This window comes from Dactylosporangium sp. CA-092794, from assembly GCF_050948465.1.
In the GTDB taxonomy this organism is placed as follows: domain Bacteria; phylum Actinomycetota; class Actinomycetes; order Mycobacteriales; family Micromonosporaceae; genus Dactylosporangium.
The window spans coordinates 574775-687885 of sequence record NZ_CP192044.1; the positions used below are offsets into that span (position 1 = coordinate 574775).

97 protein-coding genes, 2 tRNA genes, 4 pseudogenes and 1 riboswitch (1 of these 104 cut by a window edge) are annotated in these 113111 nt (G+C 72.3%); of the genes and pseudogenes, 48 read left to right on the plus strand and 55 right to left on the minus strand.

Features of this window, described 5'->3' with window-relative positions:
- Nucleotides 1-271: 271 nt before the first annotated feature.
- On the plus strand, nucleotides 272-1699 hold the full coding sequence (locus tag ACQPXD_RS02410) for a plasmid pRiA4b ORF-3 family protein (RefSeq protein ID WP_432834371.1): 1428 nt from the start codon (nucleotides 272-274) through the stop codon (nucleotides 1697-1699).
- Nucleotides 1700-2274: 575 nt separating this feature from the next.
- On the opposite strand, the gene ACQPXD_RS02415 is transcribed toward ACQPXD_RS02410, so the two are convergent.
- The 3 genes from ACQPXD_RS02415 to ACQPXD_RS02425 form a co-directional block, all read right to left on the minus strand.
- Nucleotides 2275-2348 (minus strand) — tRNA-Pro (locus ACQPXD_RS02415).
- 83 nt (nucleotides 2349-2431) lie between these two features.
- Nucleotides 2432-3610 carry an alpha/beta hydrolase family protein gene (locus tag ACQPXD_RS02420; RefSeq protein WP_432834373.1) on the minus strand — a complete coding sequence of 393 codons (1179 nt, stop codon included), beginning with the start codon at nucleotides 3608-3610 and terminating at the stop codon, nucleotides 2432-2434.
- Nucleotides 3607-4500: a metallophosphoesterase gene (locus ACQPXD_RS02425; protein WP_432834375.1), complete on the minus strand. Its 894-nt coding sequence runs from the start codon at nucleotides 4498-4500 to the stop codon at nucleotides 3607-3609. The genes ACQPXD_RS02420 and ACQPXD_RS02425 overlap by 4 nt, the downstream gene beginning before the upstream one ends.
- A gap of 64 nt (nucleotides 4501-4564) precedes the next feature.
- Between ACQPXD_RS02425 and ACQPXD_RS02430 the strand changes: the two genes are divergently transcribed.
- A complete protein-coding gene (locus ACQPXD_RS02430; RefSeq protein WP_432834377.1) occupies nucleotides 4565-5017 on the plus strand; it encodes a GatB/YqeY domain-containing protein in 453 nt (150 codons plus the stop codon).
- A gap of 72 nt (nucleotides 5018-5089) precedes the next feature.
- Here ACQPXD_RS02430 and ACQPXD_RS02435 read toward each other — a convergent pair whose 3' ends face one another.
- Nucleotides 5090-7549 carry a transglycosylase domain-containing protein gene (locus ACQPXD_RS02435; protein WP_432843559.1) on the minus strand — a complete coding sequence of 820 codons (2460 nt, stop codon included), beginning with the start codon at nucleotides 7547-7549 and terminating at the stop codon, nucleotides 5090-5092.
- A gap of 432 nt (nucleotides 7550-7981) precedes the next feature.
- Between ACQPXD_RS02435 and ACQPXD_RS02440 the strand changes: the two genes are divergently transcribed.
- Nucleotides 7982-8290, plus strand: coding sequence for a WhiB family transcriptional regulator (locus ACQPXD_RS02440; protein WP_432834379.1), 309 nt, complete (start codon nucleotides 7982-7984; stop codon nucleotides 8288-8290).
- Between the two features lie 27 nt (nucleotides 8291-8317).
- Here ACQPXD_RS02440 and ACQPXD_RS02445 read toward each other — a convergent pair whose 3' ends face one another.
- Genes ACQPXD_RS02445 through ACQPXD_RS02455 form a run of 3 tightly spaced genes read right to left on the minus strand, consistent with a single transcriptional unit; the run spans nucleotide 8318 to nucleotide 11283 of the window.
- Nucleotides 8318-9463 (minus strand): ArsA family ATPase, encoded by a 1146-nt coding sequence (locus tag ACQPXD_RS02445; RefSeq protein ID WP_432834381.1) that lies wholly within the window; start codon nucleotides 9461-9463, stop codon nucleotides 8318-8320.
- A gap of 28 nt (nucleotides 9464-9491) precedes the next feature.
- Nucleotides 9492-10469 (minus strand): ArsA-related P-loop ATPase, encoded by a 978-nt coding sequence (locus ACQPXD_RS02450; protein WP_432834383.1) that lies wholly within the window; start codon nucleotides 10467-10469, stop codon nucleotides 9492-9494.
- 31 nt (nucleotides 10470-10500) lie between these two features.
- Nucleotides 10501-11283, minus strand: coding sequence for an Rv0361 family membrane protein (locus tag ACQPXD_RS02455; protein ID WP_432834385.1), 783 nt, complete (start codon nucleotides 11281-11283; stop codon nucleotides 10501-10503).
- 128 nt (nucleotides 11284-11411) lie between these two features.
- Between ACQPXD_RS02455 and ACQPXD_RS02460 the strand changes: the two genes are divergently transcribed.
- The 5 genes and pseudogenes from ACQPXD_RS02460 to ACQPXD_RS02480 all read left to right on the plus strand — a co-directional run.
- Nucleotides 11412-11570, plus strand: coding sequence for a hypothetical protein (locus ACQPXD_RS02460; protein WP_190251269.1), 159 nt, complete (start codon nucleotides 11412-11414; stop codon nucleotides 11568-11570).
- A gap of 2 nt (nucleotides 11571-11572) precedes the next feature.
- Nucleotides 11573-12031 carry a RidA family protein gene (locus ACQPXD_RS02465; RefSeq protein WP_432834387.1) on the plus strand — a complete coding sequence of 153 codons (459 nt, stop codon included), beginning with the start codon at nucleotides 11573-11575 and terminating at the stop codon, nucleotides 12029-12031.
- A gap of 127 nt (nucleotides 12032-12158) precedes the next feature.
- The gene (locus tag ACQPXD_RS02470) at nucleotides 12159-12944 is read left to right on the plus strand and encodes an MBL fold metallo-hydrolase (protein ID WP_432834388.1); all 786 of its coding nucleotides are present in this window, start codon (nucleotides 12159-12161) and stop codon (nucleotides 12942-12944) included.
- Nucleotides 12941-16447: pseudogene (locus ACQPXD_RS02475) on the plus strand (adenylate/guanylate cyclase domain-containing protein); the annotation flags it as partial. The gene ACQPXD_RS02470 and the pseudogene ACQPXD_RS02475, both read left to right, overlap by 4 nt.
- 79 nt (nucleotides 16448-16526) lie before the next feature.
- Nucleotides 16527-17447 (plus strand): annotated as a pseudogene (locus ACQPXD_RS02480) (serine/threonine-protein kinase); the annotation flags it as partial.
- A gap of 1746 nt (nucleotides 17448-19193) precedes the next feature.
- Here ACQPXD_RS02480 and ACQPXD_RS02485 read toward each other — a convergent pair.
- From ACQPXD_RS02485 to ACQPXD_RS02525, 9 genes and pseudogenes are all read right to left on the minus strand, one after another.
- Nucleotides 19194-19730, minus strand: a complete 537-nt coding sequence (locus ACQPXD_RS02485) for a hypothetical protein (RefSeq protein WP_432834390.1) — start codon at nucleotides 19728-19730, stop codon at nucleotides 19194-19196.
- Complete coding sequence (locus tag ACQPXD_RS02490; RefSeq protein WP_432834391.1) at nucleotides 19727-20383, minus strand: hypothetical protein; 657 nt, start codon at nucleotides 20381-20383, stop codon at nucleotides 19727-19729. The genes ACQPXD_RS02485 and ACQPXD_RS02490 overlap by 4 nt, the downstream gene beginning before the upstream one ends.
- 273 nt (nucleotides 20384-20656) lie before the next feature.
- Nucleotides 20657-21817 carry an acyl-CoA dehydrogenase family protein gene (locus ACQPXD_RS02495; protein ID WP_432834393.1) on the minus strand — a complete coding sequence of 387 codons (1161 nt, stop codon included), beginning with the start codon at nucleotides 21815-21817 and terminating at the stop codon, nucleotides 20657-20659.
- Between the two features lie 18 nt (nucleotides 21818-21835).
- On the minus strand, nucleotides 21836-23857 hold the full coding sequence (locus ACQPXD_RS02500) for a biotin carboxylase N-terminal domain-containing protein (RefSeq protein ID WP_432834395.1): 2022 nt from the start codon (nucleotides 23855-23857) through the stop codon (nucleotides 21836-21838).
- Between the two features lie 13 nt (nucleotides 23858-23870).
- Nucleotides 23871-25448 (minus strand): acyl-CoA carboxylase subunit beta, encoded by a 1578-nt coding sequence (locus ACQPXD_RS02505; RefSeq protein ID WP_432834397.1) that lies wholly within the window; start codon nucleotides 25446-25448, stop codon nucleotides 23871-23873.
- Nucleotides 25449-25492: 44 nt separating this feature from the next.
- Nucleotides 25493-25665 (minus strand): annotated as a pseudogene (locus ACQPXD_RS02510) (acyl-CoA dehydrogenase family protein); the annotation flags it as partial.
- Nucleotides 25666-27357, minus strand: coding sequence for an acyclic terpene utilization AtuA family protein (locus ACQPXD_RS02515; RefSeq protein ID WP_432834399.1), 1692 nt, complete (start codon nucleotides 27355-27357; stop codon nucleotides 25666-25668).
- Nucleotides 27358-27365: 8 nt separating this feature from the next.
- Nucleotides 27366-27950: a TetR/AcrR family transcriptional regulator gene (locus tag ACQPXD_RS02520; protein WP_432834401.1), complete on the minus strand. Its 585-nt coding sequence runs from the start codon at nucleotides 27948-27950 to the stop codon at nucleotides 27366-27368.
- Nucleotides 27951-28066: 116 nt separating this feature from the next.
- Complete coding sequence (locus ACQPXD_RS02525) at nucleotides 28067-28744, minus strand: Crp/Fnr family transcriptional regulator (protein WP_426509797.1); 678 nt, start codon at nucleotides 28742-28744, stop codon at nucleotides 28067-28069.
- A 626-nt stretch (nucleotides 28745-29370) separates the two neighbouring features.
- Between ACQPXD_RS02525 and ACQPXD_RS02530 the strand changes: the two genes are divergently transcribed.
- From ACQPXD_RS02530 to ACQPXD_RS02550, 5 genes are all read left to right on the plus strand, one after another.
- Nucleotides 29371-30582: a CapA family protein gene (locus ACQPXD_RS02530; RefSeq protein ID WP_432843561.1), complete on the plus strand. Its 1212-nt coding sequence runs from the start codon at nucleotides 29371-29373 to the stop codon at nucleotides 30580-30582.
- A gap of 98 nt (nucleotides 30583-30680) precedes the next feature.
- Nucleotides 30681-31358, plus strand: coding sequence for an endonuclease III (gene nth, locus ACQPXD_RS02535; protein ID WP_432843563.1), 678 nt, complete (start codon nucleotides 30681-30683; stop codon nucleotides 31356-31358).
- The gene (locus tag ACQPXD_RS02540) at nucleotides 31355-31951 is read left to right on the plus strand and encodes a TlpA family protein disulfide reductase (RefSeq protein ID WP_432834403.1); all 597 of its coding nucleotides are present in this window, start codon (nucleotides 31355-31357) and stop codon (nucleotides 31949-31951) included. Before nth ends, ACQPXD_RS02540 begins: the two co-directional genes overlap by 4 nt.
- Nucleotides 31948-32601, plus strand: a complete 654-nt coding sequence (locus ACQPXD_RS02545) for an NUDIX hydrolase (protein WP_432834405.1) — start codon at nucleotides 31948-31950, stop codon at nucleotides 32599-32601. The genes ACQPXD_RS02540 and ACQPXD_RS02545 overlap by 4 nt, the downstream gene beginning before the upstream one ends.
- A 49-nt stretch (nucleotides 32602-32650) precedes the next feature.
- Nucleotides 32651-33796 carry a MarP family serine protease gene (locus ACQPXD_RS02550; RefSeq protein WP_432843565.1) on the plus strand — a complete coding sequence of 382 codons (1146 nt, stop codon included), beginning with the start codon at nucleotides 32651-32653 and terminating at the stop codon, nucleotides 33794-33796.
- 28 nt (nucleotides 33797-33824) lie between these two features.
- On the opposite strand, the gene mycP is transcribed toward ACQPXD_RS02550, so the two are convergent.
- Together mycP and eccCa are read right to left on the minus strand one after the other, a co-directional pair.
- Nucleotides 33825-35021, minus strand: a complete 1197-nt coding sequence (gene mycP, locus ACQPXD_RS02555) for a type VII secretion-associated serine protease mycosin (protein ID WP_432834407.1) — start codon at nucleotides 35019-35021, stop codon at nucleotides 33825-33827.
- A 1277-nt stretch (nucleotides 35022-36298) separates the two neighbouring features.
- Nucleotides 36299-40300, minus strand: coding sequence for a type VII secretion protein EccCa (gene eccCa, locus ACQPXD_RS02560; protein ID WP_432834409.1), 4002 nt, complete (start codon nucleotides 40298-40300; stop codon nucleotides 36299-36301).
- Nucleotides 40301-40431: 131 nt separating this feature from the next.
- On the opposite strand from eccCa, the gene eccD reads away from it, so the two are divergent.
- On the plus strand, nucleotides 40432-41769 hold the full coding sequence (gene eccD, locus ACQPXD_RS02565; protein ID WP_432834410.1) for a type VII secretion integral membrane protein EccD: 1338 nt from the start codon (nucleotides 40432-40434) through the stop codon (nucleotides 41767-41769).
- Between the two features lie 457 nt (nucleotides 41770-42226).
- On the opposite strand, the gene ACQPXD_RS02570 is transcribed toward eccD, so the two are convergent.
- Nucleotides 42227-42766 carry an inorganic diphosphatase gene (locus ACQPXD_RS02570; protein WP_432834412.1) on the minus strand — a complete coding sequence of 180 codons (540 nt, stop codon included), beginning with the start codon at nucleotides 42764-42766 and terminating at the stop codon, nucleotides 42227-42229.
- A 77-nt stretch (nucleotides 42767-42843) separates the two neighbouring features.
- Here ACQPXD_RS02570 and dacB point away from each other — a divergent pair, with 77 nt between their 5' ends.
- The 6 genes and pseudogenes from dacB to folE all read left to right on the plus strand — a co-directional run bounded on the left by dacB (nucleotide 42844) and on the right by folE (nucleotide 51182).
- Nucleotides 42844-44250, plus strand: coding sequence for a D-alanyl-D-alanine carboxypeptidase/D-alanyl-D-alanine endopeptidase (gene dacB / locus ACQPXD_RS02575; RefSeq protein ID WP_432843568.1), 1407 nt, complete (start codon nucleotides 42844-42846; stop codon nucleotides 44248-44250).
- A gap of 88 nt (nucleotides 44251-44338) precedes the next feature.
- Nucleotides 44339-45385 (plus strand): annotated as a pseudogene (locus ACQPXD_RS02580) (zinc-dependent metalloprotease); the annotation flags it as partial.
- 1129 nt (nucleotides 45386-46514) lie between these two features.
- Nucleotides 46515-47444: a tRNA lysidine(34) synthetase TilS gene (gene tilS / locus ACQPXD_RS02585; RefSeq protein WP_432843570.1), complete on the plus strand. Its 930-nt coding sequence runs from the start codon at nucleotides 46515-46517 to the stop codon at nucleotides 47442-47444.
- 260 nt (nucleotides 47445-47704) lie between these two features.
- Entirely contained in the window at nucleotides 47705-48280 is a 576-nt protein-coding gene (gene hpt, locus ACQPXD_RS02590) for a hypoxanthine phosphoribosyltransferase (RefSeq protein ID WP_432834414.1), read from the plus strand.
- Between the two features lie 212 nt (nucleotides 48281-48492).
- A complete protein-coding gene (ftsH, locus tag ACQPXD_RS02595) occupies nucleotides 48493-50490 on the plus strand; it encodes an ATP-dependent zinc metalloprotease FtsH (protein ID WP_432834416.1) in 1998 nt (665 codons plus the stop codon).
- 5 nt (nucleotides 50491-50495) lie between these two features.
- Nucleotides 50496-51182: a GTP cyclohydrolase I FolE gene (gene folE / locus ACQPXD_RS02600; protein WP_432843572.1), complete on the plus strand. Its 687-nt coding sequence runs from the start codon at nucleotides 50496-50498 to the stop codon at nucleotides 51180-51182.
- A gap of 40 nt (nucleotides 51183-51222) precedes the next feature.
- Here folE and ACQPXD_RS02605 read toward each other — a convergent pair whose 3' ends face one another.
- A complete protein-coding gene (locus ACQPXD_RS02605) occupies nucleotides 51223-53247 on the minus strand; it encodes a hypothetical protein (RefSeq protein ID WP_432834418.1) in 2025 nt (674 codons plus the stop codon).
- A gap of 242 nt (nucleotides 53248-53489) precedes the next feature.
- Between ACQPXD_RS02605 and ACQPXD_RS02610 the strand changes: the two genes are divergently transcribed.
- On the plus strand, nucleotides 53490-54122 hold the full coding sequence (locus ACQPXD_RS02610) for a hypothetical protein (RefSeq protein ID WP_432834420.1): 633 nt from the start codon (nucleotides 53490-53492) through the stop codon (nucleotides 54120-54122).
- Nucleotide 54123: 1 nt separating this feature from the next.
- Here the strand turns inward: ACQPXD_RS02610 and ACQPXD_RS02615 are convergent, their stop codons facing one another.
- The 7 genes from ACQPXD_RS02615 to ACQPXD_RS02645 form a co-directional block, all read right to left on the minus strand.
- Nucleotides 54124-54750 carry a hypothetical protein gene (locus ACQPXD_RS02615; RefSeq protein WP_432834422.1) on the minus strand — a complete coding sequence of 209 codons (627 nt, stop codon included), beginning with the start codon at nucleotides 54748-54750 and terminating at the stop codon, nucleotides 54124-54126.
- Entirely contained in the window at nucleotides 54747-55886 is a 1140-nt protein-coding gene (locus ACQPXD_RS02620; RefSeq protein ID WP_432843574.1) for a M23 family metallopeptidase, read from the minus strand. Before ACQPXD_RS02620 ends, ACQPXD_RS02615 begins: the two co-directional genes overlap by 4 nt.
- A 2-nt stretch (nucleotides 55887-55888) precedes the next feature.
- On the minus strand, nucleotides 55889-56431 hold the full coding sequence (locus tag ACQPXD_RS02625; protein WP_432834423.1) for a hypothetical protein: 543 nt from the start codon (nucleotides 56429-56431) through the stop codon (nucleotides 55889-55891).
- Between the two features lie 5 nt (nucleotides 56432-56436).
- Complete coding sequence (locus tag ACQPXD_RS02630; protein ID WP_432843576.1) at nucleotides 56437-58365, minus strand: MFS transporter; 1929 nt, start codon at nucleotides 58363-58365, stop codon at nucleotides 56437-56439.
- 23 nt (nucleotides 58366-58388) lie between these two features.
- Nucleotides 58389-61667: an ATP-binding protein gene (locus tag ACQPXD_RS02635; protein WP_432834425.1), complete on the minus strand. Its 3279-nt coding sequence runs from the start codon at nucleotides 61665-61667 to the stop codon at nucleotides 58389-58391.
- Nucleotides 61668-61789: 122 nt separating this feature from the next.
- Nucleotides 61790-62164 (minus strand): hypothetical protein, encoded by a 375-nt coding sequence (locus ACQPXD_RS02640; RefSeq protein WP_366226650.1) that lies wholly within the window; start codon nucleotides 62162-62164, stop codon nucleotides 61790-61792.
- Between the two features lie 12 nt (nucleotides 62165-62176).
- Nucleotides 62177-62497, minus strand: a complete 321-nt coding sequence (locus tag ACQPXD_RS02645; protein ID WP_432834427.1) for a hypothetical protein — start codon at nucleotides 62495-62497, stop codon at nucleotides 62177-62179.
- 361 nt (nucleotides 62498-62858) lie between these two features.
- Between ACQPXD_RS02645 and folP the strand changes: the two genes are divergently transcribed.
- From folP to ACQPXD_RS02680, 7 genes are all read left to right on the plus strand, one after another.
- Complete coding sequence (folP, locus tag ACQPXD_RS02650) at nucleotides 62859-63656, plus strand: dihydropteroate synthase (RefSeq protein ID WP_432843578.1); 798 nt, start codon at nucleotides 62859-62861, stop codon at nucleotides 63654-63656.
- A gap of 2 nt (nucleotides 63657-63658) precedes the next feature.
- On the plus strand, nucleotides 63659-64021 hold the full coding sequence (gene folB, locus ACQPXD_RS02655) for a dihydroneopterin aldolase (protein WP_432843580.1): 363 nt from the start codon (nucleotides 63659-63661) through the stop codon (nucleotides 64019-64021).
- Nucleotides 64018-64539, plus strand: a complete 522-nt coding sequence (folK, locus tag ACQPXD_RS02660; RefSeq protein WP_432834429.1) for a 2-amino-4-hydroxy-6-hydroxymethyldihydropteridine diphosphokinase — start codon at nucleotides 64018-64020, stop codon at nucleotides 64537-64539. Before folB ends, folK begins: the two co-directional genes overlap by 4 nt.
- Nucleotides 64540-64555: 16 nt before the next feature.
- Complete coding sequence (locus tag ACQPXD_RS02665; protein WP_432834431.1) at nucleotides 64556-65125, plus strand: DUF3180 domain-containing protein; 570 nt, start codon at nucleotides 64556-64558, stop codon at nucleotides 65123-65125.
- A 136-nt stretch (nucleotides 65126-65261) separates the two neighbouring features.
- The gene (locus ACQPXD_RS02670; protein ID WP_432834433.1) at nucleotides 65262-66638 is read left to right on the plus strand and encodes an ABC transporter permease; all 1377 of its coding nucleotides are present in this window, start codon (nucleotides 65262-65264) and stop codon (nucleotides 66636-66638) included.
- 10 nt (nucleotides 66639-66648) lie between these two features.
- The gene (locus tag ACQPXD_RS02675) at nucleotides 66649-66948 is read left to right on the plus strand and encodes a hypothetical protein (protein ID WP_432834435.1); all 300 of its coding nucleotides are present in this window, start codon (nucleotides 66649-66651) and stop codon (nucleotides 66946-66948) included.
- A 29-nt stretch (nucleotides 66949-66977) separates the two neighbouring features.
- The gene (locus ACQPXD_RS02680; RefSeq protein ID WP_432834437.1) at nucleotides 66978-67451 is read left to right on the plus strand and encodes a hypothetical protein; all 474 of its coding nucleotides are present in this window, start codon (nucleotides 66978-66980) and stop codon (nucleotides 67449-67451) included.
- A gap of 67 nt (nucleotides 67452-67518) precedes the next feature.
- Here ACQPXD_RS02680 and ACQPXD_RS02685 read toward each other — a convergent pair whose 3' ends face one another.
- Nucleotides 67519-68511 (minus strand): ABC transporter ATP-binding protein, encoded by a 993-nt coding sequence (locus ACQPXD_RS02685; RefSeq protein ID WP_432834438.1) that lies wholly within the window; start codon nucleotides 68509-68511, stop codon nucleotides 67519-67521.
- A 2-nt stretch (nucleotides 68512-68513) separates the two neighbouring features.
- Between ACQPXD_RS02685 and ACQPXD_RS02690 the strand changes: the two genes are divergently transcribed.
- From ACQPXD_RS02690 to ACQPXD_RS02705, 4 genes are all read left to right on the plus strand, one after another.
- Entirely contained in the window at nucleotides 68514-69197 is a 684-nt protein-coding gene (locus ACQPXD_RS02690) for an ABC transporter permease (RefSeq protein ID WP_432834440.1), read from the plus strand.
- Nucleotides 69194-69880, plus strand: a complete 687-nt coding sequence (locus tag ACQPXD_RS02695) for an ABC transporter permease (protein ID WP_432834442.1) — start codon at nucleotides 69194-69196, stop codon at nucleotides 69878-69880. The genes ACQPXD_RS02690 and ACQPXD_RS02695 overlap by 4 nt, the downstream gene beginning before the upstream one ends.
- Before the next feature lie 188 nt (nucleotides 69881-70068).
- Nucleotides 70069-71049, plus strand: a complete 981-nt coding sequence (locus ACQPXD_RS02700) for a glycine betaine ABC transporter substrate-binding protein (RefSeq protein WP_432834444.1) — start codon at nucleotides 70069-70071, stop codon at nucleotides 71047-71049.
- 97 nt (nucleotides 71050-71146) lie between these two features.
- The gene (locus tag ACQPXD_RS02705) at nucleotides 71147-72904 is read left to right on the plus strand and encodes a hypothetical protein (protein WP_432834446.1); all 1758 of its coding nucleotides are present in this window, start codon (nucleotides 71147-71149) and stop codon (nucleotides 72902-72904) included.
- A 4-nt stretch (nucleotides 72905-72908) separates the two neighbouring features.
- Here the strand turns inward: ACQPXD_RS02705 and ACQPXD_RS02710 are convergent, their stop codons facing one another.
- From ACQPXD_RS02710 to ACQPXD_RS02730, 5 genes are read right to left on the minus strand one after another with little or no spacing between them, the layout of a single operon-like run.
- Nucleotides 72909-74045 (minus strand): NADH-quinone oxidoreductase subunit D, encoded by a 1137-nt coding sequence (locus ACQPXD_RS02710; RefSeq protein WP_432834448.1) that lies wholly within the window; start codon nucleotides 74043-74045, stop codon nucleotides 72909-72911.
- A 22-nt stretch (nucleotides 74046-74067) separates the two neighbouring features.
- Nucleotides 74068-74358: a type II toxin-antitoxin system PemK/MazF family toxin gene (locus tag ACQPXD_RS02715; RefSeq protein ID WP_432834450.1), complete on the minus strand. Its 291-nt coding sequence runs from the start codon at nucleotides 74356-74358 to the stop codon at nucleotides 74068-74070.
- Nucleotides 74345-74602, minus strand: coding sequence for a DUF6364 family protein (locus ACQPXD_RS02720; protein WP_432834452.1), 258 nt, complete (start codon nucleotides 74600-74602; stop codon nucleotides 74345-74347). Before ACQPXD_RS02720 ends, ACQPXD_RS02715 begins: the two co-directional genes overlap by 14 nt.
- A 32-nt stretch (nucleotides 74603-74634) precedes the next feature.
- Nucleotides 74635-75552, minus strand: coding sequence for an SAM-dependent methyltransferase (locus tag ACQPXD_RS02725; RefSeq protein ID WP_432843582.1), 918 nt, complete (start codon nucleotides 75550-75552; stop codon nucleotides 74635-74637).
- A gap of 17 nt (nucleotides 75553-75569) precedes the next feature.
- Entirely contained in the window at nucleotides 75570-76778 is a 1209-nt protein-coding gene (locus ACQPXD_RS02730) for an amino acid deaminase/aldolase (protein ID WP_432834454.1), read from the minus strand.
- A gap of 191 nt (nucleotides 76779-76969) precedes the next feature.
- Here ACQPXD_RS02730 and tmk point away from each other — a divergent pair, with 191 nt between their 5' ends.
- Together tmk and ACQPXD_RS02740 are read left to right on the plus strand one after the other, a co-directional pair.
- A complete protein-coding gene (gene tmk / locus ACQPXD_RS02735) occupies nucleotides 76970-79126 on the plus strand; it encodes a dTMP kinase (protein ID WP_432834456.1) in 2157 nt (718 codons plus the stop codon).
- Complete coding sequence (locus ACQPXD_RS02740; RefSeq protein WP_432834458.1) at nucleotides 79123-80319, plus strand: DNA polymerase III subunit delta'; 1197 nt, start codon at nucleotides 79123-79125, stop codon at nucleotides 80317-80319. The genes tmk and ACQPXD_RS02740 overlap by 4 nt, the downstream gene beginning before the upstream one ends.
- Nucleotides 80320-81148: 829 nt before the next feature.
- Here the strand turns inward: ACQPXD_RS02740 and ACQPXD_RS02745 are convergent.
- From ACQPXD_RS02745 to ACQPXD_RS02760, 4 genes are all read right to left on the minus strand, one after another.
- A complete protein-coding gene (locus ACQPXD_RS02745) occupies nucleotides 81149-81901 on the minus strand; it encodes a hypothetical protein (protein WP_432834460.1) in 753 nt (250 codons plus the stop codon).
- Complete coding sequence (locus ACQPXD_RS02750; RefSeq protein ID WP_432834462.1) at nucleotides 81898-82188, minus strand: hypothetical protein; 291 nt, start codon at nucleotides 82186-82188, stop codon at nucleotides 81898-81900. The genes ACQPXD_RS02745 and ACQPXD_RS02750 overlap by 4 nt, the downstream gene beginning before the upstream one ends.
- A 341-nt stretch (nucleotides 82189-82529) precedes the next feature.
- A complete protein-coding gene (locus ACQPXD_RS02755) occupies nucleotides 82530-82850 on the minus strand; it encodes a YbaB/EbfC family nucleoid-associated protein (protein WP_432834464.1) in 321 nt (106 codons plus the stop codon).
- Nucleotides 82851-82980: 130 nt separating this feature from the next.
- Nucleotides 82981-84801 (minus strand): metallophosphoesterase family protein, encoded by a 1821-nt coding sequence (locus tag ACQPXD_RS02760; RefSeq protein ID WP_432843584.1) that lies wholly within the window; start codon nucleotides 84799-84801, stop codon nucleotides 82981-82983.
- A gap of 85 nt (nucleotides 84802-84886) precedes the next feature.
- Here ACQPXD_RS02760 and ACQPXD_RS02765 point away from each other — a divergent pair.
- Nucleotides 84887-84962: transfer RNA gene (locus tag ACQPXD_RS02765), tRNA-Thr, on the plus strand.
- A gap of 303 nt (nucleotides 84963-85265) precedes the next feature.
- On the opposite strand, the gene ACQPXD_RS02770 is transcribed toward ACQPXD_RS02765, so the two are convergent.
- Nucleotides 85266-86102: a PSP1 domain-containing protein gene (locus tag ACQPXD_RS02770; RefSeq protein ID WP_432843586.1), complete on the minus strand. Its 837-nt coding sequence runs from the start codon at nucleotides 86100-86102 to the stop codon at nucleotides 85266-85268.
- A 191-nt stretch (nucleotides 86103-86293) separates the two neighbouring features.
- Here ACQPXD_RS02770 and ACQPXD_RS02775 point away from each other — a divergent pair, with 191 nt between their 5' ends.
- Nucleotides 86294-87823, plus strand: coding sequence for a hypothetical protein (locus ACQPXD_RS02775; RefSeq protein ID WP_432834465.1), 1530 nt, complete (start codon nucleotides 86294-86296; stop codon nucleotides 87821-87823).
- 73 nt (nucleotides 87824-87896) lie between these two features.
- Here the strand turns inward: ACQPXD_RS02775 and ACQPXD_RS02780 are convergent, their stop codons facing one another.
- Nucleotides 87897-88127 (minus strand): hypothetical protein, encoded by a 231-nt coding sequence (locus ACQPXD_RS02780; RefSeq protein ID WP_432834467.1) that lies wholly within the window; start codon nucleotides 88125-88127, stop codon nucleotides 87897-87899.
- Nucleotides 88128-88300: 173 nt separating this feature from the next.
- On the opposite strand from ACQPXD_RS02780, the gene ACQPXD_RS02785 reads away from it, so the two are divergent.
- From ACQPXD_RS02785 to ACQPXD_RS02805, 5 genes are all read left to right on the plus strand, one after another.
- Nucleotides 88301-88702, plus strand: a complete 402-nt coding sequence (locus ACQPXD_RS02785) for a winged helix-turn-helix domain-containing protein (RefSeq protein WP_432834469.1) — start codon at nucleotides 88301-88303, stop codon at nucleotides 88700-88702.
- A gap of 107 nt (nucleotides 88703-88809) precedes the next feature.
- Nucleotides 88810-89289: a MarR family winged helix-turn-helix transcriptional regulator gene (locus tag ACQPXD_RS02790; protein WP_432834470.1), complete on the plus strand. Its 480-nt coding sequence runs from the start codon at nucleotides 88810-88812 to the stop codon at nucleotides 89287-89289.
- Entirely contained in the window at nucleotides 89286-90875 is a 1590-nt protein-coding gene (locus tag ACQPXD_RS02795) for an MDR family MFS transporter (protein WP_432834472.1), read from the plus strand. Before ACQPXD_RS02790 ends, ACQPXD_RS02795 begins: the two co-directional genes overlap by 4 nt.
- A 1316-nt stretch (nucleotides 90876-92191) precedes the next feature.
- The gene (locus ACQPXD_RS02800) at nucleotides 92192-93826 is read left to right on the plus strand and encodes a fatty acid--CoA ligase (protein ID WP_432834474.1); all 1635 of its coding nucleotides are present in this window, start codon (nucleotides 92192-92194) and stop codon (nucleotides 93824-93826) included.
- On the plus strand, nucleotides 93823-94287 hold the full coding sequence (locus ACQPXD_RS02805) for a hypothetical protein (RefSeq protein WP_432834476.1): 465 nt from the start codon (nucleotides 93823-93825) through the stop codon (nucleotides 94285-94287). The genes ACQPXD_RS02800 and ACQPXD_RS02805 overlap by 4 nt, the downstream gene beginning before the upstream one ends.
- On the opposite strand, the gene ACQPXD_RS02810 is transcribed toward ACQPXD_RS02805, so the two are convergent.
- Nucleotides 94268-95212, minus strand: coding sequence for a Ku protein (locus tag ACQPXD_RS02810; protein WP_432834478.1), 945 nt, complete (start codon nucleotides 95210-95212; stop codon nucleotides 94268-94270). The genes ACQPXD_RS02805 and ACQPXD_RS02810 overlap by 20 nt on opposite strands.
- A gap of 97 nt (nucleotides 95213-95309) precedes the next feature.
- On the opposite strand from ACQPXD_RS02810, the gene ligD (ACQPXD_RS02815) reads away from it, so the two are divergent.
- Complete coding sequence (ligD, locus tag ACQPXD_RS02815) at nucleotides 95310-96239, plus strand: non-homologous end-joining DNA ligase (protein WP_432834480.1); 930 nt, start codon at nucleotides 95310-95312, stop codon at nucleotides 96237-96239.
- Entirely contained in the window at nucleotides 96232-97119 is an 888-nt protein-coding gene (ligD, locus tag ACQPXD_RS02820; protein WP_432834482.1) for a non-homologous end-joining DNA ligase, read from the plus strand. The genes ligD (ACQPXD_RS02815) and ligD (ACQPXD_RS02820) overlap by 8 nt, the downstream gene beginning before the upstream one ends.
- On the opposite strand, the gene ACQPXD_RS02825 is transcribed toward ligD (ACQPXD_RS02820), so the two are convergent.
- The gene (locus tag ACQPXD_RS02825; RefSeq protein ID WP_432843588.1) at nucleotides 97099-98289 is read right to left on the minus strand and encodes an aminotransferase class V-fold PLP-dependent enzyme; all 1191 of its coding nucleotides are present in this window, start codon (nucleotides 98287-98289) and stop codon (nucleotides 97099-97101) included. The two genes, ligD (ACQPXD_RS02820) and ACQPXD_RS02825, sit on opposite strands and share 21 nt — an antisense overlap.
- 24 nt (nucleotides 98290-98313) lie before the next feature.
- Nucleotides 98314-98431: riboswitch (SAM riboswitch) on the minus strand.
- 329 nt (nucleotides 98432-98760) lie between these two features.
- Between ACQPXD_RS02825 and ACQPXD_RS02830 the strand changes: the two genes are divergently transcribed.
- Nucleotides 98761-100107: a PrsW family intramembrane metalloprotease gene (locus ACQPXD_RS02830; RefSeq protein WP_432834484.1), complete on the plus strand. Its 1347-nt coding sequence runs from the start codon at nucleotides 98761-98763 to the stop codon at nucleotides 100105-100107.
- Here the strand turns inward: ACQPXD_RS02830 and ACQPXD_RS02835 are convergent.
- Nucleotides 100098-100463, minus strand: a complete 366-nt coding sequence (locus ACQPXD_RS02835; RefSeq protein WP_432834486.1) for a GroES family chaperonin — start codon at nucleotides 100461-100463, stop codon at nucleotides 100098-100100. The genes ACQPXD_RS02830 and ACQPXD_RS02835 overlap by 10 nt on opposite strands.
- 101 nt (nucleotides 100464-100564) lie before the next feature.
- Here ACQPXD_RS02835 and ACQPXD_RS02840 point away from each other — a divergent pair, with 101 nt between their 5' ends.
- Both ACQPXD_RS02840 and ACQPXD_RS02845 read left to right on the plus strand, forming a co-directional pair.
- Nucleotides 100565-101818 carry an AI-2E family transporter gene (locus ACQPXD_RS02840; protein WP_432834488.1) on the plus strand — a complete coding sequence of 418 codons (1254 nt, stop codon included), beginning with the start codon at nucleotides 100565-100567 and terminating at the stop codon, nucleotides 101816-101818.
- 401 nt (nucleotides 101819-102219) lie between these two features.
- Nucleotides 102220-102600 carry a hypothetical protein gene (locus tag ACQPXD_RS02845; protein WP_432834490.1) on the plus strand — a complete coding sequence of 127 codons (381 nt, stop codon included), beginning with the start codon at nucleotides 102220-102222 and terminating at the stop codon, nucleotides 102598-102600.
- Nucleotides 102601-102738: 138 nt separating this feature from the next.
- On the opposite strand, the gene ACQPXD_RS02850 is transcribed toward ACQPXD_RS02845, so the two are convergent.
- The 11 genes from ACQPXD_RS02850 to mtfM form a co-directional block, all read right to left on the minus strand.
- On the minus strand, nucleotides 102739-103479 hold the full coding sequence (locus ACQPXD_RS02850) for an alanyl-tRNA editing protein (RefSeq protein WP_432834492.1): 741 nt from the start codon (nucleotides 103477-103479) through the stop codon (nucleotides 102739-102741).
- Between the two features lie 129 nt (nucleotides 103480-103608).
- The gene (locus ACQPXD_RS02855; RefSeq protein WP_432843590.1) at nucleotides 103609-104499 is read right to left on the minus strand and encodes an alpha/beta fold hydrolase; all 891 of its coding nucleotides are present in this window, start codon (nucleotides 104497-104499) and stop codon (nucleotides 103609-103611) included.
- Nucleotide 104500: 1 nt separating this feature from the next.
- Nucleotides 104501-104827, minus strand: a complete 327-nt coding sequence (locus ACQPXD_RS02860) for a DUF2516 family protein (RefSeq protein WP_432834494.1) — start codon at nucleotides 104825-104827, stop codon at nucleotides 104501-104503.
- Between the two features lie 68 nt (nucleotides 104828-104895).
- Nucleotides 104896-105360: a hypothetical protein gene (locus tag ACQPXD_RS02865; RefSeq protein ID WP_432834496.1), complete on the minus strand. Its 465-nt coding sequence runs from the start codon at nucleotides 105358-105360 to the stop codon at nucleotides 104896-104898.
- The gene (locus ACQPXD_RS02870; protein ID WP_432834498.1) at nucleotides 105357-105776 is read right to left on the minus strand and encodes a helix-turn-helix domain-containing protein; all 420 of its coding nucleotides are present in this window, start codon (nucleotides 105774-105776) and stop codon (nucleotides 105357-105359) included. Before ACQPXD_RS02870 ends, ACQPXD_RS02865 begins: the two co-directional genes overlap by 4 nt.
- A 70-nt stretch (nucleotides 105777-105846) precedes the next feature.
- Complete coding sequence (locus ACQPXD_RS02875) at nucleotides 105847-106800, minus strand: asparaginase (RefSeq protein ID WP_432834500.1); 954 nt, start codon at nucleotides 106798-106800, stop codon at nucleotides 105847-105849.
- Nucleotides 106793-107626, minus strand: a complete 834-nt coding sequence (locus ACQPXD_RS02880; protein ID WP_432834502.1) for a 3-keto-5-aminohexanoate cleavage protein — start codon at nucleotides 107624-107626, stop codon at nucleotides 106793-106795. The genes ACQPXD_RS02875 and ACQPXD_RS02880 overlap by 8 nt, the downstream gene beginning before the upstream one ends.
- Nucleotides 107627-108376: 750 nt before the next feature.
- Nucleotides 108377-109444: a YgfZ/GcvT domain-containing protein gene (locus ACQPXD_RS02885; protein ID WP_432834504.1), complete on the minus strand. Its 1068-nt coding sequence runs from the start codon at nucleotides 109442-109444 to the stop codon at nucleotides 108377-108379.
- Nucleotides 109438-109848: a Fur family transcriptional regulator gene (locus ACQPXD_RS02890; protein ID WP_432843592.1), complete on the minus strand. Its 411-nt coding sequence runs from the start codon at nucleotides 109846-109848 to the stop codon at nucleotides 109438-109440. The genes ACQPXD_RS02885 and ACQPXD_RS02890 overlap by 7 nt, the downstream gene beginning before the upstream one ends.
- 62 nt (nucleotides 109849-109910) lie before the next feature.
- Nucleotides 109911-110498: an FABP family protein gene (locus tag ACQPXD_RS02895; RefSeq protein ID WP_432834506.1), complete on the minus strand. Its 588-nt coding sequence runs from the start codon at nucleotides 110496-110498 to the stop codon at nucleotides 109911-109913.
- The gene (gene mtfM, locus ACQPXD_RS02900) at nucleotides 110495-110599 is read right to left on the minus strand and encodes a small membrane protein MtfM (protein ID WP_275423458.1); all 105 of its coding nucleotides are present in this window, start codon (nucleotides 110597-110599) and stop codon (nucleotides 110495-110497) included. The genes ACQPXD_RS02895 and mtfM overlap by 4 nt, the downstream gene beginning before the upstream one ends.
- Nucleotides 110600-110611: 12 nt before the next feature.
- Between mtfM and ACQPXD_RS02905 the strand changes: the two genes are divergently transcribed.
- Complete coding sequence (locus tag ACQPXD_RS02905) at nucleotides 110612-110986, plus strand: DsrE family protein (RefSeq protein WP_432834508.1); 375 nt, start codon at nucleotides 110612-110614, stop codon at nucleotides 110984-110986.
- Between the two features lie 356 nt (nucleotides 110987-111342).
- Here ACQPXD_RS02905 and ACQPXD_RS02910 read toward each other — a convergent pair whose 3' ends face one another.
- Nucleotides 111343-112128, minus strand: a complete 786-nt coding sequence (locus ACQPXD_RS02910; RefSeq protein WP_432834510.1) for a hypothetical protein — start codon at nucleotides 112126-112128, stop codon at nucleotides 111343-111345.
- 255 nt (nucleotides 112129-112383) lie between these two features.
- On the opposite strand from ACQPXD_RS02910, the gene ACQPXD_RS02915 reads away from it, so the two are divergent.
- Nucleotides 112384-112590, plus strand: a complete 207-nt coding sequence (locus tag ACQPXD_RS02915) for a hypothetical protein (RefSeq protein WP_432834512.1) — start codon at nucleotides 112384-112386, stop codon at nucleotides 112588-112590.
- 300 nt (nucleotides 112591-112890) lie between these two features.
- On the opposite strand, the gene ACQPXD_RS02920 is transcribed toward ACQPXD_RS02915, so the two are convergent.
- A protein-coding gene (locus ACQPXD_RS02920; protein ID WP_432834514.1) for a DUF1416 domain-containing protein crosses the window boundary here: on the minus strand, nucleotides 112891-113111 show its 3' portion. It continues 91 nt past the right edge of the window; the window shows 221 of its 312 coding nt (coding positions 92-312); its start codon lies beyond the right edge, outside the window — the gene reads right to left on this strand; it ends in the stop codon at nucleotides 112891-112893.

Consider the following 113111-nt stretch of genomic DNA (forward strand, 5'->3'; position numbering starts at 1 on the left):
GGTCCGGCGGGTGGATGCTGCGGCCGGGGATGCCGGTGCCGGGTTGGTTGATGTCGGTCGGGCCGCTGGGCTGGCGCGGGGCTGCCGCGTGGCGGAGCAGGCGGTCCGGCTCGCCGGTTGGATAGGTGCGGCGCCCCGGCCGGTGACGGCCGGTGGAGTGGTGCGCCGCCCGGACGTGGCCGCGGCCGGGGCGGTGCTGGCTGTTGCGGTGCCAGCACGGCTGCGGACCGCCTCGGATATACCGGACTTGCACCGGCCGTGGTGTATGGCGGTGGGCCTGGGGCTGATCAGCGTTGATGCGGGTAAGGCCGGTGCGGGACCGGTGCTGGACCGGTGGCCGGCGTTGGACGACGAAACGGTACTCGCGGGATGGCTGGCCGGTCTGCGGTCGGCGTGTGCCGCGGAGTCCGACCGGCGCTTTCCGGACAGCGTGGCCGTCCTGGTTACGGCGGCGCTGAGGGTCCTGGACTCGGTGTCCGCCGAAGGTGACCTGGAACGCCTGGTACACGCGACGGTGTACGGCAACCCGAACCTGTTCGAGCGGTATTACTCCATCACCGCCGACCGGTACATCGACGCCGGCACCGGACGCTTGCGCGGGTTGCTGGATCTCCTCGCGGCGTTCGGCATGGTGACCGGCGGCCCCGGCGAGGAACGGACCACCGAGTTGGGCCGCTGGGCCGCGGTCCACCTGATGGGTGAGGAGCCGGCGACCATCGAGGCCGATGCTCCGGCCGACGAGGTACTGGCCAGGCTGGCCGGCATCGCGCAGGGGCAGGCCCGGTGGGCGGCGGCGCGGCCATGGCTGTTGGCCCGCCCACTCGAGGTGGCGGCGGATCAGTTGCTGGCCGCTGCGGCGGGCACCTGCGCGGCGTGGCGGCTGGCGGCGGTCGACGTGGTGGACTGTATCGGCGAGGCGGCGCTGCCGGCCTGGCGGCGCGCGGCGACGCTGCCTGACCTCGGCCCGCACGTCCGCGCGGTGCTCGCCGGCTGGGATGACGCGGACGTACCGGTCGGGGAGCGGTTGTGGCTCGCGATCGAGTACGCCGCCGGCGCCCTGACCAGCGCCGGCCCGGACGAGGCGCTCAGCTGCGTCTATGACACCGTTCCCGGCGCGGATCTGGACTCCCGCCTGCTCGCCGTGCACGCCAGCGGACACCCTGAGGCGACGGCCCTCGCCGAGGCGCTGACGGCGTTCGTCGCCTCCGGCGCGCCGCGCACCATCGACCAGGTGCTCCAGCTCAAGGTCACCCTGACCCGATGGCGACCACCGATCTGGCGGCGCGTGCTGATGCCGGCCAGCGCCAGCCTTGGCGACCTGCACCGGGCGATCCAGGTGCTGTTCGGCTGGGACGGTGAACACCTGCACGCCTTCACCGTGGGCCGGAACCGCTACAGCGACCCGTTCTACGGTCTCAAAGGCCCCGACGACGAGTACTCGGTCCGCCTCCACAGCGCACTCGCCGGAGGTAGCGGCACGATCGGCTACGACTACGACTTCGGCGCGGGCTGGCGCCACGAGATCACCTTGGAGAAGACGCTCGCCCGCGACCCCGCCCGGACCTATCCGATCTGCACCGCGTTCAAGAGCGACTCGCCGGTCGAGTACTGGTCCGAAGACGACCCGAGCGACCCGGAGCCGTTCGACCTCACGGAGGTCAATCGCCGCTTGCACGCGCCCGAGGAGGACGACTGGTGACCGCCACCGACGGCCGATCGCGGGCTTGACCCCGCCCCGCCGCGCCGCCCCCCAGGCGCGCGGGACGGTGGACGGTGCAGCTGTCGCACCCGCCGGGCGCACCACCGATCCGCGCGGGGGCGGGGCGGACCTATGTCTCCGTGATCATGATGTGCGCGGTGTCCGCACCACGGGTTTGCCATGATCCCGGAGACTTTCGGTACACAGGGGTACATCAGCACTCCGTGATCATGAAAAACCGTTGGTGTCGGCGGCGGGACAGCATGATCGCGGAGACTTCCGGCCGCTGCGCCGTGCTCCACGACGGCCAGCGCCCGATAGCCGGGACGTGATCGCCGGCCGCGGCAGACGAGGCCACCTGGACGATGCGGCAGCGGCTCACGGACGGCTTGACGGATCTCTGGCCGGCCGCGCTGGACGCCTGACGCAAGATCAGGCCCAGCTCCCCGGTGCGGGTCCTCGACGAACTGCTCCAGGCAAGATCTTCTCCGAAATTCTCCCGGGAGAGCCGAGAGACGACTCAGGGCCGACTTCCTGTCTCCAGGAAATCGGCCCTGAGCTGTGGTTCTTTCGAGTCGGGGTAGCCGGATTTGAACCGACGGCCTCTTCGTCCCGAACGAAGCGCGCTACCAAGCTGCGCTATACCCCGGCGTGCCGACTTATCGTAGCCCACGCCCGCGCCGCCGCAAACTCGGTATCCCCCGTGTTGGATGGGGGTGGGCTGAGCTGGGGTTATACCGATTTCAGGAAGCGGGCCAGGTGATCCTCGTAAGTTTGAGGGTCCAGGTTCCAGCCGCGGCAGTGACCGGCCTCACGGGTCTCCACCAGGGTGACCAGGTCGCCGGCGGCGCGGGCGAAGTCGACCGTGGGGCCGGGGGCGACCGTGCGGTCGTCGTGGTCGACGTAGATGAGGGTGGGGACGTCCAGGCGGGTGGCCAGCGGGCGGTAGTCCAGGTCGGCGGCGCGGACGTGCAGGCGGTGCTGGATGAGCTTGATCGCCGTCCAGGTCCACGCGGGTGGCACGTTGAGCTGGCGGGCGTTCATGCGCAGCGTCTCGATCCAGTCCACGACCGGGCAGTCGAGCACCAGGGCGCGCAGGAAGCCGTCGTGGTGCCAGTGGCGCAGCAGGTTGAGGATGGTGGCGCCGCCCATGGACCAGCCGACCAGGATGATGTCGCGGGCGCCGGACGCGCGGGCGTGCTCGATCGCCGCGCGGAGGTCGTGCCACTCGGTGTGGCCGAGGTGGAAGCGGTGGTCGGGGGACGGTGGCGCGTCCAGGTCGTTGCGGTATGACACGACCAGGGTGTTGTGGCCGGAGGCGGCCAAGGTTGGCAAGGCGCGCAGGGCCTCGCCGCGGGGGGCGCCGCGGCCGTGGACGGCGATGATCCAGGTGTCGTCGGCCGGGCCGTCCGTGGGCGGGACCAGCCACGCGGGCAGCGGGCCGAGCTCACCCTGGACCAGCACCTCGTTGAACGGCAGGCCGCGGGCCTCCAGCGGATCGCCTTCAAAGACATATCCTGAGGTGTACCCCCGGATGCCCGCCGCCAGGGAGCCGCGCGTGATGGTGGTGACCTCGCGGGTGACCGTGGTGCGGTCCTGGGCGATCACGGCGCCGAGGCGGGCGTGGCCGGTGGCCCAGACGAACGAGAGCGGGATGGAGCGGGCCGTGTCGGGCGTGCGGGTCAGCGTGACCCGGTTGCCGGCGAACGCTCGGACGCGCACCGGGTACACCCGGTTGCCGTTGACGTTGAGCGCCTGCCCGGCCAGGAACCAGGCCGCTCCGGCGGTGCCGGTGGGTAGCAGCACCGCCAGGCCGGCGGCGCTCGCCAGGCCGGCGTAGGCGGCGCGGCGCGGCCACTTGCGTGCCGCCGGGGTCGGCGGTGCGGGGGTCCGGGCGGGCGCGGCGGTCATCGCGGGATGAGCGTCAGGATCGACGCCTCGGGCGGGCAGGCGAAGCGCACCGGGGCTGTCGGGTGCGTGCCCAGGCCGGCCGACACGTGCAGGTACGCCTCGGAATAAGGCCAGCGGTGCAGGCCCTTGGCCATTCGGCGGTCGAGGCCGGAGTTGGTGACCAGGGCGCCGTAGAACGGGACGGCGACCTGGCCGCCGTGCGTGTGGCCGGCCAGCAGCAGGTCGAATCCGTCGTCGGCCATGCGGTCGAGGATGCGGGGCTCGGGGGAGTGGGCGAGCCCGATGCGCAGGTCGGCGTCGGCCGAGGCCGGGCCGGCGACGGCGTCGTAGTCGTCGCGGTCGACGTGCGGGTCGTCGACCCCGACCAGCTCGATGCTGCGGCCGCCGGCCTTGAGCGTGGTCCGGGCGTTGTTGAGGTCGGCCCAGCCGGAGCCGGTCAGCAGGTCGCGCAGCTCCTCGGCGGGCAGCGTGGCGCCCTGGACGTAGGGCTTGTTCTTGTTGAAGTAGCCGAACGGGTTCTTGAAGACCGGGCCGTGGTAGTCGTTGGAGCCGAAGACGAACGCGCCGGGGCGGTCCAGCAGCGGGGTGAGCGCGCGGACGACGGCCGGCACGGCGTCGACGTGGGCCATGTTGTCGCCGGTCACGATCACCAGGTCGGGGTCGGTGCCGGCGAGCTCGGCCACCCAGCGCTGCTTGCGGTGCTGGCCCGGGGTCATGTGCAGGTCGCTGAGGTGCAGGATCCGCAGCGGCTCGGCGTCGGGGGCGAGCACGGGCACGTCGAAGCGGCGCAGCGTGAACATGTTGCGCTCGACGAGCGAGGCGTAGGCAAGGGCGGCGGCGCCGGCGGCGACGGTGCCGGCCGCGAGTCGCAGAACGGTCTTCGAGCGCATTAGCTCAGCGTACCGGCGGGAAAGCAACGGAATATGAGCAAGATCGGACGGATAGACTTTTCTCATGTTGAAGGCACGCCTGCAGTCGGATCTGCACGACGCCATGAAGGCTCGGGACGAGCTGGTGACGTCGACCCTGCGGATGACGCTCACCGCGGTGCGCAACGCGGAGGTCGCCGGGGAGGCCGCCCGTGAGCTCTCCGACGACGAAATCATGTCGGTGCTCACCAAGGAGGCCAAGAAGCGGCGCGACGCCGCGGAGGCCTTCGCGGGCGCGGGCCGCGAGGCCCAGGCGGCGAAGGAGCGCGCGGAGGAGGAGGTCATCGCCGGATACCTGCCCAAGCAGCTGTCCGACGAGGAGCTCGCCGGCATCGTGCGCGACGCCCTGGCCGCCACGGGGCTCAGCGGGCCGAAGAGCATGGGCCCGGCGATGAAGGCCGCGCAGGCCGCCGTCGCCGGCCGGGCCGAGGGCGGCCGCGTCGCCGCCCTCGTCAAGGCTCAGCTCACCGGTAGCTGACCGGAATCCGACACCCGGCAAAACGGCGGGCGCCCCCGATCGGGGACGCCCGCCGTTGTCGTGCTCGGTGGTTCAGCAGACCCACGGCGGCGGGCAGTTGTTGCCCCGGCCGTTGCCGTTGCCGTTCCCGCGCGGCACGTCGCCGTTCTGGTTCCCGCCGGCGAACGGCGGGGCCTGCGCACCCGGGCCCTTGCTGATGACCAGCGCGACCGGGCCGCCCTTGACCGTCGAGCCGGCCGGCTCGGTGCGGTCCACGGTGCCGGGCGGGCACTGCGACGCGACCTGCGCGCTCGCGACCGAGACGGAGAAGCCCGCGGACTTGACCTTGGATCGGGCCTGGTCGACGGAGAGGCACTTGACCGACGGGATGTCGACCAGCTTGCCCTGCGCCTTGTCCTTCGTCGGCGGCGTGAACTGCGCGATCGGCTGGCCGGCGAGGCCGTCGCGCAGGGTGGCCAGCGCGGCGTAGTTGACCGGTGGGTGCTTCATGTCCTTGTTCGTCTCGGGCCAGTCCGGGTCGGTGAGGAAGCCCGAGACCGCGAGCTGCTTGGTCATGACCGTGAACGTGGCGCTCTTCTCCGAGTCCGTGGTACCGGTCTTGCCGGCGATCGGCCGCTTCACGAAGTCGCGGGCGTAGCCGGCGGTCGCGCCGGCGCACTTGCCGGTCGCGGACTGGTCGCCGACCGGGCAGCGGGCCATGTCGACGGCGGCCCGGGCGACCTCCGGGTCGATGGCCTGGCGGCACTTCGGGTCGAGCCCGTCGACCTTCTTGCCGTTGTTGTCGCGGACCTCGAGGATCGGGGTCGGCTCGCAGTAGACGCCGTCCGCGGCGAGCGTGGCGTAGGCGTTGCCCAGCTGCAGCGGCGTGGTCGCGCTGACGCCGAGGGTGAAGGCGCCCCACTGCTTCGGGTTGGCCGCGAGGGCCGCGTCGCCGCTCGCGTTGAACTGGATGCCCATGCGCTTGGCCACGTCGACGACGTGGTCGACGCCGACCATCTGCTCCAGCGGCACGAAGAACGTGTTGATGGAGCTGCCGAAGCCGGTCCACATGTTGTACGGCCCGGACTGCCCGCCGGAGTTCTTCGGGCAGTAGTGCGGGCCGTTGCAGGCGGCGGGGCTCTTCGGGTCGATGGGGAAGTTGGAGACGAACTGCTTCTCGGTGTTGATCGTCGTCGCCAGCGGGTAGCCCGCCTCGAGCGCCGCGACCGCGGTGAAGATCTTGAACGCGGAGCCGGCCTGGTAGCCCGGGATGTCCGAGTCGCCGGTGATCATCGGGACCGTGGTGTTGGGCCAGTTACCCTTCTGGCCCTTCTTGTCCGGGTTGGTGTTGGGCCCGTTCTGCGACTGGTCGTTGCTGAAGTTGCGGTTGGTCGCGAGCGCCTGGACCCGGCCGGTGCCGGGCTGGATCGCGGCCAGCATCATCGCGTTGGACTGGCCCAGCTTGACCTGCTGGTCCTTGGAGACCAGCGGCTGTTGCTGCGCGTACTTGAACGCGGCGGACTGGGTCTTGACGTCCAGCGACGAGATCACCGTGTAGCCGCCGGCCCGCAGCCGGTTGGCGCGCTGGTACTGGTCCTCGCCGAAGACCTTCTGGTCCATCCACCAGCGGCGCAGGTAGTCGCAGTAGAAGCCGGCGCCGAGCTCGGGGCGCTGCACCGACTCGCAGCCCTCCGGGGTGCGCTTGCCGACGATGTTGAGCTTCTCCTTGGCGGCCGCGTCGGCGGCGGCGCGGTCGATGTACCCCATCGTCACCATCTGGTTGAGCACGTACTTCTGCCGGTCCAGCGCCCGCGGCAGACCCTCGGCCGTGGCCGGGTCGTTGGTGCCCGGCGCCTTCACCAGGCCGGCGATGAGCGCCGCCTCGGGCAGCGTCAGGTCCTTGGGGTCCTTCTCGAAGTACACGTGCGAGGCGGCGTAGACGCCGTAGGCGCCGTGGCCGAAGGCGGCGATGTTGAGGTACCGCTCGAGAATTTCCTTCTTGGAGAGCTTCTTCTCCAGGTCGATCGCGTACTTCATCTCGCGCAGCTTGCGGGTGGGCGTCTTGTCGGTGGCGTCCACGACCTCCTGCGGCGTCTTGGCCGAGTAGGAGATCGCCTGGCGCACATACTGCATGGTCAGCGTCGAGGCGCCCTGCTCCGTCTGGCCGCCGGCGTTCTGGTTGGCCACGAACGCGCGGGCCACGCCCTTCACATCGACGCCGCGGTGCTCGTAGAAGCGGTTGTCCTCGGCCGCGACGATCGCCTGCTGCATGACCTGGGCGACATCGTCGATCTTCACGTCGCGGCGGTTCTCGTCGTACATCATCGCGAGGAGCGTCTTGCCGTCGGACGCGTAGACGTAGCTGATCTGCGGCGACGGCAGCACGTCGATGTCGGTAGGGAGGTTTTCGAAGGTGTCGGAGCCGGCCTTCGCCGCCAGGCCCGACATTGCGACCGCAGGGAACGCGGCCGCAGCGACCACCAGCCCTGCCAAGAGCCCACACAGCAGCAAAGAAGCCGCGTTGGGCAGCAGGCCGTGCTCGCGTTTGCGCATCCAGGTCACCGCCTCAGACTACGGGACGACGTCATGAGGCCACGTCCAGATGGACGCGTCCTCGTTGTCCTAGACGCGTGACACCGAGCGTGAGGTTGACCCGATTCCGATTGTGCTGCACGCGGCACGGGGGCGTCGGCATTCTGGGCAAATCGCACCCGGGAGTGACGCAGCGGTAGCACCCATCGTCCCTTTGGTGGATCGCAAAAGGCCGGTTAACCTGGTGCAACAACGTTGCGTAACTGGACGACTACAGAGCATGATGTTCCGGAAAGCTCCTCTCGGGGTTCCCGTGGCCGGGGACCCTGCTGTCGCGCCGGGCAATCCGGCGAACTGCACCCGAATGCCATGGGGGGACGTGGTTTGGGCGCTTTTCGCCGGGGCAAGCACGGCGGATGGACCCGGGGGGAGTCCAAGGGGGGAAGAGGAAATATGAGCATGGTCGTCGACTGGCCCAGCATCGCCGCGTGTCGCAATGGCGACCCGGACGCTTTGTTCGTCCAGGGCGCCGAGCAGAACGTGGCGAAGCGGATCTGCCGCAGCTGCCCTGTGCGGTACGAGTGCCTGGCGGACGCCCTTGACAACCGGATCGAGTTCGGAGTCTGGGGCGGTATGACCGAGCGCGAGCGCCGTGCGTTGCTGCGCCGTCACCCGCAGGTGCCCAGCTGGCGCAAGATGTTCGAAGCGGCCATGGACCGCGACGAGAAGGACACCACCAAGGAGCTGGTTCCGACCGGCTGAGCATCACATACAGGTCAGTTACCGCAGTTACCCGAAGGTCACACCAATCGCGCGCAGCCCGTCGAGGTCATGGACGTCGGCGGGCTGTGCCGGGATGCGCACCACCGGCACGCCGGGATGGGCGCGCAGGAACCGCCCGGACACCGCCGACTGCCGGTCGCGCAGGTCGGCCAGTTCCGCGTGCACGCGCAGGACGTCGATCGTCGCCGGGTGCTCGCCGAGTTCCTCGAGCCGCTCCGCGGCGGCCCGCGCGTCGGCCGCGGACAGCTTCGCCGCGCCGACCGACGCCACCCGGTTGAGCACCAGGCCGGCCAGCGGCATCCGGTCGGCGGCGAGCCGGCCGGCGAAATACACCGCCTCGCGCACCGCGTCCGGCTCCGGCGCCGCGACCACCAGGAACGCCGTCTCCGGCGCCTGCAGCACGCGGTAGGTCTGCTCGGCCCGCTCGCGGAACCCGCCGAACATCGAGTCGAGCGCGCCCACGAAGCCCGACAGGTCGCTGAGCAGCTGCGCGCCGAGAATCTTCGTCACCGTCCGGGCGAACAGCCCGAACGAGGCCGAGACCAGGTTGAACACGCTGCGCCCGCCGGCCCGGGCCGGTGCGAGCAGCAGCCGCAGCATCCGGCCGTCGAGGAACCGCGACAGCCGGGCCGGCGCGTCGAGGAAGTCCAGCGCCGAGCGCGACGGCGGGGTGTCGACCACGATCAGGTCCCACTCGTCGCGGGCCCGCAGCTGGCCCAGCTTCTCCATGGCCATGTACTCCTGCGTGCCGGAGAACGTCGAGCTCATCGCCTGGTAGAAGGGGTTGGCGAAGATCTCCTCGGCCTTCTTCGGGTCGGTGTGCGCGAGCACGACCTCGTCGAAGGTCCGCTTCATGTCCAGCATCATCGCCTGCAGCTCGGCCGAGTCCGGCTGCAGGCCCTTGACCTGCCGGGGCGTGTTGTCCAGCTCGGTGAGGCCGAGCGCCTGGGCCAGCCGGCGGGCCGGATCGATGGTCAGCACCACCGTGCGGCGGCCGTGCTCCTCGGCGGCCCGCAGCGCCAGCGCCGCGGCCGTTGTCGTCTTCCCGACACCGCCGGATCCGCAGCACACCACGATGCGGATCGCCCGGTCGGCGAGGATCGCGTCAAGATCCAGATCGGGCGGCCGGGGCAGCTGAGCAGTGGGAGGCACTCTGCGAGCGTATCCGCTGAGCGCTTGCTCAAGCAGTCATGAGGAGCAGATCACCGAGGGACTCCAGCGCGTCCCGCGTCACACCCTCGGGGAGCACCGGCAACTCGACCACCGGCCGACCGAGGCCCTGCAGGTCGGCGCGCAGCGACGCCTCGGCGGCCACCCGGGTCTGATAGGCCCGCGCCTCGCCCACCAGCCCGGCGAGCAGCTCCTTGTCCGGCGGCAGGTCGGCCGCGGCCAGCCCCCGGCGCAGGTCGGCCTGGGTCACCTTCACGCCCGCCAGAATGGGTGGCCGGGTGGCGTTGACCACGACGGTACCGATGGGAATGCCGAGCCGGGTGAGCTCGTCGATGGCGTCCGCCGTCTCCTGCACGGGCATCTCCTCCAGCAGGGTGACCACGTGCACGGCGGTCATCGGCGAGCGCAGGATGGCCGCCACGCCCTCGCTCTGCGTCTTGATCGGGCCGACCTTGGCCAGCCGGGCCGTCTCGGCGGTCACGTTGAGGAACCGGCCGATCCGCCCGGTCGGCGGGGCGTCGAGCACGACCGCGTCGTAGACCCGGCGGCCGTCGACGGTCCGCGTGACCGCCTCCTTGATCTTGCCGGTGAGCAGCACGTCGCGCATGCCCGGGGCGATCGTGGTGGCGAAGTCCACCGCGCCGACCTTGCGCAGGGCCCGGCCCGCCATGCCCAGCCGGTAGAACATCTCGAGGTACTCCAGCAGCGCCTCCTCGACGTCCACCGCCAGCGCCCGCATCTCCCCGCCGCCGCGGGCCGTGGCGATGCGCAGCTCCCGGTAGGGCAGCGGGTCGCGGTCGAACAACTGGGCGATGCCCTGCCGCGCCTCCACCTCGATGAGCAGCGTCCGCCGGCCGTCGCGGGCCAGGGCGAGGGCCAGGGCGGCGGCCACGGTCGTCTTGCCGGTGCCGCCCTTGCCGGTGACCACATGCAGGCGGGCGGGCCAGCCGTAGCCGCCACGCCCGTCGGTCGAGTCGCGCGCCGTCACGCCCTCGACGCTACCTGGTGCCGGCGACGAATCACGCCGCCGTGATCTCGCACACCCACCAGCCCTTGCCGTGCGTGGCGAGGTACTTGTACTTCGTCTCGGAGACCTTCTCGTCGGTGGTCGTCACCTTGACCGGCACGACCAGCGTGGCCTCCTTGGTGTCCTGCTTCTCCACCGTCGGCGCCGGCCAGGTGTAGGTCGGGCTGCTCAGCCCGGCGTCGAACCGGCGGATCTCGTCGACCCGGGCGGCGAGCTTGTCCTTGTCGCGCGACGTCGGGCAGACGAACTTGAGCGCTTCCGCACTGCTCTTGTTCTTGTACACCGCGGTCAGGAACCCGTTGACCGCCTCGACCGGGGTCGGCTGGCCGGTGCCCTCGTTGTTCTGCATCACGAAATACGCCGCGGCGCCGCCACCGCCGCCGAGCACCAGCAGCACGACCACGACGATCAGCGTGATCATCAGGCCGCGGCCCTTCTTGGGCGGTGCGGCCTGCGGATACATCGGGTAGCCGGGCGGCGGGCCGGCGAACGGGGGCCCGGAGGCCGGCGGTCCGGAGAACGGCTGCGGCACCGGCCCGGTCGGGAACTGCCCCGTCGGCGGCGGGAACTGGCTGGTCGGCTGGCCGAACGCGCCGGTCGCGGGGATCTGGCCGGTGGGCGGATACGGCGCCGCGTAAGGCTGGCCGGAGGTGGGCGGGGCCGAGGTGGGCGGCGCGAACGGCTCCTGCCCGGGCGGCGGCGGCCAGCCCGGAACCGGCTGACCCGGCTGGCCTGGGTACTCCGGCTGGCCCGGGTACGGCGGCGGTTGCGTCATTTCTCCCACCTCTGTGCGATATATGCGCGACGGCGGCCCTCACAGTAGCGTCACGGGGCGACCCGCGGGGCCCCTCGATATCAGGCTGTGCCCGACGGGCCCGCTCCGCCCGGCGATACTGTCCCCACATGCAGAAATGGGAGTACCTGACCGCACCGCTGCTGGTCCACAACACGAAAATGATCCTGGACAACTTCGGCGAGGAGGGCTGGGAGCTGGTGGCGATCGTGCCCGGCCCCAACCCGGAGAACCTCGTCGCCTACTTCAAGCGTCCGAAGGCAGGCTGAGCATGGCCGACGTCTACGCCCGGCTCGCGGAGCTCGGGATCACCGTTCCGGCCGTGGTACCGCCGGCCGCCGCCTACATCCCGGCCGTGCAGACCGGTAACTATGTGTACGTCTCGGGTCAGCTCCCGCTGGTCGACGGCACCCTGTCGGCGACCGGCCTGGTGGGCGGCGAGGTCACCCCCGAGCAGGCGAAGCAGGCCGCCCGCACCTGCGCCGTCAACATCCTCGCCGCCGTCGAGGGCCTGGTGGGCCTGGGGCGCGTGGTGAAGGTCGTGAAGCTGCTCGGGTTCGTCGCGTCCTCGCCGGGCTTCACCGCCCAGCCGGCGGTCGTCAACGGCGCGTCGGAGCTGCTCGCCGAGGTGTTCGGGGAGGCGGGCCGGCACGCGCGCAGCGCGGTCGGCGTGGCCGCCCTGCCGTTCAACGCGCCGGTCGAGGTCGAGGCGATCCTGGAGATCGCCTGAGTCCTCCATAGCGAAAATGTCGGAAATGTCCGTCATGGTGGATGGCGGGCATTTCCGGGCCCGGCCTGTGATCCATTGGCCAGTCGGGTGACGTGTCGCACGTTCGGCCCCGCCGTACGATTCTTTCGTGGTAAGCCACGTCACCACCCCCGCCGCCGAATTGCTGGAAACGTTGCCCAAGTGGGTGACGCTGGTCCGCGCGCCCAACCCGGGGCCGATGACGCTGGACGGCACCAACACCTGGCTGTTGCGTGCCCCCGACGGCGCGGCCATCGTGGTCGACCCGGGTCCCCTCGACGAGGGCCACCTGCGGGCCGTCGCCGCGCACGCGCCCGTCGCCGCCATCGTGCTCACCCACGGTCACCAGGACCACACCGAAGGGGTGCCGCGGTTGGCCGAGCTGACCGGGGCGCCGGTGTACCGGCCGCCGGTGCGCGACGGGCTCGACATCGCCGGGGTCGTGGTCGAACCGCTGTCCACGCCGGGGCACACCAAGGACTCGGTGTGCTTCGTCGTGCGGTACCGCGGCCAAGAAATCGTGCTGACCGGTGACACCATTCTCGGCCGGGGCACCACGGTCGTGGCCTGGCCCGACGGGGACCTCGGCGACTACCTGGCGAGCCTGGCCCGGCTGGCCGCGCTCGACGGGCGGCCGGCGCTGCCCGGGCACGGCCCCGCGCTGCACGACACCGGCGTCGCCGCCCGCTTCTACCGCACGCACCGCGAGGCCCGCCTGGAGCAGGTGCGCGCGGCCCTCGCGGCGGGCGCCACCGACGCCCCCGAGATCGTCGCCCGGGTCTACGCCGACGTCGACCGCGGCCTCTGGCCCGCCGCCGAGCTCAGCGTGCGCGCGCAGCTCGATTTCCTGCGACGGGAATCACACCCACCCATTCGCGGGTTGGATGCAACGTGACGTGTTCGGTGTGCGGGACTGTGGCCGTTCCCGGTGCGCGGTTCTGCCACCACTGTGGCTCGGCGCTGCCCGCGGCCGCCACCCTGCCGGCGGCCGAGCGGCGGATCGTCACCGTCCTCTTCGGTGACCTGTCCGACTTCACCGCCTGGTCGGAGGACCTCGACCCGGAGCGGGTCGGCGCCGTGACCGACCGGGTGCTCGCCGCGCTGGCCGGCGCCGTGAAGACCTTCGGCGGGCACGTCGACAAGCTCACCGGCGACGGGATCATGGCGGTGTTCGGCGCGCCGGTCGCGCACGAGGACGACGCCGAGCGGGCGGTGCGCGCCGCGCTGTCCATGCAGCGCGCGGTGCGCCGCGTGCTCGACGACGAGCGCGGCGGCGGCGCGCCGCTGGGGCTGCGCATCGGGCTCAACACCGGGCCGGTGGTCGCGGGCGTGCAGGCCGGCATCGAGTACACCGTCATCGGCGACACCGTGAACACCGCCGCCCGGCTGGCCGACGCCGCGGCGATCGGCGCCGTGTATGCGGGCGACCGCACGGCGTCGTCCACCCGGCGGCTCGCCTCCTGGCGGGCGCTGCGCCCGCTGCGGCTCAAGGGCAAGCGCGAGCCGGTCGAGGCGTTCGAGCTGCTCGGCCTGCTCGACGCCCCCGGCACCCGGTCCGGCCTGGGCGACGAGGCGCCGTTCGTCGGCCGCGAGGCGGAGCTGGCCCGGGTCTCCGGCCGGCTCGCCGAGATCGCCGACCGGCACGAGCCGCGCGTGCTGGTCTTCACCGGCGAGGCCGGCCTGGGCAAGACCCGGCTGGCCGGCGAGGTCGAGCGGTTCGCCGCCGGATACCTCGGCGGCGCCGGCTACACGCCCAGCGTCGGCTTCGCCCCGGGCGGCGGCGCCCGGGTGCTCTCGGTGCACTGCGCCGCGTTCGGCGAGCGGCGCCGGCTCGCCCCGCTGGCCGACCTGGTCCGCGCCGCGATGGGCCTCCCGCCCGACGCCGCGCTGACCCGTGAGGCCGTCGAGGAGCGGCTGCGCCGGCTCGCCCAGCGCCTGGCCCGGGCCGCGCGCGGGCGCCCGGAGCCGCCACGGTTCAACAGCGACCTGTTGCTCACGCTCATCGGGTACACCGAAGACATCGGCGACACCGCGTGGGTCGCGCCCGGCGGCAAGCCCGACGAGCTCGACCTGGACGCCGTGCCCAACGCCGTCGCGGAGCTGCTCTCCGGGCTCGCCGCGGAGACGCCGCTGGTGGTCATCGTCGACGACCTGCACGACGCCACCCCGGAGACGCTCGACGCGCTCGGCGCCACCATCGAGGGCCTCACCGGCCCGGTGCTCATCGTGCTGCTCGGCCGCCCCGAGCTGGTCCGCTCGGCCGGCGTGCTGACCCGCATCGCCGACGCCGAGGTGGTGCCGATCCCGCCGCTGCGCGGGGCCGACGCGGCCCGGCTGCTCTCGGCGTACCTCGGCGGCGGACGCCTCGCCGCGCCCGACGAGGACCGGCTGCTGGCCACCGCCCAGGGCAACCCGTTCTACCTGTCCGAGCTGGTCACGCTGCTGCAGGAGCGCGGCGCGCTGACCACCGTGGCGGGCACCGAGCCGCCCGGCTGGCGGCTCGCGCCCGGCTCGCTCGGCGGCCGGCTGCTCTCCCGCGACCTCGCCGCGGTCCTCGCCGCCCGCATCGACGCGCTGCCGGCCGACACCCGCGCCGTCCTGCGCGACGCCGCGGTCATCGGCGACACCGTGCCCGCGCGCGCCCTGGAGGCGCTGCGCTTCAACCCGCCCGGCCAGCCGGCCCGGCCCGCGGTCGTCGCCGCGGTCGAGCTGGAGCGGGCCGTCGAGGAACTGCTGCAGCGCCGCATGCTGCGCCGCAGCCGGGGCGGGTTCGCCTTCGCCACGCCGCTGCTGCGCGAGGCCGCGTATGCCGGCATCGGCAAGGCCGACCTGGCCGAGCGGCACGCCGCGCTGTCGCGGTGGGCCTCGGCCGCCGTCACCGCCTTCCTGGCCGCCGGCGGCACGGGCAACGTCTCCGGCCTCAACATGACCGTGGGCACCGCCGACGCCTTCATCGCCGAGCACGCCGAGCGGGCCGGCAAGCTCGCCGACATCGTCGGGCTGCGCCCCGACTCGCTGGCCCGCTCCGCCGCGCCGCTGGGCGTGCAGGCGCTGGGCCGGGCCGCCCGGGCGGCGCTGGCCGGCGGGGAGCCGGCCCAGGCCGCGCAGGCCGCCGAGCGGGCCGCCGCGCTGGGCGGCGGGACCCTGCCGGCCGCCGACCGGCTCGTGCACGCCCGCGCGCTGCTCCAGCTGGGCCGCTCGGCCGACGCGCTGGGGTACGCCGAGAAGATCACGGCCAACGCCGGCGACGACGCCACGGTGCGGGTCGGCGCCCTGCTCGTGGCCGGGCGCGCCTACCGGGCCATGGGCGACCACCGGCGCAGCTACCGGACCCTCACCGAGGCGCTGGACGCCGCCACGGAGGCGCACCTGACCTACGAGCGCGGCGACGCCATGCGCCGCCTCGGCATGGCCGACTTCCTGGAGGGCCGCCTGGCCGAGGCCGGCGGCCGGTTCGCGGAGTCGTTCCAGATCGCGGTCACCGCCGGCGACCGGCGCGCCCAGGCCTGGTCGCTGCAGCACCTGGCCTGGGTGACCACCACCCGCGGCGACTTCGCCGGCGCCGACGCCGCCCTCGGGCGGGCCGCCCGCCGCTTCGCCGAGCTCGGCGACCCGGTCGGGCGGGCCTGGCTGCGCGGCACGACCGCGTTCGTGCGGCTGCTGGCCGGCCGGCTCGGCGAGGCCCGCCGCCTGGCCAAGGCCTTCCTGCCCTTCGGCGAGCGGGTCGGCGACGCGTGGGCGGTCGGCACGCTGCGCGCGGTCGAGGCGTTCGCCGCGGCGGAGAGCGGCGACCTGGCCGAGGCCGACCGCGAGGCCCGGCGGGCCTACCGCGAGTTCGCCGCGGCCGGCGACGACTGGGGCCGGGGCCTGGCGCTGGTGGTCCGCGGCGTGGTCGCGCGCGAGCTGTCGGAGCACGCGCACGCCTATGACCTGCTTTCCGATGCCATGGAGTACGCCGAGAAGACCCGCCACCCGCTGCTGCTCGGCATGTCCCGGACCATCCGCGGCTTCGTCAGCCTGGACCGCGGCGACCCGGTGGCCGCCGAGGCCGACGCCCGGGCGGTGCTGGAGGTGGTCGACACCGGCGATGTGCTGGAGCCGGCCAAGGTCGGCCCGCGCGTGCTCTTCGGCCTGGCCCGGCTGGCCCAGGGCGATCAGGGCGCGGCGCTGGAGGTGCTCGGCTGCGTCGCGGCGGACCGCCCCGGCCCGTCGGTGATCTTCTCCCGCCGGCACGCGGTGGCCGCTTACGCCGCGGCGCTGCTGGCGGCCGGGCGCAACGCCGAGGCCCTCGACTGGGCCCGGCAGGCGCAGACTCTGCCGGCAGAGGACGTTCGCAGCCGGGATTATGCGGCGGCGGTACTCGCCGAAGCACTCGACGCCAACAGCGAGTACACGTCCGGCTCCGTTGCGGTGGTGGCCGAGTCCTGAGGTCGGCCGTGACGAGGAATTGTCATACCCCTGCCGTACCGTCTTAGCCGTGACCGCATCGGCCCCCCTGCCCACGGTGCCCGGCCTGACCGGGTTCTCCGTGCTGGCCCGCGGCGGCTACGCCACCGTCTACCGGGCCCAGCAGGAGTCGGTCGGCCGCGAAGTCGCCGTCAAGGTGGAGAACCGCACGATCGAGACCGAGCGCGACCGCCGCCGATTCCTGCGCGAGGCCCGCGCCGCCGGCCGCATGTCCAGCCACCCGCACGTGGTCGACCTCTTCGACGCCGGCGTCACCGGCGACGGCCATCCATATCTGGTCATGGAGCTCTGCGACGGCTCTTACGCCGAGCGCATGCGCACCGCCCCGCTCAGCCCCGCCGAGGCCCGCGAGGTCGGCTTCAAGATTGCCGATGCTCTGGCCGACGCCCACTCCCTCGGCGTCCTCCACCGCGACGTCAAGCCGGCCAACATCCTCTTCAGCCGCTTCGGCGAGCCCGCCCTGGCCGACTTCGGCCTGGCCATCCTGGCCGAGTGGCGCGACGTGTCGATCACCCTCGACGTGCTCACCCCCGCCTACGCCCCACCCGAGACCTTCCGCCACGCACCCCCCGGCCCACCCGCCGACGTCTATGCCCTGTGCGCCACGCTCTATGCCCTGATGCGCGGCCGCCCACCCCGCTGGCGCGAGGACCACATGCCGAGCCTGCTCTCCCTGGTCGACATGTTCAACGAGCACATCCCCGACGTCCCCGGCTGCCCCGCCGACCTGATGGCCATCCTCCGCGCCGGCATGGCCAACGACGACGCCGCCCGCCCCACGGCCCTCCAGCTGCGCGACGCCCTCATCGGCCTGCGGCTGGCGCCGCCCCCGCCCAACACCGTGCCCCCGCTCGGCTCGCCCCCGCTCGAGCCGGTCTACACCTCACCGCCGCTGCCCTCGTCCTCATCCCCGCCACCGCCACCGCCTCCGGCCGACCGCTTGCTCGACTCGCCGTTCCTGGGCGGCTTCCCGCGCGACCCGGAGCAGACCGTCCCGCACGAGCCCGGCCCCGAGGAGCCCCCGACCGACCCGATCGCCGCCCGCTCCACCCCACCCGCCCCGTCGTCGTCCGGCCGCTCGTCTTCCGGCACCTCGTCTTCCGGCGGTTTTGGGTCTTCCGGCGGGCTGGGCGCTGTCGGCGGCCCGTCTGCTGACAGCGCGGTGCCCTCCGCCGGCTCGTCGTCCTCCGGCGGCTTCGGGCCTTCCGGCGGCCCCTCGTCTTCCGGCGGCCTCGCCCCTTCCGGCGGCACCTCGTCTTCCGACGGCTTTGCGTCTTCCGGCGGCTCTGGGTCTTCTGGCGGCTTTGCGTCTTCCGGCGGCCTGGGGGCTTTTGATGGCTCGGCGGGCTCTGGTGGCTCGGCGGGCTCTGGTGGCTCGGCGGGCTCTGGTGGCTCGGCGGGTTCTGGTGGCTCGGGGGTTGCCGAGGGATCGGTGGGTTCCGGGGCGGTTGGGGCAAATTCGTCCGATTCGCCCGGTGGTTCGCTCGCCGGGCGACGGACCGGTCTCTGGGTCGGCGTGATCGGCGGTTTGCTGGCGGTTGCGGCGCTCACGGCGGTGGCCATCGCGTTCAGCACGGGCGGCGGCACCCCGGATCCAACCGAATCCTCCACGGCCACGGCGGCCGCCGCCGGCCCCTCCACACCCCCCACGACGGCCACCGCGACGCCGTCGACGACACCCTGCGGCCTGGTCGCTCCGGCCGGCGCCCTGTGCTCGGCCACCTCGGAGTGCTACGACGCGAAGCCGGCCCCGGTCGACTGCGGAGGCCGGCACACGTGGGAGGTGTTCGCCTACGGCGACCTCCCCAGCGGCAGCCACGTGTCCGACAAGTCCGACCCGGCCGTGGCCACGGTCTGCAGCCCGCCGACTTTGGCCCTGGTCAACATCACCGCCTCGACCTGGGACATCGACGTGCTCCTACCGACCCTCGCCGACCAGCGCTCCCACCCGACGACCTTCCGCTGCCTGGCCGGCCGCGGCGCCAATGCCCTGACCGGCGACCAACTCCACAAGTCCCGCTAGCCGCCGCCCACAGCCCGCCGCCGCCGAGTCCGGGTCCGCGCCAGGCCCGGCCGCGTCGGGCCGGGTTCGCGCCGGGCCGGGTTCGCGCCGTGTCGCGCCGGGCTGGGCCGCGCCGGGCTGGGCTGGGCTGGGCCGCGCCGGGTTTGCGTCGCGCCGCGCCGGGCTGCGCTGGGTCGGGTCGGGTCGGGTCGGGTCGGGTCGGGTCGGGTCGGGCTGCGTCCTACACGTCGGGGGCTGCACGCCGCAGATCACTGCGCAGCGACCAGAACACGACCAGAAGTCTCCGCGATCATGCCGCACCCGCTGTCGACCCCAACGGTTTTTCATGATCACGGAGTGTCCATGTACACCTGTGTACCGAAAGTCTCCGGGATCATGGCAAACCCGTGGTGCGGCCGTGGCGGGCAGCATGATCGCGGAGACATTCGTCCGCGCCGTGTCGGGTGTGTCGGATATTTCGCTCGCCGGGGGATAAATCGGACCATCCGTCATGCGGTGCCGGCCTGGGAGTCGGCGTCGGTGAGCGCTGTGCCCCGCCAGCGGGCGTTGACGCTCAGCCTGCGGTGGTCGTTGGCTGCCGCCTGGCCGCGCGGCACGTGCCCGCCGCCCGACCGACCGGGTCGGGGCGGTTGGCGAGCGCGGCGTGGGCGTGTGTCAGGTGCTCTGGCCGGCGACGGTCCAGCGGGTTTGGAACTGCATGCGCTGGCAGCGGTCGTCGGTGTCCGGGGCCAGGGTCACCGCGGAGCGGAGGACGATTGTCGCCTCCGTGTTGGGGGCTATGCGGTGGGTTGCCGGGTGGTTGTCGATGGCGAATCTCGGGGCGGGGTCCAGGGTGAGCTGGGCGGTGCAGTATTCGTGTGTTGGGGAGTCGTCCGGGGTGGTGCCTCCGGTAACCGTCCTCGCCGATGCCGCGGCGGGGGTGATGGACGTGATGGTCATCGTCACGCGGTTCGGGTTGGCGACGCGCATCGAGATGTCGGCGCTGTGGCCCGGGAACAGGCCGTCCTCGCTGTCGAACAGGGACCGTACGCTGTCCGGTTGTACCACCAGGGGCTGCAGGCCGCCGCCGCGGCCGTTGATGGGGCTGGTGTCCGTGGTGCCCAGGACGCCCTCGAAGGCGAAGCCGGCGCCGCCCAGGGTGGCGGCCAGTGATGTGGCGGTGGCCAGGACGCGGAGTTCGGCGCGGTTCATGCCGTGGTGGGTGAGGTGGCGGCCGGCGTGGTCGAGTCCGATGCCGCTGCGGGAGGGGCCGGCACGGACTCGGTCTGCGGGGCGCTGACGGAGTCGCCGGCCGAGCCCCCGGAGGTGCCCGCCGAACCCCCCGAGGTGCCCGCCGAGCCGGAGGTGCCGGCCGAGCCGGACGAGCCGGAACTGCCGGAGTCGGCGGGGCCCGAGGGGGCGGTGGCGGGAGCGGTTTCGGTGGGGGGCGCCGTGGCGGGCTGAGTCGCCGCCGGCGGTGTGGCGGCGGGTGGTGGTGCAGCGGCGGGTGGCGGCGTGGTGGGGGCCGGCTCGGTGGCCTGGGCGGGCGGTGCGCCGATGCCGATGATCCGGCCGCCCCGCTCCAGGTTGGGTGACCTGGTCGACGACGCTACGGGCTGGGCGATCAACACCGGAGCGAGATGAGCGGCCGAGCCGCCTTGGCCGCCGGCCGAGACGGGGCCGGGGGAGGCGGGGCCGGCAGAGCCGGGGGCGGGCGCGGTGGTGGGGTCCGTCCGGGGCTGGGGAGTGGTCGGGGCGAACTGGGCGGCGCGGCCGAGGACCAGCACGTCGGTGACGGCGGTCCAGCCCCCGCGGGCGACGGCGGGGACGGCGGTCCAGGCCAGGGCGGCGATCGAGGCGGTCACGGCGATGGCGGCGTGGCGGGCAGGTGAACGATGACCGGCTGCGGGATGCCCAGCAGAGAAGTGGAGGCGCACGGCGCGACTGCCTTCCGGGTGGTTCGCAAAACATTGACACCCAGAAGTTTGAGCAGCTCAGGCGCGGTTCGACACCGAACGACCAGTGCGGAGTGCGCGATCGATCGGCGTACCTCGGTCGTGTTTGCGCAGCTCAAAGGCGGTTCGACGGCGACTGGGAGTGACCGGCCTCAATGGACTGGTCACTCCCCGGTGGTGTCGTCAGTACGACTTCTCCTGGCCCAGGAGGTGCTGGGCGACGAAGTTCAGGATCATCTCGCGGGACACGGGGGCGATCCGGGTGGCGCGGGTCGCGCCCAGCAGCGTTGCCACGCCGTACTCCGTCGTCATGCCGTTGCCGCCCAGGGCCTGGATCGCCGTGTCGACGGCCAGGGCGGCGGCGTCGGCGGCGGCGTACTTCGCCATGTTGGCCGCTACGCCCGCCTCCAGGTCGCGGCCGGCGTCGTACAAAGCCGCCGCCTTGGCGACCATCAAGCGGGCCAGCTCGACCTGGATCTGGGCGTGCGCGAGCGGGTGGGCCACACCCTGGTGGGTGCCGATCGGGCGGCCCCACACCGCCCGGGTCGCGGTGTAGGTGCTGGCCCGCTCGAGCGCGTAGCGGGCGGTGCCGCAGGCCATCGCGGCGACCGTGATCCGCTCCGGGTTGAGGCCGGAGAACAGCGCGGGCAGGCCGGCCTCGGGGTCCTCGCCGATCAGGGCCTCGGCCGGGACGCGCACGTCGTCGAGGTACACCAGGAATTGGTTTTCGGGGCTGACGATCTCCATGTCGAGCTTGGTGGCGGTCAGGCCCGGCGCGTCGGTCGGCACGACGAAGAGGGCCGGCTTCAGCTTGCCGGTGCGCTCGTCCTCCAGGCGGGCCACCAGCATGATCTTGTCGGATTCGTCGACGCCGGAGATGTACACCTTGCGGCCGGTCAAGGCGTAGCCGCCGTCGAACGGGCGGGCGACGGTGGTCAGCTTGTGGAAGTTGGAGCCGGCGTCGGGCTCGGTGATGGCGAAGCAGACCTTCAGCGTGCCGGCCGCGAAGCCGGGCAGCATCGCCTGGCGCTGGGCCGGCGTGCCGTGCTTGGCCACGATCGTGGCGGCGATGGCGGGGGAGACGACGAGCAGCAGCAGCGGCGCGCCGGCCGCGGCCAGTTCCTCGCAGACGATCGCGAGCTCGGTGATGCCGCCGCCACCGCCGTCGTACTCCTCGGGCACGCTGACGCCGAGGTACCCCAGGCGGGCGGCCTCCTCCCACAGCTCGTCGGTGTGCTCGCCGGCTTTGGCCTTGCGCACGTAGTAGTCGTGGCCGTAGCGCTTGCCGAGCTTGGCCACGGCGTCGCGGAGGTCCTGTTGTTGAGGGGTGTAGTCGAAGTCCACTGGGAAGGCTCCAAACGACTATGAGGGGGTGAGCACCGCCAGGAGGGCGCCGGACTCGACCTGCGAGCCGGCCGCGACCCGCAGGTCGCTGATGACGCCGTCGGTGGGGGCGTGCACCGGGTGCTCGAGCTTCATCGCCTCCACCGTGAGCAGCAGCTCGCCGGCCGCGACCCGCTGGCCGGGCACGACGAGCACCCGGCCGACCGCGCCGGGCAGCGGCGCGATCAGCGAGCCCTCGGGCTGCTCGGCCGCGGGCAGGGGGTACCGCGGCAGCTCGGTCAGCGCCACCGAGCCCTCCGGGCTGTCCACGAAGGACACCCCGTCGACCTCGTGCACCGCGAACTGCAGCCGCACGCCGCCGACGTCGAGCACCACCCGCTCGCCGGTCGCGGTGAGGATCGCCGCGGGCGGGTGGTCCGTGGCGCCGGCCGGGTCGAGTGCCGCGCCGGGCAGGCCGATGTCCTCCGGGTCGATCCGGCGCACCGCCCAGGCGGCCAGGTCGTTGGCCCGGTCCAGCCGGTAGCCGACCTCGACCGTGCCGGTCGGCCCCTCGTACACCACCGTCTGCAGCGCGCTGGGCACGTTGCGCCAGCCGGAGGGCAGGCCGGGGAGCAGGGCGGTCTTGGCCCGGCGGGCGGCGCCGGCCAGCGCGGCGGCGAGGCAGGACAGGCGGACCGCGTCGACGGAGGAGAGCAGCGGCGCGAAGACCTCGGGGAGCCGGTCCAAGAAGCCCGTGTCGGTACCGCCGGACAGGAACGCCGGATGCCGCAGCACCCGAACGAGCAGGTCGCGGTTCGTGGTCACGCCGTGGATGCGGGCCCGGGCGAGCGCGCCGGCGAGCATCCGGGCCGCCTCGGCGCGGGTCGGCGCCCAGGCGATCAGCTTGGCGAGCATCGGGTCGTAGTGCACGCCGATGACCGAGCCGTCGGCGACGCCGGAGTCCAGCCGCAGCCCGGGCGCGGGCAGCGGGCCGAAGCTGTGCGCGACGCCGGGCACGTCGAAGCGGTGGAGGGTACCGGTGGAAGGCATCCACGCGTAGGCGGGATCCTCGGCGTACAGCCGGACCTCGATGGCGTGCCCGCGCAGCGGCGGCGGCCCGCTGAACGGCAGCGCGCCGCCCTCGGCCACGACCAGCTGCAGCCGGACCATGTCCACGCCGACCACGCACTCGGTGACCGGGTGTTCCACCTGCAGCCGGGTGTTCATCTCCAGGAAGAAGAACTCGCCGCCGGGGGCCAGCAGGAACTCGACCGTGCCGGCGCCGACGTAGGAGACCGCGCGGGCCGCGCTGATCGCGGCCTGGCAGAGCCGCTCGCGCAGGGCCGCGTCGACCGCCGGGGACGGGGTCTCCTCGACGATCTTCTGGTGCCGGCGCTGGATCGAGCACTCGCGCTCGCCCAGGGGCACCACGGTGCCGTGCGCGTCGGCCATGATCTGGACCTCGATGTGGCGGGCGCGTTCGATGTACCGCTCACAGAAGACCGTGCCATCGCCGAACGCCGACGCCGCCTCGCGCCGCGCGGCCGCCACCGCCTCGGCGAGCGACTCGCGGTCGCGCACGATCCGCATGCCCCGCCCGCCGCCGCCCGCGGACGCTTTGACCAGCACCGGGAAGGCGTCGACGGCCTCCGGCTCCAGGGCCGTGGGCAGCATCGGCACCCCGGCCTCGGCCAGCAGCGCCTTGGCCTCGATCTTCGAGCCCATCAGCGCGATCGCCTTCGGCGACGGGCCGACCCAGGTCAGGCCGGCGTCGATCACCGCCCGGGCGAACTCGGCGTTTTCCGAGAGAAAGCCATATCCCGGGTGTACCGCATCGGCGCCGCACTTGCGGGCCGCCGCGATCAGCAGATCGCCGCGCAGATACGTCGCCGCCGGCGAGCTGCCCGGCAGGTGCACGGCGTAGTCGGCCTCGCCGGCGTGGGGCGAGTCGGCGTCCGCGTCGGAGTAGACGGCGACCGTCTCGATGCCCATCGCCCGGCAGGTGGCGAACACCCGCCGCGCGATCTCGCCGCGGTTGGCCACCAGCAGCCTTCTGATCACTGTCGCTATCCCCCTAGTGCCGGAACACGCCGAATTGGGCGCGCTCGCCGGTGCCCACGAGCGCCAGGCACATGCCCAGCACGGTCCGGGTGTCTCTCGGGTCGATCACGCCGTCGTCGTACAGCCGGCCGGACAGGAACAGCGCCGCCGACTCCTGCTCCACCTTGTGCTCGACCATGAACCGCATGGTGCGGTCCTGCTCCTCGTCGTAGGCCTGCCCCTTGGCCTCGGAGGCCTGCCGGGCCACGATCGACAGCACGCCCGCGAGCTGCTGCGGCCCCATGACCGCGGACTTCGCGTTGGGCCAGGTGAACAGGAACCGCGGCTCGAAGGCGCGGCCGCACATGCCGTAGTTGCCGGCGCCGTAGGACGCCCCGATGTTGATCGTCAGGTGCGGGACCCGCGAGTTCGCCACCGCGTTGATCATTAGGGCGCCGTGCTTGATGATGCCGCCCTGCTCGTACTCGCTGCCGACCATGTAGCCGGTGGTGTTCTGCAGGAAGATGAGCGGCGTGCCGCCGCTGTTGGCCAGCTGGATGAACTGGGCCGCCTTCTGCGCCTCGGCGGAGAACAGCACCCCGCGGACGTTGGCCAGCACCCCGACCCGGTGGCCGTGGATCGCGCCCCAGCCGGTGCACAGCGCGGTGCCGTAGGCGGGCTTGAACTCGTCGAACTCGCTGCCGTCGAGCACCCGGGCGAGGATCTCCCGCGGGTCGAACGGCACCCGCAGGTCGGCGCTCGGGATGCCCAGCAGGTCGTCGGCGTCGTACTTCGGGTCGGCGCCGAACCTCCGATTCGCGAACTGCCCGAAGTTGCGGATACAGCCGCGGGCCAGCCGCAGCGCGTCGCGCTCGTCCTCGGCGACGAAGTCGGCCAGGCCCGAGCGGGTCGCGTGCATCACCGCGCCGCCCAGCGTCTCGTCGTCCACCGACTCGCCGGTGGCCATCTTCACCAGCGGCGGCCCGGCCAGGAACACCTTGGCCCGGTCGCGCACGAAGATCGTGTAGTCGGACATGCCGGGGATGTAGGCGCCGCCCGCGGTCGCGTTGCCGAACACCACCGCCACCGTCAGGATCGCCGCCGCCGACAGCCGGGTCAGGTCCCGGAACGCGGCCCCGCCGGGGATGAAGATCTCGGCCTGCTGCGGCAGGTCCGCGCCGCCCGACTCGACCAGGTTGACCAGCGGCAGCCGGTTCTCCCGGGCGATCTGCCCGGCCCGCTGGGTCTTCTTCAGCGCGAACGGGTTGACCGCGCCGCCGCGCACGGTCGGGTCGTTGGCCACGATCACGCAGGGCACGCCCTCGACGATGCCGATGCCGGCCACCACGCTCGCCCCGACCGGGTAGTCGGTGCCCCACGCGGCCACCGGGCACAGCTCCAGGAACGGCGAGTCGCGGTCGACCAGCAGTTCGATGCGCTCCCGGGGCAGCAGCTTGCCGCGGGCGTGGTGGCGGGTCACGTACTTCTCGCCCCCGCCGGCGCGCGCCTGCCGCAGCGCCGACTCGAGCTCGGTCAGCCGCTCGAGCATCGCCTGCCGGTTCTCGGCATAGGCATTGCCGCGCGGGTCGAGGTTGCTCGTCAACACCGGCATTGCCTCAGACCCCCAACTGCTTCGCGATGATCTCGTTCATGATCTGCGTCGACGACCTGGTCGCAGGCCGCGACCGCGGTGTTCTTCGCCATCGCCACCTCCGTAACGAGCCGCTCGCCGCTTGCGACACGCGCCGCGACGTGGCGGACATATGTGCGGGTCACGCCGAGCACCGCGCCATCTCGGCGAGCCGGTGCCGCACCACCTGCCGGATCGCTCACGGCAGCAGCTCCGCCGGCAGGTCGACCACCCGGGAGCGCAGCCATTCGCCGAGCGCCTTGCCCTGGGGGTCGAACCGCGTGCTGGCCGCCACGCCCTCGCCGAGGATCCCGTGGATCACGAAGTTCACGGCGCGGAGGTTGGCCAGTTCGTACCGCTCGACCGGCAACGGCGCCGTCTCGGGCAGCAACTCCTTGAGCCGCTCCCCGGTCAGCTCGGTCCGCAGCCACTCGTAGGCTCGGTCGGTGCGGGCCCAGACGCCGATGTTGGCGTCTCCGCCCTTGTCGCCTGATCTGGCGCCGAACAGCGTCCCGAGCGGCGCTCGTTTGCGTTCAGGTCCGAAAAATCCGGACACTGGCGTGTCCTGATTTTTCGGACATTTCACCAAATTTGTGGTTACCGGCGCATCGATGGCGCGTTGGGTGCCATCCGGAAGTACCGCCAACTGGAAAGCGGCGTCCTGGGGAACGAAATGGCTGGTGAAGACGCCGAACGGGGTGGCGTCGCCGGGCGGGGCGGTGAGAGCCAGGCCCGGGTATGAGGCAAGCGCCAGCTCGACCGCTGCCTGGGAGAACGTCCGCCCGGCCCGCCGCGCGTCGCGATCCTTGATGTGCACGGTCAGCAGCGCGCTGGCCGAGAACTCATCCGCGGCGTCGGGCCGGTCGGTGCGGGCCAGGGCGAACTCCAGGCCGTCCGGCCCGAGCGCCTCGACCAGCTGCGCGCGCACCAGCTCGGCCTTCCGCTCGATCTGCAGCCCGCACAGCACGAACGTCATCGCATTGCGGAAGCCGCCGAGCGCGTTGACGCCGACCTTCAGCGTGGGCGGGGGCGGCAGGCCGCGCACGCCGCCGATGCGGACCCGGTCCGGCCCGTCGGGCGAGAGGGCGATGCTGGCGAAGTCGGCGACGACGTCGGGGCCGGCGTAGGCGGGGGCGCCGATCTCGTACAGCAGCTGCGCGGTCACGGTCTCGACGGTGACCGCCCCGCCGGTGCCCGGGTGCTTGGTGATCACGGCGCTGCCGTCGGCATGCAGCTCGGCCAGCGGGAAGCCGGGGCGGCGGGCGCCGTCGGGCAGCTCGGTGAAGAAGGCGAAGTTGCCGCCGGTGGCCTGCGCGCCGCACTCCAGGACGTGGCCCGCGACCGTGGCGCCGGCCAGCGCGTCGAGGTCGTCGCGGGTCCAGCCGAAGCGGGCGATGCCGGGCCCGACGACCAGCGAGGCGTCGGTGACCCGGCCGGTCACGACGATGTCGGCGCCGGCGGCGAGGCACTCGGCGATGCCGAACGCGCCGAGGTACGCGTTGGCGGTCAGCGGCGCGCCCAGGCCCAGCTCGCCGGCCCGGCCGGTGAGGTCGTCGCCCTCGACGTGGGCGACGGCGGGGGCCAGGCCGAGCCGCGTGGCCAGCGCCCGGATCGCCTCGGCCAGGCCGGCCGGGTTGAGCCCGCCGGCGTTGGTCACCAGGCGGACGCCGCGCTCCAGCGCGGTACCCAGGACGGACTCGAGCTGGCGCAGGAAGGTCTTCGCGTAGCCGGTCGCCGGGTCCTTGAGCCGGTCGCGGCCCAGGATCAGCATGGTCAGCTCGGCGAGGTAGTCGCCGGTCAGCACGTCCAGCTCGCCACCGTCGAGCATCTCGCGCCAGGCCGTCGCCCGGTCGCCGTAGAAGCCGGAGGCGTTGCCGATCCGCAGTACCATCGCCGCTCCTAGACGATCGTGGCGAGCTGTCGTTTCCAGGCGGCGAGCAACTGCCTGCGGCGCGGCGCGTCGTCGGTCAGCAGGTTGGCGACGCCGAGCCCGCGCAGCAGGTCGAGGGTGGCCTGGACCGCCTCGCGGACGCCGGGGCGGGACTCGTCGGCGCCGAGCAGCTCGACGGTGAGCCGGTGCAGCTCGCGGCCGACCCGGGCCTCGATCGGCACCAGTGCGTCGCGCAGCTCCGCGTCGGTGCGCGCGGCGACCCAGACCTCGAGCGCGGTGACGAACAGCGGGCCGGTGAACGCCGCGGTGAGCAGCTCCATGACCTGGTCGAGGCGCTCCGCGCGGTCGCCGCTGAGCGCCGTGGCCTCGGTGCGGATCTCCTCGGCGCGCCGCTCGGCCAGATGCTGCACGGCGGCCAGCACCAGGGCGGCCCGCGTGGGGTAGTGGTGCAGCTGGGCGCCGCGGGAGACGCCGGCCCGCTCGGCGATGACCGTGGTGGTCGCGCCGGACCAGCCGAACTCGTAAAGGCACTCGACGGTGGCCTCCAGCAGGCGGCGCTGCGTGACGCGGCTGCGCTCCTGCTGTGCGGTCATGATTTCCAGGGTGTACCACGAAAAACAAACAGTCAAGCCTGCTTGTTTTTGGCCGAAAGCTAAGCCGCCCTGGGGTGGGGCGGCTCAGGGGTGTCTGTCGGCCGATCGGGAGGGGGTCAGACTCGCGCGCGGCGGGCGAGGCGCTCGGGGTCCATGATGATCACGCTCTTGCCGTCGAGGCGCAGCCAGCCGCGGGAGGCGAAGTCGGCGAGCGCCTTGTTGACCGTCTCCCGCGAGGCGCCCACCAGCTGGGCCATCTCCTCCTGGGTCAGGTCGTGGTTGACCCGCAGCACGCCGCCGTCGCGGGTGCCGAAGCGGCCGGCCATCTGCAGCAGCGTCTTGGCCACCCGGCCGGGCACGTCGGTGAAGATGAGGTCGGCCAGCGAGTCGTTGGTGCGGCGCAGGCGGCGGGCCAGCACGCGCAGCAGCTGCTCGGCGATCTCCGGCCGGTTGGTCAGCCAGGGGCGCAACGCCTGCTTGCGCAGCCGGGCCAGCCGGGTGTCGAGCACCGCGGTCGCGGTGGCGGTGCGCGGCCCGGGGTCGAACAGCGACAGTTCACCCACCATGTCGCTCGGGCCCATTACGGCGATCAGGTTCTGCCGGCCGTCCGCCGCCCGGCGCCCGACCTTGATCTTGCCGGACAGCACGATGTAAAGACTGTCGCCCGGCTCGCCTTCGCTGAACACGACCTCGCCCTTGCGGACGTCGATCGTCTCCATCTCCTTGGCGAGAGACTCCGCGGCGTCGGCCTCGACTCCTTGGAAGATGCCGCTGCGCGCCAGTACCTCGTCCATCGTGTCCACCTCACATCCGTCGGCGCGTCGCCCGCATTCGAAACGACCACGCGATCGTCAGTTTATGCATACGAGGTCGTGTTTCCGACGTTGGGCGGGATGACCATGATACTCGCCGACCTGCGGCGAGTCTGTCGCGTCTGTGGCGCGCGAGCGTGGTCCCGGGCGGGCCGCCGTGCGATATCTTCCCCTCGGACAAGTCGCCGAGGGCTGGAGTGGGGATTCGCATGACGGTGTACGGCGGACCCTCCCGCTGGCCGGACGAGCCGGAGCGGCAAGACGAGCGGACCGGCTACGGCGCAGGTCCCTCATACGGGCAACGCGGCGCCCCCGACGACGGTTACGGCCAGGATTCGGGGCGTTTCGACGGATTTGCCGCAGGGCGCCGAGCCTCGGATGGCACCGGCCCCGTGTATGGCGGCCAGTCCACCGGCCCGGTGTACGGGGGCCAGGCAACAGGCCCGGTCTACGGCGGCCAGGCAACGGGCCCGGTCTACGGCGGCCAGTCCACCGGCCCGGTCTACGGCGGCGGGCGAGAGCCGATCCCCGGCCCGACCCGCCCCGAGGACCTCTACTCCGCCAAGGCATACCAGCCGGAGGAGCGCGCCGGCCGGCGCAAGCTGCCACTGCCCGGCGAGCCCCCGCCCGCGCGCCGCGGCGGCGGCCGGCGCACCGCGATCATCCTCGGCGCCGTGGCGGCCGTGGTCATCGGCGCCGGCACCGCGGGCGCGGCCACGTTCCTCGGTGGCGACGACAACAAGGAGCCCGCGGCCGCCGGACAGGGCCCGAGCCGGACCCAGACGGACGGCGGCAGCTCCTCGCCCGGCGGCTCGCCGGCGGCCAACGGCGGCGCCGTCCCCGGCCCGGCCGAGGGCATCACACTGAGCGCCACCGGCGACATCGTGATGGGCATGGCCCCCGGCGGGCTGCCGCCGAACAACGGCAAGGGGTTCTTCGACCCGGTCAAGCAGTACCTCACCGCCGACTTCCAGATGGGCAACCTGGAGCAGGTGCTCACCGACGACACGGGCGTGGGCAAGTGCTCCGCCGAAAGCGCGGGCAAGACCTGCTTCGCCTTCCGCACGCCGCCCGCCTTCGTGCAGAACCTCACCGACGCCGGCTTCAAGCTGATGAACATGGCCAACAACCACGCCTACGACTACGGCGAGGTGGGCTACAAGAACTCGCAGAAGACGCTGGACGGGGCCGGGATCAAGTACACCGGCTGGCCGGGCGACATCCCGGTCGGCGAGGCCAAGGGCGTGAAGATCGCCGTGGTCGGGTTCGCCTCCTACAAGTGGTCGAACCTCTGCTACGACCTCGACGCCGCCGAGAAGATCATCAAGGAGGCGGCGACCAAGGCCGACATCGTCGTCGTCCAGGTCCACCAGGGCGCCGAGGGTGCGGACAAGACGCACGTCAAGCCCGGCACCGAGATGTTCCTCGGGGAGAACCGCTGCGACCCGATCGCCTTCGGCCACCGGGTCGTCGACGCCGGCGCCGACCTGGTCATCGGCCACGGCCCGCACGTCATGCGCGCGATGGAGTTCTACAAGGGCCGGCTGATCGCCTACAGCCTGGGCAACTTCGCCGGCTACAAGGCGCTGGGCTACAACGGCACCGTCGGCATCGGCGGCGTGCTCAAGGTCCAGCTGCTCGGTGACGGCACGTGGAAGAGCGGCTCGCTGACCGCCACCTACATGGTCTCCCCGGGCCTGCCCAAGCCTGACCCGAAAAAGCAGGCCATCCCGTTCGTGTCCAACCTGACCAAGCAGGACTTCCCCAGCACCGGCGCCAAGATCGCCGACGACGGCACCATCACGCCGCCGGCCGCCTGAGGTTCGCGGCCATCGCTCGATCGGGGTCTCGGTCGCGGGCGACGTATTGTCGTTGCGTGACCGAGACCGCGTTGGCGCTGAAGCGACGGGCGCGGCGGATGTCGCGCGCCCTCGCGACCATCCACCCCGACGCGCACTGCGAGCTGGACTTCACCAGCCCGCTCGAGCTCGCCGTCGCCACGATCCTCTCCGCCCAGTGCACCGACGAGCGAGTCAACCAGGTGACGCCGAAGCTGTTCGCGCGCTATCCGGACGCCGTCGCGTATGCCGGGGCCGACCGGATGGAGATGGAGGAGCTGATCCGGCCGACCGGCTTCTTCCGCAACAAGACCGACTCGCTGATCAAGCTGGGCCGGGCGCTCGTCGAGCGGCACGACGGCGAGATCCCCGGCACGCTGACCGAGCTCACCGCGCTGCCCGGCATCGGCCGCAAGACCGCCAACGTGATCCTCGGCAACGCCTTCGATGTGCCCGGCATCACCGTCGACACGCACTTCTCGCGGCTGACCCAGCGCTGGCACTGGACCACCGAGACCGATCCGGTGAAGATCGAGTTTGGGGTGGCGGTACTCGTCGAGCCTCGCGACTGGACCATGCTCTCGCACCGCGTGATCTTCCACGGCCGGCGGGTCTGCCACGCGCGCAAGCCCGCCTGCGGGGCGTGCACGCTGCGCAAGGACTGCCCGTCCTACGGCATCGGCCCGACCGCGGTCGAGGAGGCGGTCAAGCTGCTCAAGGGCCCGCGCGCCGCCGAGCTCGCCGAGCTGGTGCTATGAGGGCGCCGCTGCTGGTGGTCGTGGCGCTGCTGTTCGCGCTCCCGGCCTGCTCCGCCGATGTCCAGGCCCCGGCCGACGCGGGCGCGCCGGCCGGACCCCGCTGCATCGAGCGCGTCGCGCCCTCGGCGGCGCCTTCCGGGGGTACCGAATCCGGACCGGCACTGCCGGCGATGGCGCTGCCGTGCTTCTCCGGCGGCCGGTACACCGACGTCGCCGACCTCGGCGGCACGCCGACCGTGGTCAACCTGTGGGCCTCCTACTGCGACCCGTGCCGCTACGAGCTGCCCGCCCTGCAGCAGTTCGCCACGGACGGCGCCGGCCGGGTGCGGGTCGTCGGGGTGGTCACGAAGGACCGGCACGCCTCCGCCCAGTCCGTCATCGACGCCAAGCGGCTGACCTTCCCGATGCTCGAGGACCAGGGGCAGCAGTTCGCGATCGCGGCCAGCCCGCTGGTGTCCAAGGCACTGGTGACCCTGCCCGCTACGCTGTTCGTCACGCCGGGCGGCCGCATCGCCTACACATATCAGGGCGAGCCGCTCACGGAGGCGCGGTTGCAGGAGCTGACGCAGCGGTACCTCGGGGTGGCGGTATGACCGATCTGCCGGATTGGTTCGAGCCGTTGCTGACACGCGTCCGCGACAGCGCGGCGTCCGACTACACGCGGCTGCCCACGCCGGACGGCGAGGGGCGGCGGCAGAGCGCGGTGCTCATCCTCTTTGGCGAGGACCCGGCCACCGGCCCCGACGTGCTGCTGCTGCAGCGCGCCGCGACCATGCGCAACCACGCCGGCCAGCCGGCCTTCCCCGGTGGTGCGGTCGACCCGGGCGACGCCGACACGGTCGCCTGCGCGCTGCGCGAGGCCGAGGAGGAGGTCGGCCTGGACCCGAGCACGGTCGAGGTCGTCGCGACCCTGCCCACGCTATGGATCCCGGTGAGTAACTTCCTGGTCACGCCGGTGCTCGCCTGGTGGCGCGCGCCACACCCGGTCGGCCCCGCCGACCCGCGCGAGGTGGCCCGCGTCGAGCGCCTGCCCATCCGCGAGCTGGTCGACCCCGCGCACCGGCTGCGGCTGCGCCACCCGAGCGGCTGGATCGGCCCGGCGTTTCGGATTCACGACATGTTGGTCTGGGGATTTACCGCCGGAGTGCTCTCTACGCTGCTGGAACTCGGCGGGTGGGCGGTGGATTGGCCGACCGGCCGGGTGGAGGAGATGCCGACATCTGGTGCCGCCCCGGTACCGTGAATGCGTGTCTGGCAGCGTGATCGATATCGTCCTCTTGCTCCTCGTGGTGATGTTTGCCATCAACGGCTACCGCCAGGGGTTCCTCGTTGGTCTGCTGTCATTCGTCGGCTTCTTCGGCGGTGCGCTGCTGGGCTTGCAGCTCGGCCCGCTGGTCGCCGACTACTTCGAGTCCGACGCGGCACGCGTGGTGATCTCGCTCTCCGCGGTCTTCGGCCTGGCGGTCGCCGGCCAGGCCCTGGCCAGCTTCGTCGGCAACCGGCTGCGCAGCGCGATCGTCAGCCGCAACGCCCAGGCCATCGACAACGCCGGCGGCGCGGTCGTCTCGGTCGTCGCCGTCCTGCTCGTCGTCTGGCTCGTCGCCGCGCCGCTGAGCGCCTCGTCGCTGCCCTGGCTGGCCCGCTCGGTCAGCAACTCGATCATCCTGAACGTCGTCGACAAGGCCATGCCGGCGCAGGCCGACGCCCTGTCGCAGGCCCTCCGCGACACGGTCGACACCCGAGGCTTCCCGGATGTCTTCGACGGCCTGTCCCCGACCCGGGTCAAGGACGTCTCGCCGCCCGACCCGCAGCTGGCCGGCTCGGAGCTGGTCAAGAAGTCCAAGAAGTCCGTGGTCAAGGTCCTGGGCCAGGCCCCGAGCTGCTCCCGGCGCATCGAGGGCTCAGGCTTCGTCTACGCCCAGAACCGCGTGATGACCAACGCCCACGTCGTCGCCGGCACCAAGACGGTCAGCATCCTGGTCGACGGCTCGTCGCGCCCGCTGCCCGCCACGGTCGTCGCCTACGACCCGGAGCGCGACATCGCGGTCCTCTACGTGAAGAACCTCAACGCGCCGATCATGCCGTTCGCCGCCAAGAAGTCGGACTCCAACGCGGACGCGATCGTCCTGGGCTACCCGCTCGACGGCCCGTACGATGCCCAGTCCGCCCGCATCCGCGACCACCGCAACATCACCGGCCCGGACATCTACGAGGACGGCAAGGTCACCCGCGAGATCTACACCATCCGCGCCCTGGTCCGCTCCGGCAATTCGGGCGGCCCGCTCCTGTCGCCCGACGGCCAGGTCCTGGGCATCATCTTCGCCGCGGCGGCGGACGACCCGCAGACGGGCTTCGCGGTGACCGCGGACGAGGCCGCGGTCGTCGCCGAGGCCGGCAAGGAACACACGGACGGCACCAGCACCGGGAAGTGCGCCTAGCGCTTCGTTGCTCCGGCCCTGACCGCTCCTAGAGGATTTTCGCGCGCTTGGTGCGGCGCCGGTGGTGCAGTAACACCCCGGCCGCACCGCCGACCAGGATCAGCAGCATGGCCGCCAGCCCGGCGACCGCGCTGGCCCCGGCCCGATCGCCGGCCAGCCCGTCGATGTCGAGCTCGCCCGCCGAAGCGGTCGGCATCGGCGCCGCGCCGCCTTGCCGGATCGGCGACCCCGGCCCCCGCCCGCCCGCGTCATCGTCCGCGCCGGCACTCCCGCTCGGCCCGACGCCCGGCCACCCGGGCGCATGGTTCAGCGGATTCGTGGACACCTCCCGGACGCTGTCGCGCAGCGCCGCGACCGGGTCCACCTCGCCGTACCCGAACTGATCGTCCCGCCCCTTCGGCCCCAGATCCTTGGCGGTGCCGATCAGCCGGTTGATCACGTTCGCCGCGCTCATCCCCGGATACCGCGCCCGCACCAGCGAGGCCACTCCCGCCACCAGCGGCGCCGCGAAGCTCGTGCCCTGAACCTGCCAGTACCCGCCGCCGGGCTTCGCCCCGGTGAGATTCACCGCAGGCGCCGTCAGCACGGTCTCGGGCCCGGTCAGCGACCCGGACCAGAGCGCGTCGGAACCCTTGCCCGCCCGCGTCGCCCCGAGCCCGGCCACCGCGATCACGCCGGGCTCCCGCGCCGGGTACCAGACCTGGTGGATCGACGGATCGGTAGCGGTGTTCCCCGTGCAGGCAACGACCACCACGTCATGCAGCGCCGCATACCGCAGCGCCGCCGCGATGGCCTCACTGCGCAACGCCCCACCCAGCGACAGGTTGATCACCGAGGCCCCGTGATCCACCGCCCACCGCACGGCCCGCGCGACAACGGCCGGGTCGTCGTACTTGTTCTCCTTGTCCAGCACCCGGATCGGCAGGATCTTGGCTTCGGGCGCGATCCCCTCAACCCCGGCGTTGTCCCGGCTACTCCCCGCGATCAGCGCCGCAACGGTCGTACCATGCCCGACGGGATCGACCGCCGCCTCATCCCCGCTCCCCGGATCAACAAGATCGATCCCCGGCAACACCTGCCCGACAAGATCGGGATGCCGCGCGTCAACCCCACTGTCGATGACCGCGACGATCACGCCCTTACCGGTAGACACCTTCCAGGCGTCCCGAGCATCGAGCGCGGCGAGCTGCCACTGCTCGCTCCGCACCTGATCGGCGACCGCCACCCCCGGCGCCACCCCAACTCCCACCGCACAGCCGAGCGCCGCCGACAGCCCCAAAGCAAGGACACGGCCGGCGGCGCGGGCGACGAAGGTAGGCGCGATGGAGCCATTCTGGACCGTGTTGCCCCGATCTGTCAGGCCTCTCGACAGACCTCGCCAAAACGTGGGACAGCACCGGCACCATGACGGCACACCCACCCCCGTCGATCCCACCTGAGTCACCCTCCGGCCACCACGAGTCCCCCCGGCACCCTCCCGACCCCGATCGCGCCCGCTGGCGTGGTACATGAGTTGGCCCACGCCTGATCGTGGCGGCTGCTGCCAGTCGGCATCCGGCGACCACCGCAACTGCACCCCGCTGTCCGCCGCTGGTTACCGCGGTCATCGGCGCTCGACCGGTCCCCGGGGCGGCCCGGCAGGGGCGGACGTTGCGGATGCCCCGCCGCGTCGGGCGAGCACCCGATCGGTGTAGCCGGGCCGGACGTATGTCTCCGTGATCATGCTGCCCGCCGTGGCCGCACCCCGGGTTTGCCATGATCCCGGAGACTTGTGGTACACGGGTGTACATGATCACTCCGTGATCATGAAAAACCGTTGGTGTCGGCAGCGGGTGCGGCATGATCGCGGAGACTTTCAGCCGCTTCGCTCCGCGGCGCGCAGCGCCAGCCGTGTGGGACCTGATCGCGGCCCGCCGTGTGGAACCGTGATCGCGGATCGCGGATCGCGCTCGCCTGGACGGGCAGGACGGGTAGCGCGGTCGCCGACTTACAGCGCGAGTGGACGACCGGCCTGCTCGCCCACCGGTCCGGCGGCTATCCGGTCGACATGGTCGCCGGGCTGTGTCGCGCTGCCGCGTGCTCGGTCGCTGACGGGCGGTGCGGTCGCCGGCGGGTAGCGCGGTCGCCGGCGGCATGGCGGCGCTGGTGGTGCCGGCTCGTGGGCGGCACAGGCCAGCGCGGGGTTGCGGGGCGCGGTCGCGGCACCGTGGCTGCACCCCGGCCGCCCGGCCGCCCGGCCGCACGCGGAGTCCCCCGTCCATGCCGGTCCCGGTCCGTGGCGGGCACCCCATGGTCGCTGCGCGCCGAGCACTACCGCACGGGCAGGGCACCGGCCGCCCACCGAACCGGCCGCTGCTCGACAGCAGACCACCACGATCAAGCGCTGGCCACCTCATACACCACGCCCGCGGACGTGGTCCCCGCCGTGCGGTTCTTCGGCGGGGCCGCAGGTGCGTCGGCGGTGCGCTCGCGGCGAGAAGGCGGGCGTGGGTTGGACCGCGGTCAGGCGGGCGGGAGGTTCGCTACCTGGATCAGAGTGCCCTCCTCTCGTCTCGTCACGAGGCGGCCGCGGCCCGGTGGCAGCGGGCCGAAGCGGACGCTGCCCAGCAGCACGCCCTCGTCGCGGTCGCCGGACATGATCAGGCCGGGCGAGGCCAGCTCCTTCAGGCGCTGCAGCACGGGCTCGTACAGCGCGCGGGCGGCGCCGCCGCTGCGGCGGGTCAGGATCAGGTGCAGGCCGATGTCGCGGGCCTGGGCGAGATACGGCACGAGCGCCTGTAGGGGGTTGCTCGATCCGGTCGCCACCAGGTCGTAGTCGTCGACCAGCACGAAGCACTGCGGCCCGCTCCACCAGCTGCGCGTGCGCAACTGCTCCTCGGTGAGGTCCGGGCCCGGCAGGCGGCGCTCCATGTAGTCGGCGACGGAGGCGATCAGCTCCTCGGTCTGCTGCGCGCCGGTGCCGTAGCCGATCAGGTGCTCCGTGCGCACCGCGCCGAGCAGGCTGCGCCGGTAGTCGATCAGGACGATCCGCGCCTCCTCCGGCGTGAACCGTGTGCTGATCGAGGTCGCGATCCCGCGCAGCAGCGTCGACTTGCCCGACTCGGCGTCGCCGAACGCCATGAAGTGCGGCTCACTGGCGAAGTCCACCCGGACCGGCCGAAGGTCGGACTCCGCGATGCCGATCGGCAGCGCGAAGCGGTTCGCCGGGTCGGCGTCGCCGGCGATCTCGGAGTGCGGCACCTCCGCGGGCAGCAGCCGCACCCGCGGCGCGGGCGCGCCCGGCCACGCCGAGGCGATCGACCGCACGAGACCGGCCGGCTCGCCGCCGGTCAATCGTGGCTCGACCACCAGCAGGTGCAGCCCCTCGGCGGTGATGCCGCGCCCGGGCGCGTCCTGCGGCACGCCGGCGGCCGCCTTGCGCGAGGCCAGCGAGTCGGACACGTCGCCGAGGCGCAGCTCGACGCGCGCGCCGAACAGGTCGCGGAAGTTCATGCGGAGATCCATCCAGCGCGACGCGGACACCGCCAAATGGATTCCATACGACAACCCCCTGGTCGCGATGTCGAGCAGCACGGACTCGAGCTCCTCGTAGTCCTTGCGCACGCTCGGCCAGCCGTCGATCACGAGGAAGACGTCGCCCCAGCCGTCGTCGACGCCACCACCCGCGGCCCGCCGACGGCGGTAGGTCGCCATGCCGTCGATCCCGGCGGAGGCGAAGAGCTGCTCCCGGGCGGCGAGCAGCGCCGACACCTCACCGACGGTGCGCCGGACGGCCGCGGTGTCGAGCCGACCGGCGACGCCGCCGACGTGCGGCAGGTCGCGCAGCCCGGCCAGCTGCCCGCCGCCGAAGTCGAGGCAATACACCTGAACCTCGGCCGGCGTGTGCGTCAGCGTGAGCGCGGTGACCAGGGTGCGCAGCGCCACGGACTTGCCGCTGCGGGGACCGCCGATCACCGCCACGTGCCCCTGCGCGCCGTCGAGCCGGAACCACAGCACGTCGCGCCGCTGCTCGAGCGGATTGTCGATGAGCGCCAGCGGCACCTGGAGGGCCCCGTGCAGCTGCCGGTCGGCGACCGTCAGCCCGCGGACCGGGTCGGCCGCCGCCGGCCCCAGCAGGTCGTTGAGCGGCGCTGAGCTCGCCAGCGGCGACAGCCACACCTGGTGCGCCGGCACGCCCTGGCCGGCGAGCCGCTCGACCACAACGTCCAGCAAACTCTCGCCCTCGGGCGCCTCGACCGTCTCCACCTCGGCGGCTGGTGCCGGCGGCGGCGGAACGAACCGCGTGCCATACGGCATCACCCGTGGCCGCCCACCGACCGAGACGGTCGCCGCCCGCCCGCTCCGTCGCCAGGGGCCGCCGACGTAGGCGCCCTTGAACCTGGTCAGCGGCTCCGTGCCGGACTTGAGGATGCCGTGGCCGCCGGGCTTCTTGGGCAGCTCATACGCGTCGGGCACACCCAGCACCGTCCGCGACTCGAGCGACGTGAACGTGCGCAGCCCGATCCGGTACGACAGGTGCGTGTCCAGCCCGCGCAGCCGCCCCTCTTCCAGCCGCTGCGAGGCGAGCAGCAGATGCATGCCCAGCGACCGGCCGACCCGCCCGATCTGCACGAACAGGTCGATGAAGTCGGGCTTGGCCTCCAGCAGCTCGCTGAACTCGTCGCACACGATCAGCAGGCTGGGCAGCGGGGCGAGCGGCGCCCCGCCGGCCCGGGCGCGCTCGTAGTCACGCACCGAGTCGTAGTCGGACCGGCGCAGCACCTCCTGCCGGCGGACCACCTCACCGGTGATCGCGTCGGACATCCGGTCGACCAGCAGCAACTCGGAGCGCAGGTTGGAGATGAACGCCGCCACATGCGGCAGCCGGTCCATCCGCGCGAACGTCGCCCCGCCCTTGTAGTCGATGAGCACGAAGTTGAGGGTCTCGGACGAGTGCGTCGCCGCCAGCCCGAGCACCAGCGTGCGCAGCAACTCCGACTTCCCGGAGCCGGTGGCGCCGATCAGCAGCCCGTGCGGCCCCATGCCGTCCTCGGACGACTCCTTGAGATCCAGGTCGACCGGCTGTCCCTGCGGCCCGACGCCGATCGCGATCCGCAGCCGGTCGCGGTGTGGCCGCAGCGCCCACGCCGACGCGATGTCAAGTGTCTCCGGGTCACCGATGCCGAGCAGCGCGGGAAAGTCCGCGTCGGCGTTGGACTCCCGGGTGTCTCCCGCCTGTTGTTCGCCGCCGCCGGTATGCGCCAGCCGCAGCGGCGCCAGTCGGCGCGCCACCGCCTCCGCCTCGGCCGGCTCGAGCACGTCGGCGATGCCGATCGGTGGCTCGGGCTCCGCGATGTCGCTGTCGGCGGAGATCGTGGTGAGGTCGCCGTCCGACGCGTCGAGGATGATCGCCGACCGGTCCAGCAGCCGGGGCGGCTCTCCGTCGACGTCGATCAAGGTCACGCCCTCGATGCCGCCGTCGGTGCCGAGGTGGCCGCTGCCGGACAGGTCGCCGCCGTCGAGCAGCACGACCACGTGCGGCGCGGCGACCTTGCCCCGGACCGGGCCGGCGTCGAATCGGCCGCGGCTGCGCAGCAGGTCGTCGAGGCGCTCCTCCAACTCCTTCGCGGTGTCAGCGAACAGCCGGACGGGTCCGACGGCGTCGGTGCGGCTCGGGTGCAGCGCGTGCGGCAGCCACTTCGTCCACTCCCACCAGTCGCGCCGCTCGGGCGCCACGCATACCGCGACCAGCAGATCGTCGGGCGCATGGAACACGGTGAGCTGGGCGAGCACGGCCCTGGCCAGCGCCCGCGCCGGGTCGTGCAGGCCGGACAGGCCGATGCTGCCGTGGGATCCGGGGCGGGCCCGGTCCGCGCGCAGGTAGATCCGCGCGAAGCTGCGCATCGAGATCGCCACCGGCAGGTCGCGGACCACCGAATACGCATCCAGGAACCGGCGCAGCGCCGCCGCGGTCATCGGCTCGAGCTCCTCCAGCGGCCGGGTCACGGGCGGGATCAGCGGCGTGGCCAGCGTCTGAGGCCCGACTCCGACCCGGACGACCGCGAAGTCGCCGTCGGCCGGCCGGCGCTCCCACAGCCGGAAGCTGTCCGCCGCCGACCACAGCGAGTGCGGATCGGGCTGGCGATAGTGCAAGCCGACGCGCTGCTTGGCGACCGTGTCGCGGACGCGGGCCCGCAGCGTGGCCAGATGACGCAAATACTCGCGGCGGGCCGCAATCATCTCCGCCTTCTTCGGGGTGCCGGTGCCGGCGGAGGTGAACAGCATGCCCAGCGTGGAGAAGCCGAAGATCGCGCCGATGACATACGAATAGGCACCGCCGTCGCGCCCCGCGAACAGCAGCGCCGTCGCGATCGTCCCGGTCAGCATCGGCACCACTTGGATCATCTGCTGCCACCGTGATGCGGGAGCCGACGGGATCTCCGGCGGCGCCTGCACGACGAGCTCCCCACTCGGTATCTCCGGAGCGGGCCGGCGCGGCGATCTTTTGACGACCATCGTTGTCACGCCGGGGACTTTAGGGCCGGGGTACGACAGTTTCGAGTCCCGGCCGAGGATTCGTGACGAGTTCGTCACTGTGTGAAGTCGTCGGGCGCTCGGGACACCGCGAGCCCTGGCATCGTGATACCTCTATCGCCATGTCCATCGCCGCGGCCGGATTGGCCCGCATTACGATCAACGCGCCACAGCGGCGCGTCGATGTTGCGGTGCCTGATGGGGTACCGCTGGCAGAACTGCTTCCCGAGTTGCTGCAGCATGCGGGGGACGGGCTCGCCGACGACGGGGAGCGGCACGGCGGCTGGCTGTTGCGCCGCGCCGATGGCACGACGCTGTCGACCGCCGTGGGGCTCGCCGCGCAGGGCATCCGCGACGGCGCTGTCTTGCACCTGGTCCCGGCGCGGACGGGCTGGCCCGAGCTCGAATACGACGACATGGTGGAGGCGATCGCCGCCGGGGCCCGCAGGCAGGGTGTGGCCTGGAGTTCGGCCGCCACCAGGGCAACGGCGCTCGCGGTGGCCGGTGCGGGTTTCGCGGTGGCGCTCGTCGCGGCGGTCCGGTCCGACCTGCCGCTGGTGGCCGCCGCCGTCGCTGTCGGGCTGGTCCTCGCGGGGATCACGGCCTCGCGCGCCTACGGTGACGCGGGTTTCGGCGGCTGCCTGGCCGCGTTCGCCCTGCCCTTCGCGGCGGCCGGGGGATGGCTCGGCGCGCCGGAGCCCGCCACCCCGGCCGGCCGTGCGCTGCTCGCCGCCGTCGCACTCCTGCTCGCCGCGCTGGTGGCCGCGGTCGGTGTCGCCCACTTGTTACGCATTTTCGTGGCCGGCGCTACCGCAGGCCTGCTCGGCGCGGGCGGAGGCCTGCTCGCCACGGCGACCCGACCTGCCGCGGCGGCCGCGGTCGTCCTTGCCGTGCTGGTGGCGGGCGTGGCGGCGATACCGTTGCTGGCCATCCGGCTCGGCAAGCTGCCTATGCCGATTGTTGCCCTGCCCAGCGACCTGGCCGCCAGCGGCCGAGGGCTGTCGGGGGCGGCGAACCGCTTCCAGATCTTCGCCGCCGTCGCCCGCACCGACGAGATGCTCACCGGGATGCTGTTCGGCCTGGCGGTCGCCGGCGCCGCGGCATCGCTCGTGCTCGCCCGCTCCGGCGACATCTCGGGCATGGTGCTCGTCGCGGTGGCGGGCGCGGCGCTGCTGTTGCGGGCGCGGACGTTCCTCACCGTTCGCCAGCGCTTGCCGCTGATCTTCGCCGGTGCGGCGGGGTTTGTGCTCCTTGCGTTGTTCGCGCCGATCGGCGTCCGGTTGATTGCGGCGGTGGTGCCGGTGGTGGCGCTGATCATCGTCGTCGCGGGCGCCCGAGCGGCGGTGCGGCCGGCGTCGCCCTACGCGGGGCGGGCCGCCGATCTGCTGGACACGCTGTGTGTGGTGGCGGTGGTGCCGCTCGCCTGTGCCGTCCTGGGGCTGTATGGCTTGTTTACCTAGGGCCATATCTGTCCGGGCCGCCGGGTGGGGGGACGGGTGAACGCCTGTGCTCCGCAAGGTTCGGGCGAAGCGGTGAGCGTTAGGGTCCGCGTGGCGGAAGGGCGAAGGCCCGAAGTCCGTAAAGCCGGGGGAAACCGTGAACATCAGGGTCCGCGGGGCGCAGAGGCAGCGCCCGGGTTCTGCGGAGCCGAGCGGAAACGGCGAGCGCCGGGGTCTGCCGAATGCGACGGAGTTGGGTGGCGGCCAAGTCTGCCGGGTGCCAAGGAATTGCGAGGGCGGCGACGTCTGCCGGGGCAAGGAATTGCGAGGCGGCGAGGTCTACAGGGTGCCAAGGAATTGTGAGCGGCGAGGTCTGCGGGTGCGAATGAATTGGGTGAGCGGCGGGATGTGCAGGGCGGAGAGAAAAAGAATGAGCGCCCGGGTCCCGCGGGGCCGGGCGCTCATCGGGGACCGGTGGCTACTCGATCGGGCGGGCGATCGGGGCGACGCCCGGGTCGTGGTAGGTGCCGGAGGCGATGGCGTCCTTGTAGCGGCGGCGCGACTCGATGATCTCGGCCTCCGCCTCGACGCGGCCGACCCAGGTCGCGCCCTCGACGCTCTTGCCGGGCTCCAGGTCCTTGTAGACCTCGAAGAAGTGCTGGATTTCGAGGCGGTCGAACTCGCCCAGGTGGTGGATGTCCCGCAGGTGCTCCAGCCGGGGGTCGTCCGCGGGGACGCACAGGACCTTATCGTCGCCGCCCTTCTCGTCCGTCATGCGGAACATACCGATCGCGCGGGAGCGGATCAGGCAGCCCGGGAAGGTGGGCGACTGGACCAGGACCAGAGCGTCGAGCGGGTCCTCGTCCTGACCGAGTGTGCCCTCGATGTAGCCGTAGTCGGCCGGGTATTGCGTGGAGGTGAACAGCGTCCGGTCCAGACGGATCCTGCCTGTGGCGTGGTCAACCTCGTACTTGTTGCGCTGACCCTTGGGGATTTCGACCGTGACGTCGAAGTCCATGACGACTCCTCACCTTCGCACCGCTGCGCCGACCATTTAGTCTCCCGTACAGCACCGTGACGCGATACGGGGAGGGTCTGGTGGCGAGGGAAACACCACAGCCGGGCGGGCGGGCGGGCCTGGTCGCCGCTGTCGTCGCGCTGGTCGTGGCGCTGGCGGCGGCGCTGACCGGCGTGTTCGCGGGGCCGGAGGTGGTCCGCGCGCTCGGGCTGACGGACGCGCCGGCGGCGGCCTGGCGGGCCGGTACCCCGCCCAAGGCGCCGCCGCCCGTGCTCGCCGCGACGGACGGCCAGGCGCCGGTGCCGACCCAGTCGGGAGTCTCGGCGGCGCTCACGCCGCTGCTCGGCGCGCAGGCGCTCGGGCCGCACATCACCGCGTCGGTGGTTGACGTGACGACCGGAAAGTCGATCTTCTCCGCCGAGCAGGACGCCGCGATGACGCCGGCGTCGACCACCAAAGTGGTGACGGCGGCGACCGTGCTGGCGACGCGTGGCCCGGCGTACCGTATCCAAACTCGGGTGGTGGCCGGAGCGCAGCCCGGCGAGGTCGTGATCATCGCCGGTGGCGACCCGACGCTGGGGGTCTTCCCGACGTCGTACTATCCCGGCGCGGCCCGTCTGGACGACCTCGCCGCGCAGGTGAAGCAGTCGCTCGGCGACGTCGTATCCACCAAGGTCACCTACGACGTATCGGTGTTCAGCGGGCCTGGGATCGGGCCGGGCTGGGACGCCGATGCGACCACCGGCGGGTCCGGCGCGGTCATCACGCCACTCATGACCGAAGGTGGCCGGACAAAAGCCACCAAATACTCCGATCGGTACGCCCAGCCGGACCTGCAGGCCGCGCAGGCGTTCGCCAAGCTCCTCGGGGTGCCCACCAACGCCGTCGGGCCTGGCACGGCGCCGCAGGGCGCGAAGCAACTGGGCAAGGTCGAGTCGGCGCCGGTGGCCCGCATGGTCGAGTTCATGCTGCAGGAGAGCGACAACGTGCTCGCCGACTCGCTCGCCCGGCAGGTCGCCCTCGCCAAGAACCAGCCGGCGTCGTTCGACGGCGCGGCGGCGGCGATGAAGGGCGTCCTGCAGGACCTCGGCATGCCGGTGACCGGCTACGGGCTGGTCGACGGCAGCGGCTTCTCCCGTAACGACCGGCTCTCGCCCGCGTTGCTGACCGGGGTGCTGTCCATGGCCGCCCGGGCCGACCGGGGTGACCTGCACGCGATCTTCAGCGGGCTGCCGGTGGCGGCGTATTCGGGCACGCTCGCGACGCGGTTCCTCAAGGCGCAGGAGGGCGGTTCGGCGGCCGGGCTGGTGCGCGCGAAGACCGGGACATTGACCGGCGTCAACTCCCTGACCGGCATCGTGGTGGACGTCGACGGGCGGACCCTGGCGTTCGCGTTCATGGCCGACCAGACCACCAACGCCAACCAGGCCGTGATCGCGCTCGACCGCGTTGCCGCAGCTCTTGCCGCATGTGGATGTCACTGAGCGCGGCCCGGCTCACTCGCCGTCGATCAGGGTTGACTCAGGGTTTCCTCCCCCCGCATCGCTGGCCTCGCGCGGGTACGGTTGATTCATGGCGCAGTTCGTCGATTGGGATCTGGCCGCGGCAACCGCAGCGGCGCTGGGCAAGAGCGGCCCCGCCGTTTCCTACGAGGAGGCGGCCGACGCCGTCACCGACCTGCGTGACCTGGCCGATGAGGCAGCCGGGCACGTCCGGGAGTTCACCGGCCTGAAGGCCATGATCCAGGGCCCGCCGGTGCGCGTCGTCGACCGCCGCGACTGGGCCGCCACCAACATCGAGGGACTCCGCCAGGTGATTCAGCCGCTGGCGGAGCGGCTCGCCGGCGGCAAGACGCCGAATGCGATCGTCGGGGCCATCGGCTCGCGCCTGACCGGTGTGCAGGCCGGCACCGTGCTGGCCTACCTGTCGGGCAAGGTCCTCGGGCAATATGAGGTCTTCTCCGCCGACCCCGGGCAGTTGCTGCTGGTCGCGCCCAACATCGTCGACGCCGAGCACAAGCTCAACGCCCCCGCCCGCGACTTCCGCCTGTGGGTCTGCCTGCACGAGGTCACCCACCGCGTGCAGTTCACCGCCGTGCCCTGGATGCGCGGCTACTTCCTGGGCGAGGTCGGCGCCTTCGTCGACGCCTCCCAGCTCAACCAGGACCAGATGGCCGAGCGCCTGCGTCGCGGTGTCAGCGCCCTCGCCGACGTCGTGCGCGATCCGAACAGCCGGGTCTCCGTCCTCGACCTGGTGCAGACGCCCGGGCAGAAGGCGGTGCTCGACCGGCTGACGGCGCTGATGACGGTGCTCGAGGGCCACGCCGAGTTCGTGATGGACGGCGTCGGCCCGGAGGTCGTGCCGAGCGTCGAGGAGATCCGCTCCAAGTTCAACCGCCGCCGCGAGGCCGGCAACCCGATCGACCGCGTCATCCGCAAGCTGCTCGGCGTCGACGTCAAGCTGCGGCAGTATGCCGAGGGCCGCAAGTTCGTCCACGCCGTCGTCGAGCGCGTCGGCATGGAGGGCTTCAACCGGATCTGGCAGTCGCCGCTGACCATCCCGCGCCTCGACGAGCTGAGCGACCCCGAGGCCTGGATCGTGCGCGTCCTCGGCCCGAGCGCGCTGACCCTCCGCCCGAACCCCGTTGCGTCGCCGGCCGCTCCGATCGCCCCGGCCGCCGCAGCTTCGCCGGTCACGGAGCCCCCGCCGGCACCCGTCCCGACCGTCCCCGAGCCGACCGACAGCGCCCCCGCGGAGGCCGGCGTCGCCGAGTCGACCGAGGTGGCGGGCCTGACCGCGGAAGAGTCCTCGGCCGTTGCCGCTCCCGATTCGGTACTGCAAGAGTCCGCCGCGGCCGGCACCGGCGACGAGCCGGCCGAGATCGAGCCCGGCGCCACCCCCGCCACCGACACGGCCCCCGACGACGAGCCCTCGGCCACGGCGACTTCGGCGGAGCCGGTGGTCGACGAGCCGGCCGCGGCACCGGTGACTGAGGGCGCCGAGGCCGCGGTCGCGGAGGATGAGGTGGCCGGCGCGCCGGAGCCGATCGGGGCCTTCGAGCCCGCCGAGGCCGCCGGTGGCGAATCGGACGTCCCTCCTGCGGTGAGCGACAGTGACGACGTTGCTCCTGGGAGCGAGAGTGACGAGGCGGAGCCGGGCCAGACGACGGCGGATGGCGAGGCGAGCGGCGACGGGCCGGGCAAGCCTGCCAGCAGCGGCTGAGCGGGTGGCCGCGCTCGCGCCGGCCGTCGCCGCGGTCCGCAACGCGGTGCGGCGGAGTCTGCGCGGGGGAGCGCCCGGGGCCGTGACGACGGCTCCGGCGGGCGGCGCGGCCGGAACGGCCCAGACCGCTCGGCCACCGGCTGCGGACACCGAGCCCGCGGCCGGATCGGTTGCGCCCTCGATCGGAGCCGTCGCGTCCGCGGGCGGTGGCGTCGCGCCCGCGGCGGAGCTCGCGACCGGGACCAGTGGCGCTGCGACCGGGACCAGTGGCGCTGCGACCGGGACCAGTGGCGCTGCGACCGGGACCAGTGGCGCTGCGACCGGGGGCGGTGGCGTTGCGACCGGGGCTAGCGGGGCTGGGACCGAGGGTAGCGGGGCTGGGACCGAGGGCGGTGGCGCTGCGATCAGAGCCAGCGGGGCTGCGATCAGGGCCAGCGGTGCTGGGCCCGCGTCCGGGGTTGCTGCGGGCCGTGCGGAGGTCGGGCCGGTGTCGGTCGGCGGGGACGTCAGACCGGCGGCCCTCGGCGTGGGGGCTGCGGCCGGAGACACGGTGCTGGTCGCCTGTTCGGGTGGGGCGGACTCGTTGGCGTTGGCGGTGGCGGCGCGGTTCGTCACGCGGCGGATGGAGGTGGGCTGCGGGCTGGTGACCGTGGACCACGGGCTCCAGGCCGGGTCGGGTGAGCGGGCGGCGCGGCTGGCGGAGTGGGCGCGGGAGCGGGGGTTTGCGCCGGTGGACGTGCGGACCGTGCGGGTGGGGAACGCGGGCGGGCCCGAGGCGGCGGCGCGCGAGGCGCGGTATGCGGCGCTGGTGGCGGCCGCCCGGGAGCATCGGGCCGCGATGGTGCTGCTCGGGCACACCCGGGACGATCAGGCCGAGACGGTGCTGCTCGCGCTGGCGCGCGGTGGTGGGCCCCGGGGGCTGGCGGGGATGCCGGAGCGGCGGGAGCGGGACGGGGTGCTGTTCGTGCGGCCGCTGCTCGGGGTGAGCCGGGCCGAGACGCGGGCGGCGTGTGCGGTGGACGGGCTGCCGGTCTGGGACGACCCGCACAACGTCGACCACGCCTACGCGCGGTCGCGGATCCGGCCGCTCGTCGAGGCGCTCGGGGGCGGGGTGGTGGACAACCTGGCGCGTACCGCTCGGCTGGTCCGGGCCGACTCCGACTTCCTCGACGCGATGGCCGACGAGGCATTGGCCAAAGCCCTCGACGGCGGGGCGACGCTGCCGGTCGCGGCGCTGGCCGGGATGCCGGGGCCCATTCGGAGCCGGGTCCTGCATGCCTGGGCGCTGCGGCTCGGGGCACCCGGTGGCGTGCTGTCGCACCGCCACGTCGCCGCGCTCGATGCGCTGGTCATGGCGTGGCGCGGGCAGGGGGCCGTCGCGCTGCCGGGCGGGTTCGCGGTCGTCCGGGTGGCGGGGCGGCTGCGGGCCGTCGACGGTCCGCGAACGGGTCGATAGGCCCGCCTCCCGCCCCAGGTCAGGCCGCGGGTCGTCGAAGAACCGTGAACCGGTCGATCCCTCAGGCCCTCGGCCCGGGGCAGAGCGGACCACGCCCGCTGGCCGCCAGGCCGCGAGCCTCGGATACACCCGTCAGGCTGAAAGGACGCGCCGGCGAAGCGGGCGACAGGGAAGTACCATCGAGAAAACCCCAGTGCGATTGGTCTCTTCCGGGGCGACCCGCCGTCGATCCCGAGGCGCCCATGGTGCAGGCTTGACCCATGGCCGACGGCACCACCTGGCACTCTTCCGACATCGACCACGTCATCGTCACCGAGGAGCAGATCCGCGACAAGACCGCGGAGCTGGCCAAGCAGGTCGCGGCCGACCACGCGGACGCCGAGTCGGTGCTGCTGGTCGGGGTGCTCAAGGGCGCGGTGATGTTCATGGCCGACTTCGCCCGCGCGCTGGGCCGCATCGGGCCGCCCGTCGAGCTCGAGTTCATGGCCGTGTCGTCCTACGGGCAGGGCACGACGTCGTCGGGCGTGGTGCGCATCCTCAAGGACCTGGACCGCGACATCGCCGGCCGCCACGTGATCGTGGTCGAGGACATCGTGGACTCCGGGCTGACGCTGTCTTGGCTGCTGAAGTACCTCGAGAGCCGCTCCGCGGCGCGGGTGGACGTCGTCGCGCTGCTGCGCAAGCCCGACGCGCTGCGGGTCAACATTCCGGTGCGGTATGTCGGATTCGACATACCGAGCGAGTTCGTGGTCGGATACGGTCTGGACTACGCGGAACGCTACCGTGACCTGCCGTTTGTCGGCGTGTTGAAGCCCTCGGTCTACGGGCGCGGCTGACCTGGGCTTTCCTGAGAGTCTGCTGAGAGCACATCCTCCCCGGCCGACGCCGATCCGCGACTGTCGGTGCCACGGTGTACCGTCAAATGGTCGCAAGCGTCAACTGAGCCCAACCTTGGCGGCGCTTTCGGCACCGCGTCGGAAAGTGGGTCCGGCGCGGTCGACGGCCTTACGGATGGAGGGGCCGGGCGCCGCGTGTGCCCGACGACAACATGGAACGTACCCGTTTGTTCCGCCGGCCGGTGGTCTGGATCCTTCTGGTGATCATCGGTGCCATCGTGCTCAGTTCCTTCTTCACCTCCGGCCCGAGCTACACGAAGGCAGACACCTCCGTCGTGCTCGAGCAGCTTCGCAGCGGCAACGCGAAGAAGGCTGTGATCCAGGACAAGGAGCAGACGCTCAACCTTGACCTCAAGAACAAGATCACGGTCAAGGGTTCGCAGACGAACAAGGTCCAGGGTCAGTTCTCGTCGCAGAGTGCGGCCGGGCTGCAGACCGAGCTCAGCAACCTGAAGTCCCAGGGGAAGCTCGACGAATACAACGTCAACGTCACCCAGGACAACATCTTCCTCAGCCTGCTGATCAACCTGCTGCCGATCGCGGTGCTCGTGGTCCTGCTGCTGTTGTTCATGTCGCAGATGCAGGGCGGCGGGTCGCGTGTGCTCAACTTCGGCAAGTCGAAGGCGAAACTGATCTCGAAGGACACCCCGAAGACGACGTTCGCCGATGTCGCGGGCTCCGACGAGGCCGTGGAGGAGCTGCACGAGATCAAGGACTTCCTGCAGGCCCCGGCGAAGTACCAGGCGCTCGGCGCGAAGATCCCGAAGGGCGTGCTGCTCTACGGGCCGCCCGGCACCGGTAAGACGCTGCTGGCCCGCGCGGTCGCCGGCGAGGCCGGGGTGCCGTTCTACTCGATCTCCGGCTCGGACTTCGTCGAGATGTTCGTCGGTGTCGGTGCGTCCCGCGTCCGCGACCTGTTCGAGCAGGCGAAGGCCAACGCGCCGGCGATCGTGTTCGTCGACGAGATCGACGCCGTCGGCCGTCACCGCGGCGCCGGCATGGGCGGCGGTCACGACGAGCGCGAGCAGACGCTCAACCAGCTGCTCGTCGAGATGGACGGGTTCGACACCAAGGGCGGCGTGATCCTGATCGCCGCGACCAACCGGCCCGATATCCTCGACCCGGCGCTGCTGCGCCCGGGCCGCTTCGACCGGCAGATCGCCGTCGACCGGCCCGACATGGAGGGCCGCAAGGCCATCCTGCGGGTGCACGCCAAGGGCAAGCCGTTCACGCCCGACGTCGACCTGGACTCGGTGGCCCGGCGCACGCCCGGCTTCACCGGTGCCGACCTGGCCAACGTCATCAACGAGTCGGCGCTGCTGGCCGCCCGTAACGACAAGCGGGCGATCACCAACGACTTCCTCGAAGAGGCCATCGACCGGGTCATCGCCGGCCCGGAGCGGCGCACGCGCGTGATGAGCGAGCACGAGAAGAAGGTCACCGCGTACCACGAGGGCGGTCACGCGCTCGTCGCCTGGGCGCTGCCCCACTCAGCGCCTGTGCACAAGGTGACCATCCTGTCCCGCGGCCGCTCGCTCGGGCACACGCTGGTTCTGCCCACCGAGGACAAATACACGCAGACCCGCTCCGAGATGATCGACACCCTCGCCTACGCGCTGGGTGGCCGGGCCGCCGAGGAACTGGTGTTCCACGAGCCGACCACCGGCGCCGGCAATGACATCGAGAAGGCCACCGCGCTGGCCCGCTCGATGATCACGGAGTACGGCATGAGCGCCAAGCTGGGCGCCGTGAAGTACGGCACCGGCGAGGGCGAGCCGTTCCTGGGCCGGACCATGGGGCACGAGCGCGACTACTCCGAGAAGGTCGCCGCCGAGATCGACGCCGAGATGCGGTCGCTGATCGAGATCGCGCACGACGAGGCGTGGGAGATTCTCGTGGAGTACCGCGACGTCCTCGACAACATCGTCGAGGAGCTCATGGAGAAGGAGACCATCTCCCAGGCCGACATGGCCCGCATCTGCGCCCGCGTGGTCAAGCGTCCGCCGATGGCGCCGTACAGCACCAACGGCCGCCGCCGGCGCGCGGTGCCCGAGGTCGGCGCCAACGGCGCCGAGGTGACCCAGCCGGTCGGCGTGGGCGGCGACGACCACGTGCGCATCGGCGGCGAGACGCCGGACGGTACCCACTGAGCGAGATCAGCAGCACCGAGCCCGACGCCGACAACGGCGTCGGGCTCGTTGCTGACAATGAGCTGCTCGACCACGTCGCCGCGCGACTGGTCAGCGGAAGGCTGGGCGGCGTCGAGGTCGAGCGCGCCGTTGACCTCAAGCGCATCGAGGACGCGGTCCGGGAGATCCTGATCGCCATCGGCGAGGACCCGGACCGCGACGGGCTGCGCAAGACCCCGTCCCGGGTCGCGCGCGCCTACGCCGAGCTGTTCGCCGGCCTGCGCGTGGACCCGTCGCAGGTGCTGCTCACCACCTTCGAGGCCGACCACGAGGAGCTCGTGCTCGTGCGCGACATCGAGGTGCAGTCGATGTGCGAGCACCACCTGCTGCCGTTCCACGGGGTGGCCCACATCGGCTACATCCCCGGCCACGACGGGCGCATCACCGGGCTGTCGAAGCTGGCCCGCCTGGTCGAGGTCTACGCGCGCCGCCCGCAGGTGCAGGAGCGGCTGACCTCGCAGATCGCCGACCTGCTGATGTCACAGCTCGGCCCGCGGGGCGTCATCGTGGTCATCGAGTGCGAGCACATGTGCATGTCGATGCGGGGCATCCAGAAGGGCGGCTCGCGCACGATCACGTCGGCGGTGCGCGGCCTGCTACGCGACGACGCGAAGTCGCGCGCCGAGGCGATGTCGCTCATTCTGCACGGTTAGCTTCTCCGGGCACTGGGTGATCTGGCCGGTTTGCCGGGGCTCAGAACAGCAGGACGCCGCCGAAGACCAGCACCGGTATCAGCGCCAGCAGGCTGATGACCAGGCCGAGCAGCGGGGTGCGGGACGTCGTCCGGCGGGTCATCGCCCCGATGGTCAGCCAGCCCAGCCCGAAGGCGATCGCCGGCAGCATGAGCGAGCACGGCAGCGCCAGCAGGCCGATCCCGGAGGCCTGCTCGCTCGCCAGCAGCGTGGGGATCTGCACGATCGCGGCCAGCAGCGCGAACCCGAAGTAGACCGAGGCGTTGACCCACACCCGCCGGTTCGACGCCGATTCCCGGCCGGGCTCGGCGAGCGCCGCCTCAGACTGCTTCAGACCGGCCGCCGCGACCCGCAGGGCCGTGGAGACCCTCCCGGGTACCGAATCCGGCACGGGCGGGCTCAGCGGCACCACACCGGTCCCGACCGCGCCGCCCGGTCCGGACACCGGGATGCCGCTGACCCGGTTCGGCACGCCGCTGACCGGCACCCGCGGGATGCTGCCGGTGTTGTGCAGGTTCGGAGGCGCGCTGCGGGGCACGACGACCGGGTAGCCGCCGGTGTGCTGCAGCCCCGGCGCGCGGGGCGGTTGGGCCGGCCCGATACCCGGGGGCATTCGGGGGACGCCCGCCACCGCCGGCGTGCCAGGCATCGCGGCGGCCGGCGTCCCGGGCATCGCCGGGGGCCAGGGAGGGGCGCTGACCGGTACCGTCCCTGGGCGCTGCCCCGGTGGCCAGCCGCCCAGAGGCGCGCCCGGCGCGGCCGGGGGCGGTGGCGGGGCCATCGGCGCGTTCCGGTAAGGGTCCGCGGGCCGGGGGGCGCCGGTCAGCGCGGTGTGGGCGGCCTGCGTCTCCTGCCAGGCGGGCACGAGGTCGACCGGGCGGCCACCCGCCTCGCTGATGACCTCGTTGAGGAATGCTTGGTGTTGGGCGAGCTTTGCTCGTACCGCCGCCAAATCATGCTGAGCGGCTTTGAGCGCTGATTTGTGCTCGGCCACGACCGCGATGACTTCGCGGCGGACGGCGTCCAGTCGCTGACCGGCGGTGACGTAGTCCAGCCACGCGGTGCGGCTCGGCTCGCCGATGGGCGCGGGCGGCGCCGCCCAGGGGCCGCTGAGCTGTGCGCACACCCGGCGGACGAGCTCGGCCGGCGGGTCCGGGTCGAGGTAGACCGGTGCGTTGAGGCGGCTCGGGCCGGTGCCGGTGCCGGAGAAGGTGGTACCGGGCGGGTCGCCCACCCACGCGTGCGGGTTGCGGATCGCGATCTGCGTGGCGTGCGGCAGCGGCGCCTGCGTCGTCTCCTGGGTCAGCGGCGGGGGCGGCCACCCGGCCGCGATGAGGTGCAGCCGCCCGGCGGGCCCGGCGTGCGCCAGCTGCGCGATCCGCGCCAGGTCGCGCCCCTCGGTCAGCTCCGGCAGCGAGGCGATCACGATGAGCAGCGTCGGCGCCGGCCCGTCGGTCCGCGCCGCGAGCCAACGCTCGCCCTCGTCCAGGACCGCCCGCAGCCCCTCGGCATCCGTGGCCGGCGGCGGCATGATCGCATCGATCCCGCTGAACCAGCCGAACGTCGCCCCGTCGACCACGGCGTCGATCGTGCGGATCCGCACCGACCCGGGCGGCGACGAGGCCAGCAGCCTGAGCACCAGACTCCGCAGCAGCCCCGCGACCCGACTGTCCCGCGCATCGGCGTCGATGGCGATGTGCCCGGCCCGCAACAGCGGCACGATCACCGGGAACCGCGCGTCGTCCAGCGGGTGCGCCTGCCCGACCCGCACGAACGTCGGCGGTAACGGCCCACCCAGCGGCGTGGCCGGCGCCATGGCGTCCAGCTGCGCCCCCAGCCAGCCGGGCGCCAGCACCGCCGCGTTGGCCCGCAGCCCCGCCGCGAGATCGTGCTGCTCCGCATACTGCTCGGCGGGCGCGGCGTTGGGGGAGTAGCTGTCCAGAATGGGCCCGGCCGCGGCGACCAGCGCGGCGGTGTGCCGATGCTGCGCAGCCGCTCGCTCGATCCGTGCCCGCAGGCGTGCCACCGTGCCCCTTCCGATCCAACTCAAGCGCATCCGCTCTACCGGGCGCGCCCCTGTTTCGCTGCCACCGGGCGCCTGCCGATGCAAGCCGGATGCGGGAACGGTAACGCAGACGGAGAATCCAGTCAGCAGGCACACTGGTGCTCCTGCGTTGTGGCTGGTAGCCGCCCCGCCTCGGGACGCCGCTCACTCGCCGCGGCGCGGGAATAGTGCCCGCCTGGCCCGGGGCGGCTAGCCTCAGCACCGTGGACCCATCGAAGCCGAACGACCCGCGGGTGAACCAGGGCCAACCGATCCCCCGCTCCCGCCCGGCCGACGATGAGGTCCTGGAGGGCGAGATCATTGATCGCGGGGTACCGCTCGGCCGACCCCGCACGGGCCCACAACCGCCCCCCTCACCCCCACCTGCACCACCCCAACGCGGCAACACCCGCCGAGTCGTCCTCCTCATCTTGGCGGGGGCGGCCTTACTCATCTGCCTGGGCGGCTCAATAACCGCCTACGTCCTCTACGACAAGGCCACGGAACCGGACCGCAGCACGCCCGAAGGCGTCATAGAGCAATATGTGGATTTGAAGTTCAACATTCGCGACGATAGCCGTGCCAAGCTGTTTGAATGCCCGTCGGCGGATGTAGCTGACCTTGACCAGACCCTGAATGATGTGAAGGCTCTAGAGGCTCGGTTTTCAACTTCGGCAACCATTAGGCCCGGAAGCTTCGCCGTGTCGGCGAACGGAAACGAGGCCGACGTCAGCAGCACGCTAAATATTGTTGTGACCGAATCAAATGGCGGCCAGTCCATCACCGAACAAAAATGGCAGTTTCATCTTTCCAAGACCCGAACCTGGCTTCTTTGCAAGGCAGAGAAGCTGAGCTGAGCTATTCCGCCCAGAGCAGGTGGATTGGTACCTCCAGGGTTTTCGGGGCCTGGCCGCTCCACGCCCACCGATACCAGTCCACCTCGCGGCACACCCGGACGCAGATGTCGCCCTCAACGCCGCTGTAGGCCTCCGTAACGGCCCGCAAGTCACGTTGATCCTTGCCGGTCTTGTCATCGGGTCCGGGAACCCGGACGACCCGGAGTCCGGTCAGGATCGCGACGTCCCGGGCCCGCCGCGGGCCCCGGTTCGGCGGCGCGTCGAGCGACACGAGTCCCAGACCGCCCGACGTGGCAGAGGGCGCGACGGCGGCGGAGACGCGTTCGACCCACACGCGCTCGAGTGGTACGAGCGGAGCGAACACCTCGGTCTGTTCGGACTCCGCGCGGTACCACTCCTGCTCCGGCAACGCCGGCACATAGGTCCGGCTGGCCTGCACCACGACGTCGTCGATGCGCAGGTCGCCGCGCCAGCCCAGGCCGGGCAGGCCCACGACGGCCCGGCGGCCGCGTAGGTCGCGCAAGGTGGAGGCGGGCACGAGCTCGACCCCGGCCGGCGTGCGCTCAGTGTCGCCGGCCAGCAGGTCCCAGTCCGGGAAATCCGCGCCGTCGGGCTCGGGCCCGCTCACGGCTTCACCCCCAGCGGCGCCCCCATGCGCTGCATGAACGGCACCGGGTCGATGGCGCCATTATTGCTCGGGTCGCTGTTGATGTGTACCTCGAAATGCAGGTGCGGCCCGGACGAGTGACCCGTGGAGCCGCTGAATCCGATTTCCTGCCCGGGTGCGACATTCTGGCCCACGACGACCGACGGCTGCTTCACCATGTGGCAGTACCGCGTGAGCAAGCCGTTGGCGTGCTGAATTTCCACGTACCATCCGCAGCCAAGCACGGTGGGCGAACCGTCGCGCCAACAGCCCCAATCGGTCCCGTTGGCCAGGTGGGCCTGGCAGCGCACCTTGACGACGATGCCGCCGGCCGCGGCGCGAATCACGGTACCTTTCGGCACGATGAGGTCGACGCCCTGGTGGGTCGGGCGGGATGCGGTACGGAAGCCCGAGCCGACCTCGCCGTTCACCGGCGCCGTCCAGCCCGACGCCGCGATCTGGTCGCCGCTGACGCACTGCAGCTTCGTCGAGTTTCCGACCGCGCGCGCGGCCCCGCCGGTGAGCGAATTGACCACGGTGCTCGCCAGTTGCTCATGCTTGGCGTACGCATTCGGATAAGCGCTGCGCTGCACCCGCTGCGCGGCCCGGGTCAGGCTCATTTGTTCCCAGCCAGGAACGGTCAGGAGTCTTTCGTAGAATTTCCGGGCGGCGTACTGCGGATCCATGATCTGCTCCGGAGTACCCCATCCGGTGCTCGACCTCTGCTGAAACAATCCCAGCGAGTCATGGTCGTTGCGCGCACCGAGATTCGGCAGATTATGCAGGCTGGACTCCTGCATCGCGGTGGCGACGGCAATCACCCACCCCCGCGGCGGCACATTCATGTCCTGCCCGACCCGCACGATGATCGCCGCGTTGCGCACCTGCTCCTCGGAAAGCTCGTGGTGGCTCGGCATTTTGGCGGCCGCATCGACGAGTTGTCCATTTCCGCACCCGGCATCGTAAGTCTGCGTGTTGCGCGCCGCATCGGCGAAGAACGCCACGGCCACGCCACCACAACACACGAGCAACAGCACTGTGCCCAAGGCCGCCAACAACGCCGGACGGATCCGTCTTTTGCGATGTGGTACCTCGAAATCGTCGTCAACCCCGAGCACGCTCACGCCGTCTCCCAGTCCAGCGAGGTGACCTGCCACCGCCCGTCCACGACCTGCAGCTCAAGCACGATCGTGCCGCCCTCGGCCGGAAACTTGGCGACCGTCGCCGGCCCGGCATTCTGCAGCTCGACGGGCCCGGTAATCGTCGCGGTCGGCACATCGGCCGGATCGGTGTCGGCAAGCTCCGCCATGAGATCGGGCGACGCATCCGGCTTCAGCGCGGCCCGCCACTGCTCCCCGGTGATCCCCGGCTTGCGCAGCCACGCCTTGGCAAACCGCGTGGCCACAACGGAAACGTCGGCCGCCCCTTTGCTCAGCGACGGCGCCGGCCCTGCCGCTTCATCAACCCCGTCGTCCCCGAGCGAGCTGTACGGATCGGCCGACGTCGGCACCGGCGCGACGGTCGGCCCGAGCGCATCATTGGCGGACCGCTCACCGCCGCTGTTGAGCAAGGTCCGCCCCAGCCCAACCACGACAAGCACGAAGACGACCAACACCAACGCGATCCCGTACCGCGTACCGAGCAGACGCAGGACCGTACGCATAGCCCCTACCTCGGCAGGCTCGCCGACTCCGGCCGCCGCACGGGCGGCCGCGCGGCACCGGACCGATCGGAGTCGGGCCGGTAGATCGAGTACGAGGGCGCACCCTCGGCCGGCACGTCCGGCTCCTCCCAGGCCGGCTCCCTCCGCCGCTGCGAACCCCCACGCGCCGGCCGCCCGGTCTCGGGCCGCTCACCGCTGGAAGCCCCACCGCCCCCGCCGGCCGACACAAGGTCCTCACTCCGCGACTCGGGCCGCTGCTGCGTCTGCACATTCTCCGCAGCCCGCCGCTGTGATGACGGCTCATTGGTACCACCGGCATCAACAACCTTGAGCACAGCCGCCTGCCGCACGTCCCGCAAAAACAGCCGATGCCAGTTGCCGGCCGAGGTAATAGCCCGGGTGGAGTCCTTCCCCCCAAGCTGCGTAATCCGCCGATACGGCCGCAGCAGGAGCCACCCAACCACCCCGGTAAGCCAAATAAGCAACACCTGCAACCACGGCGCCAGCGACGCGGTCTTCAGAATCAACGTAACAGCGAACAGATAAATCGCAGAGCCGGTCCCGAAGATAATGATGTTGAACATTGCCGCGATGACCGCATTGCCGAGCCGTCGCAACCCAGCGTTGGCGGGCCGCAACAATCCGATGGTGCCTAGAATCGGCGAGGCGATGACCGCCCATCGGAAGATGAGAAACCCGAGAATCACCAGCACGGACGCCGTGATGTCGAACAATGCGAAGAACAGTGCAGAGATGATTGCCAGGAGCCCCGTGCCGATTCGGTCCATTCCATGGCTGCCCTGTAGGTGTTCGTACGCCTCTGGGTCTTCAGTGCGGATTTGTTCCGCGATCTTCATCCATCGCTGCTGCTTTTGTTCGGTAAGGATCTTGCGTTCGTTCGATTCAATCGGTGGTCCGGGGCGATGCTCCCGAATACGCTTATCCTCTTCGTCGCGTGCGCGTTGCTCAGACGCCCGGATTCGTTGTATTTCATCCCAGCTGAACGATTTTGCGTCGTAAAGGGCGGGACCGTACTTCTGCGCAGTCTGGCTGTCCGCCGAGCCTAGAGTTCCGCGAAGCCAGTTCTCGTAGAGCAAGCCATCAACCACTGTGTCACTGGCGCGTACGGCTGGCGGACGGGTGTCAACACAGGCCTGAGGATCAATGTTTCGGCATTCGCTCGGAGGGATGCTCTGGTCGGGTGGTCCAACCGCATTGTGAATAATCCCCAAGCTGCTGATCAACGTATGGTCCGCGAGGCCAGCTGACCAGCTGGGCCATCTCGCGAGTGCTGTGATCAGAACCATCACGAAGATGGCCCAGCCCGCAGTGGTCACTGCGTTCGACAGGTCCGATTGGCGTGAGCGCCACAGCAGATACAACCCTACGATTACGAGGGTAACTACGCCGAACGCCGTAAATACCTTCGAGTAGACGGCCTTGGTTGCAGTGTCAACAAGTGGGTCTGCCCATCCCCACATGTAAGATGGATCCCACGCTCGTTCCCGAAGTGCGTTAGACGCCCCAGTAATTGAGGTGGCCAAAAGGAACTCGCCGTTCGCCACCGTGTTCTCGAATTCTGCACTCGGATTCGTTACAACGGCAGCGCATTTGAGATCATACGTCGTGAAATCATATCCCGCATATCCGTACTCGCTGTAGCGGAACAATAGGCGAGAGCCGCGGTTCGGGTCTGGCTGCTGGGCGAACCAACCCGCCATGCCGGAGTCCGGGGCGCTGGGTGTCGGAGCGTCTAGGCAGCTCAATTTGCCCTGCACATCTACCTGCAGCCGGTTGGCGCAGTTCTGGAAGTTGTTTGGTACGCGCCATTCCTCGACCGTGCACAGTGGGTCGCCGGGGGCGTGGGTGGGGGTGGCGGAGGCTGGGGAAACTGGGCCCGCGAACAGCGTCGCCACGGCCGCTACGGCCGTCACGGCCGCGTAGACGGGAAGGCGTCTCACCGGTCATCCTCTGGGTCGTCGTCGTGAACGTCCACGACCTCGCCGCCGACGGTGCCGGCGGTCGTTGCACCCCCCGGTGTCGTGTCCAGGTAGCGGAGCAGGTCGGGGACATACGAGACGTCCACCCGGACCTTCTGCACGCGGCCGTCCACGTCGCGCATCACGAACTCGCGGAAGCCCAGGCGGGAGCTCGACGACGTGTCCACCTGGGAAAGGGCCGCCAGCGTCTGTTCGTAGCCCACGTCCGTGGGCACGCGCAGGAGGCGGAGGGCCTCGGCGGCGATCTCGGAGTCCTCGGCGATGCGGCCGACGAAGACCGTGGAGACCAGGTTCTGCACGTCGAGGCCGAGGATGTCCTTGGGGTTCTGCGAGGCGACGAGAGCCGCCAGGTTCCACTTGCGGGAGTCGCGGGCCAGGCGGACCAGGAACGAGCGGCCCGAGCGCCAGCCCTCCATGAAGTGGGCCTCGTCGAGGCCGACGAGCTTGCGGGTGGACATGTCGCCGCCGTAGCAGCGGCGCACGGCCAGGCGGTGGGCGGTGTGGAGCATGGGCAGGGCCAGTGACTCCTCGGCCGACCAGTACTCGCGCTCGATCTTGAGGTCGGGCAGGCGCAGGCCGGCCATGGTGATGACCGTGAGGGCCGCGTCGGGGCCGAGCAGGCCGGGGGGCGGGGAGCCGAAGAAGAGCATGGCCAGCGGCATCTCGGCGGTGTCGAGCAGCAGGTTGCCCAGCTCCATGGCGTCGTGGTCGCCGGTGTCGCGCAGGGAGCGGATCACGTCCTCGAGGGTCGAGGACTCCTCGGCCGGGACCTGGCGGACGGCGTGGCGCAGCATGGTCGCGGTCGACGCCTCGCGGGCCACCTGGGGCGGTACCAGCATCATGCAGATGTCCTGGACCAGCATCCGGCGCTCGGCGCGGGCGTTGGAGACGGCGATCTCGAACTCGCGGTCGCCGGCCGGGCCGAGGGTGTAGTGGCCGCGCTGCGGGGTCGGGATGAGGGCGTACGGCGCCAGGGTGCCCTGCTCGGAGCCGGTCAGGTTGAGCACCCGCGCGTAGGGGGCCAGCTCCGGCATGCTGCACAGCCGGGCCAGCGGGCCGGACGGGTCCAGCAGGGTGACCTGGACGCCGCGGCGGGCCGCTAGGTAGCCCAGGGCGCCCATCAAGGTTGACTTGCCGCCGCCGGGCTCGGCGACGAAGACGGCCAGGCCCGAGCGCTCGCGCACCTCCATCGGGAAGTGCAGGTCGAGGAAGACCGGGCGGCGGGAGGTGCCGGCGGTGCGGCCGATGAGGTCGCCGCGGCGGTCGCCGACGGTGGAGGCGGCCTGGGGCAGGGCGGCGGCGAAGAGCTTGACCGGCATGCGGCGCAGGTAGCCGGTGTTGGCCAGCGGCTCGCCGGGGATGAACTCGCGGGCCATCCAGTCCTGGTTCTTCGGGTGTTGCAGCGCGATGCGCATCTCCCGCGAGTACATCTGGGTGACCCGCCGGGCCCGCTCCAGGCACTCCTCGCGGGTGCGGCCGCCGATCGCGATGCGGTGCCAGCCGTGGGCGCGGGAGGAGTCGACCGGCAGGCCGGTGCTGATCTCGTCGCCGATCGTGAGCGCGCGCTTGGCCAGCCGCTCGAGCTCCGGCGGGGCGTCGATGCCGTGCTCGGAATAGTCGGCCTGCTGGGAGCGGATCAGCCGGAGCCGGTGCTCCAGGTTGCGGAACGAGTCGCCCGGGCCCAGGATGTCGATCCGCGACGAGATCTCCATCGGCCACGGCAGGCGCTCGTGGAAGTGCAGCCACGGCTCGTGCCGCTCGGGGATCTCCAGCGGCTCCATCCGGCCGACGGTGAGCACGGCGACGTGCCGCTCCTCGCCGGTGACCCGGTTGACCAGCTTGACCGTCGAGCCGTAGGGCGTGCGGTAGCGCTCCACCGCCTCGGTGAGCGCGAGCAGGTCGCCCGCGTCCCAGCCGCCGTCGAGGGTGGTGATGTTCCCCGGCGGCGACATGCCCAGCGCCACCGACCGGTAGAGCAACCACTCCAGCTCGAAGGAGGTGACCCGCCGGCCGCGCATGCCGAAGGCGCCGAGCACCTCGTCGAACTGCTCGACGGTGCGGGCCATGCGGCGCCGCTCGGCGTCGGCGACGCCGCGCTTGAACAGGGCGCCGATGCGCTCGGTGAAGGTGTCGCCGAGCGTGCGGCGGGCGAAGGCGATGCCGAGATACGTCTGGCCCTCGGCATGGTTGATCGACAACAGGTGCTTCTGCGCGGCGACCAGGTGGTCGGCCCAGCTCGGGCCGCCCGCGGTGGGCAGCGGGCGCGGCGTGTTGGCGTCGACGACGCGGGCCCACTGGTCGGCCGCGAACGGCCGGGTGGTGCGCCGCAGGTGCAGCCGGAAGCCGGCCAGGCCGGCATACTGCTCGGAGATCGCCGACAGCAGCGCCTCCCGCTCGGCGTCGGGCCGGAACGACCACCGGACCTCGGGCAGCCAGTACCACGCCGTGACGGTGTTGGGCGTGAACGTCAGGTGCCCGGCGATCTCGGTGATCGCGAGGTCGATCGACGCGCTGCGGTCCTTCTGCCGCGGCTTCGGCGTGCGGTCCAGCGGGGTCCGGCCGCGCGGCGGCGGCACCATGCGTGGCGGGCGGGGGGGCTGCTGTGCGGGCAGGCCGCGGGCGGGCTCGGCGCGGCGTGCCGGCGGCGGAGGGGCCGTCGTCACCGCCGTCGTGTTTTTCCGGGGGGTACTTCCGGTGCCTGCGCCGCCGGGCCGCCCGCCCGGCTGGACCGGGCGCTCCGGCACGCGGGCCGGGGCTCGCTCCGGCGCCCGGGGCGGCATTCGGTCGGGCACCCGGGGCGGCGTGCGCTCGGGGACCCGGGGCGGCGTCCGCTCGGGGGCGCGGGCCGGGGTCCGCTCCGGCGCGGGCGGCAGCGCTCGGTCGCCGAGCACCGGCCTGGTGGACAGCCGCTCGCCGTTGGTGCGCAGCGGCTCGGCCGGGGTGCGCGGCACGGCCCGCTTCGGGGCGCGCAGATCCTCGGGAGCGCGCGGCGCGCCCGAGGACGGTGCCGCGGAGATCGGAATGCCGGAAATCGGCCGGACCCCCTCCGCGCGGCCGGGCTCGATGGTCCGGCCGGGCTCGAGCGCCCGGAGCCGGTCGCGCGAGGGACCGCCCGGCGGTTCGTCGAAGAGGCCCAGGAACGGCGAGTCGACGTCGGGCGCGGGCTGGGCGCTCACCGGCCGCTCGGGGCCGCCCAGGGCGTGCGCGCCGGTCGCCGGGCCGGTGCCGCGGAACATCGCGACCCGGCCGCCCTCGGCTACCGCGCGCAGTCCGCCATCGTAATCGGTCGACTGCGTAGCGTCGTCATCGAAGTCCTGGCGGTCTGAATAGCCCCCGGACCGTCGGGGAGGCGGTGTTGTCATACAAGATCACCGGTGAGTTCCGGGCGGATTCGCACCTTCGAGCCGACCAGGCGGGCGTCGCGCAGCTCGGAGCTGGGCTCGCGGGTGTGACGCCAGTCGGTCAGGGCGGTGCGGACCACCATGCGGGCGGGTCGATCGGGGTCGACGTAACGGAAGATCAGCGACGTCGCCACGATCGCGAGTGCGATCTCGTAGGCGGGGAAGTAGTCGACGTGCAGCGTGATCAGGTAACGGATGAACATGAACAACGGCACTAGCAACGCGAACACACCGTACTGCGCATACGGCAGCTGGATGGGCAACGTGTAGCCGGGCGGCCCGAGATAGACCAGGCGAGCCCGGTAGATGTCGTCGTCGGTGCGCAGCCGCATGGTCGCTCAGGCCTACTTCGTGAAGATCAGGCTGACCAGCGAGTCGCCGAAGAAGAACAGCGACGCGGCGCCGGCCACGAAGGCCAGCCCAATGATCGCGATCGCCGAACTCGTCAGGACCCGGGACACCTCACCCTTGCTCGCCCGCCCGATGAAAATCACGCCGAGCGCGGCCAGCAGGATCGGCACGATCTTGGTGGTGAAGAACTTCACGATGCCGTCGGTGTTGAGCGTGGTGCCCGGATCGGGTCCAGGACTGGGGGCGAGGGCGATCGCCGCTACGGCGCGTGCGGCCGAGCCCCACATCGCCTGGCCGATCTCCACCAACATCATCAGACCTCCCCGGAGGCGCGACGGGCGAGGTTGCACGCCGCGCGTTAAGCCTCGCCGAAAAGACGACCCGGTGGTACAACCCCGGCTGCTGTGTCGCCCTCCAGCGGAACCTTATCCGGGTGTTTGCCCTGCTAAATGCCCATTGTCGGGTTTAACGGTCCGAATAACGTTCACTTGCAGAGAGTACGTTGCGGCCCTCTTTCCAACAAGCTGACCGGTGCGAGGTCAGTGTGCACAGTGTGACGCATGGGGCGTTTCGAAGCTGTCCCCCTGCGGTTGTCGCAGGTCGCCACCGAGTGCCTGCGTTGAGTTGAGTACCTTCATTCAAGTGACGCTCTTGTTACGTCCCTCGCCCGTGGTGATGGGTGTGCTCAACGTGACGCCGGACAGCTTCTCCGACGGCGGCCGCTACGCCGACCTGGACGCGGCCGTGGCGCACGCGCTGCGGATGTGCGATGAGGGCGCCGACGTCATCGACGTGGGCGGGGAGAGCACCCGCCCGGGCGCCGACCGGGTCAACGCGCAGACCGAGCTGGCCCGGGTGCTGCCGGTGATCCGGGCGCTGGCCGCCCACGGCGTGCCGATGAGCATCGACACGACCCGGGCCGCCGTCGCCGCGGCCGCCCTGGAGGCCGGGGTCGAGCTGGTCAACGACGTCTCCGGCGGGCTGGCCGACCCCGGCATGGCCCGGGTGGTGGCCGATGCCGGCTGCCCGTGGGTACTCATGCACTGGCGCGGCCACTCCCGCCGGATGGCCGACCTGGCCGTCTACGACGACGTGGTGAAAGAGGTCTCCGCGGAGCTGCTGGAGCGCGTCGACGCCGCCGTTGCCGGCGGCGTGGACCCCGCCCGGCTGATCCTCGACCCCGGCCTGGGCTTCGCCAAGCGGCCCGAGCACACCTGGCGGCTCGCCGCGCACCTGCCCGACCTGATCGGGCTCGGCCATCCGGTCCTGGTCGGATCCAGCCGCAAGTCGCACCTGGGCCGGCTGCTCGCCGACGCCGACGGGCACGACCGGCCGACCGCCCAGCGGGAGGCGGCGACGATCGCCACGACCGTGCTCTCCGTCGCCGCGGGCGCCTGGGGCGTGCGCGTGCACGAGGTCCGTGGGAATGTGGATGCGATCAAGGTGTGGCAGGCGACGAAGGCGGCGCAATGACGGTGACGGACCGTATCGCCCTGAGCGGGCTCAAGGTCCGGGGGTACCACGGCGTGTTCGACTTCGAGCGCCGGGAGGGCCAGGACTTCGTCGTCGACGTCGTCCTCGAGCTCGACCTGCGCCCGGCGGCGGCCTCGGACAACGTCGTCGACACGGTGCACTACGGCGAGCTGGCCAAGCGCCTGGCGGCGGTGGTGGCCGGCGAGCCGGTCGACCTGATCGAGACTCTCGCCCAGCGCCTCGCCGATGTGTGCCTGGCCGACTCCCGGGTAATCGCGGCCACCGTGACCGTGCACAAGCCCCAGGCGCCGATCCCGCTCGAGTTCGCCGACGTCGCGGTCGTGATCCGCCGGGAGCGGGCATGACCCGGGCCGTGCTCGCGCTGGGCAGCAACCTGGGCGACCGGGAGGCCAATCTGCGCGGCGCCGTCGCCGGGCTGGGCGACGCCGTCGTGGTGGTCTCCGGCGTCTATGAGACGCCGCCCTGGGGCGACGCCGACCAGCCGGACTACCTCAACGCCGTGCTGCTCGCGACCGACCCGGCGGCCAAGCCGCGGGACTGGCTGAGCACCGCGCGGCGGCTCGAGGAGGCGGCCGGTCGGGCGCGCGACCCCGGCCGTCGCTTCGGCCCGCGTACCCTTGACGTTGACGTGATTGCCGTGTGGAACGACGACGGGGAGCCGGTGACCTCCGACGATCCCGAGTTGACGCTGCCGCATCCGCGCGCCCACCTGCGGGCGTTCGTGCTCCGGCCGTGGCTCGACATCCAGCCGTATGCCCAGCTGCCGGGCCGCGGATGGGTCAACGATCTCCTCCGCACCGACGAAGTCGCCGGCGATCTCGCCGATCTGCGCCCGAGAGTTGACGTCCACCTCGATTCGTGATCTGGAGCGGAAACCGATGGCAACGCCGTCACCCGAAGACCCCCACGCCAACGGACCGAACGGCCCCAAGGGCCGGATGGAGCCGACCCGTCCGGCCACGCTGGTCATCGCGGCGCTCGCCACCACCGCGCTGGCCTGGATCGTCATCAGCAACTTCTGGAATCTCCTGCCCACCCTGCCGTGGCTGCCCCCGCTGACGCTGATCGGCCTGGCGATCTTCGAGGGCATCGAGGCGTATTCGACGCGCAACCGGATCCTGCGCAAAGAGGGCGCCGGGCCGCTGCATCCGCTGGTGATCGCCCGTTACGCGGTGCTCGGCAAGGCCTCCGCGCTCGTCGCCGCGCTGTTCGGCGGGATCTACGTGGGGATGGCGTCCTGGCTGCTCACGCAGCGTGGCGTGCTGCAGAAGGTCTCCGAGAACCTGCCCCAGGCGCTGCTCGGCGTGGCCGCCTCGATCGTGCTCATCGCCGCCGCGCTATGGCTGGAGCGGGCCTGCCGGGTCCCGCCCAGCGACCGGGACAAGGATCTGCCCAGGCAGGGCCGCAAGGACGGGGCCGACCGGGCGCCGGACGACCAGATCGCCTGAGGCGCCGGCGCCGGCCGGCGGCCGTTCGGCGGGGATCGCACAAAGAACGCGGTTTGGGTACTCCGGGGTCTGTCGCTGGTCACAATCCGCGGTTACTGTGCGACCCGTACCGGTTGGTTGGCAGGAGGCGCGCGCCATGGCGTACGACGACTCACGGTTCCGCGGCGAGCCGGGCTTCCGGGAGGAGCCCGACTTCCGCTCCGGAGGCGTCCCGGAGGACGCACCCACGCTGGGCGTCTCCGGCCAGTCCGTCTACACGCCCGGCAACTACCCGGTCTCGCCCGCCTACGGCGCGCCGGCCACCGAGAGCACCCTCGGCCTGGGCGGCGCCCGCCGGGCCGCGCCGACCCCGCAGCAGCTCGGCGACGTCTTCGACGACCCGGAGCACGGCGACCCCGGCCGCGACCGGATGGCGGTCCACGTGCTGTGGGAGCTGGTCCTGCTGCTGGGCGCCGCCGCGCTGCTCTACCTGCTGCACGACGCCCGCTCGGCGGCGCTGTCCGGCGGCGAGCTGGAGTCGCTGCTGCTGTCCGGCGCCGAGCTGGGCCTGGTCGCGGTCGCCATGGGCCTCACCGTGCGGGCCGGCGCGCCCAACCTGGCCGTCGGGCCGATCGCGTTCGCCGCGGCGCTGTTCTTCACCAGCAACTCCGGCCGCGGCCTGCTGATGACCGCCGGGATCACCGGCCTGATCGCGGTCGGCGTCGGCGTGGTGATCGCGGTGCTGGTCGTCGCCTTCCACGTGCCCGGCTGGGCGGTCAGCCTCGCCGTCGCGTTCGGCCTGATCTCCTGGCTCTCCGACCAGCACGACGAGAAGGTCGTCACCGGCGCCTACGACCCGCACCCGCACGCGCTGTGGTGGGCGATCGCGGTCGCCCTCGTCGCGGTCGCCGGCGGGGCGCTAGGCCTGATCGGGCCGCTGCGCCGGGCGCTGGGCCGGTTCCGGCCGGTGCGCGACCCGGCGGCGCGCCGGGGCGGCGGGGCGGCCGCCTTCACCGGCCTGGCCATCGCCGGCTCCGCGCTGCTGTCCGCGATCGCCGGTGTGCTCATCGCGCTCGATCAGCGTTCGGTCACCATCAGCGACGGTTCCGCCCCGCTCGGCGCCCTCACGCTGACCGGCCTGGCGCTCGGCGCGGCGCTGGTCGGCGGCACCTCGGCCTTCGGCCGCCGCGGCGGGGTGTTCGGCACCGTCCTCGCGGCCGCCGTGATCACGCTGCTGCTGCGCTACACCGCGGCGGAGGGCTGGAAGCTTCCGCAGTTCGCGCTGGCCGCCGGCGCGATCGCGATCGGCCTGGTGGTGACCCGGCTGGTGGAGACCTTCGGCCGGCCGCGCACGCGGCCCGACGACGGCGAGCCGGTCAGCTGGACGCCACCGTCGATCACCGGGCCGGCCGAGCCGGCGGACTCGTGGTCGCCGCCGTCCAGCCGGACCGGCAGCTGGCCGTCGTCCGCGGGCGACGGCGGCTACGGCGCCGACGGGGGCTGGGGCGTCGAGGAGCGTTGGGGTACCCGATAAAATCCTGTCCATGACCGACGCCACGCTCGCCGAGCTCGACGCATTGCCGACCGAGGAGCTGCGGGGCCGCGCGTTCGCCATCGCCCGCCGGCGTCGCGACATCAAGTTCTTCTGGGACCTGTTCACGCACGTCACGCAGAGCGACGACGACACGCAGGACGGCTGGATCGGCTCGCTCGACGCGACCATCGACGACGCGGTGGCCCTGTGGCGCGAGGTGACCGGCCACCACTACGGCGACGCCGAGCCGCTGGTCCGGGCCGCCTTCATCGACTACATCCTCCAGCACCCGCACGTGCAGCCGGTTTAGTTTTCGCCGCCCCCGGGCCTAATCGGGGCATGGCAATCACTCGATCCCGGTATCGCACCGCGACGAGCGTCGGCACGTTCGTCGCCTTTCTCCTGGTGCTGATCTTCGGCAGCCCGTGGTACGTGGACTGGACCCAGAAGGGGGACCGGGGCGTCTTCCTGGAGACGCTCGCCTGGCCCGGCTGGAACCTCGACACCGACGCGTCCGTGCGCGACGTGCTCGGCGCCGACCTCAAGGCCATCCTGCTCGTCGTCTTCACCGCGCTGTTCCTCACGCTGCTCGTCGGTGCGCAGCTGGCCAGCGCCCGGGGCACGCTCTCGGCGATCTTCACCGGCTGGGCGGCCTACATGTTCGCCGCGGCGCTGGCCGCCTTCCTCACCACGTTTCTGCTGCCGCACGCCTCGCTCGGCCAGGCCACGCTCAACGCCGCCGGCGGAGCCGGCTACGGCCTGATCGTCGGCTGGATCATCGGGCTCGCGACCATGGCGGGACGCCGGCCCTGAGCTCGCCCGGGCACGTGCCGAGCCCGGGCGGGCACCTGACCGTACCCCCGCGAAAAAAACGTGGCGATCAGGACGGGTCCACCGCCGCCGACGCCAGGGCCACCTGGACGTCGGCGGCGGTGAGCGCGCCGACGGGTGCGTCGCCGTCACGGACCACGACCGCGCCGCGGCCCGCCGCGAGCATCGCGCCGAAGGCCTCGCGCAGCGTCGCGCCCACCGCCACCACGGGCGCGCCGGCCCCCGCCTCGGCGACCGGGCGCAGGCCGTCGACCGGGATCGGGGTCACCGAGAGCCGCATGATGCCGCGATCCTCGCCGATGAACCGCTCCACGAACTCGTTGCCCGGCCGGGCCAGCAGCTCCGCCGGGGTCGCATACTGCTGCAGCTGGGCGTGGTCGGACAGCACCGCGATGCGATCGCCGAGCTTGATCGCCTCCTGCAGGTCGTGCGTCACCACGATCGTCGTGGTGCGCACCGCGTCGCGCAGCCGCAGGAACTCGTCCTGCAGCCGGCTCCGGTTGATCGGGTCGACGGCCGAGAACGGCTCGTCCATGAGCAGCACCCGCGGGTCGGCGGCGAGCGCCCGGGCGAACCCCACCCGCTGGCGCTGCCCGCCGGACAGCTCGTGCGGGTAGCGGGCGCCGTAGCGGTCCGGCTCCAGGCCCACCAGCTCCAGCAGCTCGTCGGTGCGCGCGGCGATGCGCCGGCGGTCCCAGCCGAGCATCCGCGGCACGGTGCCGACGTTGGCCCGCACGGTCTGGTGCGGGAAGAGCCCGACGTTCTGGATCACGTAGCCGATGGTGCGGCGCAGCTTGACCGGGTCGGCGGCGGTGACGTCGGCGCCGTCGATGAGGATCCGCCCGTCGGAGGGCTCGATGAGCCGGTTGACCATCCGCAGGACCGTCGACTTGCCGCAGCCGGACGGGCCGATGAGCACCGTGACCTCGCCGCTGCCGATCTCGAGGCTCAGCTCGCCGACCGCGACCGTGCCGTCCGGATACACCTTGCGCAGCCGATCGAGCGCTATCGGCGCGGCGTCGTGCTTCGCGGTAACGTCCACGCATGTCCTTCCTGGCCCGCGGTGAGGTGGGCAATCCCTGGTTCTCCTGGTCGTATGTCCAGGACAACTACGACACGCTCCGGGATGCGCTCCTCGACCACGTGGTGATCACGGTGTGGTCGGTGGCGATCGCCGTGGTCATTGCGATTCCGCTGGCGGTGCTGGCCTACTGGGTACGCCCGCTCGCCACGCCGATTCTGACATCAGCCGGCGTGCTTTACACGATCCCGTCACTGGCCCTGCTGGCCTTCCTGGCCCCCTTCATGGGCACCGGGCGCTCCCCGGTGATTCTGGCGCTCACGTCGTACGCCTTGATCGTGCTCATCCGCAACGCCCTCACCGGCCTGCTGCAGGTGCCCGACGACGTGCGCGAGGCCGCCACCGCGATGGGCTACACCCGGCTGGCCCGGCTCTGGCGGGTCGAGCTGCCGCTCGCGCTGCCGGCGATCCTCACCGGGCTGCGGCTGGCGACGGTGTCGACCGTGGCCTTGGTCACCGTCGGCGCGATCGTCGGCTCGCAGGGCGGGCTGGGCGGGCTGATCCTGGCCGGCTTCCGCAACAACTACTACAAGGCCGAGATCGCCACCGCCGCCGTGCTGTGCGTGGCGCTGGCGCTCGTGCTCGACGTGGTGCTGATCCTGTTCAGCCGGGTGCTGACGCCGTGGACGAGGAGGCGGGCGGCATGAGCGTGATCGGCGACGCCATCGTGTGGTTCAACGACCCGCTGAACTGGACGAATCCGGGCGGCATCCTCGAGCGGCTGCAGGAGCACATCGAGATCTCGGTCGGCGCGGTGCTGCTCGGCTGCGCGGTGGCCTGGCCGGTGGGCATCACGCTGGGCCGGCGGGGCGCCGCGTCCGGCGTCATTGTGCTGCTGTCCAATTTGACCCAGGCGGTACCGGTGGTGGCCCTCCTCACCATCCTCACCCTCACCCCGCTCGGCCTGGGCAAACCGGCCGTCATCATCGCGCTCGCCGTGTTCGCGCTGCCGGCGCTGCTGGCCAACGCCTACACCGGCATGCGCGAGATCGATCCCGAGGTCCGCGACGCGGCCCGCGGCATGGGCCTGACCTCGGCCCAGCGGCTGTTGCGGGTCGAGCTGCCGCTGGCGGTGCCGTTCCTGGCCACCGGCCTGCGGATCGCGACCACGACGGTGGTGGCCACCGCGACCCTGGCCACTGCGGTCAACGGCGGCGGCCTCGGCATGATCATCTCGACCGGCTTCGGCCTCGGCCCGGGCCACGGCGGGCAGATCCTGGCCGGTGCGATCCTGGTCGCGGGGCTCGCGCTGCTGATCGATGGCGTGATGGCGCTCATAGAGCGCAAGCTCACACCGAAGGTCCTCCGCCGGGCCGCGGGTCGCTCCTGAGCTGGGGCACAAGGATTCTGTAACCGGTCGTTACGAAAACGTGCCTGGTTGCGGTTGCCGAATTTCCATCGCCGGAGTTGCCTATCTGAAGCGGGCGGGCTGTAAGCCAATAGCGCCGCCCGTCGGACACGCGGCCGGTCACAGTGATCGCGCCGGGACACGGAAGGCGGGCCATTTTGCGAACTGCCATGCGCGCCACGCTCGGGATAGTCCTCAGTCTTGCCGCCCTGGGCCTCGCCGCCTGTGGCAAGGAGGGCTCCTCGGGCACTTCGGCGCCGCCGAGCGTCAGCGGGGCTGGCTGCGCCCCGGTCGCCGGGGACAAACTGGTCGTGCTCGACGACGACAAGAAGCTCCAGCTGGCGGACAACGTCATTCCGGCGATCAACACGAAGGCCGCCGACCCGGCCCTCGTCGCCGCGCTGGACAAGGTCTCCGACGCGCTCACTCCCGAGAAGCTGATCGCACTGAACAAGGCGGTCGACGTGGACCGCAAGACCTCGAAGGTCGCGGCGGAGGACTTCGCCAAGGCCGAGAACCTCACCACCGGTATCGAGAAGGGCAAGGGCGGCGCGATCAAGATCGGCGCCGCGAACTTCTCGGAGAGCGCCACCCTGGGCGCGCTCTACGAGATCGCGCTGGACGCCGCCGGCTACGACGCCTCGGTGCAGACCATCGGTCAGCGCGAGGTGTACTACGGCCAGCTCACCAAGGGCGACATCCAGGTCGTCCCGGAGTATGCGGCGACGCTGACCGAGTTCATCAACCAGGCGGTCAACGGCAAGAGCGCGACGACGCTCGCCTCGGGTGACGTCGACAAGACCGTCACGGCACTCAAGGACATCGGCGGCAAGCAGGGCCTGTCCTTCGGCAAGGCCTCCACCGCCACCGACGGCAACGCGTTCGCGGTGACCTCGGAGTTCGCCACGAAGTACGGGCTGAAGACGCTCAGCGACTTCGGCGCCAAGTGCTCCGGGCAGGCCACCATCCTGGGCGGCCCGGCGGAGTGCCCGCAGCGGCCCTTCTGCCAGCCGGGTCTGGAGAAGACGTACAGCATCCAGTTCGGCAAGGTGCTCAGCCTGGACGCCGGCGGCCCGCAGAGCAAGGACGCGCTGAAGAAGGGCACGGCCTCGATCGTGCTGGTGTTCTCCTCGGACGCCTCGCTCAGCTAGCCGGTTCGCCGACCGATTTGGTCCTCCCGTCCCGCTTCGCCGCAGCGGAACGGGAGGACATTTCGTTTGTCATCCAGAGCGGGTAAGTTCTCTGCTCATGCCGGCCCCTGAGACCACCGGGACGACCGGGGGAAAGCGGAGCACCAAGCTGCTCCAGCTGCTCTTCTGGGCTGGCGTCGGCCTGTCTCCGCTGGCCGCTCTGCTGCTGCTGGTCGGCAGCGGGTTCGTCCTGCAGGTCGCGGCCGTGCTCGCGGTCCTCGTGGTGCTGCTCATCGGCCTGTCGATCGCGCTGCGCCGTGACGGCGACGCGGTGCGCGGCGAGGTCGAGGAGCTCGTCTACGAGGAGATGGACCAGCTCCGCGACGACGTGCGCGGCGACATCACGCACGCCGCCCGGGCCACGCACGGGCAGCTCATCGAGCGCATCGGCGCCCTGCACGAGACCGTCGACGCGCTGCGCAACCAGGTCGACATGATGCGCACGCAGCTGGATCGGGCCGCCGCGCAGCCGCCGCCCGCGCCGCACCCGACCGGCGCCGCCGCGGTGCCCCAGGGCGTGCTGCGGCACACCGAGACCGTGCAGGTCACCACGAAGACGATGGTGGTCGATCCGACCGAGACCCGCTCCGGCACCGTCTACGGCGCCGCCGCGCCGGTCGAGGCCCGGGCCCAGATCCCCCAGCCGCGCCGGCCGGACCGCGTGGATCGGGCGGATCGCGCGGAGCGGGCGGATCGCGCGGAGCGGGCGGCGGGCCGGTCCGAGCCGCGCCCCGAGCCCTGGCAGGAGCAGCGCCAGCCGCCGCGGCCGGAGCCGCGCCCGGAGCCCGGCCGCGGCCCGGAGCCCGAGCGGGGCTTCGACCGCGGCGAGCGGTTCGGCCGCTCGGAGCGCACCGAGTGGACCGAGCGCAGCGAACGCAGCGAGCGCTCGGAGTGGGTGGAGCGGGGCCAGCCGGCCCGCGACGAGCCGCGCGGCCGGGACGAGCACCGCCGCGACGAGCCCCGCGGTCGCGAGGAGTCCTGGACCGAGCAGCTGCTGCGCGAGCGGATGGCCCGGGCCGACAGCGGCGACTGGCCGCAGACCCAGCCCCGCGCCGAGGTCGAGCGGGGCGGCGGGCGGCGCCGGGCGCGGGAGTCCGACGACGAGGGCAACGTCAACGGCATGCGCACGACCGACCGCTGGGCGTCCGTGCACAGCGACGACCGCGGCGGCCGGGAGCTGCGCATGGGCGAGCGGCGCTCCGCCGTGCACGCCGACGAGACCGGCACCCACGTGCGCATCGAGGACCGCTGGGCGAGCGTGCGCCAGGAGGATTACTACGCCGACGAGCCCCGCACCGGCGGCCACCGGGCGCACGACGAGGACCGGGACGACTCGCGGTACGAATCCGGGCAGTACGGCTACCCGCCGGATCGGCACCAGCCGGAGCGCTACGAGTCCGGGACGGAGAGCCCGCGCCGCTCGGCGGCCCGGCGGGAGCGGGAGCGCGACTGGGCCGGCCAGGAGCCGGACACCGGCGGCCACCGGCGGCCCGACGCGCAGTGGTCGCAGAGCGGCTACGAGGAGGCCCGGCGCGACGAGTCCGGCGGCGACCCGCGCTGGTCCGAGGTGCGCCGCGACCGGCCCGCCCTGAGCGGCCCGGCGGGCGCCCTGCCGGCCTCGCCGGCCGAGCCGGCCTCGCGCTGGACGCCGAGCCTCGGCGGCCTCGCCGGCCCGGCTCGGGAAGAGGAGCGGGTCGGGCGCCGCCAGCGCGACGACGACGAGGACTACGGCTGGAACGGCGGCCGCGACGAGCACCGCGGCCGGGCCGCCCGCCAGATCGTCGACTTCGAGGGCAACGACGACCGCTGGCGCTGAAGCGTCACTTGTCGATATCGCCGACGACGAAGAACATCGAGCCCAGGATCGCGATCAGGTCGGGCACCAGCGTGCCGGGCAGCAGCGTGGACAGGGCCTGCACGTTGGCGTAGGAGGCGGTGCGCAGCTTCAGCCGCCACGGGGTCTTCTCGCCGCGGGAGACCAGGTAGTAGCCGTTGACGCCGAGCGGGTTCTCGGTCCAGGCGTAGGTGTGGCCCTCCGGCGCCTTGACCACCTTGGGCAGGCGCACGTTGACCGGGCCGGTGAGCCGGTCGACCCGCTCCAGGCACTGCTGGGCGAGGTCGAGCGAGACGTACACCTGGTCCAGCAGCACCTCGAAGCGCGAGTGGCAGTCGCCGGCGGTGCGGGTGACCACGGGCACGGACAGCTCGCCGTAGGCCAGATACGGCTCGTCGCGGCGCAGGTCCAGGTCGAGCCCGCTGGCCCGGGCGACCGGCCCGGAGGCGCCGTAGGCGGCCGCGTCGGCGGCGGAGAGCACGCCGACGCCGACCGTGCGGGCCAGGAAGATCTCGTTGCGCCGGATGAGCGAGTCGAGGTCGGGCATGCGCCGGCGGACCTGGTCGATGGCGTCGCGGGCGCGGCCGGTCCAGCCGGCCGGCACCTCCTCCTTGAGGCCGCCGACCCGGTTGTACATGTAGTGCATACGGCCGCCGGAGGCCTCCTCCAGCACCGCCTGGATCGTCTCGCGCTCGCGGAAGGCGTAGAAGACGGGCGTGATCGCGCCGATCTCCAACGGGTACGACCCCAGGAACATCAGGTGGTTGAGCACCCGGTTGAGCTCGGCCAGGGCGGTGCGCAGCCAGACGGCGCGCTCGGGCACCTCGATGCCCATGAGGCGCTCCACCGCGAGTACCACACCCAGCTCATTGCAGAACGCCGAGAGCCAGTCGTGGCGGTTGGCGAGCATGATGATCTGCCGGTAGTCGCGCACCTCGAAGAGCTTCTCGGCGCCGCGGTGCATGTAACCGATGATCGGCTCGGCGCTGACCACGCGCTCGCCGTCGAGCACCAGCCGCAGGCGCAGCACGCCGTGGGTGGACGGGTGCTGCGGGCCGATGTTGAGCACCATGTCGGCGGTGTCGAGGCCCGCGCCCGTGCCGACCGTCACCTCGGACGTCATAGGCCAAGCCTAGAGCGCGGCGCTACAGGTCCTGCAGGATGCGCAGGGCCCGCGACACGTTGTGCATGGTGCTGGTGTCGGCGACCGCCACCCGCTCCACGAACCAGCGCTTGAGCGGCGAGGAGAGCCGGTCGGGCATCACCACGAGGTCGTCGAGCTCGACCGCCAGCGGCGAGTCGCGCAGCTCCTCGGCGTCGATGACCTCCGCGACGATCACCACCGGCACGTCCGTGCTGTTGAACACGTCCGAGCTGATGATCAGGCCGAGCCGCTCCCGGGCACCCTTGATGAGCCAGACTTCACCGCGCTGCACGCCGCCTACGGTATAGGTCCGCGTCCACCAGCGCGATCTCCTCTTCGTCGGCGAGCGCGGCCGCGTCGAGATCGACCTTGGCGCGGCGCAGCGCCTCGGCGTGGGCGGAGAAGATCTCGCGCAGCGCGCGATCCTGAGCGGCGCGGTCGATCCACGAGCTGAGCGACACCCCGTCGCGCTCGGCCCACTGGCGGGCGTCGGCGATGGTCTGGTCGGCGAAGGAGAGCGTCACCTTGGTCGTCATGCCTTTGAGTGTACCTTCGGTATGACCAGAAGTCATACCCAGTGCATGACCCAATGCTGTGCGCCCAGTCCTCCCGGGTCGGTGAGCTCCGCCGCCGCCGAGGCCCGGGCCAGCGCGCGCACGTATCCGCCGGGGTCGGACGAGGCCAGCGCCAGCGGCGGCCGTCTCCCGTCGACGCCGAGCAGCCGCAGCGCCTCGCGCTGCGGCAACGCGGGCGAGCCGAGGGAGTCCAGGGCCACCGAGACGGTGAGGTCGCACGAGCCGTCGGGCACCGGCGGCACCTGGCGGCCGGCCCGGAAGCCGGTCAGCGTGCCGAAGAGCGGGCGGGCGTCGGCGAAGTGGCCGTAGTCGACGGCGAGGGCCAGGCCGCGCTCGACCGCGGCGACGGCGCCGGCCCAGGCCGCGTCCCGCGGCGCGCCGATCTCGGCCCGGGCGCCGGGCGGGGCGTCGCGCAGCGGCCACCACCGGTCCAGCCAGGCGGCGTCGGCGGGGCTCAGGTCCGCCGCGCTCAGCGTTTCCGTGCCGTCCGGCGTCGTCTCGACGTACCGCCGCCGAAACCCGGCATCGAGCTCGACGATGTCCACCGGGATGTTGTCCAGCCACTCGGTCGCGATCAGCAGCCCCGCGAGGCCCGTGGGCGGCGCCGAGGTCCACCCGATCGTGGCGGGCAGTTCACCCGGCCGGGGCGCGAGCTCGACCCCGATCGGGCGGACCCGATCCCGCACGCCGGCCGGCAGCGCGGCCAGCACGCCGATGAGCAGCTCGCCGCGCCCGGCGCCGACGTCGACCAGGTCGAGCCGCTCCGGGCGGCCCAGGGCCTCGTCGAGGCGGCCCAGCAGGGCGGCGATCGCGCCGGCGAACAGCGGTGAGGCGTGCACGCTGGTGCGGAAGTGCTCGGCCGGTGCGGAGCGGACGAAGAAGCCGCCGGGGCCGTAGAGGGCCGCCTCCATCGCCTGCCGCCAGCGCGTCACAGGAATACTTTGCCCTCGCCCCGATAGGTCGGCACGGTGTCCACGATGCGCTCGCCGCGCACCAGGTGGACCTCGTTGACGTGCTCGCACAGCTCGCCCGCCTTGGAGTGGCGGAAGTACACCCGTTCGCCCACCCGCAGGCCGGCGGCGCCCGGCCCGGTCAGCGGGGTCTGCACCTCGCCCGCGCCCTCGGTGGGGATCAGGCGCAGCCCCTCGGGCAGCCACGGCAGCGGCTGGCGGGTCGGCGCGGTCTCACCGGAGGCGATCCAGCCGCCGCCGAGCACGGTCGCGATGCGGGGGTCGGGGCGGCGCACCACGGTCAGCGCGAAGAACGCGGCCGGGCGGGGGCGCCAGCGGCGGTACCCGTCGAAGAGCCACGGTCCGAACAGCCCGGAGCCGGCCGCCACCTCGGTCACGGCCGGATCGGCGGCGGTCGCCGCGACGCTGCCCGTGCCGCCGCCGTTGACGAACTCGAGCTCGGCGTGGCGGCGCACCTCCGCCACCACGGCGGACCGGCGGGCCACCAGCTCCGGCATCGAGCGCGCCTGGATGGCCCGGATGATCGCGCCGCGTGCCGGGCGGCCGGGCGGGGCGTCGCCGAGGCCCGCGATCTGCGCCTCGTACGACATCAGTCCGACCAGCCGGAATCCGGGCCGGTCGGCGATCGCGGCGGCCAGCGCGCCGGCCTGCGCCGGGGTGTGCACGGGGGAGCGCCGCACGCCGATGTGCACCCCGGACAGCGGCCGCCAGGACGCGTCGAGGTCGATGCAGACCCGCACCGGCGCGGCCCGCTGCGCGGCCGGCACCAGCGCGTCGACCAGGTCGAGCTGGTCGGCGCCGTCGACCATGACGGTGATCGTGCGGGCCAGCTTCTCGTCGGTGGCCAGGCGGCGCAGCGCGGCCCGGTCGGCGGTGGGGTAGGCGACCAGGATGTCGTCGGCGGTGCCGTGCCCGGCCAGCCAGATCGCCTCCGGCAGGGTGAACGCCATGATCCCGCGCCAGCCCGGGTGCTGCAGCGTCCGGTCGATGAGTGCCCGCACCCGCACCGACTTGCTCGGCACCCGCAGCGGCTTGCCGGCGGCCCGGCCGACCAGGGCCGAGCCGTTGGCGTCGAAGGCGTCGAGGTCCACGATCGCGAACGGTGGATCGAGGTCGGCGGTGGCCCGGTCGTAGCGGGCGCGCAGGTCGGCACGGGAGGTGGACACGCTTTACCGTACCGAGACCGGGGGGAATATGAAACAACCTCGCGTACCCGGCGCGCTTCCAGAATTGTCAGAGGTGACCTGTAGCGTGAGACCGGAGTGAAGGGGGTGCCGTCATCGCCAGCAGCGAACTCTCCGGTTTCGGGGAACTCCAGGCCGTCCTGCGCATCCGGGCCTTCCGCCGGCTCTGGGCGGTGCTCGGCCTGTCCTCCCTCGGCGACTGGCTCGGCCTGCTGGCCGCCTCGACCTTCGCCGCCTCGCAGGTGTCCAACTCGGCGGCCAAGGGCGTGGCGTTCGGTTCGGTCATCGCGGTGCGGCTGCTGCCCGCGCTGATCCTCGGCCCGGTCGCCGGCGTCTTCGCCGACCGGTTCGACCGCCGCTTGACGATGGTCGTCTGCGACCTGCTGCGCTTCGTGTTCTTCGCCTCCATCCCGGCCGCCGCGCTGTTCGTTCACGACGGCGCGCTGGTGGTGGCCTGGACGGCCGTCGCGACCTTCATCATCGAGACCGTCGCGATGATTTGGACGCCGGCCAAGGAAGCGTCGGTGCCCAACCTGCTGCCCCGGGCCCGCCTGGAGACGGCCAACCAGCTCACCCTGGCCACGACCTACGGCATCACGCCGGTCGCCGCCGCGCTGGTGCTCATCGGCCTGCAGTGGCTGGTGCTCGCCGTCTTCGGCAGCGACGAGCCGACCTACGCCGCGCCCAGCAACATCGCGCTGTGGTTCAACGCGCTGACGTTCCTGGCCACGGCGCTCACCGTGTTCTTCGGCATCCGCGAGATCAGCGGGCGGCGCACCGCGGGCGTGGAGCGCCGGCCCGGCATGATCGGCGAGTTCACCCAGGGCTGGGCGTTCGTCAGCAAGACGCCGCTGGTCCGCGGCCTGGTCCTGGGCATCTTCGGCGCCTTCGCGGGCGGCGGCGTGGTGGTCGGCACCGCGAAGTTCTACGCGGTCTCCCTCAGCGCCGGCGACGCCGCGTTCTACCTGCTCTTCGCCGTGCTGTTCGTCGGGCTCGGGGTCGGCATCGCGGCCGGGCCGCGGCTGGTCGGGGCGCTGTCGCGGCGGCGCTGGTTCGGCCTGTCGATCATCCTGGCCGCGGGCTCCGTGGTCATCCTCGCCCTGGCCACCCATCTGTCGGTCGCCGTGGGCGGGGCGCTGCTGGTCGGCGTCGGCGCCGGCATGGCCTTCCTGTCCGGCACCACGCTGCTCGGCGGCGAGGTCGCCGACGACATGCGCGGCCGCGCGTTCGCCTTCGTCCAGATGGGCACCCGCGTGGTGCTCATGCTCACCATCTCGCTCTCCAGCGTCATCGTCGGCGCCGGCGGCACCCGCAAGATCGACCTCGGCTTCTACGACTTCGAGGTCTCCAGCACCCGGCCCCTGCTGGCCATCGCCGGCGTCCTGGGCGTGCTCGCGGGCTCCTTCGCCCTGCGCCAGATGGACGACAAGCGGGGCGTGCCGATCCTGGCCGACCTGTTCGGCTCGCTGCGCGGCCGCCCGCTCAGCCCCGGCGATCCCAAGGCCTCCAGCGGGCTCTTCATCGTCTTCGAGGGCGGCGAGGGGGTCGGCAAGTCGACCCAGGTCGCCCAGCTCGCCGAGGCGCTGCGCCGGATCGGCCGCGACGTCGTGGTCACCCACGAGCCGGGCGCCACCCCGGTCGGCGCGCAGATCCGCCGGCTGGTGCTGGACCGCCCGGCCCAGGGCGCGGAGCCGGTGACCCCGCGCGCCGAGGCGCTGCTCTACGCCGCCGACCGCGCGCACCACGTGGCCTCGGTCGTGCGCCCGGCGCTGGAGCGCGGCGCTGTGGTCATCAGCGACCGGTATGTCGACTCCTCGCTGGCCTACCAGGGAGCCGGCCGCACGCTGCCGGTCGAGGAGGTCTCCTGGCTGTCGAAGTGGGCCACCGGCGGCCTCAAGCCCGACCTGGTCGTGCTGCTCGACCTCGACCCGGAGATCGGCCTGGCCCGGGCCGGCCGGCGCGGCGACGCCGACCGGCTGGAGAGCGAGTCGCTGGCCTTCCACGAGCGCGTGCGCTACGCGTTCCTTGACCTGGCCTCCGCCGACCCGAGCCGCTACCTGGTGCTCGACGCCACCAACTCGATCGAAGCCCTCGCCGAGGGCATCCTGCAGCGGGTGCGCCACCTCATTCCGGAGGCCGAGTCCTCCATCGACGTGGTGCTGCACGACGCCGCCGAGGTGGCCGCCGCCCTCATCGGCGACGCCGACGGCGACGCCGGCCCTGACGGCGTCCCCGGCGCCGGCTCCCGCGCCGGCCACGGTCCGGCCGTGGTGCGGTCCGCGGGCGAGTCAGACATGTCAGATTCGTCGGATAAGGGGGCGCGGATTTGACGCCGCCCATCTTCGACGAACTGGTCGGGCAGCCGGACGCGGTCGCGACGCTCTCCCGGGCGGTTGAGGCGGCCGACGTCATCGTGCGCGGCGAGACGCCCGACGCGGCCAGGCAGCAGGCGATGACCCACGCCTGGCTGTTCACGGGGCCGCCCGGCTCCGGCCGGTCGGTCGCCGCCCGGACGTTCGCCGCCGCGCTGCAGTGTCCCAACGGCGGCTGCGGCACCTGCCAGGCCTGCCACACCGCGCTCGCCGGCACGCACGCGGACGTGCGCTTCGTCGTGCCGGAGGGGCTGTCGATCGCGGTCGGCGAGATGCGGGCGCTGGTGCTGCGCGCGGCCAGTTCGCCCACGCAGGGCCGCTGGCAGGTGCTGCTGGTCGAGGACGCCGACCGGCTCACCGAGGCGGCCGGCAACGCGCTGCTCAAGGCCGTCGAGGAGCCCCCGGCGCGCACCGTGTTCCTGCTGTGCACGCCGAGCACGCACCCGGACGACATCTCGGTCACCATCCGCTCCCGCTGCCGCGTGGTGCCGCTGCGCCAGCCCCCCGCCGACGCCATCGCCACCGTGCTGCGCCGCGACGGCGTCGACGAGCCGACCGCCGCCTGGGCGGCCGCCGCGGCGCAGGGCCACGTCGGGCGCGCCCGCCGGCTGGCCCGCGACCCGCAGGCCCGCTCCCGCCGCGACGCGGTGCTCGCCGTGCCGCGCCGGCTGACCGGCATCGGCGCCGCGTTCGACGCCGCGAGCGCGCTCATCGAGGCCGCCGAGGCCGAGGCCGTCGCCTCGGTCGCCGAGATCGACGCCAAGGAGCGCTCCGCCCTGGAGACGGCCCTGGGCGCCGGCGGCACCGGCAAGGGCGCGGCCGGCGCCGCCCGCGGCTCGGCCGGCCAGCTCAAGGACCTGGAGCGCCGCCAGAAGTCCCGCGCCACCCGCGCCCAGCGCGACTCCCTCGACCGCGCCCTGGTCGACCTGGCCGGCTTCTACCGCGACGTGCTGGGCCACAGCTTCTCCGCCGGCGTAGCCCCGGTCCACGGCGACACCACCGAACTCGCGGTCGCCGCCGCCGACAAGTGGGCACCGGAGAGCGCCCTGCGCCGCCTCGAGGCCGTCCTCGAGTGCCGCGTCGCCATCGAGGCCAACGTGAAGCCCCGAATCGCCGTCGAGGCCCTGATGCTCTCCCTCTGGCGCGGCTAGCCCCGCCCCACCTGCCTAACGCCACCTACCTCCGCCGGCGCGGCGGTGTGAGTTGACCAGCCGTTGTTCGTGGTGGTCGCCGCCAGACGGCGGTCAGGTTCCGTGGCTGGCGATGCCCCGCCGGGTGCTGCGGTACCCCTCGCCGAGCGACCATGGCGTGCCCGCCACGGACCGGCGCCGCCGGCGCCGCGATGCCCGGCGGTGACCGCGATGCCCCGGCCTGCGCGTTCCGGCGCCCACGGCGAGCGCGATCCGCGATCACGGTTCTGCACGGCGGGCCGCGATCAGGTCCTTGCACGGTCGGCGTTGCACGGTCGGCGTTGCACGCCGCGGAGCGCAGCGCGTCGCAGCGACCATAAGTCTCCGCGATCATGCTGCACTCGGCATCGACACCGAGGGTTTTTCATGATCACGGAGTGATCATGTACACCCGTGTACCGAAAGTCTCCGGGATCATGGCAAACCCGTGGTGCGGCCACCGCGGGCAGCATGATCACGGAGACATACGTCCGGCCCGACCGCACCGATCGGATGGTCGTCCGACGGGGTGAACATCCGCATCGCGCGGGCTGTCATCTGCCGCGGCCTACGCGGCCCGCGCGCGGCGAGCCATGAGCCGGGCAGCCGGGCAGCCGGCAGCCGGGCAGCCGGCAGCCGGGCAGCCGGCAGCCGGGCAGCCGGCAGCCGGGCAGCCGGGCAGCCGGCAGCCGGGCAGCCGGGGTGGCGGGCAGCCGGGGTGGCGGGGTGGCGGTCAGCCGGGGTGGCGGGGTGGCGGGCAGCCGGGGTGGCGGATGACCGTCGTGCTCCGGCGGCGGGCAGGCGGCCGGGGCTAGAGGTTGACGCGGGTGACGCTCGCGATGGTGGCGGGGCCGAGGGGCACCCGCGGTGGGTGATACTCCAGCCCGGCCAGTGACGCCGCCCAGCAGGCCCGGAGGTCGTCTGCGGCATCGAGCGCATCGGCGGCCGGCTGCAGCACCCGGCCGGTGATCCGGGTCGCGGCCGCGGCCGCCTCCGCGCCGATCGAGGCGCCGCCGCCGACGTTGGCGCCGCTGCCGCCGCTGCCGACGTTGGCGCCGCTGCCGGCGTTGGCGGGGTTGGCGGTGACCAGCGTGACGGCCTCGGCCGAGGTGGCCACCCGGGCGATGGCCTCGGCGAGCTCATGCCGGAATCCGGCGGCCCACCCGGCGACCGCTTCCAGGTATCCGGCGGTCGCCCGCACCCGCCCGGCGATCGTGGCCGGCTCGGTTCCGTCCCCGATGTGCGCCGCCAGCGCTTCCCAGACGATCCCGAACGCGTCGGCTCCGCCGCCCTCCCAGGCGGCCCGGGTCACGTCGGTGCCCAGCTGCTCCGGCAGCTCGCCGAAGCGCTCGGCGATGCCCTGCAGCTCGGTGGCGCCGGCCTGAAGACCGTCGACGTCGAGGCGGAGGCCGTAGTCCAGCACGTCGGCCGGCAGCCCCCGGACCCGCCGCACGAGCGGCCACACGGGGCTGTCCGCCGCGATGCCGGTGACGGCGAGCACGTCGCCTACCCGCCGGAACAGGTCCCCGCCCACCTCCGCGAGCCGATCCAGGGCGTCCGTCATGGCAGCGTCCGGGAGTCCGCTTCGGCGGTGCGGTATCCGGCCACGACCTGGCGCAGCGCGTGAGCCGTCTCGGCCAGCCGTGCGCCGTGCGCGGCCGCCTCCGCGCCGCGGGCGGTCAGTGCCGTCGCAAGCAGTCGGTGCAGGTCACGGCCGAGTTCGCCCAGCGCGCCGGAGGCGTCGGCGCCGAGCGCGCGGGCGCCGGGGTCGATGATGCTCAGCGTGGTGCTCGCCGCGGCCAAATCATCGCCGGCCGAGTCGAGACGGTGCGCCAGATCCTCGAGCCGCATCTAGACCGCCGCCCAGCCTGCCGAAAGATGCCCGCCGCAGCACTCCGAGACCGGAAAACACCCGCCACGGCACCCTGAGACCGGAACATGCTCGTCACGGCACCCTGAGACCGGAACATGCTCGTCACGGCGCTCTGGGACCGGAACGTGCCCGCCGCGGCACCCGGCGGCTGGAGCATGTCCCCCACCGCGTGGGGAGAACGGCGCGTGGGAGAACGGCGCGTGGGAGAACGGCGCGTGGGCGGAAGGGGCGCCGGGCGAGGGCAGGGTGGCGGAGTGGTGGTCGCGCGGTAGTGGTGGCACCATCACACCCCCGATCGTCATGTGGCGCGCAGTAGTGGTCATTCCAGCGTGCGGTAGTCGCCGAAGGTTTCGGCCTGGAGCTTGCGGCGGGCCCACGCGGCCGCGTCCGCGGCGGCGGTGACCGCCTCGCGGACCGAGCGCGACAAGGACTCGCTCGTTCGGTTGTGCAGAGACCCGTCGATGCGGACGTCGCGGATCGTGCCGTCGGCGGTGACCAGGACCTCGACCAGGCCGTCGGCCGAGCGGACCGTCACCTCGACGGTCTTCACCGCCTTGTCGAACTCGGCGTGCAGGGCCTCGATCCGGCGGTAACGCTCGACCGCCTCCTCGATCCACGCCTCGTCGATGTCACGTCCCATCGATGTCACGCCCCATGCGACCTCCCTGCGTGACCGTACGGCACCCGGCGGTCAGCGCGGAAGACCGATGCAACGCCTGTGGATAACTCCCGCGCGCGCATGATCGGAGGCGCCCAGGGGAGGCGGGCGGTCACCGGAGGCGGATCGGGTCGTCGATCAGGTGGAGCTCCATCGGGTCGTGCGGTTCGAACCAGGGGGCGTCCGGTGGGGCGGCCGGGCGGGCGTGCCAGCGGTGGGCGGTGCGGCGTACGCCGATCGGGTAGATGGTCACGGCGCCGTCCGCGGTGAAGTGCAGCCGCAGAAAGCCCTTGTAGCCGGTGATGCCCTGGCCGGCGAACAGCTCGTTGAGGTTGACGTTGAACTTGGCGGCGATCAGCAGGTACAGCGCGAAAAGCTCGCCCGAGGCGACGGCGGACAACGGCAGGTACAACACGATGGACAACAGCAGCGGCAGGGGCCAAGACAGGCCGACGAACGGCAGGTTCAGCCAGGCCCAGGTGCCGAGGGTGGCCAGGGCGACGAATGCGGCGCCGTGCAACAGACCCAGCACCCAGTGGCGTGGTCGTCGCTGGCCCGCGGCGCGCGGCATGGCCAGTAGGCAGGTGCCGGCCAGATCGACCAGGATCATGAGCACGGCCGGCACCGTCACCAGGCGCTGCTCCACGCCCGACACCACGCGGTCCGCAGCGTTGACGAAAGCGAGCATGGTCAGCGTCTGCAGCACGCCGAGCAGGCCCAGGAACACCGCGTTACGCCACGGCAGGCGCCAGAACACCCCGGCGGACAGGCCGCGCGACTGGGGCTTCGTGGGGAAGGTGCGGCGCAGCGCGTAGGTGCGCGAGGGCGAGGCGTTGCGGACCAGCGAGCGGGCCGGCGGCACCTCGATCTGCTCCGGCAGCTCATGGGTCGGGTAGAGGTACGCACCGCCGCCGCCGGAGGTGATGAGTTCGCGCTCCGGGCGGGAGTACCGCGCGTAATGATGCAGATCGCCGGAGATCATCAGGCGTACGTCGGCGCCGGTGGGAGCGATGACCGTGCGTACGAAGTAGTCCAGGCTGTCGTAGGCCTTGCGGTCGTCGGTCGCCTCGACCCAGCTGGGCGAGGGCGGGCAGATGATGACCCGGTCGCCGGGGCCCATGCGCGCGGCGGCGGCGGTGAAGTACCGCAGCTGCGGGTCGTCGATATAGGCGCCGGCCTGCACGTCGAGGCCGAGCAGCCACCAGCGGTGCGGCAGCTGGATCGCGAAATACGACCGGGTCTGGCGGGTCCGCCAGCCGCCGACCGCGCCCTCGTTGCCGCGGACGAACAGGCGCAGGAAGGCGGTGAGGCCGTCGTACCAGTCGTGGTTGCCCGGCACCGCATAGAGCCGGGGTCGCGGGCCCTCGCTCGGCGGCTCCGGCAGCGCGGCGCGGAACGGGCCCTTGAATCGGTCCTCGTACTGCTGCCCGCTCGCCGTCGGATAGACCTGGTCGCCGCCGAGCACCAGCACCTCGCCCCGCGGCAGCTCGTGGCCGTCGACGGTCAGTGACGGCTGGGCGAGCAGGTACGCGACGGAGTAGGTGGCGTTGAACCCGTCGCCGGTGTCGGCCGCGTAGTCGACCCACAGCTCGTCGCCTTCGGGCCACTCGTCCTCGCTGTTCGCCTCGCCGCTGTAGTTCGCGCTCTCCCGCAGGATCCGCCCGGGCAGCGCGTCCTGCAGCTCGCGCTTGTCGAGGTAGGCGCCGAACAGGTCGGCGAGCAGCACCCGCACCGCGGTCCCGCTCAGCAGCACCGGGCTCAGCCACGGCACCGCCCGGCGGGGCGTGAAGCCCATCTGATCCGGGTCGAGCGCGGTCGGCCGCCCACCGGGGACCGGCGCCGCCTCCGCCTCGTCCTCCTGCGGCAGCGGCAGCAGCGGCTCGCCCGGCTCGGCGGTCAGCTCCCCGGGAGCGGGCGGGATATCGTCGGGCATCACCGGCGGGACGTTACCCGCGCGCGGCACACCGGGAAACCCCTCGCGCACCCGCCGGGGGCATGTCGTAGACTGGGGAACCGTTGCCGCCTTAGCTCAGTCGGCAGAGCGATTCACTCGTAATGAATAGGTCGACGGTTCGATTCCGTCAGGCGGCTCCAACTCAACGCCCCGACCAGGGGATACCTGGCCGGGGCGTTGGCTTGTTCGATGACGATCTGCGCAGCCGGCTGAGCGAGGGGCCGGCCGGGCCGGCGCGCCGCGACGGTCCGGGGCGGCCTCGCGCCGTCAGCCGGTGCTTCGGGCGCTCCACGGCTGACCCCGCACTTCACCGGCCGCGAGGACGAACTCGGCCGGCTCGTCGCCGCGACCGCGCGGACCCGGGCGGTCCAGCTGGCCGGGCGGTCCGGCCGATCGGCGCCGTCGCGCCACCACGAAGAACCACAGGCAAGGCACCGGGCGGGTCAGCCGTGGTGCTCCTCGTAGGCCTGGCGGGGGCCGCAGACCGAGGCGCGGCTGCAGGAGCAGCGGGAGCCGTCGGCGTCCATGCGGACGATGACCGAGTCGCGCGGCACGCTGTGGCCGACGACCCGCCCGTCGCCCTCCGGGGTGCTGACCCGGGCGCCGATGGCCGGCGCGGTGGCCTGGAACTGCTGATACAAAGGATGTTCGTACTTCAGGCAGCACATCAGCCGCCCGCACGCGCCGGAGATGCGCAGTGGGTTGAGCGGCAGGTCCTGGTCCTTGGCCATGCGGATGGTGACCGGCTCGAAGTCGTTGAGGAACGTCGCGCAGCACAGGTCGCGCCCGCAGGAGCCGATGCCGCCCTGCACGCGCGCCGAGTCGCGGGCCGACAGCTGCCGCAGCTCCACCCGGCAGTGCAGCGTGGCGCCGAGGTCGCGGACCAGCGAGCGGAAGTCCACCCGATGGGGTGCGGTGAAGTAGATGGTCGTCCGCGCGCCTTGACCGCCCGCCGAGTCCAGGACGTGGTCTACTGCGACGACCTTCATCGGCAGCTCGTGCTCGCGGATCAGTTTCTTGGCCGCGACCTTCGCCTCGGCCTTGCGCTTGCGCAGCAGCTCGTCGCGGCGCAGGTCGTCGTCGGCGGCCATGGCCACCAGCCGCGGGAAGCCCTCGGTGTCGTCGGAGACCCACTGGGCGGCCCAGACGCACTCGGCCACCTCGGGCCCGTCGTCGGTCGGCACCAGCACCCGGTCGCCGACCTGGGGGCGCAGGTCACCGGGGTCGAAGTAGAACAGCCGTCCGTAGCGGTTGAAGCTCACCGCGCACAGCATGCCCATGGCGATCACAGTAACGCGGGTCACGCCGACCGCCTACGGCCGCGGCGAGATGACGGTAAAAGTAGGTAAAAGTCCGACTCGACACTTTTGTGGGACCCCGTAACTATTGCTTCGCTTTCGTCGTTACTAGTGCGGATGAGACCGTAAAAAGGGGCGTAACTCCGGCCGCGAAGGGCTCGTTGGGGGCAGCAGTGGCACGCCTGACGGCGAGCTTCCTGTACTCCCCGGTCTCGGAGGACCCCAACGCCATGACGGAACCTGTTGCTTTCGCGCGCCCAAAAACAGCCCGGTATCTCGCCGCCCTCGCCGCCGCGGGGGTGCTCGCAGCCGTGAGCCCGGTCGCGTCAGCGGCACCCGCGTCGGCCGGGGTGGCGGAGAGTTCCGGCTGCCCCGACGGGTTCGGCGCGACGGCCGCCGCCAACACGATCGCGCTCGGCGGTGTCGACCTGCGCGCGCTCGGGCGCGACGAGGCGCCCCTGCCGGAGCTGCGGGTCGCGACCGCGCACTCCGGGTTCGCCGGCGGGCCGGCGCGGGCGGCGGCTGATGCGCGGTACATCCAAAGCAGCGGGATTCTGCCCCCGGGCCTGATCGGGCCGAGCGCTTATCAGCAGGCGCCGCCGCCGCATGATCAGGCGGATGAGGTACCCGTGCAGGGCGTGAATCTCGGCGCGCTGTCGGCCGGCACCGGCGGCCTGCGCGCCGCCGCGACCTGGCAGGACGCCGCCCGCTGCACGCCCTCGGCGGGCCCGCACGCGGACGCCGCCGCCCGGCTGGCCGGGCTCACGGTCCTGCCCGGCCGCGGCGGCCGTGCGCTGCTGCGCCTCGGCGCGATCGAGAGCGGCACCGCCACCGCGGTCGACCAGGTCGACGGCAAGCCGGCCGCCGCGGCGGGCGCGACCGGCGGCGTCGCGGACTTCACGCTGCTGGCCGGGGGGCCGGCGGCGTTCGGCGTGAAGGTGCTCAGCGCGCCGTCGCTGCGCGTCACCGCCGGTACCAAGAAGACGGTCGACTACAAGCCCGCGGTGCTCGAAGTGCGCGTGCCGGGTCGCGACGCGATCCGGGTCGACTCGGCCGGCTCCCACGCCGACGTGGTCATCCCGGTCGACGGGGGTGCCCGGGCCGCCGCCGAGGATCTGGGCCGCGCCGAGGACCTGCCGGTGGTGACCGGTACGACGCTGCTCGACGTGCTGGGCGGCGCGACCGGCGCGCTGTCCGGCACGCTGGCCGGGGTGCGCGCGGTGCCCGAGTCGATCCTCGACGCGCTGCTGCCCGGCCTGCCCGCGGTGGGCCGCGGCGAGTCGACGGTTCAGGCGCCGGAGGGCTCGCGCGCTCACCCGTCGCGGGTCGTCGTCCTGCGCGTCGAGATCGGTTCGGTGGAGCGCCAGACGAACGCCACCGGCATCTACGCGAAGGCGCTGTCGGTGCGGATCAAGCTGATCGTCCGCACCAAGTGGAAGTCCGGGGGGTACGGCGAGCAGGCCGACGGCACCACCATCCTGGACCTCGGCATCTGCTCCCTGGAGGCGGCCGCCGCGACCCCGCGCACCGGCGGCTACGGCCCGGGCGGCACCGGCGCCGGCTACGGCGGGGTGAGCGGCGAGACCGGCGGCACCCTGCCGGTCACGGGCTCGCGGGCCGCCCTGATCCTGGGCGCCGGCCTGCTCCTGGTGGTCGCCGGCCGCATGTTCGTGGTGCTGTCCCGGCGCCGCTCGACCACCTGATTCCCATCGACCCCTTCGCCGCCCGTGCAGCGCCCCACCGGCGCTGCCCGGGCGGTGTTTTCTTCTGTGGCCGCTACGTGGTCGCGGTGAAGCGGCGCATCGAGGCGGCGAACTCCAGGGCCGTCGACGCCAGCCGCTGGGCGCCGAGGATGGCCCGCTCCCGGCTGCCGCTCATGCCCGACGTGAACTCGATCTGCACGTCGCCGTCGTCCACGAGCATGATGAGATCGCCCTCGTCCTCGGTGATCTCGGCGTTCAGGAAACGCAGGTCGAGCGCGACGATGGGACTCAGCGGCTCCTCCATGCGGTGGCCTCCCCGGAAACGCGGCGACGGCGCGCGCGGCGACGTAGGTTGGGCGAGTGCGGTGCCCGCGCAGCTCGCAGCGGACGGGTACCGCACCCAGGAGCAACAGCCTATACCGAGTGGCCCTAAGGCCACAATAATGACTGCCGATTGACCTTCGTATGGTCGCCAGCATGATCTCCCGGAGTTCCGGCTTGTCGCTCTATCGGCAGGTCGCGGACGCGATTCGGCAACAGATCATCAGCGGTGAACTGCCGCCGGGAAGTCTGCTGCCCTCCGAGAAGTACCTCGCCGAGGAGCACGACGTCGGTCGCGACACCATTCGCGACGCGATGGCGCACCTGCGTAGCGAGGGTCTTGTCGAGAGCAAACGTGGGTACCGCAGCCGCGTGCGGGCCCTCCAGCCGCGCGAGCAGATCTGGCTGCACCCGGGTGAGATGGTCACCGCCCGTATGCCCACGCCGGCGGAGAAGAAAGAGCACAGCATGCAGGAGGGCGTGCCGGTGCTCGTTGTGGGGGAGAAGGCGTATCCGGCCGACCGGTACGAGTTCGGCCGCGAACCTGACGCGGAGTAACGCACCTCACCCCGTAACACTCGTCACGCTATAAAACGTTGTCGCCGGCCGCCCGTCGAACCGATGCTTGTGGCAAGCAAGTATCGACCGACGGGGGAGCCACGAGCGTGGACGAGAACAGTGAGCACGCCGCCATCGGGCGGCAGGTCGGCCGGTTCATCCGGCTGTCCGAGCTGCTCTTCGCGACGCTCAAGTGGAACGAGGCCGGCCGTGGCCTCGAGCGCCCCGCCTACGTACTGCTGAGCCGGGTCGCGGTCGAGGGACCCATCCGGCTGTCGGCGCTCGCCGCCGAGGTAAGCCTGGACCTCTCCACGGTGAGCCGGCAGGTCGCCGCCCTGGAGAGCGCCGGGCTGATGCACCGCTACCCGGATCCGTCCGACAAGCGGGCCAGCCTGGTCGAGGTCACCGACCTCGGCAACGAGGTCTACGCCGAGAACCGGGACCGCTGGCTGTCCATCTGGGAAGAACTGCTCGCCGACTGGACGCCGCAGCAGCGGCGGCTCTTCGCCGAGCTCTTCACCCGCCTCAACGAGTCGATCGCCGACCGGCTCCCGCACGGTACAACCTTCGAAAGGGACGCTCGATGACCACCGCCGCGCCGCCGGAGCAACAGGCCCGGCCTTCCTTGTCCCACCGGCAGATCCTGCTGCTGATGGGCGGCCTGATGACCGGGATGCTGCTCGCCGCGCTCGACCAGACGATCGTGGGCACCGCGCTGCCGACGATCGTCGGCGACCTCGGCGGCCTCGACCACTACTCCTGGGTGGTCACCGCGTACCTGCTCGCCTCGACCGCGTCGACGCCGCTGTACGGCAAGATCAGCGACCTCTACGGGCGCCGCCCGGTGCTGCTGTTCGCGATCGCGACCTTCCTGGCCGGCTCGCTGCTGGCCGGCCTCTCGCAGAACATGCCCGAGCTCATCGCCACCCGCGCGCTGCAGGGCATCGGCGCCGGCGGCCTCATGACGCTCGCCTTCACGATCGTCTCCGACGTCGTCGCGCCCCGCGAGCGGGCTCGCTACCAGGGCCTCTTCGGCGCGGTCTTCGGCATCTCCTCGGTCGCCGGCCCGCTCGTCGGCGGCTACTTCGCCGAGAACGACTGGCGCTGGATCTTCTACATCAACGTCCCGCTGGCGATCTTCGCACTCTTCGTCTGCGCCCGGGTGCTGCGCCTGGTCCCGCACACCCGCCGCGAGCACCGCGTCGACTACCTCGGCGCGACGCTGATGGTGGCCGGCTGCAGCGCACTGCTGCTGGCGCTGTCGTGGGGCGGCAACGAGTACGCCTGGAACTCCGTGACCATCCTCGGCCTGCTCGCCGCGTTCGCGGTGCTCGCCGTGGCCTTCGTGGCGGTCGAGGGCCGCGCCGACGAGCCGATCCTGCCGCTGCGGCTGTTCCGCCGCCCGACCTTCTCGCTGTCCAACGTGGCGACGTTCATCCTGGGCTTCGCGATGTTCGGCTCGATCATCTACGTGCCCCTCTACCTGCAGATCGTCAAGGGCGCCACGCCGACCCGCTCGGGCCTGCTGATGCTGCCGATGATGGCCGGCGTCATCGTGACCTCGATCGTCTCCGGCCGCGTCATCGCGCGGCTGGGCCGCTACAAGTGGTTCCCGGTCGCCGGCACCATCATCATGGCCGCCGGGCTGCTGCTGTTCACCAGCCTGCAGGTGGACACTCCGCTGTGGCAGGCGTTCATCTACATGACCGCCATCGGCGTCGGCCTGGGCATGGCGATGCAGCCGCTGATCCTGGCGGTGCAGAACTCGCTCGAGCTTCGTGATATGGGCGCCGGTACCTCGGCCGCCACTTTCTTCCGCTCACTGGGCGGCTCGGTCGGCGTAGCCGCGCTGGGCGCCGTCATGAACAACCAGCTGGCCAAGCAGATGGCCGGCGCCGGCCCCGGCGTCTCGATCAACGCCCCGGCCCAGGTCCGCGCACTACCCACGGCCCAGCTGCAGCTGGTCGAGCACATCTTCGTCAACGCCCTGCACCCGGTCTTCCTCGCGGCCGCGATCGTCGCCCTGGTCGGCACGTTGATCACCCTGGCCCTCCCCAACAAGTCCCTCCAGAGCGCCACCGAAGCACCACAGCCATCACCGGACTCGGCGTCCCAGCCGGATTCGGCCGAGGATGCCGCCGCAGCCATGGAGGCAAAGGCAGCCGCTTTCTAGGCAGACCCGAAATGGCGGATAAGTCCGGCGTTCCGCCCGGACTTATCCGCCCCAAGCCCCGCGCAGCGCACCCCACTGCGCCGGAGGCGCAATAGGGGACCGTGCCCAGGACGCCAGGGGCGCGCAGCGCGGGAAGAGGTGGCCGCGGAGCGGCCATGGGGGGTCTGGGGTGGGAACCCCCCAGGTTAGCGCCGCGACGGAGTCGCGCGTGGCTAGGATTTCGGACCCCAGCCAAATGCGCCGAAGGCGCAACAAGAAACCCCAGCCCTTGCGCCGGAGGCGCAACAAAGAAGCCCAGCCCTTGCGCCGAAGGCGCCACAAGGAGCAGGACCACTGCGCCGGAGGCGCAATGGGGGACCGTGCCCAGGACGTCAGGGGCGCGCAGCGCGGGAAGAGGTGGCCGCGGAGCGGCCATGGGGGGTCTGGGGTGGGAACCCCCCAGGCAAGCGCCGCGACGGAGTCGCGCGTGGCTAGGATTTCGGACCCCAGCCAAATGCGCCGAAGGCGCAACAAGAAACCCCAGCCACCGCGCCGAAGGCGCGACAAAAACCCCAGCCCGTGCGCCGAAGGCGCCACAAGGAGCAGGACCACTGCGCCGGAGGCGCAATGGGGGACCGTGCCCAGGACGTCAGGGGCGCGCAGCGCGGAAGAGAGTGGCCGCGGAGCGGCCATGGGGGGTCTGGGGTGGGAACCCCCCAGGCAAGCGCCGCGACGGAGTCGCGCGTGGCTAGGATTTCGGACCCCAGCCAAACGCGCCGAAGGCGCCACAAGAAACCCCAGCCCCTGCGCCGAAGGCGCAACAAAGAAGCCCAGCCCCTGCGCCGAAGGCGCCACAAGGAGCCGCGCCACTGCGCCGGAGGCGCGACAAGGGACAGCGCCCACTGCGCCGGAGGCGCCACAGGGGAAAGCGTCCACCGCGCCGGAGGCGCAACAAAACCCCAGCCACCGCGCCGAAGCCGCCAGAACTCTCCGCGATCATGCCGTAGTCGCCACCCGTACCACGCGTTTCCCATGATCACGGAAGATCTATGTACCCATAGGTACCATATGTCTCCGCGATCATGAGAAACCCGCCGCTCGCCACCGAGAGCCGCATGATCGCGGAGAGATTCGTTCGCTCCAGCCGCTACCGATAAGCGACGAAGCCGAGCGAATCACGACTTACCAGGATTTTTCGCCAGTCAGGGTATAAATCCGAAAAGTCGTGGCGCGGAGCGCCCGACTTTTCGAAAAGCGTTGAGCGCGCGGCCCTGCGGAGAGCGGCGTCAGGAAGGTGACGGTTCCAATGTGGCGCAGGGCACATTAGCGTTCATCTCATGCGCAGCACGATGATGAAGACACCCCTGCTGATCTCCCGCATTCTGCAGCACGGCACCACCGTCCACGGCGACGCCGAGGTTGCCACCTGGACCGGCGAGAGCTCCCGCCGCACCAGCTTCGCCGAGGTCGGCCGGCAGGCCGCTCGGCTGGCCCACGGCCTGCGCGGGCTGGGCGTCACCGGCGACGAGCGGGTCGGCACCCTGATGTGGAACAACGCCGAGCACCTGGTCGCGTACCTCGCGGTGCCGAGCATGGGCGCGGTCCTGCACACGCTCAACCTCCGGCTCTTCCCCGAGCAGCTGATCTACATCGCCAACCACGCCGAGGACCGGGTCGTCATCGTCGACTCGACGCTGATTCCGCTGCTCGCGGGCGTGCTGCCGCACCTGACCACGCTCCGCCACATCGTGGTGGCCGGCGACGGTGACGTCGAGAAGCTGCGCAAGGACGGCGTCGAGGTGCACCGGTGGGACGAGCTGCTGCAGGGCAAGCCGGACACGTTCGACTGGCCCGCGGTGGACGAGGACGACGCCGCCGCGTTGTGTTACACGAGTGGTACCACCGGAAACCCCAAGGGCGTCGCCTACTCCCACCGCTCGATCTACCTCCACTCGATGGAGGTGTGCATGGCGGAGAGCTTCGGCCTCGGGCCGCAGGTGCGCGACCTGTGCATCGTCCCCATGTTCCACGCCATGGCCTGGGGCCTGCCCTACGCGGCGCTGATGAGCGGCGCCTCGCTGGTCATGCCGGACCGGTTCCTGCAGGCCGCGCCGCTGGCCCGGATGATCGAGGTGGAGCGGCCGACCTTCGCGGGCGCGGTGCCGACGATCTTCACGGATCTGCTGGCGTACCTCGACACGCACCCCACCGACACCTCCTCGCTCAAGGAGGTCGTCATCGGCGGGTCGGCCTGCCCGCCGTCGCTCATGCACGCCTTCGCCGACCGGTACGACATCCAGGTCATCCACGCCTGGGGCATGACCGAGATGTCGCCGCTGGGCTCGATCGCCCGGGCGCCGCACGGGCTGGAGGGGCCGGAGCACTGGGCGTACCGCTACACCCAAGGTCGCATCCCGGCCGGCGTCGAGGGGCGGATCGTCGGCCCCACCGGCGAGATCATGCCCAGCGACGGCAAGTCCGTCGGTGAGCTGGAGGTCCGCGGGCCCTGGATCACCGCGCAGTACCTCGGCGAGGACGGCCCCGATCCGGACAAGTTCGACAACGGCTGGCTGCGCACCGGCGATGTCGGCACGCTCTCGCCGAACGGGTACCTGACGCTCAGCGACCGCGCCAAGGACGTCATCAAGTCCGGCGGCGAGTGGATCAGCTCGGTCGACCTGGAGAACGCCCTGATGGCCCACCCGTCGGTGCTCGAGGCCTGCGTGGTCGGGGTGCCCGACGAGAAGTGGGGCGAGCGACCGCTCGCGACCGTGGTGCTCCGCGAGGGCGAGACCGTCGACGCGGCCGCCCTGCGCGAGTTCCTGGCCGACAAGGTGGCCCGCTGGCAGGTGCCGGAGCGCTGGTCGTTCATCGAGGCGGTGCCGAAGACGAGCGTCGGCAAGTTCGACAAGAAGCGGGTCCGGGCCGACTATGCGGGCGGGGAGCTTGAGGTGGTACAGATCTACGGGTGACCCGCCCGGCCAAGATCGCCCTGCTGATCACCGCCGCCCTGTCGGCGTGCGTGATCGCGGGCTGCGGCGCGGCCCTGGCACTGCGCGACTGGGTGCCGGGGCTGGCCGGCTGCGCCGACCCGACCAAGCCGACGAAGACGTCGGTGTTCACCGAGCCGATCCGGATCGAGCAGCTGTACCCCCGGCTGAAGCCGATCCGCACCGTCCACTGGCAGGAGCGTGAGGCCCGGGCCCGCAGCTGCCCGGAGATCGGCCCGATGGACTACGTGATGTCGGGTTTCGCCGTGATTGATTCGTCCCGTGCTGCCGAACTGCCCACGACCGGGGCGTCAACCAGTCCGGACGTCCCCGAGGACCTACGCCCGTTCGCTCCCGCCGAACCGCACTGGCAGAGCATCGGCGACGGCCTGCTGCTGGACCCGGGCTCCGCGACGGTCTACTTCACGCGGACTTCTTCGTAGCGGTCTTCTTGGCGGCGGTGGTCTTCTTCGCCGGGGCGGTCTTCTTGGCGGGGGCCTGCTTCGCCGCCGCCTTCTTGATCGGCGTCGGCTGCTGCTCCTCGGCGTCGGACTCCGCCTCGGCGGCCGGGGCGGCCGGGGCCTCCTCGCCGCGGGCGGCGCGGGCGCGCTCGACCGAGGCGCGCAGGGCGGCCATCAGGTCGACCGCCGCGGCCGGGGCCTCCTCGGCCTCCTCCGGCTGGACCACCTCGCGGCCGGCCACCTTCGCCTCGATGACCTCCTGCAGGGCCTCGCGGTAGTTGTCCGTGTACGTCGACGGGTCGAAGTCGGCCGCCATCGACTCGATCAGCGAGCCGGCCATCGCCAGCTCCGCCGGGCGGGCGGTGATGTCCTCGTCGAGGATGTCGAACTTCGCCGCGCGGATCTCGTCGGGCCACAGCATCGTGTTGAGGACCAGCACGTTGTCGCGCACGCGGAGGGTGGCCAGCTGCTCGCGCTGGCGCAGGGCCACCTTCACGACGGCGACCCGATCGGTGTTGGTCAGGGCGTCGCGGAGCAGCGCGTAGGGCTTCGCGGCGGTCTGCTCCGGTTCGAGGTAGTACGCCTTGTTGTAGAGGATCGGGTCGACCTGCTCCGTGGGCACGAACTCGAGCACCTCGATCGCCCGGCTGGTGGTCAGCGGCAGGTCGGCGAAGTCGTCGTCGGTGAGGATCACCATCTCGCCGCCGCCCAGGTCGTAGCCCTTGGCGATGTCGTCGTAGGCGACCTCTTCGCCGTCGACGGAGCAGACGCGCTTGTACTTGATCCGCCCGCCGTCGTCGCGGTGCACCTGGTGGAAGCGGATGTCCTTCTCCTCGGTCGCCGAGTAGAGCCGTACGGCGATCGAGACCAGCCCGAAGGAGACCGCGCCCTTCCAGATCGCGCGCATGAGGATCCCTTTCCGCAGGTTGTGGACCTTCAACCATCAGCTTCGCATCGTTTCGAGCCGGGCGCGAGGAACTCACAGGCGAACTATGGTGTGGGGCATGGCAGGCCCGCCGGCTCCGATGCTCGCCTCGCCCGGCGTGCTGCCCGCCGGGCCGGGCTGGGCGTTCGAGTTCAAGTGGGACGGCATCCGCGCGATCGCGGTGGTCAGCGACGGCCGGACCAGGCTGTTCGCGCGCAGCGGGGCCGAGGTGACGGCCGCCTACCCGGAGCTCGCGAGCATCGGGCGGGGCCTGACCGACTCGGTGCTCGACGGCGAGGTCGTGGCCATGGACGAGGCCGGCCAGCCGTCGTTCCAGGTGCTCGCCGAGCGCATGCACGTGCGCGAGCCCCACCGGGCCGCCCGGCTGGCCGCCGCCGTGCCGGTCACCTACCTGGTCTTCGACGCGCTGCGGGCCGAGGGCGAGGAGCTCACCGGCCGGGCGTACCACATCCGCCGGGAACGCCTGGAAAACCTGACCCTGGGGCCCCGCGCGATGGTGCCCCCGTCCTTCGACGACGGCCCGGCGACCGTGGCCGCCAGCCGGGAGAACCGGCTCGAGGGCGTGGTGGCCAAGCGGGCCGAATCGCTGTACCACCCGGGGATCCGCACCCCCGACTGGGTGAAGGTGAAGCTGGAGGAGAGCCAGGAGTTCGTGGTCGGCGGCTGGCGACCCGGCAAGCGCGCGCTGGGCGCTCTGCTGGTCGGCGTGCCGGGCCCCGCCGGACTGGAATACCGCGGCCGGGTCGGCGGCGGCATCTCGGGCGCGTCGGAGCGGACGCTGCTGGCCGCGCTGGAGCCGCTGTCCACCGGCCGAAATCCCTTCGGCGCTTCGGTGCCGCGAGAGGACGCCCGCGGCGCGCACTGGGTCGATCCGCACCTGGTGGTCGAGGTGAAGTTCGGTCACCGCACGCGCGACGGCCGGCTGCGCTTCCCCCGCTTCGTGCGGATCCGCCCGGATCTCGCCCCCGAGGAGGTCCACGATGCCTGACCGGCTACGCGTGGAGGTCGCCGGCCGCCAGCTCGAGATCTCCAACCTCGACAAGGTGCTCTACCCCCGGGCCGGCTTCACCAAGGGCGAGGTCCTCGACTACTACACCCGCATCGCCCCGACGCTGCTGCCGCACCTGGCCGGGCGCCCGCTCACCCGTACCCGATATCCCAACGGCGTCGACGGGGCCAGCTTCTTCGAGAAGAACGCCCCGGCCGGCACGCCGGACTGGGTGCGCACGGCGCGGCTGCCGGTGCCGGGCTCGTCGAAGAACCGCGAGCGGATCGACTTCATCGTCGTCGAGGAGCTGGCCACGGTCGTGTGGCTGGCCAACCTCGCCGCGCTGGAGCTGCACACCCCGCAGTGGCGGGTGGACGAGGACGGCACCGCGCTCGACCCGGACCAGCTCGTCGTCGACCTCGACCCGGGGCCGCCGGCCGGGCTGCCCGAGTGCTACGAGGTGGCACTGCTCATGCGCGAGCGGTTGGCCGCCGACGGGCTGGCCTGCTGCCCGAAGACCTCCGGCAAGAAGGGTATGCAGCTGGTCGTACCGCTGCCCGGCGACGAGTCCGCCGACACGGTCAGCAACTACGCCAAGAGCCTCGCCGAGGAGCTGGCCCGCCGGCGGCCGAACCGGATCGTGGCGAAGATGGCCAAGCAGCTGCGCCCCGGCAAGGTGTTCATCGACTGGAGCCAGAACAACGCGTTCAAGACGACGGTGGCGCCGTACTCGCTGCGGGCGGGGCCGACACCGACCGTCAGCGCGCCGCTGACCTGGGACGAGGTCGAGGCCGGCCGACTGACCGCGGCCGACCTGACCCCGTCCGCCGTGCTCGACCGGGTCGCGACGCTGGGTGACCTATTGCAGGGCGGCCAGTAGCCGGTCGATGTGCGCTTCCGTGGTACCGATGCCAAAACTCGCCCTGACCGCCTGGCCCGGTGCCTCCGTCGCGCCGGCCCGGTCGGCGGCCTCGGCCAGCAGCCGCCGGGTGAGCGGGTGCGCGCAGAACAGGCCGGTGCGCACGCCGATGCCGTGATCGCGGCCGAGCGTGACGGCGAGGTCGCCCGGGTCGGCGCCGAGCACGGCGAACGACACGATCCCGACCCGCTCGGCGTCGGCCGGGAAGAGCCGCAGCTCCTCGACGTGCGGCAACGACGCGAGCCCGGCCCGCAGCCGCCGCACCAGCCCCGCCTCCCGGGCCCGCGGCGCGGCGTCGCGGACCAGCGCCCGCAGCGCGGTGGCGATCGCGACCGCGCCGAGCAGGTTGGGGGTGCCGCCCTCGTGCCGCGCCGGGCCGGTCGCCCAGCGGACCGCGCCGTCGTCGGCCACGTGTGCGCTCGCCCCGCCGCCGGCCAGATACGGCTCGGCGGCGTCGAGCCAGTCGGCCCGCCCGGCCAGCACCCCGGCCCCGAACGGCGCGTAGAGCTTGTGCCCGGAGAACGCCACGTAGTCGGCGCCGAGCCCGGCCAGGCTCGCCGGGGCGTGCGGGGCCAGCTGCGCCGCGTCGACCGCGATCCGGGCGCCGAAGCGGTGCGCGACCTCGGTCAGCCGGGCCACCGGCCACACCTCGCCGGTCACGTTGCTCGCCGCCGTGACGCTGACCAGGACATTGCCGGTTTGGCGGCGGTACAACGAAATCTCCAGCGCCTCGATGGCCTCTTCGGGCGACCTCGGCGCGGCGAGGCGGACGGTGTTGCTCCAGGGCAACAGGTTGGCGTGGTGCTCGGTGTCGAACGTGATGACCGTGGTGTCCTCGGGCAAGGCCCGCGCGAGCAGGTTGAACGCGTCGGTGGTGTTGCGCGTGAAGATCACGGTGTCGTCCGGGCCGCGGCCGAGGAGGTCCGCGACCGTCTCCCTGGCCTGCTCGTACTCGCGGGTGCAGCGCTCCGACAGCGCACCCGCGCCCCGGTGGACGCTGCCGTAGTAGGGCAGCAGGTCGGCGACGGCGTCGGCGACCACCCGCAGGCAGGGCGCGGTGGCGGCGATGTCGAGGTTGGCGAAGTCGACGGACCGGCCGTCGCGCAGCTTGATCTCACCGGGGGACAGGATCTCGGACACGGGACAGAGTCCTCTCGCTCGCGCTTGCCCGGGCACACCACGTGCCGGGCCGGGTCATCACCCGGGGCACCCCGCCGCGAACGCGAGGGTTGCCGGCCAGCAAGCCGGGGCTTGTGCGCTGGCACTCATGACCTGAGCTGACGGTACCGCGGATACAGTGACGGCATGAGCGAACTCCCGCCGAGTGGGACGCCCGCCACACCGCCGGAGCCCAGCCCCTGGGCGTCGCCGTCCGGTCCGCCCGCGCCTTCGGGCTTTCCGGCTCCTTCGGGTTCTCCGGCGCCTTCCGGCTTTCCGGCTGCTGCTTCGGGTTCCCCGGCGCCTTCGGCCGGGCCGGAGCGGAGCCCGTGGGCGGCTCCGGCCGCTCCCGCGTTTCCGGGCGGGGGTCCCTCGGCGCCGGCCGCAGGGCCCGGAGCGCCCTCGGCGTGGCCGCCCGTGCTGCCGGGCGTCGGAGTGCCGAACGTGACCGAGGCGGCGGAGCCGGACACGGGGCAGCAGCAGTACCCGACCGCGGCGCTCGCCCTGGCCGCCGCCCCGCCCGCCAAGCGCTCGGACCGGCGGCGGCTGTGGACGCTCATCGGCGTCATGGGGTTCATCGCCCTCTGCGGCGTGGCCGTGCTGACGTTCTTCGGCTTCAGCGGCGGCTGGACCGCCCTGGCCGTCGGTGTCGGCGCGGCCGTCATCCCGGTGCCGGTGCTGGTCTCCTGCTTCCTCTGGCTGGATCGGTACGAGCCGGAGCCGGTGAAGTACCTCGTCTTCGTCTTCGGCTGGGGCGCCTGCGTGGCGACCGGGGTGGCGCTCGTGGTGAACACGGCCGGCAGCTACTTCGCGGAGAAAGCCGGCCTGTCCGACGCGCTCGTGGCGGTGCTGGTCGCGCCGCTGATCGAGGAGAGCATGAAGGCGCTCGGCCCGGTGCTGCTGTTCTGGCGCCGGCCGCGGGCGTACTCCGGCATCATCGACGGCATCGTCTACTGTGGATTGTCGGCGACCGGGTTCGCGATGGTGGAGAACATCCTGTACCTCGGATTCAAGGGCTATGGCGACACCGCCGACCAGTCCGGGCCGGTGCGGGGCGCCGCGGCGCTGGTCGCCATCTTCATCGTGCGGATCCTGATGACCGGCTTCGCCCACCCGCTGTTCACCTCGATGACCGGCATCGGGCTCGGCGTCGCGTCGCGCTCGTCCGGCCGGGCGGTGCGGTTCGTCGCCCCGGTGGCCGGCCTGCTGACCGCCATGGTGCTGCACGGCTCGTGGAACCTCATGTCGGTCACCGCCTCGACCAGTGCGTGGGTGCTGCTGTACGGCTACTTCGCGGTGATGATGCCGATCTTCCTGTGCATGGTCGGCTTCGCCCTCTGGCTGCGCTCCAACGAGGGCCGGCTCACCGAGCGGGTGCTGGGGGAGTACGCGCGCGCCGGCTGGTTCGCCCCGCCCGAGGTCGCCGCCCTGGGCACGCTCGGCCGGCGGCTGTCGGCGCGGCGCTGGGCCCGCCGGGTGGCCGGCGACGCCGGCGCCAAGGCGATGCGGGCCTTCCAGTTCGACGCCACCCGGCTGGCGCTGCTGCGCGACGGCCTGCACCGCGGGCTGGACAAGGAGCCGGCGCGCCGGGCGGAGGCGCTGGCCGAGGAGCGCCGGCTGCTCGTCGCGCTGGACGCCTACCGGCAGGTCTTCGCAGGGCGCGACCCGCAGTCGCCGCGCGCGGTGTGGGACGGGTCGCGGTACCACATCACCTTCCCGGACGGCGTGGTGCGGGTGCTCGACGCCCCGCCGACCCCGGTCGTGCCCGTGCCGGTGCCGCTCTACAGGTAAAGGCCGGTCGAGTCCGGCTCGACCCGCCGGGCCGCCACGGCGTGCACGTCGCGCTCGCGCAGCAGCACGTAGTCGCGCCCCTGTAACTCCACCTCGGAGCGCTCCTCGGGGTCGAACAGCACGCGGTCGCCGGAGACGATGGACCGCACGTTGGGCCCGACCCCGACCGCGGTCGCCCACGACAGCCGCCGCCCGACCGACGCCGTCGCCGGGATCACGATCCCGGAGACGTGCCGGCGCTCGCCCTCGGGGCCCTCCAGCCGGACGAGCACCCGGTCGTGCAGGAGCCGGATCGGCAGGGGTTCATCCGGTTGGGTGGTGGCCGGCTGGTAACCGGCGGCGGGCTGCGCTGTCACGCTTGCGACGCTACCGCTTTGGTGCGTGCAACCCTCAGGCGACCCGGACTACCGTGAGGAGTCCGAATGGGGTGACGGGGCCGCATGCAGGAGGTATGTACGTGGGCCGGTTCGATCGGGTGCGGGCCAACCTGCGCCGCGCCTACCTCCAGCGGCTGGAGACGGCCAAGGCCGAGCGGGAGGCGGCCGCCGCCCTCGAGGAGGCCCGGGCGCAGGACCCCCCGGATCCCGAGCCGGAGGAGCAGCTCAGCCACGCCACGACGGCCAGCCGGGACGACGCCGAGGTGCCCTACGGCCTGCGCATCGCCGCCGCCTGGTCCTGGCGCCTGCTGCTCCTCATCGCCGCGGCCGCGATACTGCTCTTTCTCATCGGCCGGCTCAAGACCGTCGTCATCCCGCTCAGCATCGCCCTGCTCCTGTCGGCCCTGCTCGCCCCGATGATGGGCGTCCTGCGCCGCCGCGTGAAGCTGCCCCCGTCCCTGGCCGCGTTCGTGGTCCTGATCACCGGCCTGGCCGCGGTCGCGGGCGTGCTGACCCTGGTGATCAGCGAATTCGTGAACGGCTTCCCGGAGCTCTCGGACAAGGCGTCGATCGGCGTACAACAGATCCAGGACTGGCTCACCACGGGCCCGCTGCACCTGAGCGGCCGCCAGCTGGACGCCACCTTCCAGGCCGCCACGACCTGGCTCAGCGACAACCGCGGCACCCTGACCAACAGCGCGGTCAACACGGCCACGGCGACGGTCGAGTTCCTCGCCCTGCTACTGCTGATCCTGTTCGTCACGTTCTTCTTCATGCGCGACGGCAAGCGAATCTGGTACTTCGTCACCGGCATCCTGCCCACCCCGGCCCGCGACCCGATCCGCCGCGCCGGCGAGGCCGCCTGGCGGACGCTGGTCGCCTACGTGCGGGCCACGGTGCTGGTCGCTTTCATCGACGCCCTGGGCATCGGCCTGCTGCTCCTGATCCTCCACGTCGACTTCTGGTTCCCCCTGGCCACGCTGGTGTTCCTGGGCGCCTTCGTCCCGATCGTGGGCGCGACGGTCTCGGGGGCGGTGGCGGTCCTGGTCGCCCTGGTCGACGAGGGCCCCCTGACCGCGCTGGTGGTACTGATCGGCGTGATCGCGATCCAGCAGCTGGAGGGACACGTCCTGCAGCCGCTGATCATGGGGCGGGCGGTCTCGGTCCACCCGCTCGCCGTCATCGTGGCGATCGCTACCGGGGTGGTACTGGCCGGCATCATCGGGGCGCTGGTGGCGGTACCGTTGGTCGCGGTCCTGAACACGGGCATCCGGCACCTGGTCCAGCACCGCAGCGAACCCCCACCCGACGCCGTGATCGCCTCCTCCGACTGACTCGTCCTCCCCGCGCCCCGTTCACGACGAAGGGTCCGAAAAGTCCAGACACTTCGTGTCCGGACTTTTCGGATTTATACCCCGACAGGCGAAAAATCCGATACGGGCGAAACTCCGGCGCCCGCCCCGGCCTGATCTGGCGGCCGCCGCCGCTGATGGCCTCGGGCAGCTCCGTCGGCTCCTGCATTGCCGCGCGAACCGGCCCGCCGGGATCCGCTGCGCTGCCACCCGATCGCCGCGAGCGTCATCCCGGAGCCCCCTACGACCGGAAGTCTCCGTGATCATGCCTGACCGGCCGCCGACACCACCGGTTTTTCATGATCACGGAGCGCTGATGTACACCCGTGTACCCAAAGTCTCCGGGATCATGGCAAACCCGCGGTGCGGCCGCGGCAACGTGCATGATCACGGATACATACGTTCGCCCTGGCTACCGCGTCACCGGCGGGACGTTCCGCGCCCGTGCGGCCGGCGCCGATCCAGGCCGGAACCCGCCGCTTGCGCCGCCGCCCAATCGCGGCGACCACCACCTGCCCACCCGCTGCGCCACCACTTCCCGCAACATCCCCGACCAGATCGGGTCCGGGCACCGCGCCGCCGACTCTGCCAGGGCGCTGCCCGCGCTGCCCGCGCTGCCCGCGCTGCCCGCGCTGCCCGCGCTGCCCGCGCTGCCCGCGCTGCCCGCGCTGCCCGCGCTGCCCGCGCTGCCCGCGCTGCCCGCGCTGCCCGCGCTGCCCGCGGGCCGAGACCGACCTCGCCGGGCCTGTCGTCATCGCGCATGAATCGGATATTTCCCCCGTCAGGCGAAAAATCCGATAAGTCGTGGCGCGGAGCGCCCGACTTATCGATCGCAACGTTCGGTCCGAGCGGCGCTCCGGCCGCGTCCCCCTGCGGCGACGGCGGCCGGTGGACCCGAGCGGTCAGTCCGTGAGGCGGACGCGGACGCGCCGGTTGGCCTTGCCCTTGCTCTCCACCTTCACGACCTGCAACCGCCCGATCTGGGCCGTCGACGCGACATGCGTGCCGCCGTCCGTCTGCGTGTCCAGGCCGATGATGTCGACGATCCGGATCTCCTCCTCGTCGGCGGGGATCAGGTTCGACTGCGTCCGGATGATGTCCGGCAGCGCGAGCGCCTCCTCGCGGCCGAGGACCTTGGTCACGACCTTGCGGTCGGCGATCACCTCGGCGTTGACGAGCTCTTCGAGCCGAGTCTTGAAGTCCGGCGGTACCTCCGGCAGGTTGAAATCCATTCGGGCCTCCGCCGGCTCCATCGAGCCCCCGGTGACCATGGCGCCGAAGTCGCGAAACACGACGCCGCAGAGCACGTGCAGGCCCGAGTGGGTGCGCATGAGCTTGGTGCGCCGGTCGTCCTCGACCGCGCCGGTCACCTCGGTGCCCGCGGGCGGCAGCGGGTCGCCGTCAACGGGCTGCAGGTAGAGGTCGTCGGCGGTCTTGCGGGTGCCGGCGATGCGGGTCTGCACGCCCTGCCAAAGGAGTACCCCGTGGTCCGGGGGCTGGCCGCCCCCGCCCGGGTAGAACGCGGAGCGGTCCAGCACGATGCCGTCCTCGGCCGAGGAGTGCAGGACCGTGCAGGTCCACTCGCGCAGGGTCGGGTCGGCCAGGTCCAGCCGGTACGTGCGGCCGTGATGTGTGACACCCATGGAAGCCGACTATATGCGGCGGGTCGGCCCCGCCCAGTACCGCGAACTGTTCATGCAATGTAGATCCCGTCAGACGCCATTCTGATACGCGTCAGCGGGTCGCCCGTTCGGTCAGGAGGTGCCGGCCGTTCAGGCGTTCAGAAACGTGGAGATCCGGGTGCGCAGGTCGGCGCGCTGGGTCCACACGATGCCGGGGCGGTCGTAGAGGTGCAGCTGTGCCCGGGGCAGCGCGGCCGCGAGCTGCTCGGCGACCGTGACCGGGTGCAGGTCGTCGCCGCGGCAGCCGATCACCAGGCAGTCGGCGGTGACCGTGGCCAGGTCGGCCCGGTCCGCGATCGGCGCCTGCTCGGGCAGGTCGGCCAGGCCGGCCGCCAGGCCGTCGCGCATGAGCTGGTCGAGCCGCTGGCGCAGGAACGCCCAGACCGGGGGCGTGTTGCGCAGCTGCGCGGGGACCTCCTGCGAGATCACGTCGGCCACCGCCGCCGCGTCGCCGGCCTCGATCGCCTCCAGCAGGGCGGTGAGCCGCTCGTGGGCGGCGGCCGGGCGCGGCGCGTCGAGCACCGCGGGCAGGAAGAACACCGCCCGCTCGAACCGGCCTGGGTTGTCGGCCAGCAGCCGGGTGAGCGCGGCGGCGCCCATGCTGACGCCGAGCGCGCGGGTCGCCCCGGACAGATCGGCGATCGCCCGAAGATCGCGGGCCAGGTCGGTATACGTCCAGGTGCCCCCCGGCGCCGCCGACTGCCCGTGGCCGCGGAACTGGAAGAACACCTTGCGCCCGTGCACGGCGCTGCCCAGCGGGCGGGTCTCGGCGATGCCGCTGCCCAGCCCGTGCGCGAACACGGTCACCGGGCTGTCCTCGCCGGTGATCAGCTGCTCGAGCTCCACGCCGTGCGGCGTGGCGACCAGCTCGGTGGGTGGTGAGGGGAGGGTGGGCCGGCCGGTCTGTGGCCCCCGGGTCACGGGCGGGCGGAATCGATCGGGGCGCCCGTCCGGAGGGGGCGGCCAGCGGAAGTCCATCAGCTCACCAGGAGCCGTGGCCGTCGACGGCGTCGCGCAGGGCGGGCCGGATGTCGAGCAGATACACCGCGAAGATGCCGGCCGAGATGAGCGGGAAGATGCCCAGGTAGCCCAGCCCCAGGTTGGGGGAGACCGCGGTGAGCAACTCGCCGCCGCCGATCAGCGCCAGCCAGATGGACTTGGACATGGTGCCGATCGCCGGGAACGCGTCGGAGCGCTGCACGACGCAGTGGAGGAAGGCCGCGGCGCCGAGCACGAGGCAGAAGATCCACACAACGATCGAGATGTAGGTCTCGACGTCTTGGTAGAAGATCGGGACGGCACTCAGCATGCATCGAGCTTATGCCGAAGCCCCCCGGCCCGTGCGAGACGGTGCCAGGGGGCTACCGAGAATCACCGTTACTTCTTGGTGTCGGTCTTCGGCGCGGCCTTCTTCGCGGCCGTCTTCTTGGCCGGCGGGGTGCTCGCCGCAGACGCCTCGGTCGCGGTCACTTCGGCCGTCACGGTCTTGCCCGCCGGCTCCAGCTCGACCTTGGCCTCGGCGGTGCGGGCGGTGCTGACCACCTTCTCGCCGCGGGCGACCAGGCCGGTGTAGACGGCCATCGCGCGGTCCTGCGCGAACTGGGCGCTCGCCAGGAAGTTGGCGGCGTTGCGCCGGGCGACGCCGCGCAGCCGGTTGATGTCGGTGCGGAGGGTGGCCTCCGACACCGCCGGGCGCAGCTCCTCGACCCGGGCGCGCAGCTGGGCGACCTGTGCCGGGAGCTTGCGCAGCTGCTCGTAGGCGAGGTCGCCGGCGCCGGCCGCGGCGTAGATCGGGGTCGGGATCTTGCGGGTGGTGCTCTTCGAGGTGGTGTTCGTGGTCACTGCGACTCCTTGTGGGAACGTGTCGGCTGCTCCGGCCCGGGCTCCGGGCCGGCATCGGTGCCGGCCTCGGCGTCCGTCGAGTTCCGCGCGTTTTCCCTGCGGAACGTTTCGTAGATCTGCGTGAGGGACTGTTTCTGGGCCACGGTGAGGTCACTGTCCGCGGCGATCGCGGCAAGCACGTCGTGCCCCTCCCGCTCCAGCAACCCGGCCCGCAGGTACATCAGCGGGGTCGACACCCGCAGTGCGCTCGCGAGCTGAGCCAGCACCTCGGCCGACGGCTTGCGCAGGCCACGCTCGATCTGGCTCAGGTACGGGTTGCTCACCCCGGCCTGCTCGGCGAGCTGGCGGAGCGAGATGCGCGCGTTGCGGCGCAGGTCACGGATGAACCCACCCAGGTCGCGCGGCTCTTCGGTCACGCTTACCGACGGTAGCGCGGGCTGCTAACTGTTGCAAGCAAAACGCTAGCGCTAGCTAGCGTGAACCCAGTCACCACACTGAGCGAACCACGCCGACCTCGCGTCCGCCCCCGAAAACGGCAACATCCACCCGGCCCGGCAGGGTTACACCCAGTCGCGCGAAGGCCGCGGCGAGCAGGGGCAGGCGGGCCCGTGCCGCACCGTCGTCGATCTTCAGCGCCACCGCTCCCACGCCCGGCAGCGCCGCCGCCGCAACGCCTTCCGCACCGCCCTTGAGCAGCAGGCCCGGCACCGCACGCATGAGCCGGGTGTCGTTGTCGCCGTGGTCGTCGCCGGAGACCATTTCGGGGTACTCCCGCATCGCGTCGGCCACGGCCCGCTCCCGGCTGCCGTCGGGCGCGCCGACCAGCCGCAGGAACGCCCCGGCCAGCCCGCGCAGGGAGTACGCGAGCAGCGGCGCGCCGCACCCGTCGACCCCGGTCGCCCGAACAGGCTCGCCGGCCAGCTCCTCGATCGTGGCCGTCAGGCGCTGCTGCAGCGGATGGGCCGGGTCGAGGTACGTGGCCAGCGGCCAGCCGTTGGCCTTCGCCGTGCGCAGCATGCCGGCGTGCTTGCCCGAACAGTTCATGAACAGCGGCTCCCGGCCGTGGCCGGCCCGCACCAGCTCGTCGCGGGCGTCCTCGGAGAGGGGGTAGTCGGGCGGGCACCCGAGCGCTTCGAGGGGGATGCCGGATGTGGCGAGCATGTGGCGTACCGCCGCCACATGACGCGGCTGACCGCGATGGCTCGCGGCGACGAGCGCGAGCTCGGGCTGGGCTGCGACCAGTCCCGCTCGCAGCATGCCGACGGCCTGCAGCGGCTTGGCCGACGAGCGCGGAAAGACCGCCCCGAGCACGTCGCCGGCCCACGCCTCGACCTCGCCGTCGGCGCCGAGCACGACGACCGACCCGCGATGGCGGCTCTCCACGACCTCGCTGCGGACAACCTCCGCGACGAGCTCCCCGCCCGCGTACAGGTCAGACATTCGCGATCCCCAGCAGCTCCCGGGCGTCGCCGGGGCTCATCGGCGGCCGCTGCGCGAGCCGGGCGAACCCGCTGGCCCGGGCCACGAGCTGGGCGTTGCTCTCGACGGGCTGCCCCTTCGCGTAGGTGATCGTGTCCTCCAGCCCGACCCGCAGGTGCCCGCCCGCGGCGAGCGAGGCCAGCAGCACCGGCAGCGAGGCCCGCCCGATCCCGGTCGCGGAGAACGTGGTCCCCTCCGGCAGATCCTTGATCGCCGCCTCGCACGCGGCGAGCGCGGAGACGGTCCCCGGCATGCCCCCCGGCACGCCCATGACCAGATCGACGTGGACGTGCCCGCCGGCGGGCAGCCCGTGCCGGTCGAGCAGCCGGCGGAGGTTGGTCAGCTGCCCCAGGTCGAAGATTTCGTACTCCGGAACGATCCCCCGCTCCTGCATCCTCGTGTGCAGCTCGACGATGAACGCCCAGCGGTTGAGGAAGACGTCGTCTGCGAAGTTGACGGTACCCATGGTGCAGGACGCCATGTCGGGCCGCGCGTCGAGCACGCGGAGCCGGTCTTCCTCGGAGTCCGTAACCGCCCCGCCGGTGCTGAGCTGGACGATGAGCCCGGTCTCGGCCCGCAGCGCGGCGACCGCATCCTTGAGCCGCCCAAGATCGAGCGTCGGCTCCGCGTCGTCGTCGCGGAGGTGGACGTGGATCACACCGGCCCCGACCGCCTCACAATCCCGCCCGGCGGCAACCAGCTCCTCCAGCGTCACGGGCAGCGCGGGTACGTCCGATTTGCGCGACTCGGCGCCGGTCGGAGCCACCGTGATCAACGTCGTCGTCATCACGCCGCCGATCCTGCCACGCCCGCCCCGTCACCACCGCGTTCCCGAACCCGCACCCCGACCGTAAGTCTCCGCGATCACGCCAACCACCACCTGCGTCACACGGTTTTTCATGATCACGGAGCGAAAGTGTACTCATAGGTACCATTTGTCTCCGCGATCATGGCAAACCCCCTGTCGCGCAACGGCCAGCTGCATGATCACGGAGACTTCGTGCGCCCCCCCCGCCCGCCCGCGACCCCGGGAGCGCCCCGGCAGCGCCCCGCCCGCATACCCCGCCCGCCTCCGCCTGCCCACCCCGCCCGCGCCCCGGCAGCGCCCCCCGGCAGCACCTGGCCGCGGGCCCGCCGGCTGCTGCTCAAGCCGCGACGCTAGAGGCGACATATCCGATTTATCGTCTGTAGGGTGAAAAATCAGACACTAAGTGCCGGTGGTGCCGTGTGCCGCTCTGTCCGGTCGGCCGCTTGCCGGGTGTGCGGCCCTGGCCGTTGGCCGCATGCCCGAGTGCCGCTGCCGCCCGCCGCGCGCCGACCGCAGGTCCGGGTGCCCTGCCGTCGGTCGCGTGCCTGGGCGCCCTTGCCGTCCGCCGCGTGTCGGCCGCGCATCGGGGTGCCCTGCCGTCGGCCGCCTGCTGGGTGCCGTGGCCGGTCGCCTGTGTGCCGGAGGCATTCCCGCCTGCGGACCGGACGCCTGCGGACCGGGCCTGCTGGCGGGTGGCTGCTGGGCGGGTGGGCGCCCGCGGGGGGAGGGCTACGCGTCGGGGTCGATGGCGGCCGCGGACGGGCCGACTCGCAGGGCGGCGTCGGGGGCGAGGTTCTGCTTCACGACCGCGAGGGCGATCATGCCCAGCTCGTAGTGGCGGACGGCCGTGCCGATGAAGCCGACCGGGCGGTCGCCGCCGGCCTCCAGGGTGATCGGGGTGTGGCGGGGGGGCAGTTCGTCGGTGGTGATGCCGTCCAGGTGGAGCAGCACGAGCTTGCGGGGTGGGCGGCCCAGGTGGTGGACGCGGGCGATCGTTTCCTGGCCGCGGTAGCAGCCCTTTTCCAGGTGTACCGCCGGGGCGGTCCAGCCGACCTCCGCCGGCAGGGTCTTGTGGTCGGTCTCGAAGCCGGCGCGCGGGCGGCGGGCGGCCACTCGCAGCGCCTCGAACGCCCAGATGCCCGCCTGCGGCAGGCCGATCTCGGCGATCACCTCCGGGACGGCCTGGCGGGGCACCAGGAGATCGGCGCCGTAGTCCATCCGGCGCACCCAGCCGCCGAAGGGCAGGGGGGCGGCGGAGTACACCACGGTCGGGCGCGGCGGCACCGAGCCCGTGGCGAACTTGGCGTCGGGCACCGCGAGCAGGTCGGGCGGCAGCAGCGGGCCGACGCCGAGGGAGATCAGGGCCTCGTCGGTCTGCGGGCCGACGATCGACAGCAGCGCCCAGTCGGCGGTGACGTCGGCGGGCTCGACGCGCATGAGGAACCGCATGCGCTCCAGGAAGCCCAGCAGCCCGGGGGCGTCGGAGGTGTCGAGCCAGGTGGCGGTGCCGTCGTCGGTGAGGGCGGCGTGGTGCTCGACGTGGCCGTGCGGGGACAACACGAGCAGCTCGGAGCCGGTCATCGGGGTCAGATCGGTGAGGTACTGCGTGGTCAGGCTGTGCAACCAGCCCAGCCGGTCGGCGCCGGGGATGGTGATGATCCCCCGGTGCGAGCGGTCGACCAGGCCGGCCGCGGTCTCCAGGAGGCGCTGCTCGCGGGCCGGGTCACCGTAGTGCGCGACGGCGCCGGCGTCGGGGTCGGTCGGGTCCAGGGTGGCGACGAGTACGGCGCTCAACATGCCTCTTCTCGGGAAGTACCGCAGCCATCACAAACGCCGAAGAGCGCCACGTGCCCGATGTCCAGCCGGAAGCCGCGGGTTGCCTGCAGCTCGCCGGCCAGGCCCTCCAGTGCGGGCGACGGCAGCTCCTGCACCGAGCCGCAGCAGCGGCAGACCAGGTGGGCGTGCTGGTGCTCGTCGACCGCGTGGTAGGTGGGCGCGCCGTGCGTCAGGTGCGCGTGGGTGATCAGCTTGAGCTCCTCCAAGAGCTCGAGCGTGCGGTACACGGTGGTGATGTTGACCCCGGCGGCCCGCTCGGCGACCGCGGCGTGGATCTGGTCCGGCGTCGCGTGGCGCAGCTCATACACCGCCTCGAGCACGAGCTGGCGCGGCGCGGTGAGCCGCAGCCCACGCGATCGGAGCATCTCCGCGAGGTCCACGACACTAAATCTAGCGCCTGCCGCGCGCCCGCGGTCCCCGCCCGCGACTAGCCCGCGACGCGCTCCAGGCGGGCGGACAGGTGAGGCTGGAGGGGCTGGCCGACGGCGGCGAGGTCGAACGTATACAGCAGCGCGCCCTCGACGACGCCGTAGAGCCGCTGGCCGCCGCGCACCTCCTTGGCGGTCCCGGTGCGCCCGACGCCGTCCGTGGCCATCTGCCACTGGGTCGAGCCACGCTGCTGGCCGGTGTACAGCTCCACGATGCCGGTCGGCGCCGACAGCAGCACCTCGAGCTCGTCGGTCGCCTTGCCGTCCACGATCACCGGGCGCCACCAGCCGACCTCGCGCTGGGCCGGGCGGATCGGGTTGGCGTCGGCGTCGATGATCCAGGAGCGCGACTCGTAGAACAGGAACGGCCGGCCGTCGTGGCTGAACCGGACCTCCTGGCCGTAGTGGAAGCCCTCGATCGTCGGGTAGTCGCCCTGGCCCCGGCCGCGCCACACGCCGACCAGCGGCAGCAGCCCGAGCAGGGCCGGGTGCAGGTCCGGCCCGTGCCGCAGGTCGTGCGTCTCCTCGTACGGATACTCACCGACCTGGGCCAGCCCGGCCCATGGTGGCGGCTGCACGTCGGTCACCAACGCCCCCTCGACACTCGCACCGCGACGTAGATCAGCCCGCCGGCCAGCGCACCCATGCCGGCGACGAGCAGGCTCACGAACCCGATCTCGGTAACCATCCCGTGAATCCTATGCTGCGAGGCATGACACGTTCTCTCGTCGTCAAGGCAACCGCCGGAGCGGACGCCCCGGAGCGGTGCTCGCAGGCCTTCACCGTGGCCGCGACCGCCGTCGCCGGCGGCGTGCCGACCTCCCTCTGGCTCACCGGCGAGTCGGCGTGGTTCGCGCTGCCGGGCCGCGCCGCCACATTCGAGCTCGCGCATGCCGCGCCGCTGCAGGACCTGCTCGAGGCCGTCCTGGCCGGCGGGACCGTCACGCTGTGCACCCAGTGTGCTGCCCGCCGTGGTATCGGTCCGGACGACGTGATCCCAGGCATCCGCATCGCCGGGGCCGCCGCGTTCGTCGAGGAAGCGCTCCACGATGACGCACAAGCTTTGGTTTATTGACTCAGGCCCGTGCAACGCACGACCGTTGCTCCCGTCAGACACCGCTCGGCGCTGGCGCGCCTCCCTGCCAGGTCCGCGGCGCCAAGAACAAACGGGCGGGGCGGGCGCGTCCTCGATCCGGGCGGCCGAGCGACCGGATGTCTCCGTGATCATGCATGTCGCCACGGCCGCACCGCGGGTTTTCCATGATCGTGGAGACATAAGGTACACGGGTGTACATGTTCACTCCACGATCATGAAAAACCGGGGTGCCGGTGGCGAGTCCGGCATGATCGCGGAGACTTCCGGTCGCGCCGCGGGCTCGCCAGGATCGGACATTTCACGATTTATCGTCATCAGCCCGGATCGCGGCAGCGCTAACAACCGGCGGTTGAGCTGATGACCAGCGACGACCCCTCGGCGTGCAAGGCGATGCCGGCCGGGCCGGAGCGGTAGGCGAACAGCTTCGGCTGGTCGAGCACCACCGCCGAGGCCGATACCGCCGCCCGGGCCTTGGCGCCGTCGCCGGTCGTCACCGCCTCGACGGTCCACAGCGTCCCGCCCGCCGGGCAGGTGAGCCGGTGCGTGCGCCACTGCGACGCCGGCGTGCCCAGGGTGTCGAGGACCGCCTGGACCAAGGCCTGGTCGGCGTCCGGCGCGCCCGCCGTGGCCTCGGCGACGGCCGCGTCCTGCACCCGGCAGCCGGTATCCGCGGTGAACGTCAGCTGCCCCGGCGCCGTCACGCTCCCGCGCACCCCGACGAAGTTGCCCGCGTCGAAGGTCAGCAGGTCGGCGGTCGTACTGTGGACGATCTCCGCCTTGTACGACGCCGGCAGGGCAGCCTTGACCCGCTCGAGCACATCGCGCTCGGTGGTCGGCTTGACGTACACCATGAGCTCACGCACGAACCGCGTGCCCTCCCGGGCCGTCGTCACGCGGCAGGACGTCTCCGTGCGCCGGTATCCGCCCAGCGCCGCCACCGACGTCCCCGGGTCGAGCGCAGCGTAGACCCGCCCGAGCGCCCCGTCGACGGTCGGCAGCGCCTCGGCGATCGTGGTCTGCTCGCGCGCGGTCGGCCGGCCGCGGAAGGACGAGTAGAGCGCCAGCCCGCCCACGACCACGGCCCACGCGACGACCAAGGCGATGATCCAGCGACGTTTCACGGCGGCCATCCTCCCAGCCGGAACGCCCGACACCGCCCGCCGGGGGTTGGGCCCGACGAACGTCGCCCAGTCGCCCCTCCCCGCACCCCGCAAAGAGCGGCGGACAGAGCCGACCGACACGCAGCGGAGGGCCAGCGCTGCGGACGGCCCAGCGGAGGGCCGACGCTACGCAGCCGAAGGCCGGGTGGTGCGGCGGCGGGCTGGCGGCGCGGCGGCGGGCGGCGTGCGGGGCGCGGCGGCAGGTGGGCTGGGGCGGTGCGGGGCGCGGCGGGCGGTGGGCTGGCGGCGGGCGGCGGCGCGGCGGCGGGCGGCGGGCGGCGCGGCGGCGGGGCGCGGCGGCGGGGCGCGGCGGCGGGCGGCGCGGCGGCGGGGCGCGGCGGCGGGCGGCGCGGCGGCGCGGTGGCGGGCTGGCGGTGCGCGGCCGAGGGCCGGGCGGTGCGGCGGGCGGTCGGCGGTGCGTAGTGGAGGGCCCGGCGGTGCGCGGCGGAGCCCGGCGCCGCGGTGCGTGGCGGCCGGGCGTCCGCGATCCGCCCGCCGCGGGCCCCGGCCTCGGCCGCGGCGGACGGGCGGCGGCGCGCCGGGTGTCCGCGATCCGCCCTCGCCCTCGGCCTCGCCCTCGGCCTCGGCAAACGGTCAGGCCCGAGGCAAAGCCGCCCAACCCCCCCCATAACCGAAAAATCCGATAAATCCGGACTCGGCACGAGTCCGGATTTATCGGATATCCCGCATACGTCCCAGCCGCAGCGGAGGCCTGGAGGAGCCTCAGCCGACGGAGAGGGCGACCTCGTTGATCCCGCGGTTGGCGGCCAGGGTCGCGTCGCCGTTGCCGACCCGGGACAGGGCGCGCAGCGTCCACGTGCCGGGAGCGGCGAAGAACCGGAACTGCCCGGCCGCCGACGTGACGACCTCTGCCGTGAACTCGCCGGTCGAGTCGAGCAGGCGCACGTAGGCGCCGCCGATCGGGCCGTCGCCGGAGCTCACCA

What these genes read in the sequence shown, in the direction of transcription:
- ACQPXD_RS02420 (WP_432834373.1), bottom strand. Translation starts at nt 3,610, where the DNA reads ATGACCGCCGCGCCCGCCCGGACCCCCGCACCGCCGACCCCGGCGGCA.
- ACQPXD_RS02425 (WP_432834375.1), bottom strand. Translation starts at nt 4,500, where the DNA reads ATGCGCTCGAAGACCGTTCTGCGACTCGCGGCCGGCACCGTCGCCGCC.
- ACQPXD_RS02430 (WP_432834377.1), top strand. Translation starts at nt 4,565, where the DNA reads ATGTTGAAGGCACGCCTGCAGTCGGATCTGCACGACGCCATGAAGGCT.
- ACQPXD_RS02435 (WP_432843559.1), bottom strand. Translation starts at nt 7,549, where the DNA reads ATGCGCAAACGCGAGCACGGCCTGCTGCCCAACGCGGCTTCTTTGCTG.
- ACQPXD_RS02440 (WP_432834379.1), top strand. Translation starts at nt 7,982, where the DNA reads ATGAGCATGGTCGTCGACTGGCCCAGCATCGCCGCGTGTCGCAATGGC.
- ACQPXD_RS02455 (WP_432834385.1), bottom strand. Translation starts at nt 11,283, where the DNA reads ATGACGCAACCGCCGCCGTACCCGGGCCAGCCGGAGTACCCAGGCCAG.
- ACQPXD_RS02460 (WP_190251269.1), top strand. Translation starts at nt 11,412, where the DNA reads ATGCAGAAATGGGAGTACCTGACCGCACCGCTGCTGGTCCACAACACG.
- ACQPXD_RS02465 (WP_432834387.1), top strand. Translation starts at nt 11,573, where the DNA reads ATGGCCGACGTCTACGCCCGGCTCGCGGAGCTCGGGATCACCGTTCCG.
- ACQPXD_RS02485 (WP_432834390.1), bottom strand. Translation starts at nt 19,730, where the DNA reads ATGAACCGCGCCGAACTCCGCGTCCTGGCCACCGCCACATCACTGGCC.
- ACQPXD_RS02505 (WP_432834397.1), bottom strand. Translation starts at nt 25,448, where the DNA reads ATGCCGGTGTTGACGAGCAACCTCGACCCGCGCGGCAATGCCTATGCC.
- ACQPXD_RS02515 (WP_432834399.1), bottom strand. Translation starts at nt 27,357, where the DNA reads ATGGTACTGCGGATCGGCAACGCCTCCGGCTTCTACGGCGACCGGGCG.
- ACQPXD_RS02520 (WP_432834401.1), bottom strand. Translation starts at nt 27,950, where the DNA reads ATGACCGCACAGCAGGAGCGCAGCCGCGTCACGCAGCGCCGCCTGCTG.
- ACQPXD_RS02525 (WP_426509797.1), bottom strand. Translation starts at nt 28,744, where the DNA reads ATGGACGAGGTACTGGCGCGCAGCGGCATCTTCCAAGGAGTCGAGGCC.
- nth (WP_432843563.1), top strand. Translation starts at nt 30,681, where the DNA reads ATGTCGCGCGCCCTCGCGACCATCCACCCCGACGCGCACTGCGAGCTG.
- ACQPXD_RS02540 (WP_432834403.1), top strand. Translation starts at nt 31,355, where the DNA reads ATGAGGGCGCCGCTGCTGGTGGTCGTGGCGCTGCTGTTCGCGCTCCCG.
- ACQPXD_RS02545 (WP_432834405.1), top strand. Translation starts at nt 31,948, where the DNA reads ATGACCGATCTGCCGGATTGGTTCGAGCCGTTGCTGACACGCGTCCGC.
- ACQPXD_RS02550 (WP_432843565.1), top strand. Translation starts at nt 32,651, where the DNA reads ATGTTTGCCATCAACGGCTACCGCCAGGGGTTCCTCGTTGGTCTGCTG.
- eccD (WP_432834410.1), top strand. Translation starts at nt 40,432, where the DNA reads ATGTCCATCGCCGCGGCCGGATTGGCCCGCATTACGATCAACGCGCCA.
- ACQPXD_RS02570 (WP_432834412.1), bottom strand. Translation starts at nt 42,766, where the DNA reads ATGGACTTCGACGTCACGGTCGAAATCCCCAAGGGTCAGCGCAACAAG.
- hpt (WP_432834414.1), top strand. Translation starts at nt 47,705, where the DNA reads ATGGCCGACGGCACCACCTGGCACTCTTCCGACATCGACCACGTCATC.
- ftsH (WP_432834416.1), top strand. Translation starts at nt 48,493, where the DNA reads ATGGAACGTACCCGTTTGTTCCGCCGGCCGGTGGTCTGGATCCTTCTG.
- ACQPXD_RS02625 (WP_432834423.1), bottom strand. Translation starts at nt 56,431, where the DNA reads ATGCGTACGGTCCTGCGTCTGCTCGGTACGCGGTACGGGATCGCGTTG.
- ACQPXD_RS02635 (WP_432834425.1), bottom strand. Translation starts at nt 61,667, where the DNA reads ATGTTCCGCGGCACCGGCCCGGCGACCGGCGCGCACGCCCTGGGCGGC.
- ACQPXD_RS02640 (WP_366226650.1), bottom strand. Translation starts at nt 62,164, where the DNA reads ATGCGGCTGCGCACCGACGACGACATCTACCGGGCTCGCCTGGTCTAT.
- ACQPXD_RS02645 (WP_432834427.1), bottom strand. Translation starts at nt 62,497, where the DNA reads ATGATGTTGGTGGAGATCGGCCAGGCGATGTGGGGCTCGGCCGCACGC.
- folP (WP_432843578.1), top strand. Translation starts at nt 62,859, where the DNA reads ATGGGTGTGCTCAACGTGACGCCGGACAGCTTCTCCGACGGCGGCCGC.
- folK (WP_432834429.1), top strand. Translation starts at nt 64,018, where the DNA reads ATGACCCGGGCCGTGCTCGCGCTGGGCAGCAACCTGGGCGACCGGGAG.
- ACQPXD_RS02665 (WP_432834431.1), top strand. Translation starts at nt 64,556, where the DNA reads ATGGCAACGCCGTCACCCGAAGACCCCCACGCCAACGGACCGAACGGC.
- ACQPXD_RS02670 (WP_432834433.1), top strand. Translation starts at nt 65,262, where the DNA reads ATGGCGTACGACGACTCACGGTTCCGCGGCGAGCCGGGCTTCCGGGAG.
- ACQPXD_RS02675 (WP_432834435.1), top strand. Translation starts at nt 66,649, where the DNA reads ATGACCGACGCCACGCTCGCCGAGCTCGACGCATTGCCGACCGAGGAG.
- ACQPXD_RS02680 (WP_432834437.1), top strand. Translation starts at nt 66,978, where the DNA reads ATGGCAATCACTCGATCCCGGTATCGCACCGCGACGAGCGTCGGCACG.
- ACQPXD_RS02690 (WP_432834440.1), top strand. Translation starts at nt 68,514, where the DNA reads ATGTCCTTCCTGGCCCGCGGTGAGGTGGGCAATCCCTGGTTCTCCTGG.
- ACQPXD_RS02695 (WP_432834442.1), top strand. Translation starts at nt 69,194, where the DNA reads ATGAGCGTGATCGGCGACGCCATCGTGTGGTTCAACGACCCGCTGAAC.
- ACQPXD_RS02700 (WP_432834444.1), top strand. Translation starts at nt 70,069, where the DNA reads ATGCGCGCCACGCTCGGGATAGTCCTCAGTCTTGCCGCCCTGGGCCTC.
- ACQPXD_RS02705 (WP_432834446.1), top strand. Translation starts at nt 71,147, where the DNA reads ATGCCGGCCCCTGAGACCACCGGGACGACCGGGGGAAAGCGGAGCACC.
- ACQPXD_RS02710 (WP_432834448.1), bottom strand. Translation starts at nt 74,045, where the DNA reads ATGACGTCCGAGGTGACGGTCGGCACGGGCGCGGGCCTCGACACCGCC.
- ACQPXD_RS02720 (WP_432834452.1), bottom strand. Translation starts at nt 74,602, where the DNA reads ATGACGACCAAGGTGACGCTCTCCTTCGCCGACCAGACCATCGCCGAC.
- ACQPXD_RS02725 (WP_432843582.1), bottom strand. Translation starts at nt 75,552, where the DNA reads ATGGAGGCGGCCCTCTACGGCCCCGGCGGCTTCTTCGTCCGCTCCGCA.
- ACQPXD_RS02745 (WP_432834460.1), bottom strand. Translation starts at nt 81,901, where the DNA reads ATGACGGACGCCCTGGATCGGCTCGCGGAGGTGGGCGGGGACCTGTTC.
- ACQPXD_RS02750 (WP_432834462.1), bottom strand. Translation starts at nt 82,188, where the DNA reads ATGCGGCTCGAGGATCTGGCGCACCGTCTCGACTCGGCCGGCGATGAT.
- ACQPXD_RS02755 (WP_432834464.1), bottom strand. Translation starts at nt 82,850, where the DNA reads ATGGGACGTGACATCGACGAGGCGTGGATCGAGGAGGCGGTCGAGCGT.
- ACQPXD_RS02760 (WP_432843584.1), bottom strand. Translation starts at nt 84,801, where the DNA reads ATGCCCGACGATATCCCGCCCGCTCCCGGGGAGCTGACCGCCGAGCCG.
- ACQPXD_RS02770 (WP_432843586.1), bottom strand. Translation starts at nt 86,102, where the DNA reads ATGGGCATGCTGTGCGCGGTGAGCTTCAACCGCTACGGACGGCTGTTC.
- ACQPXD_RS02780 (WP_432834467.1), bottom strand. Translation starts at nt 88,127, where the DNA reads ATGGAGGAGCCGCTGAGTCCCATCGTCGCGCTCGACCTGCGTTTCCTG.
- ACQPXD_RS02785 (WP_432834469.1), top strand. Translation starts at nt 88,301, where the DNA reads ATGATCTCCCGGAGTTCCGGCTTGTCGCTCTATCGGCAGGTCGCGGAC.
- ACQPXD_RS02795 (WP_432834472.1), top strand. Translation starts at nt 89,286, where the DNA reads ATGACCACCGCCGCGCCGCCGGAGCAACAGGCCCGGCCTTCCTTGTCC.
- ACQPXD_RS02800 (WP_432834474.1), top strand. Translation starts at nt 92,192, where the DNA reads ATGCGCAGCACGATGATGAAGACACCCCTGCTGATCTCCCGCATTCTG.
- ACQPXD_RS02810 (WP_432834478.1), bottom strand. Translation starts at nt 95,212, where the DNA reads ATGCGCGCGATCTGGAAGGGCGCGGTCTCCTTCGGGCTGGTCTCGATC.
- ligD (WP_432834480.1), top strand. Translation starts at nt 95,310, where the DNA reads ATGGCAGGCCCGCCGGCTCCGATGCTCGCCTCGCCCGGCGTGCTGCCC.
- ligD (WP_432834482.1), top strand. Translation starts at nt 96,232, where the DNA reads ATGCCTGACCGGCTACGCGTGGAGGTCGCCGGCCGCCAGCTCGAGATC.
- ACQPXD_RS02845 (WP_432834490.1), top strand. Translation starts at nt 102,220, where the DNA reads ATGATCACGGATACATACGTTCGCCCTGGCTACCGCGTCACCGGCGGG.
- ACQPXD_RS02850 (WP_432834492.1), bottom strand. Translation starts at nt 103,479, where the DNA reads ATGGGTGTCACACATCACGGCCGCACGTACCGGCTGGACCTGGCCGAC.
- ACQPXD_RS02860 (WP_432834494.1), bottom strand. Translation starts at nt 104,827, where the DNA reads ATGCTGAGTGCCGTCCCGATCTTCTACCAAGACGTCGAGACCTACATC.
- ACQPXD_RS02875 (WP_432834500.1), bottom strand. Translation starts at nt 106,800, where the DNA reads ATGTCTGACCTGTACGCGGGCGGGGAGCTCGTCGCGGAGGTTGTCCGC.
- ACQPXD_RS02880 (WP_432834502.1), bottom strand. Translation starts at nt 107,626, where the DNA reads ATGACGACGACGTTGATCACGGTGGCTCCGACCGGCGCCGAGTCGCGC.
- ACQPXD_RS02885 (WP_432834504.1), bottom strand. Translation starts at nt 109,444, where the DNA reads ATGTTGAGCGCCGTACTCGTCGCCACCCTGGACCCGACCGACCCCGAC.
- ACQPXD_RS02890 (WP_432843592.1), bottom strand. Translation starts at nt 109,848, where the DNA reads ATGCTCCGATCGCGTGGGCTGCGGCTCACCGCGCCGCGCCAGCTCGTG.
- mtfM (WP_275423458.1), bottom strand. Translation starts at nt 110,599, where the DNA reads ATGGTTACCGAGATCGGGTTCGTGAGCCTGCTCGTCGCCGGCATGGGT.
- ACQPXD_RS02905 (WP_432834508.1), top strand. Translation starts at nt 110,612, where the DNA reads ATGCTGCGAGGCATGACACGTTCTCTCGTCGTCAAGGCAACCGCCGGA.